Origin of the sequence: Paraburkholderia phytofirmans (assembly GCF_046028095.1) — a bacterium.
GTDB lineage: Bacteria > Pseudomonadota > Gammaproteobacteria > Burkholderiales > Burkholderiaceae > Paraburkholderia > Paraburkholderia phytofirmans_A.
Window position 1 is genome coordinate 1 of record NZ_JAQQDJ010000012.1, and the last position, 115343, is coordinate 115343.

At 60.8% G+C, this 115343-nt stretch carries 98 protein-coding genes, 1 pseudogene and 2 riboswitches (1 of these 101 running past the window's edge); of the genes and pseudogenes, 37 read left to right on the top strand and 62 right to left on the bottom strand.

Annotated elements, in window-relative coordinates:
* The first annotated feature begins 478 nt into the window (after window positions 1-478).
* A complete protein-coding gene (gene rpoD / locus PQR54_RS28725) occupies window positions 479-2476 on the top strand; it encodes an RNA polymerase sigma factor RpoD (RefSeq protein ID WP_408251664.1) in 1998 nt (665 codons plus the stop codon).
* Between the two features lie 85 nt (window positions 2477-2561).
* Here the strand turns inward: rpoD and PQR54_RS28730 are convergent, their stop codons facing one another.
* The gene (locus tag PQR54_RS28730) at window positions 2562-2942 is read right to left on the bottom strand and encodes a hypothetical protein (RefSeq protein ID WP_408251666.1); all 381 of its coding nucleotides are present in this window, start codon (window positions 2940-2942) and stop codon (window positions 2562-2564) included.
* Between the two features lie 448 nt (window positions 2943-3390).
* On the opposite strand from PQR54_RS28730, the gene PQR54_RS28735 reads away from it, so the two are divergent.
* Complete coding sequence (locus PQR54_RS28735; RefSeq protein WP_408251668.1) at window positions 3391-3867, top strand: PRC-barrel domain-containing protein; 477 nt, start codon at window positions 3391-3393, stop codon at window positions 3865-3867.
* 183 nt (window positions 3868-4050) lie between these two features.
* Here the strand turns inward: PQR54_RS28735 and PQR54_RS28740 are convergent, their stop codons facing one another.
* The 10 genes from PQR54_RS28740 to amaB all read right to left on the bottom strand — a co-directional run bounded on the left by PQR54_RS28740 (window position 4051) and on the right by amaB (window position 19838).
* Complete coding sequence (locus PQR54_RS28740; RefSeq protein ID WP_408251669.1) at window positions 4051-4347, bottom strand: hypothetical protein; 297 nt, start codon at window positions 4345-4347, stop codon at window positions 4051-4053.
* Window positions 4344-5159 carry a YfaP family protein gene (locus tag PQR54_RS28745; RefSeq protein WP_408251671.1) on the bottom strand — a complete coding sequence of 272 codons (816 nt, stop codon included), beginning with the start codon at window positions 5157-5159 and terminating at the stop codon, window positions 4344-4346. Before PQR54_RS28745 ends, PQR54_RS28740 begins: the two co-directional genes overlap by 4 nt.
* Window positions 5160-5181: 22 nt before the next feature.
* Window positions 5182-6078 (bottom strand): YfaP family protein, encoded by an 897-nt coding sequence (locus PQR54_RS28750; RefSeq protein WP_408251673.1) that lies wholly within the window; start codon window positions 6076-6078, stop codon window positions 5182-5184.
* Window positions 6075-7970, bottom strand: a complete 1896-nt coding sequence (locus tag PQR54_RS28755) for a DUF2300 domain-containing protein (RefSeq protein ID WP_408251675.1) — start codon at window positions 7968-7970, stop codon at window positions 6075-6077. The genes PQR54_RS28750 and PQR54_RS28755 overlap by 4 nt, the downstream gene beginning before the upstream one ends.
* Window positions 7971-7986: 16 nt before the next feature.
* Entirely contained in the window at window positions 7987-12780 is a 4794-nt protein-coding gene (locus tag PQR54_RS28760) for an alpha-2-macroglobulin family protein (protein WP_408251677.1), read from the bottom strand.
* Complete coding sequence (locus PQR54_RS28765) at window positions 12777-13433, bottom strand: DUF1175 domain-containing protein (RefSeq protein WP_408251678.1); 657 nt, start codon at window positions 13431-13433, stop codon at window positions 12777-12779. The genes PQR54_RS28760 and PQR54_RS28765 overlap by 4 nt, the downstream gene beginning before the upstream one ends.
* Window positions 13434-13478: 45 nt before the next feature.
* Complete coding sequence (locus tag PQR54_RS28770; RefSeq protein ID WP_408251680.1) at window positions 13479-15263, bottom strand: DUF2138 domain-containing protein; 1785 nt, start codon at window positions 15261-15263, stop codon at window positions 13479-13481.
* Between the two features lie 456 nt (window positions 15264-15719).
* Complete coding sequence (locus tag PQR54_RS28775) at window positions 15720-16916, bottom strand: aminotransferase-like domain-containing protein (protein WP_408251682.1); 1197 nt, start codon at window positions 16914-16916, stop codon at window positions 15720-15722.
* A gap of 119 nt (window positions 16917-17035) precedes the next feature.
* On the bottom strand, window positions 17036-18208 hold the full coding sequence (locus tag PQR54_RS28780) for an NAD(P)/FAD-dependent oxidoreductase (RefSeq protein ID WP_408251684.1): 1173 nt from the start codon (window positions 18206-18208) through the stop codon (window positions 17036-17038).
* A 130-nt stretch (window positions 18209-18338) separates the two neighbouring features.
* Window positions 18339-19838, bottom strand: a complete 1500-nt coding sequence (amaB, locus tag PQR54_RS28785; RefSeq protein WP_408251686.1) for an L-piperidine-6-carboxylate dehydrogenase — start codon at window positions 19836-19838, stop codon at window positions 18339-18341.
* 428 nt (window positions 19839-20266) lie between these two features.
* Between amaB and PQR54_RS28790 the strand changes: the two genes are divergently transcribed.
* Window positions 20267-21199: an NADP-dependent oxidoreductase gene (locus tag PQR54_RS28790; RefSeq protein WP_408251687.1), complete on the top strand. Its 933-nt coding sequence runs from the start codon at window positions 20267-20269 to the stop codon at window positions 21197-21199.
* 92 nt (window positions 21200-21291) lie between these two features.
* On the opposite strand, the gene PQR54_RS28795 is transcribed toward PQR54_RS28790, so the two are convergent.
* The 7 genes from PQR54_RS28795 to wrbA form a co-directional block, all read right to left on the bottom strand.
* Complete coding sequence (locus PQR54_RS28795) at window positions 21292-21648, bottom strand: Rieske (2Fe-2S) protein (protein ID WP_408251689.1); 357 nt, start codon at window positions 21646-21648, stop codon at window positions 21292-21294.
* 12 nt (window positions 21649-21660) lie between these two features.
* The gene (locus PQR54_RS28800; protein ID WP_408251691.1) at window positions 21661-22524 is read right to left on the bottom strand and encodes an intradiol ring-cleavage dioxygenase; all 864 of its coding nucleotides are present in this window, start codon (window positions 22522-22524) and stop codon (window positions 21661-21663) included.
* A gap of 66 nt (window positions 22525-22590) precedes the next feature.
* Window positions 22591-23649 (bottom strand): maleylacetate reductase, encoded by a 1059-nt coding sequence (locus tag PQR54_RS28805; protein WP_408251693.1) that lies wholly within the window; start codon window positions 23647-23649, stop codon window positions 22591-22593.
* A gap of 6 nt (window positions 23650-23655) precedes the next feature.
* A complete protein-coding gene (locus PQR54_RS28810) occupies window positions 23656-25119 on the bottom strand; it encodes an aldehyde dehydrogenase family protein (protein ID WP_408251695.1) in 1464 nt (487 codons plus the stop codon).
* Between the two features lie 93 nt (window positions 25120-25212).
* On the bottom strand, window positions 25213-26208 hold the full coding sequence (locus PQR54_RS28815; protein ID WP_408229227.1) for a hydroxyquinol 1,2-dioxygenase: 996 nt from the start codon (window positions 26206-26208) through the stop codon (window positions 25213-25215).
* Between the two features lie 39 nt (window positions 26209-26247).
* A complete protein-coding gene (locus PQR54_RS28820) occupies window positions 26248-26739 on the bottom strand; it encodes a cupin domain-containing protein (protein ID WP_408251697.1) in 492 nt (163 codons plus the stop codon).
* A gap of 239 nt (window positions 26740-26978) precedes the next feature.
* On the bottom strand, window positions 26979-27605 hold the full coding sequence (gene wrbA / locus PQR54_RS28825) for an NAD(P)H:quinone oxidoreductase (RefSeq protein WP_408251699.1): 627 nt from the start codon (window positions 27603-27605) through the stop codon (window positions 26979-26981).
* Between the two features lie 412 nt (window positions 27606-28017).
* On the opposite strand from wrbA, the gene PQR54_RS28830 reads away from it, so the two are divergent.
* Both PQR54_RS28830 and PQR54_RS28835 read left to right on the top strand, forming a co-directional pair.
* Window positions 28018-29229: an FAD-dependent oxidoreductase gene (locus tag PQR54_RS28830; RefSeq protein ID WP_408251701.1), complete on the top strand. Its 1212-nt coding sequence runs from the start codon at window positions 28018-28020 to the stop codon at window positions 29227-29229.
* A 186-nt stretch (window positions 29230-29415) separates the two neighbouring features.
* Window positions 29416-30522 (top strand): porin, encoded by a 1107-nt coding sequence (locus PQR54_RS28835; protein ID WP_408251703.1) that lies wholly within the window; start codon window positions 29416-29418, stop codon window positions 30520-30522.
* A 51-nt stretch (window positions 30523-30573) separates the two neighbouring features.
* Here PQR54_RS28835 and PQR54_RS28840 read toward each other — a convergent pair whose 3' ends face one another.
* Complete coding sequence (locus tag PQR54_RS28840; RefSeq protein WP_408251705.1) at window positions 30574-31506, bottom strand: LysR family transcriptional regulator; 933 nt, start codon at window positions 31504-31506, stop codon at window positions 30574-30576.
* Window positions 31507-32041: 535 nt separating this feature from the next.
* Between PQR54_RS28840 and PQR54_RS28845 the strand changes: the two genes are divergently transcribed.
* Both PQR54_RS28845 and PQR54_RS28850 read left to right on the top strand, forming a co-directional pair.
* Window positions 32042-32302, top strand: a complete 261-nt coding sequence (locus PQR54_RS28845) for a DUF4148 domain-containing protein (RefSeq protein WP_408251707.1) — start codon at window positions 32042-32044, stop codon at window positions 32300-32302.
* A 137-nt stretch (window positions 32303-32439) separates the two neighbouring features.
* Window positions 32440-33999: an efflux transporter outer membrane subunit gene (locus tag PQR54_RS28850; RefSeq protein WP_408251709.1), complete on the top strand. Its 1560-nt coding sequence runs from the start codon at window positions 32440-32442 to the stop codon at window positions 33997-33999.
* Here the strand turns inward: PQR54_RS28850 and PQR54_RS28855 are convergent.
* Complete coding sequence (locus PQR54_RS28855) at window positions 33996-34256, bottom strand: hypothetical protein (protein WP_408251711.1); 261 nt, start codon at window positions 34254-34256, stop codon at window positions 33996-33998. The two genes, PQR54_RS28850 and PQR54_RS28855, sit on opposite strands and share 4 nt — an antisense overlap.
* A gap of 46 nt (window positions 34257-34302) precedes the next feature.
* Here PQR54_RS28855 and PQR54_RS28860 point away from each other — a divergent pair, with 46 nt between their 5' ends.
* From PQR54_RS28860 to PQR54_RS28880, 5 genes are all read left to right on the top strand, one after another.
* Window positions 34303-35859: an MFS transporter gene (locus PQR54_RS28860; RefSeq protein ID WP_408251713.1), complete on the top strand. Its 1557-nt coding sequence runs from the start codon at window positions 34303-34305 to the stop codon at window positions 35857-35859.
* Between the two features lie 5 nt (window positions 35860-35864).
* On the top strand, window positions 35865-36917 hold the full coding sequence (locus PQR54_RS28865) for an HlyD family secretion protein (RefSeq protein ID WP_408251715.1): 1053 nt from the start codon (window positions 35865-35867) through the stop codon (window positions 36915-36917).
* A gap of 30 nt (window positions 36918-36947) precedes the next feature.
* Window positions 36948-37550, top strand: a complete 603-nt coding sequence (locus tag PQR54_RS28870; protein WP_408251717.1) for a TetR/AcrR family transcriptional regulator — start codon at window positions 36948-36950, stop codon at window positions 37548-37550.
* Window positions 37551-37630: 80 nt separating this feature from the next.
* A complete protein-coding gene (locus PQR54_RS28875; RefSeq protein WP_408251719.1) occupies window positions 37631-38584 on the top strand; it encodes a LysR family transcriptional regulator in 954 nt (317 codons plus the stop codon).
* A 79-nt stretch (window positions 38585-38663) separates the two neighbouring features.
* Window positions 38664-38966 carry a Dabb family protein gene (locus PQR54_RS28880; protein ID WP_408251720.1) on the top strand — a complete coding sequence of 101 codons (303 nt, stop codon included), beginning with the start codon at window positions 38664-38666 and terminating at the stop codon, window positions 38964-38966.
* An 84-nt stretch (window positions 38967-39050) separates the two neighbouring features.
* Here PQR54_RS28880 and PQR54_RS28885 read toward each other — a convergent pair whose 3' ends face one another.
* Window positions 39051-39938: a LysR family transcriptional regulator gene (locus PQR54_RS28885; protein WP_408251721.1), complete on the bottom strand. Its 888-nt coding sequence runs from the start codon at window positions 39936-39938 to the stop codon at window positions 39051-39053.
* 445 nt (window positions 39939-40383) lie between these two features.
* On the opposite strand from PQR54_RS28885, the gene PQR54_RS28890 reads away from it, so the two are divergent.
* Complete coding sequence (locus tag PQR54_RS28890) at window positions 40384-40752, top strand: response regulator (protein ID WP_012428397.1); 369 nt, start codon at window positions 40384-40386, stop codon at window positions 40750-40752.
* Window positions 40753-40929: 177 nt separating this feature from the next.
* On the opposite strand, the gene PQR54_RS28895 is transcribed toward PQR54_RS28890, so the two are convergent.
* The 6 genes from PQR54_RS28895 to PQR54_RS28920 form a co-directional block, all read right to left on the bottom strand.
* Window positions 40930-42309 (bottom strand): MFS transporter, encoded by a 1380-nt coding sequence (locus tag PQR54_RS28895; protein WP_408251722.1) that lies wholly within the window; start codon window positions 42307-42309, stop codon window positions 40930-40932.
* A 243-nt stretch (window positions 42310-42552) separates the two neighbouring features.
* The gene (locus PQR54_RS28900; RefSeq protein ID WP_408251724.1) at window positions 42553-43365 is read right to left on the bottom strand and encodes an HpcH/HpaI aldolase/citrate lyase family protein; all 813 of its coding nucleotides are present in this window, start codon (window positions 43363-43365) and stop codon (window positions 42553-42555) included.
* The gene (locus tag PQR54_RS28905; RefSeq protein WP_408251726.1) at window positions 43362-44762 is read right to left on the bottom strand and encodes an MmgE/PrpD family protein; all 1401 of its coding nucleotides are present in this window, start codon (window positions 44760-44762) and stop codon (window positions 43362-43364) included. The genes PQR54_RS28900 and PQR54_RS28905 overlap by 4 nt, the downstream gene beginning before the upstream one ends.
* A 67-nt stretch (window positions 44763-44829) precedes the next feature.
* Entirely contained in the window at window positions 44830-46008 is a 1179-nt protein-coding gene (locus PQR54_RS28910; protein WP_408251728.1) for a CaiB/BaiF CoA transferase family protein, read from the bottom strand.
* 18 nt (window positions 46009-46026) lie between these two features.
* On the bottom strand, window positions 46027-47190 hold the full coding sequence (locus tag PQR54_RS28915; RefSeq protein ID WP_310816555.1) for an acyl-CoA dehydrogenase family protein: 1164 nt from the start codon (window positions 47188-47190) through the stop codon (window positions 46027-46029).
* A 29-nt stretch (window positions 47191-47219) separates the two neighbouring features.
* Window positions 47220-48062 (bottom strand): HTD2 family dehydratase, encoded by an 843-nt coding sequence (locus PQR54_RS28920; protein WP_408251731.1) that lies wholly within the window; start codon window positions 48060-48062, stop codon window positions 47220-47222.
* 290 nt (window positions 48063-48352) lie between these two features.
* Between PQR54_RS28920 and PQR54_RS28925 the strand changes: the two genes are divergently transcribed.
* Window positions 48353-49171, top strand: coding sequence for a 2OG-Fe(II) oxygenase (locus tag PQR54_RS28925; protein WP_408251733.1), 819 nt, complete (start codon window positions 48353-48355; stop codon window positions 49169-49171).
* Window positions 49172-49492: 321 nt separating this feature from the next.
* Window positions 49493-51409, top strand: coding sequence for an FUSC family protein (locus tag PQR54_RS28930; RefSeq protein WP_408251735.1), 1917 nt, complete (start codon window positions 49493-49495; stop codon window positions 51407-51409).
* Between the two features lie 199 nt (window positions 51410-51608).
* On the opposite strand, the gene PQR54_RS28935 is transcribed toward PQR54_RS28930, so the two are convergent.
* Both PQR54_RS28935 and PQR54_RS28940 read right to left on the bottom strand, forming a co-directional pair.
* Window positions 51609-52349 (bottom strand): CbtA family protein, encoded by a 741-nt coding sequence (locus tag PQR54_RS28935; protein WP_408251737.1) that lies wholly within the window; start codon window positions 52347-52349, stop codon window positions 51609-51611.
* Between the two features lie 11 nt (window positions 52350-52360).
* Window positions 52361-52582 (bottom strand): CbtB domain-containing protein, encoded by a 222-nt coding sequence (locus PQR54_RS28940; protein WP_012428410.1) that lies wholly within the window; start codon window positions 52580-52582, stop codon window positions 52361-52363.
* Between the two features lie 2 nt (window positions 52583-52584).
* Window positions 52585-52738: riboswitch (adenosylcobalamin (AdoCbl) riboswitch) on the bottom strand.
* A gap of 88 nt (window positions 52739-52826) precedes the next feature.
* Here PQR54_RS28940 and PQR54_RS28945 point away from each other — a divergent pair.
* Complete coding sequence (locus PQR54_RS28945) at window positions 52827-53423, top strand: histidine phosphatase family protein (RefSeq protein ID WP_408251739.1); 597 nt, start codon at window positions 52827-52829, stop codon at window positions 53421-53423.
* A gap of 22 nt (window positions 53424-53445) precedes the next feature.
* On the opposite strand, the gene PQR54_RS28950 is transcribed toward PQR54_RS28945, so the two are convergent.
* From PQR54_RS28950 to PQR54_RS28970, 5 genes are all read right to left on the bottom strand, one after another.
* The gene (locus PQR54_RS28950) at window positions 53446-53886 is read right to left on the bottom strand and encodes a hypothetical protein (protein ID WP_408251741.1); all 441 of its coding nucleotides are present in this window, start codon (window positions 53884-53886) and stop codon (window positions 53446-53448) included.
* Between the two features lie 100 nt (window positions 53887-53986).
* Complete coding sequence (locus PQR54_RS28955) at window positions 53987-55000, bottom strand: alpha/beta hydrolase (protein WP_408251743.1); 1014 nt, start codon at window positions 54998-55000, stop codon at window positions 53987-53989.
* A gap of 19 nt (window positions 55001-55019) precedes the next feature.
* The gene (locus tag PQR54_RS28960; protein ID WP_408251744.1) at window positions 55020-56378 is read right to left on the bottom strand and encodes an MFS transporter; all 1359 of its coding nucleotides are present in this window, start codon (window positions 56376-56378) and stop codon (window positions 55020-55022) included.
* Window positions 56375-57451 (bottom strand): alpha/beta hydrolase, encoded by a 1077-nt coding sequence (locus PQR54_RS28965; protein WP_408251746.1) that lies wholly within the window; start codon window positions 57449-57451, stop codon window positions 56375-56377. The genes PQR54_RS28960 and PQR54_RS28965 overlap by 4 nt, the downstream gene beginning before the upstream one ends.
* A 77-nt stretch (window positions 57452-57528) precedes the next feature.
* Entirely contained in the window at window positions 57529-58581 is a 1053-nt protein-coding gene (locus PQR54_RS28970; protein WP_408251748.1) for a porin, read from the bottom strand.
* 164 nt (window positions 58582-58745) lie between these two features.
* Between PQR54_RS28970 and PQR54_RS28975 the strand changes: the two genes are divergently transcribed.
* The 8 genes from PQR54_RS28975 to PQR54_RS29010 all read left to right on the top strand — a co-directional run bounded on the left by PQR54_RS28975 (window position 58746) and on the right by PQR54_RS29010 (window position 68424).
* Complete coding sequence (locus PQR54_RS28975) at window positions 58746-59648, top strand: LysR family transcriptional regulator (protein WP_408251750.1); 903 nt, start codon at window positions 58746-58748, stop codon at window positions 59646-59648.
* A gap of 84 nt (window positions 59649-59732) precedes the next feature.
* The gene (locus tag PQR54_RS28980; RefSeq protein WP_408251752.1) at window positions 59733-61250 is read left to right on the top strand and encodes an ATPase domain-containing protein; all 1518 of its coding nucleotides are present in this window, start codon (window positions 59733-59735) and stop codon (window positions 61248-61250) included.
* Window positions 61251-61253: 3 nt separating this feature from the next.
* The gene (locus tag PQR54_RS28985) at window positions 61254-62912 is read left to right on the top strand and encodes an ATP-binding protein (RefSeq protein WP_408251754.1); all 1659 of its coding nucleotides are present in this window, start codon (window positions 61254-61256) and stop codon (window positions 62910-62912) included.
* Window positions 62913-63044: 132 nt separating this feature from the next.
* On the top strand, window positions 63045-63521 hold the full coding sequence (locus tag PQR54_RS28990; RefSeq protein WP_408251756.1) for a MarR family winged helix-turn-helix transcriptional regulator: 477 nt from the start codon (window positions 63045-63047) through the stop codon (window positions 63519-63521).
* Window positions 63522-63527: 6 nt separating this feature from the next.
* Window positions 63528-65630: an FUSC family protein gene (locus tag PQR54_RS28995; RefSeq protein WP_408251758.1), complete on the top strand. Its 2103-nt coding sequence runs from the start codon at window positions 63528-63530 to the stop codon at window positions 65628-65630.
* Between the two features lie 48 nt (window positions 65631-65678).
* On the top strand, window positions 65679-65888 hold the full coding sequence (locus PQR54_RS29000) for a DUF1656 domain-containing protein (protein ID WP_408251760.1): 210 nt from the start codon (window positions 65679-65681) through the stop codon (window positions 65886-65888).
* The gene (locus tag PQR54_RS29005) at window positions 65885-66904 is read left to right on the top strand and encodes an efflux RND transporter periplasmic adaptor subunit (RefSeq protein WP_408251762.1); all 1020 of its coding nucleotides are present in this window, start codon (window positions 65885-65887) and stop codon (window positions 66902-66904) included. Before PQR54_RS29000 ends, PQR54_RS29005 begins: the two co-directional genes overlap by 4 nt.
* Window positions 66901-68424 (top strand): efflux transporter outer membrane subunit, encoded by a 1524-nt coding sequence (locus PQR54_RS29010; protein WP_408251764.1) that lies wholly within the window; start codon window positions 66901-66903, stop codon window positions 68422-68424. The genes PQR54_RS29005 and PQR54_RS29010 overlap by 4 nt, the downstream gene beginning before the upstream one ends.
* A 325-nt stretch (window positions 68425-68749) precedes the next feature.
* Here PQR54_RS29010 and PQR54_RS29015 read toward each other — a convergent pair whose 3' ends face one another.
* Window positions 68750-69211: a (2Fe-2S)-binding protein gene (locus tag PQR54_RS29015; protein WP_408251766.1), complete on the bottom strand. Its 462-nt coding sequence runs from the start codon at window positions 69209-69211 to the stop codon at window positions 68750-68752.
* A 34-nt stretch (window positions 69212-69245) separates the two neighbouring features.
* Window positions 69246-71516, bottom strand: a complete 2271-nt coding sequence (locus tag PQR54_RS29020; RefSeq protein WP_408251768.1) for a xanthine dehydrogenase family protein molybdopterin-binding subunit — start codon at window positions 71514-71516, stop codon at window positions 69246-69248.
* 377 nt (window positions 71517-71893) lie between these two features.
* Between PQR54_RS29020 and PQR54_RS29025 the strand changes: the two genes are divergently transcribed.
* Together PQR54_RS29025 and PQR54_RS29030 are read left to right on the top strand one after the other, a co-directional pair.
* Entirely contained in the window at window positions 71894-72229 is a 336-nt protein-coding gene (locus PQR54_RS29025; protein WP_408251770.1) for a type II toxin-antitoxin system RelE/ParE family toxin, read from the top strand.
* Window positions 72226-72498, top strand: a pseudogene (locus PQR54_RS29030) (helix-turn-helix domain-containing protein); the annotation flags it as partial. The gene PQR54_RS29025 and the pseudogene PQR54_RS29030, both read left to right, overlap by 4 nt.
* A 234-nt stretch (window positions 72499-72732) precedes the next feature.
* Here PQR54_RS29030 and PQR54_RS29035 read toward each other — a convergent pair.
* The 4 genes from PQR54_RS29035 to xylA form a co-directional block, all read right to left on the bottom strand.
* Window positions 72733-73932 carry a sugar ABC transporter permease gene (locus PQR54_RS29035; RefSeq protein WP_408251772.1) on the bottom strand — a complete coding sequence of 400 codons (1200 nt, stop codon included), beginning with the start codon at window positions 73930-73932 and terminating at the stop codon, window positions 72733-72735.
* Window positions 73929-75488, bottom strand: coding sequence for a D-xylose ABC transporter ATP-binding protein (xylG, locus tag PQR54_RS29040; protein ID WP_106313079.1), 1560 nt, complete (start codon window positions 75486-75488; stop codon window positions 73929-73931). Before xylG ends, PQR54_RS29035 begins: the two co-directional genes overlap by 4 nt.
* A gap of 79 nt (window positions 75489-75567) precedes the next feature.
* Window positions 75568-76596 (bottom strand): D-xylose ABC transporter substrate-binding protein, encoded by a 1029-nt coding sequence (gene xylF / locus PQR54_RS29045; RefSeq protein WP_408251774.1) that lies wholly within the window; start codon window positions 76594-76596, stop codon window positions 75568-75570.
* Window positions 76597-76765: 169 nt separating this feature from the next.
* A complete protein-coding gene (gene xylA / locus PQR54_RS29050) occupies window positions 76766-78088 on the bottom strand; it encodes a xylose isomerase (protein WP_408251776.1) in 1323 nt (440 codons plus the stop codon).
* A 271-nt stretch (window positions 78089-78359) separates the two neighbouring features.
* Between xylA and PQR54_RS29055 the strand changes: the two genes are divergently transcribed.
* The 5 genes from PQR54_RS29055 (at window position 78360) to PQR54_RS29075 (ending at window position 83512) form a co-directional block, all read left to right on the top strand.
* Window positions 78360-79577, top strand: coding sequence for a XylR family transcriptional regulator (locus PQR54_RS29055; RefSeq protein ID WP_116149100.1), 1218 nt, complete (start codon window positions 78360-78362; stop codon window positions 79575-79577).
* A 33-nt stretch (window positions 79578-79610) separates the two neighbouring features.
* Window positions 79611-80696, top strand: coding sequence for an aldose epimerase family protein (locus PQR54_RS29060; protein ID WP_408251779.1), 1086 nt, complete (start codon window positions 79611-79613; stop codon window positions 80694-80696).
* A gap of 170 nt (window positions 80697-80866) precedes the next feature.
* Window positions 80867-81169, top strand: a complete 303-nt coding sequence (locus PQR54_RS29065; protein WP_408251781.1) for a DUF4148 domain-containing protein — start codon at window positions 80867-80869, stop codon at window positions 81167-81169.
* 774 nt (window positions 81170-81943) lie between these two features.
* On the top strand, window positions 81944-83020 hold the full coding sequence (locus PQR54_RS29070; protein WP_408252053.1) for a polyamine ABC transporter substrate-binding protein: 1077 nt from the start codon (window positions 81944-81946) through the stop codon (window positions 83018-83020).
* Window positions 83021-83086: 66 nt separating this feature from the next.
* A complete protein-coding gene (locus tag PQR54_RS29075; RefSeq protein ID WP_408251783.1) occupies window positions 83087-83512 on the top strand; it encodes a cupin domain-containing protein in 426 nt (141 codons plus the stop codon).
* Window positions 83513-83614: 102 nt separating this feature from the next.
* Here PQR54_RS29075 and PQR54_RS29080 read toward each other — a convergent pair whose 3' ends face one another.
* The gene (locus PQR54_RS29080; protein WP_408251785.1) at window positions 83615-84076 is read right to left on the bottom strand and encodes a hypothetical protein; all 462 of its coding nucleotides are present in this window, start codon (window positions 84074-84076) and stop codon (window positions 83615-83617) included.
* A gap of 681 nt (window positions 84077-84757) precedes the next feature.
* Here PQR54_RS29080 and PQR54_RS29085 point away from each other — a divergent pair.
* Complete coding sequence (locus tag PQR54_RS29085) at window positions 84758-88057, top strand: metallophosphoesterase (RefSeq protein WP_408251787.1); 3300 nt, start codon at window positions 84758-84760, stop codon at window positions 88055-88057.
* A gap of 331 nt (window positions 88058-88388) precedes the next feature.
* On the opposite strand, the gene PQR54_RS29090 is transcribed toward PQR54_RS29085, so the two are convergent.
* From PQR54_RS29090 to PQR54_RS29160, 15 genes are all read right to left on the bottom strand, one after another.
* Window positions 88389-89282: a hypothetical protein gene (locus PQR54_RS29090; RefSeq protein ID WP_408251789.1), complete on the bottom strand. Its 894-nt coding sequence runs from the start codon at window positions 89280-89282 to the stop codon at window positions 88389-88391.
* On the bottom strand, window positions 89248-90792 hold the full coding sequence (locus tag PQR54_RS29095) for a hypothetical protein (protein WP_408251791.1): 1545 nt from the start codon (window positions 90790-90792) through the stop codon (window positions 89248-89250). Before PQR54_RS29095 ends, PQR54_RS29090 begins: the two co-directional genes overlap by 35 nt.
* A 19-nt stretch (window positions 90793-90811) precedes the next feature.
* Window positions 90812-92173 carry an OmpA family protein gene (locus tag PQR54_RS29100; RefSeq protein WP_408251793.1) on the bottom strand — a complete coding sequence of 454 codons (1362 nt, stop codon included), beginning with the start codon at window positions 92171-92173 and terminating at the stop codon, window positions 90812-90814.
* 560 nt (window positions 92174-92733) lie between these two features.
* The gene (locus tag PQR54_RS29105) at window positions 92734-94308 is read right to left on the bottom strand and encodes a hypothetical protein (protein WP_408251795.1); all 1575 of its coding nucleotides are present in this window, start codon (window positions 94306-94308) and stop codon (window positions 92734-92736) included.
* Window positions 94309-94312: 4 nt separating this feature from the next.
* Complete coding sequence (locus PQR54_RS29110; protein ID WP_408251797.1) at window positions 94313-94750, bottom strand: sugar 3,4-ketoisomerase; 438 nt, start codon at window positions 94748-94750, stop codon at window positions 94313-94315.
* Between the two features lie 4 nt (window positions 94751-94754).
* Window positions 94755-95108: a GtrA family protein gene (locus tag PQR54_RS29115; RefSeq protein ID WP_408252055.1), complete on the bottom strand. Its 354-nt coding sequence runs from the start codon at window positions 95106-95108 to the stop codon at window positions 94755-94757.
* Window positions 95109-95110: 2 nt separating this feature from the next.
* Window positions 95111-96019 carry a glycosyltransferase gene (locus tag PQR54_RS29120; RefSeq protein ID WP_408251799.1) on the bottom strand — a complete coding sequence of 303 codons (909 nt, stop codon included), beginning with the start codon at window positions 96017-96019 and terminating at the stop codon, window positions 95111-95113.
* A 25-nt stretch (window positions 96020-96044) separates the two neighbouring features.
* Window positions 96045-96995 (bottom strand): GNAT family N-acetyltransferase, encoded by a 951-nt coding sequence (locus tag PQR54_RS29125; RefSeq protein WP_408251801.1) that lies wholly within the window; start codon window positions 96993-96995, stop codon window positions 96045-96047.
* The gene (locus PQR54_RS29130) at window positions 96992-97912 is read right to left on the bottom strand and encodes a glycoside hydrolase family protein (RefSeq protein ID WP_408251802.1); all 921 of its coding nucleotides are present in this window, start codon (window positions 97910-97912) and stop codon (window positions 96992-96994) included. The genes PQR54_RS29125 and PQR54_RS29130 overlap by 4 nt, the downstream gene beginning before the upstream one ends.
* A 2-nt stretch (window positions 97913-97914) precedes the next feature.
* On the bottom strand, window positions 97915-98595 hold the full coding sequence (locus tag PQR54_RS29135; RefSeq protein ID WP_408251804.1) for an acetyltransferase: 681 nt from the start codon (window positions 98593-98595) through the stop codon (window positions 97915-97917).
* Between the two features lie 11 nt (window positions 98596-98606).
* Window positions 98607-99287, bottom strand: a complete 681-nt coding sequence (locus PQR54_RS29140; protein WP_408251806.1) for a class I SAM-dependent methyltransferase — start codon at window positions 99285-99287, stop codon at window positions 98607-98609.
* Between the two features lie 68 nt (window positions 99288-99355).
* Entirely contained in the window at window positions 99356-100477 is a 1122-nt protein-coding gene (locus PQR54_RS29145; RefSeq protein ID WP_408251808.1) for a DegT/DnrJ/EryC1/StrS family aminotransferase, read from the bottom strand.
* A 283-nt stretch (window positions 100478-100760) separates the two neighbouring features.
* Window positions 100761-100910, bottom strand: a complete 150-nt coding sequence (locus PQR54_RS29150; RefSeq protein WP_408251810.1) for a hypothetical protein — start codon at window positions 100908-100910, stop codon at window positions 100761-100763.
* A 166-nt stretch (window positions 100911-101076) separates the two neighbouring features.
* A complete protein-coding gene (locus PQR54_RS29155; protein ID WP_408251812.1) occupies window positions 101077-102537 on the bottom strand; it encodes an amino acid permease in 1461 nt (486 codons plus the stop codon).
* A gap of 207 nt (window positions 102538-102744) precedes the next feature.
* Window positions 102745-104670, bottom strand: a complete 1926-nt coding sequence (locus tag PQR54_RS29160; RefSeq protein ID WP_408251814.1) for a potassium transporter Kup — start codon at window positions 104668-104670, stop codon at window positions 102745-102747.
* A gap of 389 nt (window positions 104671-105059) precedes the next feature.
* A riboswitch (yybP-ykoY riboswitch) is annotated at window positions 105060-105226 on the top strand.
* A gap of 9 nt (window positions 105227-105235) precedes the next feature.
* On the opposite strand from PQR54_RS29160, the gene mntP reads away from it, so the two are divergent.
* Window positions 105236-105805: a manganese efflux pump MntP gene (gene mntP, locus PQR54_RS29165; protein ID WP_408251816.1), complete on the top strand. Its 570-nt coding sequence runs from the start codon at window positions 105236-105238 to the stop codon at window positions 105803-105805.
* Between the two features lie 161 nt (window positions 105806-105966).
* Window positions 105967-106287, top strand: coding sequence for a pyrimidine/purine nucleoside phosphorylase (gene ppnP / locus PQR54_RS29170; protein ID WP_116122394.1), 321 nt, complete (start codon window positions 105967-105969; stop codon window positions 106285-106287).
* 127 nt (window positions 106288-106414) lie between these two features.
* On the opposite strand, the gene PQR54_RS29175 is transcribed toward ppnP, so the two are convergent.
* The 4 genes from PQR54_RS29175 to PQR54_RS29190 form a co-directional block, all read right to left on the bottom strand.
* On the bottom strand, window positions 106415-106786 hold the full coding sequence (locus PQR54_RS29175) for a DUF6697 family protein (protein WP_408251818.1): 372 nt from the start codon (window positions 106784-106786) through the stop codon (window positions 106415-106417).
* Between the two features lie 161 nt (window positions 106787-106947).
* Window positions 106948-110061 carry a bifunctional diguanylate cyclase/phosphodiesterase gene (locus PQR54_RS29180; protein ID WP_408251820.1) on the bottom strand — a complete coding sequence of 1038 codons (3114 nt, stop codon included), beginning with the start codon at window positions 110059-110061 and terminating at the stop codon, window positions 106948-106950.
* The gene (locus PQR54_RS29185) at window positions 110058-110852 is read right to left on the bottom strand and encodes a substrate-binding periplasmic protein (RefSeq protein ID WP_408251822.1); all 795 of its coding nucleotides are present in this window, start codon (window positions 110850-110852) and stop codon (window positions 110058-110060) included. The genes PQR54_RS29180 and PQR54_RS29185 overlap by 4 nt, the downstream gene beginning before the upstream one ends.
* Window positions 110853-110890: 38 nt before the next feature.
* Entirely contained in the window at window positions 110891-111121 is a 231-nt protein-coding gene (locus tag PQR54_RS29190; RefSeq protein WP_408251824.1) for a hypothetical protein, read from the bottom strand.
* On the opposite strand from PQR54_RS29190, the gene PQR54_RS29195 reads away from it, so the two are divergent.
* From PQR54_RS29195 to PQR54_RS29205, 3 genes are all read left to right on the top strand, one after another.
* Window positions 111120-111596 (top strand): YybH family protein, encoded by a 477-nt coding sequence (locus PQR54_RS29195; protein ID WP_408251826.1) that lies wholly within the window; start codon window positions 111120-111122, stop codon window positions 111594-111596. The two genes, PQR54_RS29190 and PQR54_RS29195, sit on opposite strands and share 2 nt — an antisense overlap.
* Before the next feature lie 85 nt (window positions 111597-111681).
* Window positions 111682-112743: a catalase family peroxidase gene (locus PQR54_RS29200; protein ID WP_408251828.1), complete on the top strand. Its 1062-nt coding sequence runs from the start codon at window positions 111682-111684 to the stop codon at window positions 112741-112743.
* On the top strand, window positions 112740-113282 hold the full coding sequence (locus tag PQR54_RS29205; RefSeq protein WP_408251830.1) for a cytochrome b: 543 nt from the start codon (window positions 112740-112742) through the stop codon (window positions 113280-113282). Before PQR54_RS29200 ends, PQR54_RS29205 begins: the two co-directional genes overlap by 4 nt.
* 87 nt (window positions 113283-113369) lie before the next feature.
* Here the strand turns inward: PQR54_RS29205 and PQR54_RS29210 are convergent, their stop codons facing one another.
* Both PQR54_RS29210 and PQR54_RS29215 read right to left on the bottom strand, forming a co-directional pair.
* Entirely contained in the window at window positions 113370-115112 is a 1743-nt protein-coding gene (locus PQR54_RS29210; protein ID WP_408251832.1) for an ABC transporter substrate-binding protein, read from the bottom strand.
* A gap of 108 nt (window positions 115113-115220) precedes the next feature.
* On the bottom strand, window positions 115221-115343 hold the 3' end of the coding sequence (locus PQR54_RS29215) for a DUF2160 domain-containing protein (protein WP_408251834.1). It continues 159 nt past the right edge of the window; 123 of the gene's 282 nt are visible here — the last part of the coding sequence; its start codon lies off the right edge, out of view — the gene reads right to left on this strand; it ends in the stop codon at window positions 115221-115223.

Sequence of the window (115343 nt, forward strand, 5' to 3'; positions counted from 1 at the left end):
GAGAACGACTGACACGTCGTCAACCCCCTTTTGTGAATTTTCTTTTGACCAGGCGCCGATCGACGCCAGAACGCGCTCTCCCTATATATAGGGAGAGCGGTGCGAACGTGATCCCTTCGTGTGAGGACACCCGAACTCCTCTATAGTGAGGAGCTTGAAAACAGCGAATGTGCACGCACCTAGATGCATCGGCCAGGCGACCGCTACGCCCGACCGGCGGCCCAAGGACGGACCTGCGACAAACGCGCATGATGAAAAGATGTGCACACGATGAGCGCAAAGCCCCAAGCTCGGATATAATGCGAGCCGCGCGAATTTCGCACATTTCTATCGGCCCGCTTCGAGCGGGCTCATCTTTTTTGCTCCCCAGAGCACAGCCAAACAACCGCGTTGAGTCACTCAGGTGATGTTGAGCCATGCTCGAAACGCCTGACGGTCGCGTCTTGCGTCTCATAGCGAAGCCTCTAGAGGAGAATACGTGAACCCTTTTGATCGCGAAGATTCGCAACACGAAACCGCCACCTACACCGCCAAAGCGCCTTCAGGCCGTACGGCCAAGGGCAAGGGCGCCGGTAAAGCGATCCCCGTGGCGGCCGAGTTGCCGCCGCAGCAAGCCGAAGAACGTCAGCGCCAGATGCGCGCGCTGATCCAGCTGGGTAAGGAGCAAGGCTACCTGACCCACGCGCAGATCAACGACCACCTGCCCGACAACTTCGCGCAGACGGCCGCTATCGACAGCATCGTCAGTGCGTTCAACGACATGGGCGTGCAGGTCTACGAACAGGCCCCGGACGCGGAAACGCTGCTGCTCAACTCGAACGCCCCGGCCGTCGTGTCGGACGATCAGGCGGACGAGGAGACCGAAGTTGCCCTGTCCACCGTCGATTCCGAATTCGGCCGCACGACCGACCCGGTGCGCATGTACATGCGTGAAATGGGCGCGACCGAACTGCTGACGCGCGCCGGCGAAATCGCGATTGCGAAGCGCATCGAAGACGGCCTGCATGAAATGGTGCAGGCGATCGCCGCTTGCCCGCTTGCGATCTCGGCCATTCTGGCGAGCGCCCAGCAGGTTGCCGACGGCGAGCTGCGCATCGACGAACTGGTCGACGGTCTGAATGAAGACACCCTCGCCGCCGAAGAAGACAGCGCCAGCGCGGACGCATCCGCCGACGTCGACGCCGACACGGACAGCGACGACGAGGAAGACAGCGACGACGACGTCGGCCCGGCCGATTCGTCCGCAGCGGACGAAGCGCGCCTGAAGCAACTCACGAGCGACTGCCTCGAAATCTTCGCGCAAGTCGGCATGCTGTCCGACCAGATGAACGCTTCGCACACGCGCGGCGACGTCACCTCGAAGGCGTACCAGCGCGCACGCGAAGAAATCCAGCAGCACCTCGCGAAGATCCGCTTCACGGCACGTACCATCGACCGCCTGTGCGGCGACGTGCAGCAACAGGTCGCGCAAGTGCGCGCGATCGAGCGCAACATTCTGCAAATCGTCGTCTCGAAGAGCGGCATGCCGCGCGAGAAGTTCATCGAGTCGTTTGCCGGTCATGAAGCCGACCTCGGCTGGACCGAACGTGCGGCGCGCGGTGCGTCGTCGTACGGCGCGGCGCTGGAGCGCCACTTGCCGGCAATTCAGTCCGAACAGCAAAAGCTGATCGAAATCGAAGCAACGGTTTCGCTGCCGCTGAAGCATCTGAAAGAGATCAACCGCCAGATGGTCGCGGCCGAATCGAAGATGCGCAAGGCGAAGAGCGAGATGATCGAGGCGAATCTGCGTCTCGTGATCTCGATCGCGAAGAAGTACGTGAATCGCGGCATGCTGTTCCTCGACCTGATCCAGGAAGGCAACATCGGCTTGATGAAGGCGGTGGACAAGTTCGAATACCGTCGCGGCTGGAAGTTCTCCACGTACGCAACGTGGTGGGTCCGCCAGGCTGTCACGCGTTCGCTCGCCGACCAGGCTCGCACGATCCGCGTGCCGGTGCACATGATCGAAACGATCAACAAGCTGAACCGCATTTCGCGCGAAATCCTGCAGCAAACCGGTCAGGAAGCGCATCCGTCCGTGCTCGCGGAACGCATGGAACTCTCGGAAGAGAAGGTGCGCGGTATTCTGAAGATCGCCAAGCAGCCGGTGTCGATGGAAACGCCGGTCGGCGACGACGGCGACGCCACGCTCGGCGACATGATCGAAGACTCCGCAGCGTCCTCACCGGCTGACGCCGCGATGCAAGCCGACTTGCGTGCCGCCATCGACGACGCGCTCGACTCGCTGTCGCCGCGCGAAGCGAAGGTGCTGCGTATGCGTTACGGCATCAACACGAAGTCGGACCACACGCTTGAAGAAGTCGGCAAGCAGTTCGACGTCACGCGTGAGCGGATTCGTCAGATCGAGAGCAAGGCCATGCGCAAGCTGATGCACCCGAGCCGCGCCGACCGCCTGAAGTCGTTCCTCGACCGCTAAGCCAACCGCTCAATCAACCGGTAAGCCGTCAATAGCGCTTGCCGTGCGTCACGCACGGCAAGCGTTTTCTTTTTCCCGCCCCCTTTCAAGCAAGCAGCGAAATGATCCCGCCGATCGTGATTCCCGCTGCCAGCCACCGCCCGGCCGTATAGAACGCGTTGTGCGCTTCCTGAGGCTGATCCGGACGCTCGAGCCCGAGCGTGCCGTACGCAAACGATTTGACCGCTGAAACGCCGGATGCCGGAGTGTTCTCACTTGCGGAATCGCTGACTGCGTCACCCTGACCCGAATTGCCTTCTTGCGCCGCCGTTGCCGCGCCTTCCGCGGAGATGTGGACGGCGTCGTCCTGCGTAGGCGCATCCGCAGTCGACGTCTGTACGACAGTGTCGTCCGCTGCGGACGGGCTTTTCGTCGTCGCGCGGTCCGGCCCCGGCAGTGTCGACGACAACGCACTGTCGATTTGCATAGCAACCCTCCGTTGATTTTGCTTTTCAATACGCCGGCCGCCGCCCCGCGCACAGCGAACGAGCGCCTATGCAGTCGCGCCGCAAACAGTCTGTCGACGTCACGCAGCCGGTCATAACTCCTATCGACCTCGGTTCGCCGAAACTTGAGCACCGGTAAGAAAGGGTAAGCACTTTCTGCTGGATCGCCGCGTCCACGCGTTGCCGATCTCGTGATCGAACGCGCGCTGAACCGCCCAAACCAACCACCACCCACGCACCTTTCTCCGGCAACGCTGCCCACAACCGTCGATTCCACACATGCCGTGCCGCACAGCCGCACGCGCAAAACCCGCCACACTGCCAGCAGCAGCGGCAACCGCCTGCAAACCGCCCCGCGCCAACCATTCCCAGGCTAACAGGCATAGTCGTTGCGCGCTCCCTGTGTACGCTTTTTACGAGGAGCACATCATGACCACGCTCGATCCCCAAGTCCCGGCATCCGCCGGCACGCAAGGCGCAAATATCGTTGGAGTCGGCATTGGCGACGGTCCCGGACCGGATGTCATGGCGGCTGCCACGCTCGATGGAAACAAGGTGATCTCGTCCGACGGCGAACATGTCGGCAAGATCTCCGACATCATGCTCGACGTGCGCGGCGGGCGGATCGCCTACGCGGTGTTGTCCACCGGCGGCTTTCTCGGCATCGGCGACACGCTTCACGCGATTCCATGGAGCGCGCTCACCCTCGACACGGACGACAGATGCTTCGTGATCGATGCGAGCGCCGATCGGATCAAGAACGCACCCGGTTTCGATAAGGATAATTGGCCTTCCATGGCGGACATGCAATGGGGCACGGCCGTGCACGAGTATTACAAACGCCCGCCGTATTGGGCTGTCACGCGTGATGTCGTGGAAGAGCGGCGATTGGACACCGACCTTTGATCGTCAGACGGGCGGAATGGATGTGCGCGAGCCGCCTCTTCCGCAGGCAGGCTCGCGGTCGAACTCGTCTACGGCATTTGTCCACAGAAACTGTTCGCAAGCCTGTGGACAACCTGCGCATGACTCACCCAACTCCTTGAACGCGTTGGCTTTCACCACCGCGCTCCGAATGAGTCGCGTGCCTCACGGCTCGCCGCACATCGACCGGACAGCGGCTCGCTCTTGCGGCGTCAACGCGGTTTCGCCAAGCCGTGATCGCTGGTTTTGCTTTTCTCGATCGCTTATCCGCGGATAATCCGAGAGAAATTCCACAGCCGCGCCGTCGCTGCGCGGACCGTTTGCTTGCAGATAGGCCGCGCCGTTCGCATCGGCGACGCGCTCCATCTCACAGCTACACGACAATCCCACGAGTCGCCCATCCAGCGAGGACACATCGGCAAAACGAAATTGATGCCGAGCGTCGCGCTGATTACGAATCACGGCAATACAAACGTTTTCACGAGTGTCAATTCACCGGCTTTGCGCATCGGCACGCGAATCGTTTCGCTCTTTTCGTTCGGCGTATTCTCGTTCGTGATGATGGTCACTTGCGCGACGGTCATATCGGCGCCGCTATTGCCGCTGCCGTAGTAATTCACATAGACCAGATACGTACCCTTCAACGGCGCCGCGGACGAATAAATCTCCGGCCCATAGCCGGTCGTCACGTCGACGTCGAGCGCGCCGCCGTTCGGCGCGACGCGCTCGCCGTACCAGGTGTGCGCGCCGTCGGGCGAGACGACGTGCAGATCCAGATCGGTGCCGTCGGTGTCCCACGCGAGCAGCACGCGCAGCTTCGGCTGAGTCTTGCCGCTGTAGGCGTCGTAGAACTGCACGCGCTTGCGGCTGCCGTCCGGCGCACGCAGTTCGACACCGTTGCTGCCGGCAGGAAACGCATACGGACGCGAGAACTTGCCGTCCTCTTCCACGCGCTGCGGCAGCGGTGTGCCGTCGACCACCAGCGTCCCCACCGACGTGCCCTTCTTCTTCGGCGTGTTGCGGATCTGCCCTTCGATCAGCGCGAATCTGGACTGCCCTTCCGGCGTCGACACCGCCACCGCCGGGTAATGCACGTCCTGCGTATAGCGTTCGCTGTCGCCGCTCGTGTTGCGCCAGCCGTTCAACGGCGCGGCGAAATCGATGTCGCTCGCGTACGCCGCCGGCGCTGCCAGCAAGCAGGCCAAACCGGCCGAACAGGCCATTGCGAGCCAGGTGCGGCTTGCCTTCATCCAACCCGTCGTCTGGACCTTCATCGTCACTGCTCCCATCCCGCTGTCAGAGTCGCTCGCTTTTTACGAGCATCAGGTCGCCGATCTTACGCAGCGGCACGACCATCGTTTCACGCCGTTCGTTCGGCGTGTTTTCATTGAACACCAGCGTCAACGTCGCCGTGATCACGTCGCGATCGTGCGCGGCGGCGTCGAAGTTATAGCCGGTCGAATCGAAGTTGCCCCAGTAATTCAGAAAGAACAGCCAAGTTCCACGCTCGGGCGCCGCCGACGAAAAAATGCCCGGTCCCGCGCCGTCCACTGAATCGACATCGAAACCGCTGCCGTCTTCGAGCGTCGGGTTCGCGAAGAAGGCGTGCAGGCCGCCCGGCGTGATCACATGCAGATCGACCTGCGCATGCGGATCGTCCCACGTGACCATCGCGCGCAGTTTCGCTTGCGGCTTGCTGCGGTCGGCCTCGTAGAACTGCATGCGTTGGTGCTGTTTGCCATCGGCGGAAATCAGCTCGATGCTGTTCGAGCCCGCGCCGAACGCCCACGGTCGTGCGAACGCGCCTTCGTCGTCGGTGTAGAGCGGCGTGGGGTTGCCGTTGACGACGAGCGTCGGCGGCTTACGCGCGTGTTTGTCGATGTGCTTCAAACGCCCTTCGATCAGCGTGCGATAACGCTGCGCGCCGCGATCGACCGGCGGCCGCGGATAGGCCGCGACGAAATGCTCGCCCTCGTTGGTCAGTCCACTGTGACGCCAGCCGCCGAACGCGCCGGTCAGCTCCGCAATCGCACCGTCCGCGTCAGCGGCTTGGGCGGTCGGTGCGATCGTGCAGAGCGCAAGCGTAGCCACCGTTACGGTTGCGGCCAGTGTCACGACTGCGCGAACTCGGCGATCGCACCGCTCAGACAGCGAGCGCAACAAGGATATCGGCGAGCGCGAGACGGTATTCATTGGATCGGATTGTCGGTACGAATCAGCGTGCGCGCGGTGCGCTCGACAAACGTCTCGTCGAGCCCACGCGGATGATGCTGAAACGCGAGGTGAATGTATTCATGCGCCAACGCGATACGGTCCTCTTCGGTCTGCAGCCGGTACACGTACACGCGATTGCGCTGCGCATCCGCATACGGCCGACCTTCGCGCACGGCGCACACCGCGGGCAGATCGGGCGTTTCGTAGCCCGCCGCGCCGTCCATGCGCCGCGCCCATATCGGCGCGTTGCGCTGCAGCCACGCCTGCGCGCCGGCCACTTCGACGCAACCGCCCGACAGCGGACTCTGGAACGAAGTCAGCGTCGCTTGCGGCCACGTGCGCGCGAGAATGGCGTCGAATGTCAGGCCGGTTTGCGCCGACGCCTTCGCAGCCAGCCAGCTCATCTGTCCCGGCGCGGCTTTGTCGTGGTGATACTGAACGGGCACGCCGGTGAGCACGAGCGCGTCGGTGAGATCGGCGGCATGGCGCGCGGCGGCTGTCGGCGCGCGTGGCAGAACACGCTGTGTGCTGCTGCTGTCGTCGATACGGAAACAGCCGTGGTCGTGGCTGCCGTGCTGCACGACATAAGTGCGCGCGGCGACCGCCAGCGCCTTCGCCGCTTCCGCCTGGCTCGTGTCGCCTTCACGCTCGACCACGCGCGCCACATAGTCGTTCATGCCGAAACGGCCGACCACTTGCGGCGCACCGGCCGCATCGCGATCGAGCCGCAACTCGCCGCGGCTCGTCACCCGCGCCCAATTGCCGTTGACGAAGCCGACGCGGAAATCGCCGCGCAACGGACCCTCGGGCGCGGCGGCCGGTCCCTTGTCGCCGAGCACTTCGCGAATCGGATAGCGGCTGAAGAAATCGACCAGCACGCAGGCGCCGTCGTCCGGCACGGTGACCTGCGTGAGCAGCGGCGCGATGCGCGGCGCGGCGGCCGCCAGCACGCGCGCGCTGCCGCCCGGACCGCCGAGCCACACCGGCGTGCCGTCCGCGAGCCAGCCGGCGGCGCCGCCGATCGAAGCGCCCGGACGCGCCGGATCCGGCATCGTCCAGGTCTTGGCGCGCAGCACGCTGCCGTAAAGCGACACCGTGCCTTCACCGCGCCCGCTGGTCAGCACCGACACCAGCGTGTTCGCTGCCGCTTCGCGCGGGCGGACGGGCATCGCCTGCAAAGCGGCGAGCAGTTCGGCCACCGGCACGCGATGCGTGGGCGTCATGGCGCGCAGATCGCGCAGCCAGGCCGGCGCGTGTGCGGCGGTCCAGTACTTGCGCCAGTCGACGGAATCGAGCTGCAGGCGCGCGGGCTCGAAAAAGAGTCCGCACGACTGCACCAGCGCATGTTCACGGTCGATATGACCGCCTGTCATGCAGCAATACACTTCTTCCGGATCGCCGCCATTGCAGGCGTAATCCGGCGTGGCGATATTGCGGTCCACCAGATAGCCGTAGACGAACAGCTTCCAGACGCTGCCGAGCGGCGTCTCCAGCGTCGCGGGCAAGACACCCGCGGCCTGCGGCGAGAAGCCGAGCGCGGCGCCACCGCCGTCGACTTGCCAAAGCTGACTCTGGCCGTCACGCAACCAGGCGAAGCGCAGCGGTTGTTTTGGCGATGCTGCGGGACCCGCTGGCGCAATGGCTGCGCTTTGAGTTCTGGCAGTACCCATGCGCGCGGCGCTGGCGTCGATTCCGGTTGCGGCTGAGCCTGTCGCATTCGTGGCAACGCCTACGCCCGTATTCGACGCACTCGAAGACAACGACGTTGCGTGCGCGCCCGCGCTGTTGCAACCCCACGCCACGCCCACGGCAAGCGCAACCCGCAGCATTGCTGCCAGACGATCGCGTAAAGGCCGAAGCGCGCGCAACATGGCGGTCTCGTCTCGCTTACTGGATGCGCAACGTCGTCACGCGATCGCTCTTGCCGCCTTCGAACGCCTTCGCGTCCGGCTGATACATGCGGAAGTAGCGCGCGGGCGGCAGCGCGAACGTGCCGGGCAACGCGAAGCGCACCAGTTGCCGCAGCGTGACCGGCCGGTCGAGCAAAGGCACGGGCTGGTGATACGCCAGCTCACCCATCTCGTACGACGCCACGCGCTGGAACGGCTGCGGACCGCCGGCGCCGTCCTTCGCGCCCGGCAGACCGTCGATCGACACGCCCCAGCTCGTCGCCTCGACATCGCCGCCCGGCGGCAGCGGCACGTCGAGCAGACCGTAGTGGTAGGCGTTGCCGGAGCGCGGCGTGAGCGTGACTTCGTCGACGTACAGCGCATTGCTGTCGATCGCATCGCCCTGCTTCATCAGACGCGCGGTGAATGCCGAGCGCCCCAACTGGCTCTCGCCGGCGGCGTCCTTCTTCTTCGGATCGGCAGCGACTTCGACCGGCTCGAGCTTGTAGAAACGCCGCTCGACGGTGATGTTCAAGCGACTGTCCTCGCTCGTGTGGCTGCGGAACGAAACCAGCGCGTTGACGTCGGTGCGCGCGGCGCCAGCATCGAGTGTGGTTGGCTGTGCCGCGCCGGTCCACTTGTAAAGCGGCGTGCCGGTCGGCGTCGCGGCGCGCGTCCAGCCCGCGCCTTGCAGCGACGGCAACGACGCGGCCGTCGGATCCGCACCGAGCGATTTGCGCAGCCACAGTAGCGTCAAGGCGCGATCGAGCGTCGGATAGTCGGCGCTGCTTTTTGCCAGCAATGCCGGGGCGTCGGCGGTCGCTCCGCCGTCGCCCGTCATTGCGATGAGGCTTTGCACCAGCGGCGCGGGATCGTTCACGAGCGTGAGGCGCGCTGCGCTCGCCGCAGCGTCGAATCCGTCGGGAGTTTGCGCGTTCGTGCTGCGTGCCATGCTCGCGATCAGCAGCGTCGCCATCTGCTTGCCACGCGGTGAGTCGGCCTGCGCGAACACAATGCTGTCCGACGCGCCGTACGTGCCGCTGCGCGCGGGCGCTTTAGCGGTGGCTGCGGCATCGCTCGTCAGATCCGCGGCGACGCCCGAGACCGGCGTCGCGACCGGCAGGCCCATCTGCTGCATCAGCCACAAAGCCAGCGCGCGATGCAACAGCGGCTCCTTCGCGCCGGCGTCGCGATAGACGTCCATCGCGTGCTGCCAGTTGTCCGCGGGCAGGCTGATGCCGAGGCTGCGGCTCGCGAGCCAATCCGCGTAATACGCGTAGGCCGTGATCAGCGCGCTGCCGCCGGTGGTATCGCCCCACCAGCCGAACGTGCCGCCGACGCCCGCGAGCATCGCCAGACGCTGGCGCTGATTGCGCAACAGCGCTTCGAGTCCTTGCGTCGAGCTCGCATTGTCGCCGTGGCCGATCGCATCGTGCGCAAGCGCCAGAGGAATCAGCCGGCTCGACGTTTGCTCGGCGCAACCGTACGGATAGTTGATCAGGTCGTCGGCGACGCGCATGAACTGGCTCTGCGCGCTGCCGATGAAACGCACGCTGACGTCCTGCGCGTCTTGCGGCAGATTGAGCGGCTTGTTCGAGCCGTCGAGTGCCACCGTGTTCTGATGCAGATCGAGCCAGCCGCTCGCGTCGAGATGAATCGTGGTTTGCAAACGATCGACGTCCTTACCCGCGCTGCGCAGCGACGCGTTGATCACGCCGTCCTTCAGCGCGCCGCCCGGCAGACGCAGATAGTTCGCGCCGCGCTTGAGCGTGACCTTCTGATTGAGCGACAAGCCGCCGCCGTCCACCACCCACTGCGCGTCCATATCCGCGTCGGTCTGATTGAACGCGATCATGTCGATGGCCGGCTGATCGTTGACGCGGAAGTGCGACGGCCCGCTCCACTTCAGATACAGCGCCTTGTCCGAGCGCACGTAAGCAGTCCGTTGACCGACCATGCCATCCGGCGCCGCGGCGCGCACGGTAATGCGCCAGCGTGCGAGCGAATCCGGCATCCTGAACGTCATGGTGGCATGGCCGTTCGCGTCGGTTTTCAGATTGCCTTCCCACGCGGCCGTGTCCTGATCGTCGCGGCGCGGCCGTTCGAGCACCTTCACGCCGCGCTCGTTGTAGTTTGCGCGTTGCGGTCCGCCCGGCGCGCCCTTCAGCGGCGAGCGCGCGAGGTCGTAGGTAATGAACGACAGGCTCGACGAAGTCCGCACGTTATTGCGGCGCGGGTGATAGAAGAAGTCGACGATGTTCGGCGCGATTTCCGGCTGCAGCACGTAGACCATCTCGTCGACCACGCTCACAGTCAGATTCGCCGCTTCCGGCTTGCCGTTCAACGTGCTGTCGAAATTCAGCGTGACCGTGTCGCCCGGTCCGTACACCGGCTTGTCGCTCTTCACGTTCAGTTCGATCTGCGGTTGCGCGACCACGATGCCCGCGTTCTGGAACACGAATTCGCCGGCGTGCACGTACAACACCGAGAACGTCATGTTCGGCGCGAAGTCAGCGCCGACCTTGATGCGCGCTTTCCATTGCGACGGCGCCACGCGTTGCAATTGCAGCCAGTCGCCGCCCGCTGTCAGCAACGCGCGACGTTCGACGTTGTCGCGTTCAAGTGTCAGTAAGGCGTCGTCGACCGGCGTCGGGAACGTGATCAGTGCTTCCGCGGTATCGCCGATTTTGTACTTGTCGCGATCGAACACGATCTCGACGCTGCCCGGAATCGCCTTCAGGCCATCGCCCGCGACCCAGTGGCTGGTGGCGGCGAGCAGGTTGCCCAAGTCGTCTTTCACCGACAACATGTACGAACCCGGTTCGTCGAACTGCACCGGGAACGACAGCTTGCCGCTCGCGCTTGCGGCCTTCAACGCGCCTTCGCCATGCGTTTGCGATTCGAGACGCGTCCATTCGTACTTCGACGGAGCATGTGATGCCGGATCGATCGCACCGAGCGCCTGCAAATCGAAGCTGACTGCTTCCTTCGGTTGCGAGAACGATTTGGCCGTGGTCAACCGATACGGCGTTGCGCCGCGCGCGATCAGTACTTCGCGCGTCACACGCACCTTGTACGCCGCGCCGTCCTGTGCGAACAGCGTCAACGCATAGCGGCTCGGTTCTTTCGCGGCCGGCAGCGTGAGGCTCGCGTTGCCGTCGCTATCCGTCTTCAGTTCCTGCTGTTCGAGCTTGACCGGGAACAGGCCCGCATAACGCAATTCACCGTCGACGATCGTCACTTTCTGCGCACGCAGCGTGACCGAAATCTTGCTGTCGCGCACCGGCTTGCCGTCCGGATAGCGCAACTGGATCTTGCCCTTCAGCGCCTCGCCGGTCGCGTAGTCGGCTTTGTCCATCGACAGGTTCACGTCGAAGTGCGGCTTCACATATTCGGCGACCCGAAACGCGCTGCCGTAGACATCGCCGTTGTAGTCGAAGCGCAGCGTGTAGCCACCGGCGGTGGCGTCGGCGGGCAGCGTGAACGCGGTATCCGCGCCGGTGTCCGACGCGAAATGCACTTTGCTGGTCGCCACCGGCGCGCCGTTCGGATCGAGCACGTCGAGCTTGATATCGGCCTCGGCCGGCGCCGACGATTGCGTCGCGTTCTGGAACGTGCGGCCGATGAACTTCACATGCACAGGATCGCCCGGCCGGTACATCGGCCGATCGGTCACTGCGTAGATCTTCGTGTTGTAGATCTCGCTGTCGTAATAGAAATTCTCGGAGACGAACACGCCGCCCTGCGGATCGGTGCCGAGCACATAGCTGCGCTCGGGGCTGACGTGTTGCAGCACCAGCGCGCCGTCGCCGCCCGTCGTGCCGCTTTGCAGAACGCCTACGCCATCGGTCCAGTTCACTTCCGTATTCGCCACGGGCTTGCCGTTATCGCGCCGCGTGGTCCACACCAGCATGCCGCTCGACGCCGCCTTCACGACCGCCACCGTGTCCGACACGAACAGGAGCGTATGCGCGCGATAGTTGCCGATCACCGCCTCGACGATATACAGCCCCGGCGGCAGCTTGCCGACCGGAATCATCACGTTGCCCGAACTGGCTTCGATAAAGTTACTGCTGCTGCCCGCGAGATTCACGCCCTTCGGCGGCTCGATCACTTTCGCGTCCCAGATCGGATAGCGGAAACGCGCGACCATGTCGTAGCCTTTGAGCGGCGCGAATTGCGAGTTCGGCTCGAACTGCGTTTGCTTGCCGGTCTGTTCGCCGAGCTTGAATTGCGGCGCCGCTTCGGTCGCCTTGCTGCGGGTCGCGAACGACAACACCCGCTGCCATGCGCGGCGTGCTTCGGTGAACCAGCGGTCCCACAGATACGCGAGCGTATTCGCGAGCCCTTCGCCCTGATAATTCGGCGCGACATTCAGCCGATGCAGATTCTTTTGCGCTTTCAGAAAGTCCAGCGGCTTCGGCACCCGATACACGACGATGTCCGCGCCGCCATACGCTTGCAATGCATCCTTGAAATCGCGGCCCGGCGCTTCGAGCCGCACCTGCGCGAGTTGATCACTGCCGAAGCTCGCGTCCGAAAGCAGGAAGAACGGCTGACCGTCCACTTTCTGCGAGCTGAAGTTGCTGGACGGCGCCGTCTGCAGCGTCGGATTCCCGGCGATGTTGGCATCGGCGGCGGCCGCGGCGCTCGCTGCGTCGTCGTCGGCATAAGCGGCCGGTGCGACGACCAGCGTCAGCGCTGCGATTAACGCCGCGAACGTGCATGCCGCGCGACGGCGCGCCTTGCCCAACCAACCGCGCGATGGCGTGACGGAAATCATTCGGGTCATGGTGTCAGAAAGTCCAAACGAAACACGCCAACGAAATTCGGATTGCCGTCGAGCGGCTGCCAGCGGGAGTCTTTCCATTGCATCAGGTCGGAGACGGCGACGGCGCGCAGACCGGTATCGGTCGGCGTGACGGTGCCTGTGTGATAAGCGATGTAGCGATCCAACCAGATCATCAGATGCTGGTCGTCGCCCTGGTCGAAGAACAGCAGATCGCCGGGCAGCGCCTGGTTCACGTCCTTCGAAACAAAACGGCTATTGCGTTGAATCAGTGCGATCGCCGATGCGTACGCGCCGGTGGAACCGTCGAGCTGGGTCCAGCGATTGGCGATTCCGCGCTGCGACGCGGACAGTTGCAGTTCGGGCGGCATGCTGCTGGTATCCGCGAGACTGGTCATGCCGTTGGCGCGCAGCCATCGCGTGTCGTGCGGCCGGAGCGTCTCGCCGACGGCGAAGCGCACGAGGCCCGCGCAATCGCGTTGGGTCCAGCGCGGGGTGGGACCGCGCCGCATCTGCTGGTCGACGATGCGCGCGAACCACGCGCGAAATGCCGCGGATTGTTGTGGCGAGAGCGCGTCGGGGTCGGGGGATGCGGTGGTGCTGGTGAGCGCGTGCGCGTAGGGCGCGAGGCTTGCCAGCGCGCAAAGTGAAGCCATGCGCGCAAGCCATGTGCGGCGCGAGGATACGCGAAGGCGGCGCACTCAGTCGCCCTCGGTGCCGGGTTGATCCGCGGGCGTATCCGCAGCGCTCGTATTCGAACCAGCATCCGCTTTGGCGCGATCGAACCACCACTCCACCGGCACCCAGCCCGTCGAGCCCGGCAGATTCTGCGGCAGCGTCAGCGAAACCGGCGGGTAATGAGCGAGCGCGTGCAGCTTCGGCAGAAGATGCGTGCGCGACGCGTTGCGGAACACCGCTTCCTGATCCGCCGGCAACGCCGCGCCGGCCTCGCGTTCGATCAGCGCGGCTGCCGACGACGGCGTGAACGTCAAAATCGTGCGCGGCAGACGTTGCGGCGCGAGCGTGTCGGCGAGCGCCGGGTACCGCTTGTCGAGCACCGCGAGCGTGTCGTCGACGAGGCGGCCGTCCGGCGAAAAAATCAGATAGCCGTGCGCGAGCGCGAGCGTGACCGGGAAATAACGTTCCGCCGACAACTGCGACGCGAACGACGCTTTGCTGGTCACCGCGGTGCCCGAACGCGCGCTCACCGGACGCTGCCACACAGTGACATCCGCGCCCGGGTCGCGCGTGGTGACCGGCAAGCGGCGATAGCCCGAGTCGGCGCCGTCGGCTTTGGCGGCCTTCGCTTCATAGGCGCCGATCACGTCGCCGAAAGTCTTGCCGAGCGCAGTCTTCAATGCGGCGACGCCGGCCGCGTCCTGCTTCTTCACGCGCGCGACGAACACCGGCGCGACCAGCGTGGACTTCGCATACCAGCACACCGCCGCGGGGCCGGTGAGCTGATCGCCGATCGCGGCAGCGTTGTCCGCGCCGCCACCGGCCACTTTGCCCAACAGACCCGAGGCTTCTTTCCAGTCCGCCGGCAAGCTCGTGCAAGCGGCCGCATTGGCCGGCAACGCGCGCCACAGGTCGGCGCCATTCCACTGCTGCGGCAACTTGCCTGGGTCGATCAGCGCCGAGGTTTGCCAGTTCGCTGCGGCGTTGCCGTTCGGCGAGAAGTCGAAGCGCAGTGCGTCGATACCGGAGAAGAACGACTGATAACCGAACGACAGGTAATTGGCCGACACCACCAGCCGGTGGCCCTTCGGCGCGTCGCCGGACGCGTCGAGCCGATAGGCGTGTGCGGCGTCGTCGCGGCCCGAGGACAGCATCTCCGAGAGAGCATCGGCGCGCTCGCTCAGCAGCGCACCCTTGCCGTCGAGCAATACGCCGGGCGCGGACAGCACCACCAGACGATCCTCTTTGGTGGCGAACAGCAGCGTGCGGCCGACCGCCAGCTTCAATGCATAGACGGGCACGTCGCCGGAAAGCTTGGCCACCTGACTCAGTTGCGCGTCGCTCGTGGCGACGTTGCCCACGCCTTGCAGCAGCTTGGCGAAGCCGTTGCGATGCATCGACATCAACCAGTAGCCGAGGCGGCCGTCAGGCGAGCGCCACAGCAGCACGTGCGCCGGTTCGTCGAAGACACGGCGGATCAGTTCGTCGCGCCAGTCGAGTTGATGTTCGAACGCGAGACGCCGCAGCGCGCCCTCCGCGGACAGGCGCGTATTGCTCGATTCGTAATAGTCGACGAAGTCTTGCGTCAGCACGTCGTGCAGCAGCGGCACGCGCAGAATGTCGCGCGGCAAACGCGAAAGCGCTTCGCTGTCGATCACCGCGTCAGGGTGATGAATATCGAGGACGACTTCGCTGTTCTCGGCGACTTTGCGATGACCGAAAGGACGCCACACCGCCTGAATGACCACGCCGGCCACAACCAGAAGACCGACTACCAGGATTGCAATCTTTTTGCGCGACATCTTCATCTGATTTCTTCTGGTTCGATGCGACGGTATTAACGCGGATGCCCAGTGGATTAAGCCAGCGGGATCAATCTCCGAAGGCAGCGATGATAACCGATATTTTTATCTAAAAACCAGCGACACTTCCTATTTAACAGTCTGACTTGCTTCAGAAGTTTGACAAAATCAGAAACATGCCTGATTAAGGGATTTGCAAACGTATCCATTGGACATGACGAGTCGATTCGTTAAACCGGCGCAAGCGAGCGGGAAGATTATATGCAAACACACGCGACAGATGGCCGCGCCGTTTTGCGCACGCTCTACGTCTACCTGGATGGCATTACTTGTCCGCAGCCTTTATCCTAAATCCGCTTAATTTAGCGTACGCGTAAAAAACCCGGCTGCACGCAATGTGCTCGCCGGGTTATTTCAGGCATCGCGATTACTACTTTGATGCGAGCACTACTTAAGCCGCAGTCAAGAATGTTCGAGCGCCTGCTTCATTCTCTGCACGCCGGTTTCGATATCCGCTACGCCAGGCGCGGCAAATGACAAGCGCAGTGCCGACGAATCGATATTGTCTTTATAGAACGCGACGCCCGGCACAAACATCACATTGCGCTCGATACAGGCGCGCAGATAATCGGATGCATTCTGACCGGCCTTCAATCGCGCCCAGACGAACATGCCGCCGGCAGGACGATGAAACGCGATCTGATCCGCCAGTTGCGCTTCGAGCGCGTCGCATAGCGTGCGGCATTTCGCGGCGTAGGCGTCGACGATGCGCGGCAAATGCCGCTCCAACGCGCCGCTCGCGAGGTACTCCGCGGCAATCGCCTGGGTCCACGGCGAGCTGCACAGATCGACGGTTTGCTTGGCGACCACGCAGCGTCGCAGAATCTCCGCATGCGCGAGCATCCAGCCCACGCGCAAGCCCGGCGCGACGATCTTCGAGAGACTGGAGAAATGCACGACCCAATCGCGCGAGCCCGGCACCTGTTCGCTCAGCGCGAGCAGCGAAGGTAACGCGGCGCCGCTGAAGCGCAGATCGCCGTAGGGATCGTCTTCGACGATCAGAAAGCGGTGACGCACCGCCACTTTCAGCAACGCCGTGCGACGTTCGAGCGACAAGGTCGCGCCGGTCGGATTCGCAAACGTGGGCACCGTGTACAACAGTTTCGGCGCGCGGCGCAGCGTGCCCGAGTCGAGCAGCGCGGCGAGCGCGTCGACGTCGAGGCCGTCCTGATCGACGGGAATCGTCACCACGTCGGCCTCTTGCAGCTTGAGCGCCTGCAAGGTCGCGGGATAAGCGGGCTGCTCGACCAGCACCACGTCGCCGGGCGCGACCATCACGCGCAGCAGCAAATCGAAACCTTGCTGCGAGCCGGTCGTCACCAGCAAGTCCTGCGGCGTGCAAGAAACGCCGCGGCGCGCCATCAGGTGCGCGAGTTGTTCTTTGAGGACAGGGAGGCCGTCGGTGGGGCCGTATTGCAGGCAGAGCGTGGTGTGTTGCGACGCGCGCGATGCAGCGGCATCGATCCCTTCACGATCGAACAGATCGCTCGCCGGATAGCCGCCGGCGAACGAGATCATGCCGGGTTGCGCCAGATACTTGAAGAGTTCGCGGATCGGCGAACCGGTCGGCGCTTCGAATGCGGGATTGAACGTGAACATGGTGACGGCCGCTTCTCAGGAAGAAAGATCGTCGCTGATTGTGACCATCGCCGAGGTGGGCGGCAAACGATATCTACGCACTACGTATTGCGTTTTCCGCATCACCCCGATGCACGCGGCTACACCACGTTCTTCTCCACGATGGGCCGATTTTCCAGCACACGCGTAAAGCTCAACGAGCCCAGATCGAGCGTCGTATAGCGGCCGTGCAGAATCAGTTCGCTGATGCCGCGCCCCGTTGCCGGACCTTGCTGCAAACCGTGCCCGCTAAAACCGTTGGCGAAAATGCAGTTATCGACATCCGGGTGATAGCCGATGATCGCGTTCTGATCGAGCACGTTGTATTCGTAATAGCCGGACCAGCAATTCTGCACGCGCAGCGCTTCGAATTGCGGCACTCGATGCGCGAGCGTCGGCCAGATCACGTCGTCGAAGAGCGCGTGATCGACTTCGTCGAGCGGCAGATCGTCAGGGTCGTTATCCGCCGAAGGCGACGTACCGCAGATAAAAGATTTGCCTTCAGGACGGAAATACACGCCACTCGGATCGATCAGCAACGGACACCGTTCGAGCTGCCCCGGCGACGTGACGTTGAAAATACTGCGGCGCCGCGCGTAGACCGGAATGTCGATGCCGACCATCTGCGCGACTTTGCGCGACCATGCGCCGGCTGCATTGACCACCACGTCGCAGGCGTAAGTCTCGCCGTTCGCCGTCTGCACTTGCGTGACGCGTTTGCCGTCGCGATGGACGGCGGTGACGTCGGCGGCGATGTAGCGCGCGCCGAGCGACTGCGCCTTCTTGCGCAGCGCCTGCACGAGTCCATAGCCGTCGAACCAGCCCTCGCCGCTTTCACCGTACGCGCCGGCCACGAGGTCTTCTGTATTGAGCCAGGGAAAGCGCGCTTGCAATGCGTGCTGGTCGAGCAGACTGATATCCGCGCCAAGACTCGTTTGCAGCGCGTGGTTCTCGCGCAGCGTCGTCTCGCCGGCGGGCGTCGCAAGGAACAGATAGCCGCCTTCGTGCAGATCGATCGACGGTTTGGCGCCGTCGACCTCGAGTCGTTCGCCGATCGAGCGCAAAAACTCGATACCGAACAGCGACATCTGTATGGAAAGCGGTGTGGAGAATTGCTGACGGATCGACGCCGCCGATAACGCCGACGAAGACCGCGCATAAGTCGGATCGCGTTCGATCACCGTGACGCTGACTGTCGGATCGGACAGCCGCAAGAAATACGCAATCGAGCTGCCGATCACCCCACCGCCAACGATCACGACTTTGGAACTCACGTCTCACTCCACGAGTAGCGTGGCCGCTCGCAAACGCCGGCGGCGCAAACGGATTGCTGAAGAGGGTTTATTCACGGCCGCAGCGGCGTGTAAACGCGCCGCTGCTTCTGACGTATTGAAGCGAACCGTATCAGCCGATATTGAAGTCGATACCCTGCGCGAGCGGCAACGCGGACGAGTAATTGACCGTGTTGGTAGCGCGGCGCATGTACGCCTTCCACGCATCCGAGCCCGACTCGCGGCCGCCGCCGGTTTCCTTCTCACCGCCGAACGCACCGCCGATTTCCGCGCCGCTCGGTCCGATGTTGACGTTCGCGATGCCGCAGTCGCTGCCCGAGTCGGACAGGAAACGTTCCGCTTCGCGCAGATCGGTGGTGAACACGCACGACGACAGGCCGTGCACCGCTGCGTTGTTCGCTTCGACTGCGTCGGCGAAATCTGTGTAACGCAACACGTACAGAATCGGAGCAAAAGTTTCCTTCAGCACCACCGACGTTTGCGACGGCATTTCGACGATCGCCGGACGCACGTAGTAGCCGTTTTCATAGCCCTTCACGTCGACACGTTCGCCGCCGAACACCTTGCCGCCTTCTGCCGTGGCCTGTTGCAGCGCTTCCTGCATGCGGCCATACGATTGCTTGTCGATCAGCGGGCCCATCAGCGTGCCCGTTTCGAGCGGATTGCCGATCGGCACCTTGCTGTACAACTGCTTAAGACGCTCGATGGTTTTGTCATACACGCTCTCATGCACGAACAAACGGCGCAGTGACGTGCAACGCTGGCCCGCAGTGCCCACCGCCGAAAACAGAATGCCGCGCATGGCGAGTTCGTGATCCGCCGTTTGCGTGACGATGCCCGCGTTGTTGCCGCCGAGTTCGAGCAGCGAGCGGCCAAAGCGCTTCGCCACTTCCACGCCGACCGTGCGGCCCATTTCCGTGCTGCCCGTCGCGCTGACAATCGACGCGCGCGGATCGGCCACCAGCTTCGCGCCCACATCGCGGCCGCCGTTGATCAAGGCGGTGAGGCCGGCCGGCGCGTCGCCGAATTCCTGCAATGCCTCGGTGAGAATCTGATTGACGGCGAGCGCGGTGAGCGGCGTCTTTTCCGACGGCTTCCAGATCACCGCATTGCCGCAGACCAGCGCGAGCGCCGCATTCCACGACCACACCGCGGCCGGAAAATTGAACGCCGAGATCACGACGCAGGTGCCCATGGGATGCCACGTCTCTGCCATGCGATGCCCCGGACGCTCCGAGGCGATCGTCAGGCCGTACAGTTGACGCGACAGACCGACCGCGAAATCGCAGATGTCGATCATTTCCTGCACTTCGCCCAAGCCTTCCTGAAGAATCTTGCCGGTCTCGAGCGTGATGATGCTGCCGAGCGCCTGCTTCTTCTCGCGCAGACGGTTGCCCAGCAGACGCACCAGTTCGCCGCGCCGCGGCGCCGGCACGTTGCGCCAGGCGGTGTATGCGTCTTTTGCCTGGGCGAGGGCCGTGTCGACTTCCGCCACCGTGTTGCTGGCCACGCGGCCGATGAGCTCGCCGGTGATGGGCGAATGAACCGCGATGTCGCCGGCTTGCGCCGCGTGGGCGATGCCGAGGTCGGCGAGGATGGTGGAAGCGTCCATGAGAATCCCTTTAATTTCCGATGCGAAACAAGAGTAAGTTCGGAAACTATACACGTGGGCTTTTGTGGCGGCAAGGGAAGCGTTCGCTTAGAAAGGTAAGGAGCCGTCTGACAGCTCCGGACACAAGGCGCCGACTTGCTCACCAAACCTTTGCTGGGCGGGGTGAGCCTGCTACCGATGGACTGCAAGAAACGTTGCCGTTCGCCTTGCCACTCCGTTCGTTTCGAGCGGGTCCTGGCGACGAAGATGGAGACGTTACGATGAGAAACGGCGTTTCTCTTAGGAAATTCCTACGTATTTTGCCTTATGCCCTTCTAGCGCGTTTGCGCCGTGAAATTCGGCGTGTATCCTGTCTTTCCGGCTACCGTTCGCAAGCATATTGCCCGCATACCTGCAGCCGTCGATTTCCCAGACTATCGGAGACAAAAATGACGACGATGATGAAAGCAATTCAGGTCTCAAGGTTCGGCGGTCCGGAAGTCCTTGAGTTGGTCGATCTCGAACGGCCTCGACCCGCGGCGCAAGAGGTTGTCGTTCAAGTCGCGAACGCCGGTGTCGGTCCTTGGGATGCCTGGATCCGCGCGGGGAAAAGCGTGCTTCCGCAGCCGCTGCCGTTAGTGCCGGGATCGGACATCTCAGGAACAGTCGTCGAAGTTGGGCAGGGCGTGACGGACTTTGCAATAGGCGATCGTGTATTCGGCGCGACCAATCCGCGCTTCACGAACGGTTACGCCGAGTTCGCCCCGGTCCACGCAGGCATGATCGCAAAACTGCCATCGTCAATGGATTTCGAGCAGGGAGCATCATTGCCTGTCATCGCCGTTACCGCGTGGCAAATGCTGCACGACTTCGCGAAAATCTCGCCTGGTCAACGAGTGCTCGTTTATGGCGGTGCGGGGAACGTCGGCGCTTACGCTGTGCAACTAGCCCGCATTGCCGGCGCCGAGGTTGTTGCCACCGCTTCGCAACGCGATCTCGAGAGCGTCAGAGACAGCGGTGCGCAAGAGGTTGTGGAACGATCACAATCACTCGATGCATATCGGGGCGTGTTCGATGCGGTGATCGATACTGTCGGGGGTGATGTGCTCAAGGCTTCCTATCCGCTCGTCAAGCGCGGTGGCGCAATCGTATCCATTGTTGAGAAGCCGGACGCCGAGCGTGCGTCACAATGCGGATTACGCGCGGATTTCCTGCTGGTCTCCGTCAACACATCGACTCTCGAAAAACTCGCCGATCTCGCCGCGACTGGCCAGTTGAAAACCTCTATTGGTGACGTGCTCCCTCTTCGTCAGGCGCAACTCGCCCACCAGATGATGGAAGGTTTAAAACACAAGCCGGGAAAAACACTCCTCGTACCATAGTTAGCTTCGTCCGGCTGAGGCGTGGGGCCGCCGGCCGAGTCAATCTACCTAGTCGAGCCGCTCGAGTTAACTCATAGACTACTCAGACGACCTCACGCCTTTACCACCACTTTCCGTCCCTCAACGCATACACCGACCGGTGTCAGTGTCGCGCCCATACACGGGCCGTCGACGCACCGTCCGTCTTCAAAGCGAAACATCGCACTGTGATGCGCGCACATCAGCAGTTCACCATCGTAGGCCCAGAACGTGTCGGGCTCGTAATTCAGCGGGATCGAAAAATGAGGGCAGACGTTGTGATATGCCCACGCATGGTCGCCACGCCGCACAACGACGACGCCTGGCATTCCCAAGTCCCCCTGAACCGAAACGCCAATTGCGCCACCATCTGGCACGTCATCGAGCACGCAGAGAAAGCCCGCTTGCTGTTCATCTTGCGTTACGGACATCGCATCGCCCCCTCAGGCACTGCGCCGGCACAACACGAAATCGCGCTGCACTTCGTAGAACGGGCTCGGCAAATCCCACTTCCCGGCCGCCGATTCATTGTCATTCGGCACATAGTCAATGACGAGAGAAGGCTTTGCACCGAACACCGCGTCGGAATCGATGTACTCGTCGCGCGCCGAATAGAGCGCAGTCGTCAGCGTCTCGTAACCGGGCGCTTCGATCAGGAAATGAATGTGTCCAGGGCGCATCGGATGGCGGCCGGTTGCCAGCAGCATCTGTCCAACCGGGCCGTCCGTCGGAATCGGATAACTGGTTGGTTTGATGGTTCTGAACGCGTATTCGCCATTCGGACCGGAGCGGAATTTGCCGCGCAAATTACTCTCCGGCTGATCCATGTCCTGACCTTCGTACATGCCGTTGTTCGCCGTCTGCCAGACTTCGATGAGAGCGCCCGCCACCGGGCCGCCGTGCTCATCGATCAGGCGTCCATGGATGAGCGCGGGTTCCCCTTCCGTACGCGCGATGTTGGCGCCGAATGCCTCCTCGTTTGCGCCTTCACGATAAAACGGCCCGAGCAGACTGCTTTCGGTACTGTGGCCCTCATGTCCATGATTGATCGCGTCGAGTACGATCGACAGGCCCAAGGTATCCGACAAGAGAATAAATTCCTGGCGAATGCCGTCGCACTTTTGCCCCGTCGCAGTGAGGAAATCGATGCCTCGCCGCCATTCGTCGCCGGTCAATTGAACTTCGATGGCGAACGCGTGCAGATGCTCGACGAGCGACCTCATGATTTCTTGCAGGCGTGCATCGGCACCGCCCGCAACGGTGTCCAGAACACGTTCGGTCAGGGGATGGAGAGGAGATTGTTTCATTGGCTGTTTCATTGCGTCGCTCGATGTTCGATTCGGAAGAAAGCTGCGTCAAGTGCCACTGCGTCGCTACGTCGGCCTTCGCCCTTCGAACGCGTTTTCAAGCAGGGCGCGCAATGGTCCGCGCTCCACGGGACGCGGGTTCCAGTACGGGTTTTTCAAAGCGAGCGTAAGCGCAACTTCGAGATCGTCCTCTTTAAGGCCGATGTCCTTTAATGCAGTCGGCGCCCCGTTGTCGCGAGCTAGATCGAACACTGCTTGCGCAGCGTCGTCGGCGTGCAACGCGCGGGCAATGCGCTTCATCGCGACGGGTGCGGCGTCGCGGTTATAGGCCAGCACGTGCGCGAGGACAATCGTATGGGCTTCCGCATGCGGCAGATTGAATGTCCCGCCGAGCGTGTGACACAGCTTGTGATGCAGCGCCATGCCTACGCTTCCGAGTACCGAACCGCACAGCCATGCGCCGTAAAGACAGTCAGCGCGCGCGTGCGGGTCGGCAGGGTCTTGCATCACTCGCGGCAGCCCGGCGCCGAGCGCGCGGATACCCTCTTCCGCCATCAGACTGACGATCGGGTTCGCGTCCTGCGCATAGAGTCCTTCCGCCGCATGAGCAATCGCGTTGATGCCACTGGTCAGCGACAATGCCCGAGGCAATGTCGTCGTCAAGGCCGGGTCGTAGATCACCGTCTTCGGCAACACGCGCAGATCGCGTCCTGTCTTCTTCACGCCGGCCTCCGTGAGGCCATATATGGGCGTCATTTCCGAGCCGGCATAAGTGGTCGGAATGGCGATGATCGGCAGAGAAGTTTCAAGTGCAATCGCCTTGCCGAGGCCGGTAGTCGAGCCGCCTCCCAATGCAATCGCACAATCCGCGCCGACGCGCGCTGCAAACTCACGCGCCGCGCGCGCTGTTTCAACAGGCACGTGCATCACCGCTTCTGCGTACACGCCGGCCGCGCGCGATCCGAGACTCGCGGCCAGCGCGTCCGCCTGCGCACGCTGTTGCGGCGTGGCCAGCACAAGCGCGCGCGTCGCGCCGAGCAAGTCGATCTCGCGGCCGAGTTGGTCGAGACTGCCCTGACCGAAGATCACGCGTGAAGGCAAACCGTTGTAGATGAATGGCTTCATGTCGGCTCAGCGCGGGTAGTAAGGCGGAAGCTGCGCGTCCACGTTGACCCAGACCGACTTGGGCTGCGTATATTCACGCATCGCTTCGAATCCCATTTCGCGGCCGTAGCCGCTTGCGCCGACGCCGCCGAAGGGCGAACCAGGATTGACACGCTTATAGCAGTTGACCCACACCATGCCGGCCCGAATCTCGCGCGCGATCAGATGCGCGCGTTGCAGATCACGCGTCCACAGACCCGCGCCGAGACCATATTCGGTGCCGTTCGCAATGGCGAGTGCTTCTTCGTCGGTGCGGAATGTCGTGACCGTCATGAACGGCCCGAACACTTCTTCCTGCGAGACCCGATGCTCCGGCTTCGCTTCGACGATGGTCGGCTCGACATAGCAACCGTTGGCCAGCGCGGCATTATTTGGCGCCTTGCCGCCGGCAAGCACGCGACCACCCTGTTCGCGCGCGACATCGACGAACGAAAGCACACGGTCGCGATGCTGACGCGAGGTGAGCGGTCCCATTTCGGTGGATGGATCGAGTGGATCGCCGATTTTGATCGTGCGGCTCAAAGCGGCGAACTTTTCGAGTGCTTCATCCGCGATCGATTCGTGCACGATCATCCGCGAACCGGCAATGCAAGCTTGCCCCTGGTTGTGGAAAATCGCAAACGCGGAGCCTTGCACGACGGCGCCGATATCGGCGTCTTTGAAAACGATATTGGCGCCTTTACCGCCAAGTTCGAGTTGTACCTTCTTCAGATTGCCGCTCGACGCCTGCACGATCCTGCGGCCCACAGCAGTCGATCCGGTGAAGGCGACCTTGCTGATCTGCGGATGTTCGGCAATGTACTGACCCGCCACCTGACCCAAGCCCGGCAGAATATTGACGACGCCTTCAGGAAAACCGACTTCGGCCATCAATTCGGCAATCGCGAGACTGGACAGCGGCGTCAGTTCAGCCGGCTTCATGACGACGCAATTGCCCGCCGCCAGCGCCGGCGCCATCTTCCAGCTCGTGAACATCAGCGGAAAATTCCAGGGAACGATCTGTCCCACCACGCCGACCGGCTCGCGCGTCACGTAGTTGAGGAAGCCTGGCTCTACAGGAATCACCGAACCTTCGAACTTGTCGGCCATGCCGCCGAAATAGCGGAACGTGGCCGCGGTGCGCGGCACGTCGAGGTTGCGGGTATCGCGGATCGGATGGCCCGTGTCGAGCGATTCGAGCCGGGCGAGCGCGTCGGCATTTGCTTCTATCGCGTCGGCGAGTTTGAGCAGCAGACGCCCTCGCTCCGCGGCGGCGAGCTTGCTCCACTTCGGGAATGCGGCCTTCGCCGCCGCGACAGCTCGATCGACGTCCGCAGGGCCGGCCATCGATACATCGGCGATCACCGAGTTATCGTGCGGGTTCAGCGTAGCGACTGTTTCGCCGCTTGCCGATTGCACGAAGCGGCCGCCGATAAAGAGTTGGGTTTGCATGTCAATCCTGCGCGGTGAAAATCTGGACGCGACTTCTCCCGCGACGCTGGCGCTGCCAGCGCAGTCGAAACAGTCGAGGGAGAAGTCGAAGAATTACATCTGGATCGGATACGGCGGCAGTTCACCGCTTTCGTAGCGCTTGGGCAGATCGGGCGTGGCGTTCTCCCACACCAGCAGCATCGAGCGTTTCTGCGAGTACCCTTTGTGGCGGATATCCGCGGGCATTGCCGCGATATCGCCCGCATTCATCGTGATACGCGCACGCGGTTCGCCACTATCTTTGTCCGCAATGTCCCAGATGATCTTGTCCGAAAGCTGCAGGAACCATTCGACGCGGTCATTGCCGTGGAACACGGGCAACATGAATTCTTCCGTAGTCGGGCAAAAAAGACTTTGCTGGCATACCGACGTAACGGACGGGTTCCACGTCACATCCGAACGCGACAGATACTTGAACAGACTGAACGCGTGCAGCGTCTTCTCGAAGCCCGGCTCAGCGTGAATCTCCGGCTCGTCCTGGACGACGTCGGCAAAGTGACGATTGACTGGCAGATCGTCGCGCAGCGGCGAATCGCCCTCCATGCCCGGCATACGTTTAGTCGCAATGCGGAACCGTTCGATGGCCTCGATGTTGTCGCCATGTTTGCTGCCGAAGGCCGATCCGGTCTCTCCGGGTGCCGCGAATGGGTCGAACCCTTCATTGACCCAATCTTTCAGGATTGCCTTGAAGGTCGCCATGATCAGCGGCGTCTCGAACTGCTGCGTGAAATCGATGCCCGCTTCCTTGAAGCTCGCGTTGTACGAGCCGGCATAGAGGTCGACCTTGCCGTAGTGGTTGCGCGTGCCGATGACGTGATCGAAGTTGACCCAGCCGTAGAAGAAACCCCAGGCGACGTCGCGCATCATCGCGCGCAGAAAGTCGTCGGCGGGAATCTGGTGAGTGCGCGTCTGCCCATTGACGGGCCACTTCACGGTGGCGAAATACGAGTCGCGGCTGAACTCGAAGTCGCCGAGTTGAAATGTGCGATAACCGGTTACCGCGTCCGCCTCACTCGCCGTGACAGCTTGAAGGTTGCTTTTGTTTTCCACAATGAACTCCGTAATTGGCTTGTCTCAAGAGTGAGTGAATCAGCGCACGCAGATATCGGCCCACTTCTCGACCGAGTGACGGCCGAGAATGGTTTGCACAAGTAGCACGCCTGTCGTCACCGCATCGAAGCGATAAGCGGAGTGCGCGGGCAATAGTGCCTGGTGGCCTCGGCGCAAACGCACGCGTCCCATCGCCTGGCCCGCCGGCTTCGTATCGAGACGCACGCTGCCTTCAATACTCGCATCGACGAGCGGGCCCTCAGATGGTTTGACAAAATGCACGTCGATCTCACCATCGAGCGCCACGACAAACTCATCGTGCGATGCGCTGAACCACGGCGAAACTCCTTCCGCACGGAGAGTCTCGATCACGTACTTGAGATTTTTCCCCACGACAATCTTTTCGTATGGCTTAGCGGTGCCTGCGACCTCGAACACGTTCGACATCGCGTAATGCTCGGGCTTTCCGCTGATGATCTCGATTGACCCTTTCTTGAAACTATTCAAGCTGCCGAATAGTGTCTGTTCCATGTCTGCCTCCAAAAATTCCATGAATGTGATGCGTGAATGAAGGTTAAGTCGCGACGGTTCTCACATCAACGCCTGAGCCGTTCTGGATTCGCGAACCACACGTACTCGAAGACGTCGCCAGGAGATCTACTTAGTGGCGAACCCGCACGATCGCTTCGGATAAATATGCGCGCCAATGGAGCCTCCCACTCACACATGAGGTAGTTGTTGCGAATGACCCTGCGATCGGGCCAAGGCGATCAATTTGTCCTGCTGACCAGACGCTTGGCGATTGTCGCGACATGCTCGCCTTGAAACCTGGCGATTTGCAGTTCATTTTCGCTGGGCTGGCGCGAGCCGTCGGCACCGGCCAACGTGGAGGCGCCGTACGGCGTACCGCCGGAGATTTCGCTCATGTTGACGAGACGCTGTTCGGAATAAGGAACGCCAACAATCACCATGCCGTGATGCAGCAGCGTGGTGTGGAAGCTGGTGATCGTCGTCTCCTGGCCTCCGTGCTGGGATGCTGTGCTCGTAAATACGCTGCCGACCTTGCCGATCAAGCCACCCGACATCCACAGGCCGCCGGTTTGATCCAGGAAGTTGCGCATCTGTGCGCACATGTTGCCGAAGCGCGTCGGCGTACCGAAGATAATGGCATCCGCTTCCGCGAGAATTTCCGGCGTTGCGTAAGGAATACTTCCGAAAGCAGCGCGATAGCCTTTGACCCCGCTCTTGACCAGAACATCCTCGGGTACGAGTTCGGGAACCTGCAACAGTGTGACCTCCGTATCACCAACTGCTCGCGCGCCGGCGGCAATTGACTCGGCCATCTTGTAGATGTGCCCGTACGAACTGTAGAAAACGATCTGAATTTTGGTTGCCATGTCTATTCCCTAAGTTGGGTTTTCTGTCTGAACGCAGATTGCAATCGACCCGGATCAAGGACCGGTCATCTGCTCGTTTCAGCATAAGCAGGAGCCCCCAACAAAACAACGGCGCCAACGGTCCGGTTTGACGAACCATGCGGTTGCAAAAAACAAACGATCAATTCGCGGCTTCCTGCGGCGAACATCGCACTGTTCCGTCATTAAACGCATGTCAACCGGATTTACCCTCCCGATACGTGCGCAGGGCACCGCTAAAAACCGATCAGTCCGTTTGCGAACGGCAAACCGGATCGCATTGCCTCAGTTAATCCGGTTGGTTACGCTTGATTCAAATTTCCCGACCACGCGCAGTTCGACTTTCAGGTGGCGGAATTTTCCCCTGCAGATGCACATCGATAGGAGACAGAACATGGAAACATTGGATGGAGTGGTCGTCGTCGGTGGAGGCCCCGTCGGACTCCTTACCGCCCTCAAACTCGGCAGGGCCGGCGTTCGTGTTGTCGTACTCGAATCAGAATCCGGCATCTCGCCGTCGCCACGCGCCGTGGCCTACATGCCACCCACTGCCGCAGCTCTGGACCGCTTCGGCCTGCTCGACGATATTCGCAAACGCGCAGTGTGGTGTCCTGACTTCGCCTATCGTCACGGCGATGGTTCACTCATCGCCAAAATGGACTGGAGTGTCCTCGCCAAGGACACAAACTACCCATACATGTTGCTGCTCGGACAGAACCACGTGTCCGGTGTCATCCTTCAGCATTTGCGCACGCTAACCAATGTCGATATCCGCTGGAATCATCGCGTGGAAAGCATCGACCAGGACTCGTCATGGGCAACTATCCAGACCACGGGGCCGGGTGGCACGACACGCCTGCGCTCGCGCTGGGTCGCAGCCACCGATGGCGCCCGCAGCACGGTGCGCGAAAAAATCGGCATGACCTTCGACGGGATCACCTGGCCTGAGCGTCTCGTGGCAAGCAACGTTTTCTACGACTTCTCGCTGCATGGCTACTCACGCGCCAATTTCGTTCACGACCCTGTGGATTGGGCTGTCGTCGTCCAACTCGATCAGAGTGGCCTATGGCGTGTCTGTTACGGCGAAGATCCGTCTATATCGGAGGCCGAAGTTCGCCGACGTCTGCCTGAACGCTTCAAGCGCCTGCTCCCCGGCGCTCCCGCACCCGAACAGTATCGAGTCGATCACCTCAATCCGTACCGGGTTCATCAGCGGTGCGCACCGGAATTCCGCCGTGGCCGCGTGATTCTCGCCGGTGATGCCGCGCACGCAACCAATCCCATGGGTGGTCTCGGGTTGTCGGGTGGCGTGCTCGATGCGGAGCATCTTGCTGAAGCACTGATCTCCGTGATCAAGGAAGCCGCGCCGCTCAGGCTGCTCGACGAATACGCCGTCGATCGCCGCAAGGTGTTTCTTGAGTTCACCTCTCCGACGGCCACTGCCAACTTCACGTGGATGAAAGAAAGCGACCCGGCCCAACGCGCCCGCGACACTGCCATGTTCGAAAAGGCCGGCACCGATCGCTCCGTCATGCGGCAGATCCTGCTCGACTTCGAAAAGCTGAATGGCAAGCGGTTTGTCGAACCGCAACTCCTCGCTGCATGACGCACAGACGTCTGAAGGTCTGACAGCGCATAACGCTGTCGGACCGCCTGATGGCATCCGCCGCGGACGTCCACACACAACGCACTAAACCTTTCTGACCTCGCGAGGCGAGGCCGGAAACGGGTCTTCTCGCGGCCTTGCAACTCGTCCGCGCCTCCGCTTTTCAGAATTGAACGGAAGGGAAAGATGAAAAAAGCCGTTGTCATTGCAGCAACCTTGTTCACCTTCGCGCCGTTTGTCCGTGCTGAAAATAGCGTCGTGATGTTTGGTCTGATCGATGCAGGCATCTCGTACATTAGCAATCGCGGCGGTTCATCGTCGTGGAAAATGGACGACGGGGTCGGCGTTCCTAATCTTTTCGGGCTCCAAGGTAGCGAGCAAATCGATACAAGCACGAAAGTTATCTTTCGGCTCGTCTCGCAATTCCTGCTTGGTACGGGATCGACAGTGGGTTTCAGGAGCAACGCGGATCAATCGAGCGGGCTTTTATTTTCTCGCGAAGCTTTCGTCGGACTATCAGATGATCATCTAGGCACGTTGACATTCGGACGCCAGCAAGACTTCATGGTCGACACCCTTCTAGGAGACATCGACGCGGACGCCGCCGCATACATGGGTGGTTTTTATAACTTCCGGGACGGCCCATTCAGCGGGCTCGAGCTTCCAGATTCACCCCCGAACGAAGCATATGATTTTGACCATATGAACGGAAGCGAACCGCTGTCCAATTCAATCAAATATAAATCGCCCACACTCGCCGGCATGACGGTGGGCTATCTTTTTGCGTTCGGGAATGCTGCAGGAAATTTTAGACAGAATAGCGCATCGAGTGCGGGCGGAAGTTTCGCTGCTGGTCCACTCGCCATCGGCGCGGCCTATACATCCGTGCGCTATGCGCAGTTGGGAGGCGGGGCCATCCAGAATATCGGCGCCGGCGTGCGATATTCGATCGGAACAAGCCAGATCTCCGCGCTATATACGAACACACACAACACCGCGAACGGGGCGACGGTGAACATGATCCAGAGCGGCGGCTTGTATCGCTTCACACCTGCTGTCGCGTTCGGCGCGGACTATATGTACATGTGGGGTAATGACGTTGTCAATCGGCACCACGCTCATCAGGTGACGGCGGTTGCACAATACATTCTGTCCAAGCGGACGACGACTTATGTCAACGTTGTCTACCAGATCGCAAATTCGGGCGCCTCGGCTTCTATCAACGGAACATTTGGGCCGTCGAGCAGCCGTTCTCAATGCATAGGCCGCGTGGGCATTCAAACGCGATTCTAGATGCTGCTGCCCTGCCGAAGAAAACGCGGGTCAGTTTGACCGCGGTAAAAATCAGGTGCTGCTTCCTGGCGTAAGACCGAGCAAGCGATCCCATTCGGGTTCCATCGAAAACGTAGACGAGAGCAGATCGAGGAACAGCTTCACTTTCGCCGTCGCGCGGTGTGAGGTTGGGTAGACTGCAGAAAAGTACGGAACATCCGTCTCGAACTCGGACAGGACACGAACGAGCCGTCCTTGCAAAAGATCGTGATAGGCAACCATGGTCGGCAGATACGCGATTCCCATCCCCCTGCGTGCAAACTCCTGCACCAGATGTACGCTATTGGAGCGAAGCGCAGGCACCAATGTCACCTCGCTGTGCTGCGAACCGTTGTTTAGCGACCATCGGTTGCGCCACGGATAGTATCGGTAGCACGCGAAATCGTGCGCACCGAGATCGTCTGGAGTCGAAATAGGCGCCACGCCTTCAAGATATCCCGGAGTGGCGACAAACACCCCTCGCATCCGAAATAGTCGACGCTCGATCAGAGATTCCGACGCTGGCGGGAATATCTGAAGCACGACGTCATAACCCTCCTGCACCGGGTCCACTACCTGATCGTTTGCGAAGACATCGAACTCGACGCGCGGATTACTTTTCCTGAATGTCTCGATGATGCCGGGAAGGTGTTCGAGCGCGAAACCGTTCAGTGCGGCGACCCGTATGGTTCCGGCTAGAGCAGTGGTCGTGTCTCGCGATCGCTGGGAAAGCGCCTGCATGCGACCGATCAGATCGTGACACTCGGAGTAGTAGGAGATGCCAAACTCCGACAGTTTCACCGCCCTGCTCGAGCGGTGAAAAAGCGAAACGCCCAGATGCTCTTCAAGTTGTTGTACCCGCGTACTGATGACAGACTTGGCGACGCCGATTTGCCTCGCCGCTGCCGCGAAGTTGCCGGACTCGGCGACACGCACGAATGCTTCAATACTTAAGTAGATATCCATGAAACGTCTCCGGCCTCTGGGGCGCTTGCCGCGAACGTCCTGGCCGCCCAGCGTTTCAACGCTAACTGCTCGGCCAGCGCGAACGTAAGGTGCGAGATGGGTCTGAAAACGATACCACGTCGATTAGTAAGTCACTATGGTGGAATTCCCACCGCGCGCACCACATCGAGCGTCATGGAAACCATTTCTTGATGGCTATCGAAATGGTTGGCACGCCGACCACATGCGCAAAAGCGTGTGATGAGCCGTTCATGTCGTAGCCGGACGCGAATGGCGATAGCGACCGTTCGTTTTCCGCGAACGTACCGTTCGCGCAAAGCCGACGACGGAAATGCGGGGGACAGGGCATCGCCTCCGCTCATCGCTGAGTGAAGCACAGGTGCTAAAACGCGATCAGTACGTTTGCGATTAGCGCTCTATGCCGTTGCCGGAAAGCATCGAAAACCACATTTACATCCCTTAAAGTATGCAGATACTTTTAAGTATGTTTACGGTCAATCGCTTTCCAACTCACCAGCCCAAGGCCATGCCAGCCATGACACATCCCGTTCCGCTTTGCCTCCTGGCACTCGCTTCGATCGTTCCCGTGACAGTATTCGCGCAAGACACCGAACATCCCACTCGCACCCAGGTTCGTGAAGAACTAGCCGACCTGGAGCAACGTGGGTATAACCCCGGCGATTGGGTTCACTATCCACAAAGTCTGCGCATCGCGCAAAGGCGCTCCGAGCCGGCTGCGAACGAGCAACGTCATGACAATCGACCCGCTCAGCTCCAGCCGTCGCGGGCTGAATGAGTCAGCAGCCGTGCGCCGACGCTTTCAAGGCGAGTGCCCGGAGCAACTTAATATACCTTTTAGTATTCAAATACCTTATGGTATATTAAAGGCACATCATCACCGTGCCGGGAATCGAGATGCCTCTGACAGCTTCAATGCGTGCTTCACTGTCCGCGCTCGCGCTTTTAAGCGTGGCTGCTTGCAGTGTCGGCCCCGATTTCCGGTCGCCGAACGCGACACCACCCCTTAGTTCGCTCACCAGCCGCACGAATGATGTGCCAAGTCGGCTGACGGATCAGTACCTCAATCCGGAATGGTGGACGCTATTGAACGACCCTCTGCTGACATCGCTCGAAGTCCGCGCGACGAGTCAAAACCTGGATCTGCAATCCGCGCAGGCGCGGATAGGTCAAAGCAGAGCAAAGCTCCGTATCGCGGGCGCCGATCTATATCCGACCATCGGCGCGAATGCGTCCGAGTTGCGTGAGCGGGCCAGTCCAAACGGAATACTCAAACTGACCGGGCCGTCCAGCCCGGTCAGCGCAACCGCAGCCAACGGTGCCGACCCTTATGGAACGAGTGCACTGAGTGGAAGTGGCGGCTCCGCGCCATACAATCTTTGGCAGTACGGATTCGACGCGAGCTGGGAGCTGGATCTGTGGGGGCGTGTGCGGCGAACCCGGGAATCCGCGCAGGCCAACGCAGAAGCAGCGGCACTCGAAGCCGCAGGCGTAAAAGTATCCGTTTCCGCCGAAGTCGCGCGGACCTATCTCGAGCTTCGCGGTGTCCAGAACACGCTGGACATAGCGCGAAAGAACCAGGACATTGCACGCGCGAGTCTGCGGCTTGCGAAACATCGGCAGGATGAAGGCGTCGCAACCCGATACGACAGTGCGAGCGCGGCAGCGCAGCTTGCAACGGTCAGCGCATCGATTCCCGACCTCGAACGGCAGGTGTCCGCGCTCATGAATGCATTGGCGCTTCTGGTCGACGAAGCGCCGCATGCGCTCGATGACGAACTGCAGGCGGCAGTGACCGTTCCGGTCCCGCCGGATAACGTGCCGGTCGGGCTTCCATCAGAGCTCGCGCACCGCCGTCCGGACATTTTGCGTGCGGAGGCAGCATTGCACGCCGCGACCGCCGACATCGGCGCAGCCAAAGCCAACTTCTACCCGACCGTCAGTCTGACCGGCAGTTTCGGCATTCAGGCACTGAAATTCAGCGAAGCGGGAGACTGGAGCGCGCGACAGTTTGCGTTCGGCCCTGTGCTGCATCTACCGATTTTTGAAGGTGGTCGCCTCATGGGCACACTCGCCTTGACCAAAGCACGGCAGCAGGAAGCCGCTATCCAGTATCAACGCACGGTTCTCGGCGCCTGGCACGAGGTGGACGACAGCATCACGGCGTATCGGAGCGAGCAACTTCGGTACGCGCAGCTTGGCACCGCCGTCGATGAAAACCGCATTGCATTTGAGACCGCGAAGAATCGCTATGGACAAGGCGCTTCCACATTTCTGACCGTACTCATCGCTCAACGCGACCTGCTCGCCAGTGAAACCGCTTTATCGCAGAGCCGGACGAATGTTTCGCTCGCGATGGTGAAGCTCTACAAGTCTCTCGGCGGCGGATGGAATGCCCCACTCGACAACGGCCAGACGACCCCTGTCGCGAGTGCGGGACATCCCGCGCCCGCAAGTGGGGTGGCGGGTGGCTAACCGCGAGATCCTGAGGCCTCTGCAGCGGCACGATCCGCAGCGAGTTGGGCTTCTGCGAGGCCGCAGGCGATACCTGATCCGGCCTCGCCGGTACCGCTGAACGTTTCGATTTCCCAGCGCCATTGACCGTCCAGTTCGTCCTGCCAAACGTACAACCGACGATGATCGACGCTGAACAGATTCGGATCGAGATCACGCGCCCAAGCGCTAGTTTCTGACTCGACGACTTCATGCCATTCGGACATAGGGGTATCCATGTGTTCGCTCCTTTAAATACCAATCAGTATTTAAATACTTTACAGTATGAATACGCCAGCAGCAATCACATCGATGCAACACACCGCGTCGCCGCAGGCGACGCCGGCCGCGCCGCATCCGTTCAACAGCCGCATATTGGTTGGCGTACTTGGGGTCTTCGCGGCCGCGATGATGTCCGGCCTGAATAGTCGAATCGGTGGTCTGTCGCTCATCGACATCAAGACGGCATTCGGCGTCGGTGCCGATGAAGGTAGCTGGATCGGCAGCCTGTACTCCGCTTTCGAGCTTGCCGCCATGCCCTTTGCGGCCTGGTTCGCCGTCACGTTCTCGTTCAGACGCTTTCACGTGGGCGTAGTCGTCATCTTCACTGTGCTGGGATTGCTCACCCCGCTTGCACCTGGCTTTGGCGCGCTGTTGGCGCTTCGATGCCTGCAAGGGTTTTTCGGTGGATTGCTCATTCCCGTTCTGATGGCGGCAGCGCTCCGGTTCTTCCCTCTTTCGTTCAGGCTATACGGACTGGCGTTGTATGCGATGACGGCGACCTTTTCGCCAAATGTTGCTACGTGGCTTTCCGCGACGTACACCGATACGTTGTCCAATTGGCATCTCGTGTTCTGGCAAATCGTTCCGCTTGCGATTTTCTCCATCTGGGCCGTCGCCTGGGGCATCCCGCAGGATCCCGTTCGCCTGGACCGCTTCAAGAACCTCGACTGGCTGGGGTTGTTCAGTGGCGTCTGCGGTCTGGTTTGTATAGGCGTTGGATTGGCTCAGGGCGAGCGCTACGACTGGTTTAACGACGCACTTATCACCTGGCTATTCTGCCTCGGCGCAATATTGCTGTTTGTATTTCTGCTTGCCGAGTGGTTTCACCCTCTGCCGTTCATCAAGCTTCAATTGCTCCACCGACGAAACCTCGGGCTTGGATTTACGATCTTTATTGCGCTGGTGGTCGTGCTGTTATCCGGTTCGCTTCTACCCGCACAGTATCTGATCGAAGTACACGGATTCCGCACACCGTACATTGCAGGAATTGGACTTTTGGTTGGCGTCCCTCAGATCCTGTGCGGCCCTGCCGTCTCCTTTCTTCTCTACAAGCAATGGATCGACGCGCGCCACGTGTTCGCTACGGGGTTGGCGTTTCTGGCGGCATCGTGCCTGGTGAACGCCCAGGTGACATCGGAGTGGATCGCGCACGAGTTCCTGATGGGTCAGGTGCTTCAGGCCCTCGGACAGCCAATGGCTGTGATCTCCTTGCTGTTTCTGGCAACCAGCGTCGTGCAACCAATGGAAGGACCGGTCGTATCGGGAATCATCAACATGTTTCGCGCTTTTGGAACGCTGCTGGGGGATGCCATGCTCGAGCGCGTTTTCGTGCTCCGGGAAAAGATGCATGCCAACGTCATTCTGGATTCCGCTGCAGGCGCTGGAATGATCAGGCCGTCAACGCTTGGCGACCTCGCTGAGCGCATCTCACGGCAGGCCTTCGTTCTCGCGATAGCCGACTCCTATCTGATTCTCGGCGCCCTTGCCGTTCTGTTGATTCCGCTCGTTCTGAACCTGACTTACATTCGACCGCCCATACTCAATACGACTTCCAGGTGACTGTCATGCCTCTCCCACGACCAGCGAAAATAGCCGTTGCCATCGCGCTCATATCCGCCAGCGCCGCCAGCTTATATCTCTACAACCGCGACGAAGGAAGAGCTTCGGAGCAGACCACGACTGACGCGTACATAGCGACTGATTCGACTTTTGTCGCGCCGAAGGTCGCCGGAAACATACTCGAGGTCATGGTGGACGACAATGAAACTGTTCACAAAGGACAGTTACTTGCCGTGATCGATGATCGAGACTTCGTAGTTGCCGTCGCGAGCGCGAAGGCGGACGTCGAAAACGCCGAGGCGGACGTAGCAAGGCTCCAGGCCAGCGCCGTTCAACAACATAGCCTGATCCAGCAGGCCAACGCTGCGATTCTCGGTGACACCGCGTCGGTCAATTTCGCCGCGGCTAATTCGAAACGTTATTTGAATCTCGCGAAAGACGGTTCAGGTACGATTCAGGAGCAGCAGCAGGCCGAATCGACACTACAGATTGCAAATGCCCGTCACGCGCAGGACACCGCCTCACGCGACGCCGCGCAACATCAGCTCGACGTGCTTCTTGCCCAGCAAAAGCAGGCAACCGCGACGGTTGCAAAGGCGAAGGCAACGCTTCAGGCCGCGGAATTGAACCTGTCCTATACGAGAATAGTCGCGCCAATTGACGGCATGGTAGGTCAGCGCACCCTTCGGACCGGTGCTTATGTTCACGTCGGCACGCCGCTGCTCGCAGTGGTTCCATTGAAGCAGGCGTATGTCGAAGCCAATTTCCGCGAGACCCAGTTGCAGCATGTTCGCCCCGGGCAACCGGTTACAATCAGAATCGACATGCTGTCTGGCGCCATCATCCATGGCCACATCGACAGTCTCGCCCCTGCCAGCGGGATCGCGTTCTCACCGATTGCACCCGACAATGCAACAGGCAATTTTACGAAAGTGGTTCAGCGGCTTCCCGTGAAGATCACCATTGATCCGAACCAGCCAGCCGCTGATCGACTTCGTGTCGGAATGTCCGTCGTCCCCACAGTGCACATAGACTCGGCAAGGACGGCGCCAGGTTGACACGTCAAACTTCCAGGAGGTAGCGCCGGAATGCCCAGATTGACAAGAGAAGAGAGTCGCTTACAGACGCGAGAGAAATTGATGCTTGCTGCCGCGAAAATGTTTGCGCGCGAAGGACTGGGTGGTGCATCCATCGACCGGATTGCAGAGGAAGCCGGCTATACGAAAGGTGCGTTCTATTCGAACTTCGACTCGAAAGAAGATATCTTCCTGCAATTGATCGAGGCCACGACTCGACAAAACATCGAAAAGATCGAGACGGCACTCGCAGGCGTGTCAGATCCGGAAGAAATCATCGAAGCGGTTTGCGCATGGGCGAATTCTCACACTCACGAACCGGACATGCGACCGTTAGTACTCGATCTGGTCCGTCATGCAAAGCAGGATGCAGCGCTGACAAAACGGCATACCGAGCTGTTCACCAAGCAATGGACGATCGTCGGCAAGCTGCTTTTACGTGCTTTTCCGAAAGGCAGAGCGCCCGCAACGGCGCTCGAACTCGGTGCGCTGGTGATGGAACTGACTTACGGCACCGCGGTGCAGTTTCATGCAGGACCGACCGGAGGCGATCTTGTGAGGATCGCGCTCAACGGGTTGATGACCGCGGCACAAATGCCTCGGAAGACTCGATGACCGACTGTCGAAAAATAGCGCTTTAACTGAAACACTCAAAGCCCGCTTCGGCATGGCGAGCGGCATGTAACGGAAATCTTATGGATACGCTTGAGAGCATGCGCGTGTTCGCGCGAGTCGCAACGGACGGAGGTTTTTCGGCAGCAGGACGCCAGATGAACATGTCCACCGGCCAGATATCGCGTGCTGTCTCGCACCTCGAGATGCGCTTGAGCACGCGCCTGTTGAACAGGACGACACGCAAAATCGCCCTGACTGAAGCCGGTGAGCGCTACCTCGATCATTGTCAGAAGATACTCTCCCACATTGAGCGGGCAGAAGCCGAAGCAAGCGATGCGCGAACGAGTCCTGGCGGAACGCTGAAAATCCATTCGATGTCGAGCTTCGGGCAGCATCACATCGTCCCGACACTGCTGCGCTTTCGCGCGCGCTATCCGTCAGTCAAGATCGATCTGACGTTCTCGCAGTCCGTACCGCATCTCCTCGATGAAGGTTACGATGCATCAATCATGCTTGCGCCGGAGCTTCCGGATTCCGGGTTGATCGCACATCGGCTTGGGACGGTCATAGGTGTCGTGTGCGCCTCACCGGCCTATATCCGAAAACATGGGACGCCACTTAAACCTGAAGAGCTTCAGCGACATACCTGTGTCCAGTTGACAAATCCGGTGTTCCCAAACGGGAAATGGATGTTCGAGGGAACCGACGGACCCGTAACAGTCACGCCTGGCCCATCGGTCTTTTCGGTGAATCTGTCGGATGCGCTCGAGCTGGTGATTCGGCAGGGCTCCGGCATCGGCTTACTGCCTGCGGCGTCTGCACTTCCGGGTTTGCGCTCCGGCGAGCTTGTGCGGGTCCTGCCTCGATTCGAACTGCAGCCGCTGAATGTTTACGCGCTATATCTTTCCCGGCAATACATCGACGCAAAGATTCGATCGTGGCTCGATTTCGTGCGGGAGGATATGCCACCAGCCCTGGAGGCCGACATTGCCGCCTTGCAAGCAATTACCGATCGCCAACTCGTGACTAATTGACGCTTATCAATAGCCCGGTCTTCGCATCTAAGCGCCGTGAAACGATGACGCGCAAGGCCGAACTCAAAGGAGATATACAGTGATCCGTCACATTGTGATGTGGAAGCTCAAAGAGAACGCAGTGGGAGCATCGCGTTCAGAAAATGTACAAAAGCTGAAAGAAAGGCTCGATGAATGCCGCGATATAGTGCCGGGAATGCTGAAGCTGGAAGTTGGTGTAGCGGCAACAGACCTCGAATCGACTTACGACCTTGTTCTGGTGTGTGACTTCGTAGACAGAGCCGCGATGAGCGCCTATCTGAGTCATCCAGCGCACGAGGCGCTCAAAAGCTTCACCGCCCCACTGCGTGAATCGCGCCAGTGTGTCGACTACGAGTTCTGAGCATGCGAGGCCACAAGTCCCGAGCTAATCGCCCTTATTGAAGACTCCAGATCGACGCTTACGGCGTAGACAAAGGTGCGCTTCTCAAACGCCCGCCATCAACCGGTCAACGAGCACACGCGCGAACGGCGGCAGGTCCTTCAGGCTGCGCACGCAGATTTTGAGCTTGCGCTCAGCCCAAGGGTCGTTCAGTCCGACCGTGGCAATCTGCATCGTCTTCTTGTGCCGCAGCGCGACCGATTCCGGCACGATGCCGATGCCCACGCCCGCTTCGATCATCCGGCAAGCGGCTTCGAAATTGCCCACCTGTATGCGCAATTTCAGACGCGCGCCGAGCGCGTCGGCGGCACTGGTGATGAATGCGTGGATCGCGCTCGAAGTCGGCAAGCTCACGAAATTGGCCGCCAGCACTTGCGCAAAGTCCACCGACGCCAGACGTGCCAACGGATGATCGCGCGACGTGACCAGCACGAGCCGGTCGTCGCGATACGGCAGCATTTCCAGATGCTCCGCATGCACGTTACCCGCGACGATGCCGATATCCGTCGCGCTATCCGCCACGCCTTTGACGATTTCGCCGCTCAACACTTCGCGCAGATCGATGTTGACGTCAGGGTGATCGCGCAAAAAATGACTCAGCACGGCCGGCATGAACTCGCTGATCGCGGTGGTGTTGGCCCAGATGCGCACGTGTCCCTTGACGCCTTCGCCATACTCCTGCATGTCGCCGGCCAGGTGCTCGACCCGTTCCAGTACGAGCCGCGCGTGATGCACGAAAGCTTCGCCGGCAGGCGTCAGCGTCACGCCCTGGCTGGTGCGGTAGAGCAGCTTGAAACCCAGTTGTTCCTCGAGATTCTTGACCCGGTTGCTTGCCGCCGGCGCCGACAGATGCGAGCGTTCCGCTGCGCGCGCCAGGTTCCGCGTGTCGGCGATGTTGAGGAGCAATCGCAAGTCTACGAAATCGAAATGCATGATGAAGGCCAGAGTTGAAGCGCCGTGGGCGCTCTCAAGACAAAGGCCAATCTTAACCGGGCGCGAGGGAAACGCTAGCCCGTTTCGGCAAAGCCGCCGGTCTCGCCTGCAACTCCATGCTTTAGAGGCAGCGATGCAGGTAAGCGTTGAACCGCTTGCCGCTTGCGCTCCGGGGATCATGCACGGAGGCGCGTGCGACCTATCAGTTCCCCGCAACGCGACACTCGTCACCGCCTCTGCGCTACGTCAAAACCGATTCTGATCAGCGCCTCCTGCCTCCCCGCAAGCCATGTCATGCGCCGCCGCACACAACCAGGCACAGCGCTTGCTTTAACCACCGGCTCGACAGGGCATGAACACGCGGCAATTCAGCCCACGTCCTGTCGCGGCTGGCGCGACGAACATCCGAGGCCCAGTCCAACCGAACATTTCAGGCATAAGCATTATGAGTCGCGTATTACTGGTCGACGACCAACCCGAGGCATTGTCCGCGCTGCGCGCCGTGCTGGTCGGCCGTGGTTACACGGTCGCCACGGCGGCGGACGGCGCCGAAGCTTTTGAACGACTGCAACGCACGCGCGTCAGCGCGGTGGTGTGCGACTGGCGCATGCCCAACATGGACGGCGCCGAACTGATCGAATCGATGCAGGCACGCAGTGAACTGGCTTCCGTACCCGTGATTCTGACGAGCGGCAGCGGCGAAGCACCCGCTTTCCCCGTCAAAGGCTTTTTGAGGAAACCATTCGCGCTGGACAAGCTGCTCTCGTTGCTGGCCGAATGCGAAAGCGATGCGGCAATGCCGGCCGTCTGCTGACGGCTTTGTAGCCGCTGGCGAGCGTCGTCGATATATGTGCCAGCCAGGCATCGCGCACAAAAGCGGGGCACGCACTGGTTTCGCGAGCGCAGTGATGCGGCATCCAGGTGCGCTTACCGTAAAACGCGCTCGCTCCGAAAGAGCGAATCGGCGGTCCGCACTCACGCGCTCAGCGGCCTAAACCGACTTCTCGAACAACTCTCCGCTCGGCGTCAGATCGGCATCGGGCGAGATGTCTTCGAGCGTCTGCTGGCTCGTTTCGATCCGCAGCGCGAGGATCGCCACGCTCAGCAACAGCAGAACGCCGCCGACCATCGTCAGCACGCCCGTCACGCCAAAGTGCGTGTACAACAGCAGCGCCACATAAGGCGTCGACATGGAGGCGGCGCGTCCGCAGGTGCCGGCGACGCCCGTCCCCCGCAACCGATGCGCGGTCGGGAACAACTCCGGGATATAGCCGAACAAGCCAAGCGTGCAGACCGTATAGATCGCCGTCACCAGCGCGAACCCCACGACGGAAATCGCCGCCGGCGCCCGCATTTGCACGTACACGAACCCGAGCGCGATCGTCACGAGCGAGAACAGCACGATGCCGTTGCGCCGGCCGATCCGGTCCGTGACCAGATACCCGACCACCGCGCCGGCCGGTGCGCCGAACGACATCAGCAGCACGAACCCCAGCGACTGCACGATCGTCAGCCCTTCCTTGACGAAGAACGTCGGCAACCACGCAACGAACCCATACAGCGACATGTTGATCGCCATGCACGTGAGCGCCGCCACCAGCGTGCGGCCGATCATGCCGCGCGCGAACAGCGCCGAGAACGGTGCGGCCGGCACCTCATGGCTCATCACGCGCGCCACCGGCGGCAACTTGCCGACCCGCGCCTCGACCTGCCGTTCGATTGCCGACACCGTCGCCTCGGCTTCTTCGAGGCGTCCGACCGTCTCCAGCCAGCGCGGCGATTCCGGCATCCGATGCCGCAGAAACCACACGACGAGCGCACCGACCCCGGCAATCGCAAACATATAGCGCCAGCCGAGATGCGGAATCACCCAGTAGCCGATCGCCGTCGCGCCGAGCAGGCCGGAATTGATGATCAACGCAAGCAGCGACGTCCAGCGCCCGCGCGTGGCCGGCGGCACGAATTCGCACAACGTTCCGGCCGCCACCACCAATTCCGCGCCGAGCCCCACACCCATGATGAAGCGCAACAGAATCAGCCAGTAGATATTCGGTGCGAAACACGCGGCGATCGAGGCGAGACCGAAGATCGCCAGGTTCGCCTGATACGAATAACGCCGGCCGAACCTGTCGCCGAGATAACCGGACAGACCCGCGCCGATCATCATGCCCATGAAGGTTGCGGAGATGAAAAACGAACCGAGCCGCAAATCGGTGAAGCCGCTCTTGACCATCGCGGCTAACGCGCCGTTGGCGAGATAGATGTCGAAGGCGTCGAGGAAAGCGCCCGCGCCGATCAGGCCGAGAATGTTCCAGTGAAAGCGGCTGATGGGCAGGCGGTCGAGCCGCGCGCCGGAATTGACGGTTGCCAAATTGTGTCTCCTGATGGGTCCGCGCGCGGTGGGACCGCGCGCGCAAAACAGTGATGCATGGCTATCTTTTTATGGCGACAGCTCGTTGCATGATGTTGAGTACGCGGCGCGAATGCGTCCCCCCGCGTGACGTCAGTTTGCGTCACGCTGCGCCTTCAGGGTATTGGCATTATTGGAAGTCGATGTTTCGTCGCGGTTAATGGACGGCGCGCGACATCGCGCCCGCAATGCGCTCATTGCAGCCTATGCGCCCGCCAGGATCCTTCGTGCCTTCAGGATCACCGGCATATCGACCATCTTGCCGTCCACCGCCACCGCCGCGCCGTGGCTCGTTTCCACTGCGGCCAAGACGCGTTGCGCCCATGCCTTGTCCGCGTCGCTCCACGCGTACGCGCGGTGCACCGCATCGATCTGCTTCGGATGAATGCACAGCTTGCCGCCGAAGCCGAAACGCCGGCCGCGGCGCGCGTCGGCCTCGATGGCGCCGGTATCGGTGATGGTGGTCGACACGCCGTCCACCGGCGCGCCGATCCCGGCAAGCCGCGACGCCAGCACGATCTGCGAGCGGAACAGATGCAGTTCCTCGCCGTCGCCGTCGATACCGAGATCGATCTGAAAATCCAGCGTGCCGAACACGATGCGCTGCACGCGCGGCGCGCCGCACAACAGCCCGAGGCTCGCAAAGCCGCGTGCGGTTTCAACGATCGGCAACACGCTTAACGCGGCATGTGCCGTCGCCAGCACGGCCTCGATCTGTTCACGCGTCTCCGCTTTAGGCAACACGATCCCCGCGACACCCGGCTGTCCGGACAGCACGGCGACATCCTCGTTGAACCAGCGCGTGTCCGAGCCGTTGATGCGCACCCACGCGGGCCGTGATGCTTCGCTCGATACAGCGGCTAGCACCGCCGCGCGCGCCGCCGGTTTTTCATCGGGCTGCACGGCATCTTCGAGATCGAGAATCACCGCATCCGCGCCGGCTGCGTGCGCTTTTTCGAAGCGCTCAGGGCGGTTGCCCGGCACGAACAGATAGGAGCGCGGCAGTGCGGCGCTCATGCGGCCACCGTTGCCTTGGACGCGGCGTTGGACTCTGCTTCAAAGACCGATCCGACCTGCGTTTGCTCCGCGATTTGCCACGCGTTGCCGAGCAATCGCGCGGCCTCGCCTTCGGTGGCCGCGCCCGAAAACGCCGCCAGCCGATGCAGCTTGGTGGCAATCTCATCGCGCGACAGCGTATTGCCCGGGTCGCCTTTCGGTTCGTCGACGCGGCCCTTGAACGTGCGGCCGTCAATGGTCGTGACCGTCACCTTGCCGATCCAGCGCGCGGGATAAGCGGCGTCGACTTCGGCGTCGAAAGCCATTTCGACATTGTCGCGGAAGGCGGCGATCGCATCCGCGTCGAACCCCTGCTCGAATTCGGTCACGCCCGCATAGCCGTGATGCGCGACCAGTCCCAGCACCGTGCCCATGTTGAACTTCGCCTGGTGCACGGTGCGCGGCGTGACGACCGCGCCGAGAACATCGATTGCGCCTTGATGGACGTGGGTGACGACCTTCGCAATATCGCGCGGCGCGAGACGGTGTTCCTGCACCACGGCCAGCAACGCGTCGGCGGCGGGATGCGTGTGACGGCACGCCGCGTGATACTTGAACGACGTCTCCGCCGTCGCCCACCGGCTGCCCAAACGGTCGACGAGGCGCGCCGGATCCGCGTCGCTCGACATACCCGCCGCCATGCCTTGCGCGCCTTCGAGAATGTGCGTCGCGCCCTTGAAGCCGTCGGCGGCGAGTTGCGCGGCCATCAGTCCGTTGGCCGCCGCCATGGCCGTGTGCAGTTGCTTCGAGTCGGCGGCATCGCGCAGAAACTCCCACAAGCCGCTTGCCTGCGTGCCCGCCGAGCCGAACGCGTCGAGCATCTGCACCGGCGACAAGCCGAGCAGCCGTCCCGCTGTCGCGGCCGCCGCGACCGTGCCCGCCGTGCCCGTGGTGTGAAACACCTTGTAGTGCGAGCGCCCCAAAAATTCGCCGATGCGGATGCCCACTTCATAGCCCGCGACGGCGGCCGCGATCAACTCGCGGCCCGACTTGCGATGCGCCTGCGCCAACGCCAGCGCAACCGGAAACACGACCGTCGCGGGATGAAACACCGAGCCGTTGTGCACGTCGTCCTGTTCGGCAAAGTGCGATGCCGCGCCGTTGATCATCGCCGCGAAATACGGCGTGGTGCGGCTGCGGTCGATCAACACTTCGCATGGGCCGTTGTTCGACGCGCCGCCGGCCTGGCGAGCGAAGCGCGCAATCGTGTCGACCGGCCGCGCGCCTTTGCCCGCCAACGCCGAGCCGAGCCAGTCGACGTAAAGGTTGACGGTGCGCTCCACCACCGCGTGCGGAATGCTGTCGAAGCCGAGCTGAGCGGCGAAAGTGGCAAGCGTCAGACTGGGATGGTCGTTCATGATGAGGTCGCTTCGTATTCGTTCAGGTCGCCGGCGTGGCGTCGTTCACGCGCCGGCACAGGAAAATTCAGATCGTGCCGGCGGCTCGCAGCGCGTCGATCCGTGCGTTGTCGTAGCCGAGTTCGCGCAGAATCGCGTCGGTATGCTCGCCGAGCGCGGGCACCGGATCCATGCGCGGCTCGACATCTGTCGGCAAACCCGGCGGCAACAAAGCGGGCACCACGCCCGCCGGGGTGCCGACTTCATGCCAGCGCTCGCGCGCCTTCAATTGCGGATGCGCCCACACGTCGCCGAGCGAGTTCATTTGCGCGTTGGCGATGCCGGCGCTATCGAGCCGTTCGATAACCTGCGCCGCACTCAGCTTCGCAAAAGCCGTGACGATCACCTCGCGCAACGCGTCTCGCGCCGACGTGCGTTTCGAGTTCGAATTGAAGCGCTCGTCCGAGGCGAGTTCTGGCTGCATCAAAACGCGTTCACAAAAGAGCTTCCACTCGCGCTCGTTCTGCAGACCGAGCATCACCGTCTTGCCGTCGCCCGCCGGAAACGGGCCGTACGGATAGATCGTGGCGTGCGCCGCGCCGGAGAGCGCAGGCGGCGTTTGACCGTCGATCGCGTAATACAGCGGATAACCCATCCACTCGACCATGCTCTCCAGCATCGATACGTCGATGCGGCAGCCGCGCCCCGTGCGGCCGCGCAAAAGCAGCGCGCTCAGAATGTTCGAATACGCGTACATGCCCGCCGCAATATCCGCGATCGAGCATCCGGCCTTGGCCGGCTCGCCCGGCGAACCGGTGATCGATAGAAAACCGGATTCGCTCTGGATCAGCAGGTCGTAGGCTTTCTTGTCGCGATACGGGCCGTCGGCGCCATAGCCGGAAATATCGCAGACGATCAGCTTCGGATACTTCTCGCTCAGCGTGTCGTAGCCGAGACCAAGCCGGTCCGCGGCGCCGGGCGCGAGGTTCTGCACCAGTACGTCCGCGTCGGCGACCAGGGCTTCGAGAATCTCCGCTGCGGCAGGCTGCTTCAGATCGAGCGCAAGACTTTCCTTCGAACGATTGGTCCAGACGAAATGCGATGACAGTCCATGCACGCGCTCGTCGTAGCCGCGCGCAAAGTCGCCGACGCCGGGCCGCTCGATCTTGATCACCCGCGCGCCGAGATCCGCGAGTTGACGCGTACAGAACGGCGCGGCGATCGCGTGTTCGAGCGTGACGACCTTGATACCGTCGAGTGGTCTCATGTTGTTGGCGCCCGAAGGTCAGAACGAACGCGGCAGCCCGAGAATATGCTCGGCCACGTACGAAAGAATCAGATTGGTGGAAATCGGCGCGACCTGGTAAAGACGCGTCTCACGGAATTTGCGCTCGACGTCGTACTCGCAGGCAAAGCCGAAGCCGCCGTGGAATTGCAGACACGCGTTGGCTGCTTCCCAGGACGCGTCAGCCGCGAGCAGCTTCGCCATGTTCGCCTGTGCGCCGCATGGTTGATGCGCGTCAAAACGGCGCGCCGCCTCGAAGCGCATCAGGCTGGCCGCCTCGACATTGATGAACGAGCGCGCGATCGGAAACTGCACGCCCTGGTTCTGGCCGATCGGACGGCCGAATACGATGCGCTCTTTCGCGTACTCGGTGACCTTGTCGACAAACCAGTAGCCGTCGCCGATACATTCGGCGGCGATCAGCGTGCGCTCCGCGTTCAAGCCGTCGAGGATGTATTTGAAGCCCTGTCCTTCTTCACCAATCAGATTCTCGGCGGGGATTTCGAGGTTGTCGAAGAAGAGTTCGTTGGTCTCGTGATTGACCATGTTCAGAATCGGCTGCACCGTCATGCCGTGGCCGATCGCTTCGCGCAGATCGACGATAAAGATCGACATGCCCTCGGATTTCTTCTTCACGTCCGCAAGCGGCGTGGTGCGCGCGAGCAGGATCATCAGATCCGAATGCTGCACGCGCGAGATCCACACCTTCTGTCCATTGATTACATAGCGGTCGCCGCGTCGCTCGGCGGTAGTCTTGATCTTCGTGGTGTCGGTGCCCGTCGAGGGCTCGGTCACGCCCATGGATTGCAGACGCAAATCGCCGCACGCGATCTTCGGCAAGTACTTTTGCTTCTGCTCTTCGGAACCGTGGCGCAACAGCGTGCCCATGTTGTACATCTGGCCGTGGCAGGCGCCCGAGTTGCCGCCGGCGCGATTGATTTCTTCCATGATGACCGACGCTTCGGTCAACCCGAGCCCCGAGCCGCCGAAGTCCTGCGGAATCAGCGCGGCCAGCCAGCCTGCTTTGGTGAGCGCGTCGACGAATTCTTCAGGGTAGCCGCGTGCTTCGTCGATCTTGCGAAAGTACTCGCCGGAAAATTGCTGGCACAGATCGCGGACGGCTTCGCGAATGTCCTGAAAGGAATCCTGCTGCGTGGTTTGCATAGTCGAATCTCTTGGAGTTCAGGCGAAGTTCAGGCAATAGCGGCCGTGGCGCGCATGGTCAGATAGCCTTCGTGGTCTTTGGCCCACAACTCGATGAGCTTGCCGTCGGCGGATGGCTTGCCGCATACCGTGAAAGCCTGGCCGGCGAAGGTCGGACGCACCGCCTTGAAAGCGAAACTTTGCAGCGTGGCCTGCGGTTGCTCGCGGCGCACCAGGTCGACCAGCAGAGTGGCAATCAACGGACCGTGGACGATCAGGCCTGGATAGCTTTCGACTTCGGTGACGTAGGGATAGTCGTAGTGAATGCGGTGGCCGTTGAAGGTCAGCGCCGAGTAGCGGAACAGCATGACGGCGTCGGCGTCGATCGTGCGGCGCCACGTTTCGTCTTCCGGCGCGAGTTGCGGTTGCGGCGGACGCGCGCCGTCCTGCGGTGCGTCGCGATAGACGATGTCGTGTTCTTCTTCCAGCTTCAGTTCGCCGCCGGCTTCGATAGTGTGCTGCACCGTGACGAACACGAGACGGCCGGACCGGCCGGTCTTGTCTTCGATATTGGCGATCGTCGAAGTCCGCGTGGCACGTTCGCCCACTTTCAGCGGCGCGTGAAAAGTCAACCGGCCGCCGGCCCACATGCGGCGCGGCAGCGGCACGGGCGGCAGGAAACCGCCGCGCTTCGGATGGCCGTCCGGGCCGACTTCGGACATCGGCGCAACCGGCAGAAAGTACAGCCAGTGCCACAGCGGCGGCACGCTGTCGCCGCTTTCTTCGCGATCGAGCGTGGCCGCCATCGCCTTCAGTGGAAAGGCGGTGATGTCGTCTTTGAGCACCTCCTGCTTGTCGAGCCAGTCGTCGAGTTTCTGCGGGGAAGCAGACATGGGCACAGTCTCCGGATACGCGTATTGGGCTTAATAGGGTCTTACTATGAACGAGGCAGCAGGTCCTGCGAAGTTTGCATTTTCGAAGCGGGCGTTTGGATTTGCTTAAGGCTCGCTGGATCGCCGTGTGGCGGGGCGCTGCTACCGGCTCGGTCCGAACATCATGCGCTCATTGCCGAGGCACCGGCTGTGAACAGCCTGGAATTGAAAAGCAAGAGTCGGGGTGCGGGGCATCGCGCCCGTCCTTACACTCAAGCATCGTTGTGGTGATCGCTTGATGGAGAAGGTTTATGGATACGGTTGCGAAGGGTTTGCAGTCGCGCTCGCTGGAATTGGCGCTGGACTTGAAAGCTGGCGCGGGACAGAAGCCGGAAGTGAAAGGCGCTGGAGCGGGGACGCGCGGCTCGCCTGCGCAACGTATCCGTGCGGTCGACTGGTTCGAGGTGGAAGCAGAATTGAACGCTTACGGCTGCGCGATGCTGCGCAGTCTGCTCAGCTCAGAGGAATGCGATGCGCTGACCGCGCTCTATCCGAGCGATGCGTTGTTTCGTAGCCGCGTCGTGATGGCGCGGCACGGTTTTGGCCTCGGCGAATACAAGTACTTTGCTTATCCGCTGCCGCCGTTGATCGCCGATTTGCGCGGCGCGCTTTATCCACGTCTGGCGCCAGTGGCGAATCGCTGGAATGAGGCAATGGGGATCGACGTCCAGTATCCGGCCTCGCACGCTGAATTTATCGAGCGTTGTCACGCCGCCGGCCAGACACGCCCCACGCCGCTGATGCTTCAATATGCGACCGACGACTACAACTGCCTGCATCAGGATCTCTACGGCGAACACGTCTTCCCGCTGCAGGTCGCGATTCTGCTGTCCGAGCCCGGCGTGGACTTCACCGGTGGCGAATTCGTCATGACGGAGCAGCGGCCGCGCATGCAGTCGCGTACCGAAGTGGTGCCGCTCCGCAAGGGCGATGCGGTGGTGTTCGCGGTCCATCACCGGCCGGTTCAGGGGACGCGCGGCCCCTACCGGGTGAATCTGCGGCATGGCGTGAGCCGCTTGCGCTCAGGCCAACGGCATACGCTGGGAGTGATTTTCCACGATGCGACTTGAGGCGGGCCCGTTCGGCTCGACTCGGTTTGACGTACGCCATGCACGTCTGAACTGCTGCGCCGCGGCAAAAATTCGACAGCCGCAATTTTGACCCGGTATCATTCGGGAAAACCCGAACCCGCCGGATGCGCTGCACCACCCTTTGCAGCGCATTCGGCTTGTCTGTTCGAGCGTTATCGCCCGTCGACGGACGGGGTTGTCAGCCGGTGATCCCGGCGCGGCCGCCCGGTTCGACGATACGAAGGTGGCGGGCCTGCGCGCCCGCCCTGTCGCAATCGGCCAAAAGCCGGTGGCGGCCAATTAGCCTGGACATCATCGATCATGATTGCTGCCGCGTTATCGCGCGTCGCCGACCGCCTGCTAGCTGCGGACCCGGGACTCGTGCGCCTCCATACCGCGCTGCGCGCCGCGCTCGCCTGCCTGCTCACCGGCGTGGCCAGTATCGCGTGGACCGTTTCCCAAAGTCAGCCCATTACACTTGCCGCGCCCGGCATCCTCTTTGCGATGGTCGCGCCGTTGTTCGTGCGCGATGCGCGGCGGACTGCCTGGTTCGGCACGCTCTTCTATCTTTATCTTTGTGCTTGCGTGTGCTTTGCCACGGCGAGCGTGTTGAGCCGCTATCCGCTGGCCGGCGATGCGGGCTTCCTGGTGGTGATGTTCATCGGCATGCTGTGCCAGGCATGCGGACCGCGTGCATTGGGCAGCGCGATGCTGGGCGTGGTGTGTTTTTACCTCGGCCTCTATCTGCATCCTTCGACAGCGCATCTCCTGCAGTCGCTTCTGCTGTCCGCGTTCGGCCCGTTGATGGTCGCGCTGGTGGGCCGCGTGATCGTGCCGATGCGAGCCGCTGCCAGCTTTCGCCTCGCCGTTCATACGGTGACGCTGCGCGCGTCGCGTGTGCTTCACGCTCCGGATGCCGCGCGTCTCTCCGCATTGAACGAAGCTGCGCTGTCGCTCGAAGAACAGTTGGCGCTACTGAATCCCTTGGATGCGGAGACGATTCGTGAGCGGATCGTCGAAGTGGAAGTGGCGGCTGGACAGCATGCGTTTGCATCGGGACCCGCCGATGATCGCGTCACGGCGAGTGCCGATGTATTGCGTCACGCAATTGCGCGACTCAGCGAGATGGCGCAGCGGCGCGACACGCAAAGCGTTCCTTCGGCAATAGCAAATGCATTAGTCACGCTGACCGCGCCGCAGCGCTTCGCCGATTTGCGCAGCAAGCTCTGCTGGCTCCCGGCCACGCGCGCCACGACCGCAGCATTGCTCGCGATGCTGATCGGCCATTCGCTTTCGCCGGAGCGTTGGTTCTGGGCGGTCATTACGACGTTCGTCGTGTTTCTCGGCACGCGGTCGCGCGCGGATACGGTGTATCGCGGTGCGCAGCGCCTCGTGGGGACGCTCGCTGGCGCGCTCGTCAGCGTGTTGCTGGTCGCGCCGCTGCATGACTCGCCGGTATTGCTGGTGATCGCGATGGTGCTGTGCGTGTTCGGCTGGGCTTACTACATCTTGAGCGCGTACGCGCCGGGAGTGTTTTTCATCACCGTGCTCGTCGGCCTGGTCTACGGCGAGCTGGGATTCGCGATGGGGCCGCTGGTCGAACTGCGAATCGAAGAAGTGCTGGTGGGTTGCCTCGTGTCGTTCGCCGTCGCGATTCTAATGATGCCGCTTGCAGCGACGCGGCATGTCGAGGCGAGACTTGCGGCGGTGCTGGGCGCGTTACGCGACGTGGTGCGGCTCTCTGGGGCAGGCGCGCAAGCGGCTGATGCGGTTGCGGCGATGCGTAAGCTCGATCGCGGTTGGCATGATCTGCGGATCGCGCTGCGGCCGCTGCAGACGCAACGCGTGGTGGTGTGGAATCCGGATGTCGAATTAGCGACCGGTTCGCTGCTGTGCTGCCTGCATTGGGCGCGTGTTCTGAACGGGACTACGCGACGCGGCGGATTGCAGGAAGCGGTGGCTCTTAATGCAGCGGAGCTAAGCGCGGCGCATGTCGAGTCGATCGTGGCGCGGCTTGATACTTTGATTGCGCATTATGGCGGCGGTGTGGCGGGCGCTGCGCACAATGAATCGGATGAACGTGGACCGATGACGCCCGCCGTTGCTTTCGATGTGAACAAGGCACCGGCACTTGCACAACTGGATGGCGCCGTCGCGCAGTTGTTCGATCGATTGACGCAGCCGGTTTCGGATACGCGGCGCGTTTTCAATTGGGCGGTGCGAGGGAAGAGCGTGTAGGGAGTTTGGGAATGAATGGCGCTAGCTGGAAACTTGTCCACAGAAATTGTTCGCAAGCCTGTGGATAACCACCCCACAACCGCCCCAACTCCTTGACGCAGAACCCATCTTGGCCGCTGCGCGCAAACTGCGGAGAGCGAAGCGCGGCGAACAAGCCGAGCAGCGCAACCACCGAAGCGGTCGCGCTCACGTCATGAAATCAAGCCGACTTCACCGCCGGCCGTCCGCCCACGCGCGTCAACACACTCCGCTCGACCAATGCCCCAAACAGCAGCCCGACCGTCGCCCACATAATCGCCTGCATACCGAGCGCCGCGACACGGAATTTCCACAGCAGCACCGCCGGGAAAGCCTCCGGCACTTCGTTGATCGTGGGCATCGACAACTGCACCGCAGCGATGATCGCGATGAACACCACCGCGCCCACAATCGAACCGTTCCACGCGCCGAGCTTCATCGCCGCACGGCGCCGCACCTTGAGCGAGAAGACCATCGCAGCCAGCGATATCGCAATCATCAGGAAGAACAGCCCCGTGCGCGTCCCGATGGTCTCGGGGTCGCCGACCGAGGGCGGGTTCGCCGGATACTTCAGATTCGGCACGACCGCGAGCGCAATGAACGCGCCAAGCGCGAGCCACGCGGACAACGCGCGTGGGCTCAACGCGCCTACTCGCCCATAGGCGTACGCGAACACCAGCGAGAACAGCCCGCCGAATGCCGCGCCGTAAGTCAGCACGCCGGTCAACAAACCGATACCCTGCTGCGTATCGCGGCTCACGATCTCCGGCTCAGGCGTCTCGCCTTTCGCGGCCTCGGCCTTTTCTTCGAACGAAATCGCCTGATTGACCTGCGGCTCGCCCACCACCCGGGCGAAGCCGAACGTGAGCAGTCCCGCGGCGATGCCTGCGAGCATCCCGCGTACCAACAATTTACCAACCATGGTCGACTCCGTTAGTGGCAGGGAAAGCCGAGCAGATGGCGGCCGTCGTGCACGAACTCATGCACGTACATGCCCGGCACCAGCGAGGTGGCGCCCTGTTCCGCACCCACGAAGTAAAGCGCGAGCAACAACAGCAAACCGCCGAACACGACCCAGGGCAGCAACTCGCGCAGCGGAATCGGCGTGGGTTGAGCAACAGGTTGATTGGCGGGATCGAAAACGGCTTCGGTCATGATGGACATCTCCTGGGGTAGCGCGCCCCGATAGTCATTGCAGAGGATTGGTGCGAAGCTCAGGTCTGGCTTTCGGCTTGTGCTGCCGATTACAGTGGCGCGACCGCGCCGGGCTCTCACCGGCTTCCGCGCTTCGCAGTCCCGCTATTCTACGCGCTAAACTTCGGCACCCGGCAACGCAAAACGTACGCTTCATCCCGCCGCCGTTCGGCTTTGGGGCGTGGCTTTACAGGACATGGACAGAATGGACATCAGGCTGTTACTGGTCAGCCACGCATCGACCGCCGCGCAGCGCGCAGGCCGTTTTCCGGCCGACGATCCGCTCGACGCCCGCGGCCTCGCTGAAGTCGAAGCTCACGCGGCACGCCTACGCCTGGCGATTGCGGACGACGCGCCGGCTTTCGTCAGCCCGGCCGTGTGCGCGCGCGAAACGGCAGCGGCCCTGGGCCTCGCGGCATCGGTCGATGCCGGCCTGGCGGATCTGAACTACGGCAAATGGCAAGGACGGCGGCTCGCCGATCTCGCAGCCGAAGCGCCGCAAGATATCGCCGCATGGACGCGCGATCCCGACGCCGCGCCGCACGGCGGTGAGTCGTTCAGTCAACTCGTGAAACGGATAGGAGAATGGCTCGAAGCGTCGTTAGACGGCGAGACGGATCGTGCATCGACCCGTCCTCGCAACGTGATCGCCGTCACCCATGCGCCGGTGCTCCGAGCAGCGATCGTGTATGCGCTCGGGGCATCGCCTGCTGTATTTCCACGCATTGAAATCGCGCCGCTTTCGATCATTGAATTGCGGCGCTCGTCGCGTGGCTGGACATGGTGGCCGGGGCCACACTAGGTAGAGGCTTTCGCCCGGCGGCTTACTTGCCCGACACCACCAGACGCAGTTTGTTCGACCCGGTCGGCGTCAGCGTGATGTCGGTCCGTTTGCCCTTCGCGCCCAGATAAAAGTGCTGACGTCCCGGCGAATTCTGATCGTGCGTCGCGTCCGGCAGACACGATGCGATGTCGGCCGCGACAGCTTGCAGCGCGTCGGCATTCGAACCAGCGTCGTGATGCGGCGTCCACGTGCATTGATACGCGCCGCGGCTCGCCGAACATTGCGCGTCGTCGCCGTAAGGTTGCGCGACGCCTTTGCCGTCGTCCGGCGTCAATGAGGCGAGCCCGCCAGGGGCGGCCGCGACGATCCTTTTCAGCGATGTGCAAGGGCTCGGCGCATCGTCGGCATACGCGCCGCCGGTCAGCAAGACGCCCAGCGACGCAGCGGCAAGCGCGGTGGCAAGCAATCGGGTTCTGTTCATGTCGGCGCGGTCCTTGAAGTTACTCACAGGTATGAGCGCGGTAGCACGCTTCATGCGCATGAACGCCGACTGCCTCAAGACCGCGCTTCAATCACCGTCATCACAGACCCGTACCGAACAAAGCCGCCAGCCCCTGCGCCGACCCGAAAATCCCCTTGGCATCGTGCCCGACACCATCGATCACACACGTCCGATGCTTCGCCAATCCTTCGGGATGCCGCAAAGCCATATAGCGCGCATAAGCCAGCCCGCGCCCGAGCCGGTGTTCACCTTGCGTCAGCGCGGCGCATGAACGGTCGAGCGCCGGATGCTGCGGATCGCAATCCGCGCCGCCGAGCAGCACGGTCACGTCACGCTGCGCGTAACGCGCTTCGAGCGCTGCTGCCGAAGCCGCGTCGCCAGAGTAAGCCGGCAAATCCTCGAGCCCATACTTCCAGCGATTGAACGACGGACACCTCGCCCGATCGAACGCCGCGAACTCGCCGGATACAGCGGACGCAACCGGCCGCATCGCATCGAAGTACACATACGATGAAGGATTCGCCACCACATAGCGCAGCGCAATGCCGCGCGCCGCGAGTGTCGCTTCGTCGCGCGCCACCACCGCATAGCGCTGCACGACCTGCGCGCCGCCCGAGTGACCCGCGATCACCACCTCGGCGAGCGACGCGAACTGCTCGCGCGACGCCAGCGCGTGCAGAATTGCATCGAGCACATCGAACGAACTGATCGGCGCGGGACCTTCGGCGTTCTCGCCGCCCATCCAGCTCGTCCAGTCCCAATGCAAGGTGGACGGCGGCAGCTCATGCGCGTCGACATCCGCGGTCGCGAGAAACTGCGGCACGATCAGCAGCGTATCGGCCGCGCTGCCGCCGGCGAGCGCGCACGAACGCTGCGCTAATTCGAAATACGTGTCGCCGTTGCGCAGACGGCCATGAATCAGAATCACGGCGCGTTGGACTTCGTGCGTCGGCGCGAGCCAGTCGCCGTTCGAAAACACCGGCACGGTGCCGCTGCCCGCTCGCGTCGTGACGCTCAGATGCCGGCTCGCGACGACCGCGACGGGATGTTCATTCGGCGCGCGTTCGTCGTCTGTGATGAAAGGCTGGGTCATGCAATAGGCTCGTGGTTGATCAATGAGTGGCGGGCCTCGCCGCCGCGCCGCCCGACATGCGCCCGGCGCGCGTGAAGTACACCATCGCGAGCGACACGAAGCCGGCAAAAATCAGGTAGAACGCGGGCGTGAGACTGCTGCCGGTCACGCGCGTCAAGCCGGTGATGGTGAGCGGCGCCATGCCGCCGAACAGCGTCACCGCGATGTTGTACGACAGCGCCACGCCCGCCGAACGGCTGCGTACCGGGAACAAGGTGGCGAGCATGCCGGGATGCGCGCCGGACATCGCCGCGAGGAACAGCGTCGCGATCATCTGCGCGATGAACAGATGCCCAGGCGTCGGATTCGTCACGACGAAGTGATAAAGCGGATACACGCAGACCATCCACGCGATCACGATGGGATAGAACAGCCGGTATGCGCCGTAACGATCGGCGAGCTTGCCCGACAGCGGAAACAGAAACAGATTCAGCACGCCGGACACGAACGCGCCGAGCAACGCGGTGGAAAGCGGCAGATGCAATTGCCGTTCGACATACACCGACAGATACGAGTGCCACACATAGTTAGTCGCCGCCCCGACGATGATCACGCCCATCGCGCAGATCGCCGCGTCGCCGTTATCGCGGAAGAACTGGCGGATCGTGACGCGCGGCGGTTTGTCCTTGTGATCGAGCAGCCGCTCGAACTCCGGCGACTCGGCCACGCGATGCCGGATATAGAAACCGAACGGCCCCGCGAGCGCGCCGAACAGAAACGGCAAACGCCAGCCCCACGCCACCAGTTGCTCATGCGTGAGCTGCGTGGTCAGCAGATAGCCGACGCCTGACGACAGCAGCAACGCAAACGCCTGCGCCGACATGTTGAAGCTGCCGTAAAACATCTTCTTGTGCGGCGGCGCATACTCGACCAGCATCGCAGACGCCGTCGCGAACTGTCCGCCCACGGAGAGTCCTTGCAACAGGCGTGCGAGCACCACCAACAGCGGCGCGGCGATGCCGATGCGCGCATAGCCCGGTGTGAGTCCCATCAGCAAGGTGCTGGCCGCCATCGAAATGATCAGCAGCGAGAGCGCTTTGCGGCGCCCCGCGCGGTCCGCGTAGATGCCGAGCAGAATGCCGCCGATCGGCCGCACGATAAAACCGACCGCGAACGTGGCGAGCGTCAGCATGATCGACACGAAGCCGCTGCCGCCCGGAAAGAACACTTGCGCGATGATCTTCGCGAAGTAGCCGTAGATCAGAAAGTCGAACCACTCGAGGCCGTTGCCGAGGATGGAGGCGAAGATCGCGCGCCGCACCATCGACGGACTCAAGCCGTTCGACGCATCGGCTCCAGACGCGGCACCGTCACGCAGATTGAAGGTCGCTTCGCTCATTGCTCGCATCCCGGAGTGTCGAACATGGCTGACAGCGCGCATACCGACGTCAGCATGCGCGCACCGTTGTGCCCCACGCCCGGCACGATATGAAAGCTCTGGTTGAGACCTTGCGGATGACGCGACTGGATATACCGGTAATACGCCTCGGCGCGCGCGACGCGTTGCGGTCCTTGCGCTTCAGCGGCGCAGGTTCTGTCGAGTGCGCTCTGCTGCGGATCGTCATCCGCGCCGCCGACTAGATAGTCGATCCGCCGCGCCGCATAAGTCGCTTCGAGTTGCGCGGGCGTCCGGTCGTCGAGATAGGGCGGCCGGTTGTCCATGCCGTATTTCCATTGATTGAAGTCGGGACATTGCGCGGCATCGAACGGCGCTGCAATGCCTTGCGCGTTGGGCCGTTGCGCATCGAAATATGCATACGTGGACGGACTTGCCACCACGTAGCGGACGTCGATGCCCTCGCCCGTCAGCGCGGCGATATTGCGTGCCGCGACGGCGTAACGCTGCACGACTTGCCCACCGCCCGAATGCCCGGCGAACACCACGTGCCGCAGATTGGGAAACAGCTTGCGATCGGCGAGACGCGCGACGATCGCGTCCAGCACCTCGTAGGAACTGATCGGCAACGGCGCGCGCGCGGCTTCACCGCCCATCCAGGCGTCGCCGGTCCAGCGCAGCAGATCGGCGGGTTCGTCGTGCACGCGCGTGTCGAGCGTGGCGAGGAATTGCGGCGCGATCAACAGCGTGGCGTCGGGGTCCGCGTGTGCGGCATCGCGGGCATTCTGCGCGGTGCGAAAGTACACGTCCGCATTGCGCAGCTTGCCATGAATCACGATTACCGCGCGCGTCACCTGCGGCTGCGCGACGTTCCAATCCTTCGATAGATACAGCGGGAATTCCGCTTGCCCTTGCGGCGTGTCTAGCGTGAAGCGCGTGTCGGAGATCGTCGCAACCGGCTTCAGATGCGGCTCGTAAGCATGCACTGCGAGCGCGGGTTGCGCGAACGTCATCAACAATGCAGCGCCTGTCGACGCACACAGCACCGCGAGACGTCGTGAAAGATTAAAAGTCATGCAGCTTGCTCCTGATCACCGTGCACTGTCTTGAACGCGGCGCATCGTCGAATCCGTCGTTGAAAAAGCCGAATACATTAGAACCGGTGGCGAATGCCAACTGTCACACCGGTCTGGTTCGGACCGAACGCGGTGTCGCTCGTCAAGCCGACGGGCGTGTACTGATCGTTGGCGTAGTGCGTGGACGCGGCATAGGCGACGGTTGCATACACATCGGTTCGCTTCGACAGAATATAGTCCGCGCTCAGCACGCCCATCAACGAATTCGACACGTTGTCCGCCTTGTTGCTCTGGTAGTACGCGGCGGTCGTCAGGCGGAAAACCGGCGTGACCAGATAACGCACGCCGCCGAACCATAATGCCGACGACACCGACTTGCCCTTGGTCGGATTGAACAAATAATGCTCATAGCCGCCCATGAGCGTGACGTCGCCGAGCTGCTCGCGCGCCGAGGCGCTCCAGTTGCGCGACTTGGTCCACATGCCGGTCGAGTTGACCGCGCCGTTGCGGTAGTCGTAGGCCACGGCCGCGGCAAAGCTGCCGGTGTCGTAATCGAGCGCGCCGCCGTAGGCCGCGCTGCTCTGAAACGAATCCGCCGAGCCACCGAAGCTATAGTCCGCCGTCGCCGTCAAACCGCCGAAGCGGCCCACGTACTTGACCGAGTTGTTCACGCGCGCTTTGAACGAGAAGCCGCCGACGGAACCGGTAGTCGGCATCCACGTGTATTGCTGGCCGAACACCATCGGGTCGTACTTGATGAGCGTGTCGTACATCGCCGTGTACTGCAAGCCCGCCGACAGCGCACCGTATGCATTCGAAAGCCCAACCGCCGCGGTGCGGTTGAACAACACGCCGGCGCTCGCGTTGGTGCCGTCGTTGCCATTGAAGCCCGCTTCGAGAATGAAGAACGCTTTGTTGCCGCCGCCCAGATCTTCGGCGCCGCGAAAGCCGAAGCGCGAATTGCTCAGGCCGCCGGAATTCTCGCGGACCAGCGAGCCGCCGCTGGCGCCCGCGTGGTTGAGAAATTCAAGGTTGGTGTCGATCACACCGTATAGCGTGACCGATGCCTGGGCATGCGCGCTCGCGCAACTCACCACGGCCAAAGCGGCCACCGCACATTGTTTTTTCACTGACGTCTCCAGGTTTTGTTTTATTTCGCGTTCATGTCCGATGCGATGGACGAGATCGTAGGAGCGGCCGTGGTAAATGTAAAATACCTGTTTTACGCACAATCCATATTTAATGCATATGGCAGCGAGTCGACTTCCAGGCGCTGCTGAGGAGACGAAACACCATGGAACTGCGGCATCTGCGTTACTTTCTGGCGGTCGCCGAAGAAGGCCAATTCACACGCGCGGCTGAGCGGCTTGCCATGCAGCAGCCGCCGCTTTCGCAGCAGATTCGAACGCTGGAAGAAGAGATCGGCTTTGAGCTCTTTGTGCGCATGCCGCGTGGCGTCAGCTTGACGCCGGCCGGTCAGGCCTTCGCGGAAGACGCACAACGCCTGCTGCAGAATCTGCAGCAGGCGGTCGAAAAGGCGAGCAGGATTGCGCGCGGTGAACTCGGTACGATTTCGATCGGCCTGACCAGCTCCGCTGCGTTCCACCCATTCACGACCGAGGCGATCCGCGCGTTTCGCGCGGTCTGCCCCGAGGTCGCCGTGGAGCTCGCCGAACTCAACGCGGCGGAGATCATCGAGCGTCTGGCCGCGGGTCAGATTCAGGTGGCGTTTCTACGCAAGCCAGTCGACGCTCGCGAAGGCGTGGCGTTCGAGTTGCTGCTCGACGAACCGATGGTCGTGGTGCTGCCGGTCGGTCATCCGTTGGTCAAGGGCAAGAAGCGGCCGCAAGTATCGTTGAAAGCGTTGGCGCACGAAGACTTCATTCTGGTCCGCCGTCCAGGCGCACCCGGCATGTATGCCGATATCCTCGCCGCCTGCCGGCAGGCGGGCTTCGTCCCGCGCATTGCACGTGAAGTGCCGCGCATGGTGTCGGGCATCAACCTCGTGGCGGCGGGTCTGGGCGTGACATTGGTGCCCGCTTCCATGCAGCGCTACGACCAGGTGGGCACTGTGTATTGCACGCTCGCGAACCCGTCGAAGCTCAGCGCGCCGCTGCACCTCGCCTATCCCACGGCATTGCACAACAGCGCGGCCACGCGCTTCATTCAACTGGTGAAGGAGCGCGCCGGCGGATGACGTCATCCATGGGCACACAAATTGCATGCTCGCCGTACCGGCTGAGAATCCATCAGCCTCTTATCGACGCCAAAACGCTACGCCATGTCAAACAGACACGTTGCCGGTAAGCCGGCCCGCCTTTCCTCGGGGATCGAAGGAATCGACGATATCCTGGGAGGCGGTCTCACCCCCCACCGCATGTACCTGGTGGAAGGTGCGCCCGGCACGGGTAAAACTACCCTGGCCTTGCAATTCTTACTCAAGGGCGTCGAAGAAGGACAGAAAGGCTTGTACATCACGCTGTCCGAAACCCGCTCCGAACTGATCGCGGTGGCCGAAAGCCATGGCTGGGACATCGGCGGCTTCCAGATTCTGGAGCTGGTCTCGGACGAAGGTCTCGACCCGCAGTACGACCAGACCGTGCTGCATCCGGCCGAGGTCGAACTCGGCGAGACGGTGCGCAACGTGATCCAGCAGGTCGACGAACTCAAACCGGCGCGCATCGTGCTCGACAGCCTTTCCGAGTTGCGTCTGCTGTCGCAGAACCCGCTGCGCTACAGGCGGCAGATTCTCGCGCTCAAGCGCTATTTCGCCACCCGTGAATGCACGGTGCTGCTGCTCGACGACAATTCGTCCGAGCCCGGCGACGTGCAACTGCACAGCATCGCGCACGGCGTGATCAGCCTCGACAATCTCGTGCACGACTACGGCGGCAACCGGCGGCGCGCGCGCATCGCCAAGATGCGCGGCATCAAATTCCGCGAGGGTTACCACGACTTCACGCTCGATACCGGCGGCATCCATGTCTATCCGCGCCTCGTCGCGGCGGAACACCACAAGACGTTCGACTCAGAGGCCGTCAGCACCGGCACGCCGGGACTCGACGCGTTGCTCGGCGGCGGTCTGATCCCCGGCACCAATGCGCTGATGATCGGACCTTCGGGCGTCGGCAAGACCACCACGGTGGTGTCGTGCCTGATCGCGGCGCTCGAACGCGGCGAGCGCTGCGTCTACTACGTGTTCGACGAAACTCTCGTCACGTTGATGGTCCGCTGCGCGGCGCTCGGCATGCATCTGGCGCCACACGTCGAAAGCGGTCTGCTGACGCTGCGTCAGATCGATCCGGCGGAAATCTCGCCCGGTGAATTCGCCAGCGATGTACGCCGCTCGGTCGAAAAGAACGGTGTGCGCTATGTCGCGATCGACAGCCTGAACGCCTATCTCCAGGCGATGCCCGGCGAGCGCTATCTGCTGCTGCAAATGCACGAACTGCTCGGCTATCTGAACCAGCAGGGCGTTATCACGATGCTCGTGCTCGGACAGCACGGCATCATCGGCGAAGTGCAAAGCGAGATCGACATCAGTTATCTGAGCGACGTGGTCGTGCTGTTCCGCTATTTCGAGCACCACGGCGAAGTGCTCACCGCCGTTGCGGCTGTGAAGAGCCGCGCCAATTCTCACGAGCGCTCGATCCGCCAGTTCCGGCTCAGCCGCGACGGCGTGGAAGTCGGCGAGGCACTGCGCGACTTCGAGGGCGTGCTCTCCGGACTGCCGGCCTATCGCGGCAGCACTGCGCTGCTCGGCGCGACAAACCGCGTCATCGAATCGTCCGGGCAGTAGGTCATGGAGCAACGCGTCCTTATTCTGGCGCCGTTCGGCCGCGACGCCGATGTGATTGCCGAAGTGCTGCACAAAGACAAGCGCCTCTGCGTGGCATGCCGCAATGCCGACGCGCTCACCGCCGAACTGGATGCCGGTGCGGGTGCCGCGTTGATCGCTGAAGAAGCGCTCACGGGCAATCATGCGGCCCGCTTGTTCGACTGGCTCGAACGGCAGCCGGCGTGGTCGGATTTTCCATTCATTCTGCTCGCCGCCTCACGCCTCGGACATCGCTCCGAACGCGGCCTCGAAGTGCTCGAACGTCTCGGCAACGTGGTCGTGCTCGAACGGCCGCTGAATTCGGAGACGCTGCGGCGCGCGGTGGCGTCGTCGTTGCGGGCACGCGCGCGGCAATATGAATCGCGCCGTCATCTGGCCGAGCGGATCGAAGCGCAAGAGGCGCTGGTGCAGTTGAACGACTCGCTGGAAAGCCGTATCGCCGAACGCACTCAGGAACTTGCCTCCGCCAACAACCGCCTGATGATGGAAATTCACGAGCGCGCCAAAGTCCAGGCGGTGCTGGTGCAATCGCAGAAGATGGAGGCGCTCGGGCAACTCACCGGCGGCATCGCGCACGACTTCAACAATCTGCTGAACGTCATCATGGTCAACGCTGAGCTGATCGCGCGCGTGAGCAGCGATGAGCGCCTTCGCAGCATGGCCGCCACCGTCAAACGCGCGACCGAACGCGGCGCGAAACTGACGGGACAGTTGCTGACTTTCTCGCGCAACAGCAACCTCGATCTGAAAGCGGTGGACGTGGTCGCGTTGCTGCAAGGCATGCGCGACATCATCACGGTGTCGCTCGGATCGAGCATCCGTTATACCAACGAGTTCGACGGCGATGAGATGTGGACTCAGGCCGACGCCAATCAACTCGAACTGGCCATTCTCAACCTCGCTATCAACGCGCGCGATGCCATGCCGGGCGGCGGCCAGCTCGGCATTCGCGTGAAGCAGCGCGAAGCGCCCGATCAGACACTCGATGAAGGCCGCTACGTGGTGGTCGAAGTCGCCGATACCGGCTCGGGTGTGCCGCCCGATGTGGTGTCGCGCGTATTCGATCCGTTCTTCACCACCAAGCCGATCGGCAAGGGCACTGGACTCGGCTTGAGCCAGGTCTACGGCATTGCGAGGCAGGCCGGCGGCACCGCGCGTCTGTTCAGCGAGGAAGGCGTGGGCACCACCGTCGAGCTCTGGCTGCCGTTGCGCGAACGTGTGGCGCCGCAGGCCGAAGCGGCGTCGGATGCGGAAGCGAACGTGGTCGGCGAAAAGCGGGTGCTGGTGGTCGAAGACGACAGCGAGGTGCGCGCCATGCTGGTCGAGTCGCTGAGAATGCTCGGCTACACCGTGACCGAAGCCGCCGACGGACGCGCAGGCCTGAACCGCTTGCAGGACGACAAACCGGACCTGCTGATGGTGGACTTCGCGATGCCCGGCATGAACGGGATCGACGTGATCGCCGAGGCGCGCAAGATGCGCGAGGATTTGCCGGTAATCCTCGCAACGGGTTACGCGGACGTGGACATCTCCGGGTTGGCGGTGAAGCGCTGCACGATTTTGCGCAAGCCTTTTCAGCTGGATGATCTGGCTCGCACGGTCAGGCTCGGGCTCGCGGCCTGAATCATGCCGCCTGAGTCACGCCGACATGACGAACCCGCGCGCATGTCAATGCGCGCGGTTCCACCGCATCGTCATAAAAAATTCCGAAATCAATAGTTTGCTAACGAATTTTTTGGAAATACAATACCGGCCATGTCGAATCTCGATACCTTGCGCCGGACAGTCAGCAGCACGCTGGTCGTCGCCGCCCGAAAATGGCGGCGCACGAGCCATGGTGTGCTGGCGGCCTTCAATGTCTCCGAGGCGTGCGCCACGCCGCTCCTGACCGCCAGCCGGCTCGGCGCGGCCGTGCGCCAGGTCACGCTCGCCGATCACATCGGTATTGAAGGGCCCTCGCTCGTGCGGCTGCTCGATCAACTGTGCGCCGCAGGCCTGATGCGTCGCGACGAAGACCCCGAAGACCGGCGCGCGAAGACGGTCGTACTCACCGAAGAAGGCCGCGCCGTCACCGCGAAAATGGAAGAAGAACTGGTCACGCTGCGGGCGCAAGCGTTAAAAGGCGTCTCGCGCAGCGATCTCGAAGCGACCTTGCGTGTGCTGGCGGCGTTCACGGCCAACGCCGGCGAACGCGCCGATCAAAACAGCGATCGCAGCGGCGAGCCGGCGTAACGGTCGATGGTCTACCCTTCCCTTCGCGACTGGCTGTTTTCCGTCAAGACCTTCGCCGCGGCGATGATCGCGCTCTACATCGGCCTCGCGCTCGAACTGCCGCGGCCTTATTGGGCGATGGCCACCGTCTACATCGTGTCGAATCCGTTTGTCGGCGCGACGCGTTCCAAGGCGCTCTATCGCGCGCTCGGCACCATGCTCGGCGCTTCGGCGGCGGTGCTGCTGGTGCCGCCCTTCGTCGAATCGCCGTATCTGTTCAGCGTGATCGTGGCGCTCTGGACCGGCACGATGCTGTATCTGGCCGTCTCCGATCGCACCGCGCGCAGCTACGTGTTCCTGCTGGCCGGTTATACGATGCCGATCATCGCGCTGCCTTCGGTGACCAATCCGGGCGGTGTGTTCGATCTCGCGGTCAGCCGTACCGAGGAGATCACGCTCGGCATTGTCTGCGCGAGCATCGTCGGCAGCGCGCTGTTTCCGAGCCGGCTTGCACCGACGATCATCACACAGACCGACGCATGGTTTCGCGACGCAGCGTTCTACGCAACCGAAACGCTTTCCGGACGGCTTGCCGGCTCGGCCATTTCCGGTGCGCGGCAACGAATCGCGGCCACCATCAATGGCCTTGAATTGCTGCTCAGCCAGCTGGCCTACGATCACACGCGGCCCGACATACTGGCGCGCGCGCATGAACTGCGCGGGCGCATGCAGTTGCTGCTGCCCATCATGTCGTCGCTCGCCGATCCGCTGATCGCGCTTTACAACAGCGGCCGGCAGGCGTGGCCGGAAGGGCTGGAAAGCCTGCTCGCCGATGTCATCAAATGGTTCAACGAGCCGATGCCCGCCGTGAGCGAAGGCTATCACCCGGACCCGACGGCCGACGCATTGCGCGAGCGCATCGCGGCGATGCAACCGCCGCCGTCCGCGCTCGCGGGCTGGGATGGCGCGCTGCTCTCGAACGCGTTGTGGCGTATGAAGCAGGTGATCGATGTCTGGCAGGACTGCCGCTCGCTGCGCATCATCATCACGCGCGAAGAAGGCTCGTGGCGTCCGCGCTTCCGCCATTGGCGGCTCGGCGGCAAGGAGCGCTTCTACGATCGCGGCATCATGTTGTTCTCCACCGGCTCGGCCGCGGCGGCGGTGGTTCTTGCGTGCAGTTTATGGATCGGCTCGGGCTGGAACGACGGAGCGAGCGCCGTCACGCTCGCGGCCGTGGCATGCTGCTTTTTCGCGGCGCTCGACGAGCCCGCGCCGTTCATCTTCCGCTTCTTCGTGGCTACCGCCATCAGCGTGGTGGCGGCGGGCGTCTATCTGTTCGTCGTGCTGCCGCATGTGCATGACTTTCCCATGCTGGTGATCATGTTCGCCGCGCCGTTCATCTTCGTCGGCACGCTGATTCCGCGTCCGCAGTTCAACCTGGCCACGGTGCTGGTCGCCGTGAACACGGCCACCTTCATCAGCATTCAGGACGCCTACGACGCCAACTTCCTGGTGTTCCTGAACAGCAATATCGCGGGCCTCGCCGGCTTGCTCTACGCGTATCTGTGGACGCGCGTCACGCGCCCATTCGGCGCCGAACTCGCGGCGGCCCGTCTGTTGCGTTCGAGCTGGGCCGACGTGGCGCTCACGGCGTCGACACGGCCAATCGAAGATCCGCGCAATCTCGCCGCGCGCATGCTCGACCGCCTGATGCAACTGATCCCGCGCCTTGCTGCGACCGACGACCATCGTCATCCGTCGATCGAAAGCTTTCGCGATCTGCGCATCGCCTTCAACGCGCTCGATCTGCGCCGCCTGACCCACAAGCTGGGCGGCGACGCGCCTGCCGCGATCGATCACGTGCTCGACGACGTGCGCCGGTACTATGAAAGCTGCGTCGATCGCCGCAAGCGCGAGCCGGTGCCGCAGAGCCTGATGTCGTCGATCGACGCCGCCGTGGCGCGCGTGACGGCACAAGGGCTCGCCAACGCAGGGGCGCCGAGCGCGATCTCGCAAACGTCGGCACGCCGGTTGCGCGAGGCGCTGCACGCGCTGGTCGGCTTGCGTCTTTCGCTGTTTCCGGCCACGCTGATGCAACCCACGCCGCCCGAACCGGAGGCCGCTGCCTGATGCGCTCATGCCGTTGCCCACGTCCTTTCCTCTTGCCCACCTCCCGCGATGATCGGTGAAATCGATATCTTCGGCGTGTTCGTGCCGGCCGTGCTCGTGCTGATGTTGGTCGCGTATCTGATCAACCTGGCCATTCGCACGGCGCTCGCGCGCGTCGGCTTTTACCGCTTCGTCTGGCATCGCTCCATCTTCGATCTCGGCATCTATGTGCTGGTGCTGGGCCTTGTCGTTGTCGTTTCGCACAGACTAATAACGTGAAAAAAACCTGGTTCTCCGTCGGTCAAATTCTGCTGACCCTGATCGTCGTCGTCGCCGCGGCCCTCGTGCTGTGGAAACTGGTTGGCTACTACATGTTCGCGCCGTGGACTCGCGACGGACACGTGCGCGCCGACGTGATCCAGGTCGCACCGGACATCTCGGGGCTGATTTCGTCGGTCGACGTGGTGGACAACCAGCAGGTCAAGCAAGGCCAGGTGCTGTTCGTCATCGATCAAGCCCGCTACACGCTCGCGCTGCGCCAGGCGCAGGCCACCGCGCAACAACGCCGCGCCACGCTCGATCAGGCGCGCCGTGAAGACGCGCGTAACCGCAAGCTCGGCAACCTGGTCGCGGCGGAAGTGTCGGAAGAAAGCCGCTCGCGCGTCGAGGCTGGTGAAGCCGCGCTCGCCGATGCGAATGTGGCGATCGACACCGCGAAGCTGAATCTGCAACGCGCCACGATCATGAGTCCGGTGGATGGTTATCTGAACGACCGCGCGCCGCGCGTCGGCGAATATGTCGCGGCGGGGCGGGCTGTGGTTTCGGTGGTCGATATGCATTCGTTCCGCGTCGACGGGTATTTCGAGGAAACCAAGCTGGGTGGCATCGACATCGGCCAGCCGGTCGATATCACGGTGATGGGCGAACCGGCCGTGTTGCGCGGACACGTGCAGAGTATCGTCGCCGCAATCGAGGATCGGGACCGCACGCAAGGTTCGAATCTGCTGCCGAATGTGAATCCGGCCTTCAGTTGGGTGCGGCTCGCGCAACGGATTCCGGTGCGTGTGGCGCTCGATGAAGTGCCTGCGGATTTCCGCATGATTGCGGGGCGCACGGCGACTGTATCGGTGCGGGATCTTTCGCCTGGCGGGAAGAAGCATCCGGAAGCGGGAGCGTCGGGTGCGGTGGCGGCTTCCTCGTCGGCGTCGGCTACGTCTGCTGGTTCGACTGGCGCGGCTGCTTCGGCTGCACAGCCGGCGTCGGCGGCGGTCTCTTCATCGGGCGCCTCGCAATGAAGCTGTCGCGCGCCCTGCCCTTATTGCCGTTGCTGCCGCTGTTACCGTTAGCGGTTGCGCTCAACGGTTGCATGAACGTCGGTCCAAACTACTCGCTGCCGCAACAGGCGCTCGTCAACGCTCCCCTTGCCAATGCGCCGATCGAAGGCGCCGACACGTCGCTGACGACGCGCCAGAACGTGCCGGCAATATGGTGGAAGCTGTACGACGATCCGGTGCTGAACGCACTCGTCGACGAAGCGCTGCAATCGAACACCGACTTGCGCGTCGCGGCGGCTAATCTTGCGCGTTCGCGTGAAGCGCTGGGTGTAGCGCAGGCACAGGGCGGTTTTTCCGGCAAGAGTTCGGCGCTGATCGAACGCGCGCAGGAATCCGCCGAGCAATACCTGCTCACCGAAAAGCTGCCGGTCGTCAACGAAGGCGATATCGGCATCAGCATCTCGTATGAAATCGATCTGTTCGGCAAGTTGCGGCGCGGCGTGGAAGCGGCGCAAGCGGACACCGAGTCGGTACAGGCCGCAGCCGATCTCGCGCGGATCACCGTGGTGGCGGACGTGGTGCGCTCTTACGTCGAGCAATGTTCGGCCGCCGAGGAACTCAGGATCGCGCAACAGTCGCTGGCGCTGCAGAGACAGCGCGTGGATGTCTCGCGCCGCCTGCGCGACGCGGGCCGTGGCAATCAGCCCGACGTGACGCGTGGGCAGACCCAGGTCGATACGTTGTCAGCGGATATTCCGCGTTATACGGCGCGTCGGAAGATCGCGCAGTACCGGCTCGCGGCGCTGCTCGCGCGCGCGCCTTCGGATCTGCCGCCGGCCGTGCTCGCTTGCGACCGGCTGCCGCAACTTCGCCAGCCGATTCCGGTCGGCGACGGCGCCGCGTTACTCAAGCGCCGCCCGGACGTGCGTGAAGCCGAGCGTCAATTGGCGGCATCCACGGCGCGGATCGGCGTCGCTACCGGAGCGCTGTATCCGACGGTGAGTATCGGTGCGTCGGCGGGTTTGACCGGCGTTCTGGAAGACCTCGGCACCTCGCCCACGGCGCGCTGGGGCTTCGGTCCGTTGATCAGTTGGCAGTTCCCCACGAACGGCGCGCGCGGCCGTGTGCGTGAAGCGCAGGCGTCGAGCCAGGTGGCGTTGGCGAAGTTCGATGGCGTGGTGCTGACCGCGCTGCGCGAAACCGAAACCAATCTCGCGACCTATGCGTCGGATTACGCACGCGCCGACGCGCTGCGTGCCGCGGTCAAGTCGGCGAGCGAATCGGCGGATGAAACGCATCGGCTGTATCGTGCGGGACGTGAGTCGTTTATTTCCGATCTGGATGCGACGCGCACGCTGACGTCTACGAAGTCTCAGGCAGCGGCAGCGGAGGGCCAGGTGGCCATCGATCAGGTCAACCTGTTCCTCGCGCTCGGTGGCGGTTGGGAAGTTGATCCGCGCAACGCTTCCGGTAGTTCGGTGCCCGCGGCTGCGGTGCCGGTCAAGGCGACGCCAACGGCGGCTGCAGCGAAAGCGCCTTAAGCGGCTTAAGCGGCTTCTCTAATTCCCGTTTTGCCTGACCGGTGCGGGTGGCTGATGCGGGCCACGTGTACGTCTCGCGATGACGAACGCAGAGCTTACGAATTATTTTTGATTAGCTTTCTTTTGCCTTTCATTTCGGGTTAAATACATGTCACCAACCATTCAATACGGGGACATGTATGTCGCAATTCATGAAAAGCGCAGCCACGCTAGGCGGCTGCATTGGCATTTTTACGGCGGTCGTCGCCGTGGTGGAATTGCTGGCGGGTTAAGCGTACGCGGCGGACTTTTTCGTTAGCGGCTAACGCGAAACACGCCGGCGGCGTTACGCGGGGCGGCGCTTTGCCGCCGCCTGGTGGATCGCCGCCCGCACCCTTGGATAGGTGCCGCAACGACACACGATGTGCGACATTGCCGCGTCGATGTCGGCATCGGTCGGTTTGGGATTGTGCTTGAGCAGTGCGCTGGCTGCCATCAGTTGAGCGCTCTGGCAATAGCCGCACTGCACCACGTCGAGATCGATCCACGCGGTCTTCAATGCTTGTGCTTCAGGACCCTGCAAACCTTCGATGGTCGTGATCTTCTGCGTATGCAGCGTCGACATGAGTGTCTGACAGGCGCACTTGAGTTCGCCGTCCACATGAATCATGCACGCACCGCAAATTCCCACGCCACAGCCGAACTTGGTGCCCGTCATGCCGAGTTCGCAACGCAGCACCCACAACAGCGGCATATCCGGCTCGGCCTGTACCGCCACTGCCCGGCCGTTGATGTTCAGCGATCCCATGACTGTCTCCGTGTGTTTTTGAATTCGGCGTGCTTCACGCGAGCTTCAACGGCAGCGAGCGCAAGCGCTGGCCGGTCAGCTTGAACACCGCATTGGCCACTGCCGGCGCGACCGGCGGCACACCCGCTTCGCCCACGCCTTGCGGATGAAGCTGGCTCGGCACGATGTCCGTGTCGATCACCGGGCAATCGTCGATTCGCACGACCGGGAAATCCAGAAAGTTTTTCTGCTGCACCTGGCCGTCTACGAGCTTGATCTCGTCCTGCAGCGCGGTGGATAAACCGAAGACGACCGCGCTCTCCATCTGCTGACGAATCAGATTCGGATTCACCGGCACGCCGCAATCGATCACACAGATCACACGATGCACGCGAATCTTCTTGCCCGGCCCGATCGATACCTCCGCGACCTGCGCGACCACGCTGCCGAACGCCTCGTGCAGCGCGACGCCACGCGCGCGCGGCGCGCCGTCGGCGGCATGCGTTAGCGGATGCTCCCAGTCCGACAAAGCCGCCACGCGCTTTAACACCGCCAGATGCCGCGGATGCTGCTCGAGCAGCGCGGCGCGAAACGCAATCGGGTCCTTGCCGGTCGCGACCGCAAGTTCGTCGGTAAAGCCCTCGGTGAAGAAGGCCTGATGCGAGTGACCCACCGAACGCCAGAACCCGACCGGCACCGGCAACTCGACGATCTTGTGCGCGACGCGCGCAGCGGGCCATTCGTAGGGCTGATCGAACGCGCCTTCGCAGGTGGTCTTGTCGATCGGAAGGCGCGGCGCACCGTAGTAGCGCGCGAGCGCTTCCGGCACAATCGCCTGACTCGCCGACGTGGCCTGCCACGCCACGAGTTTGCCGTCATTGTCGAAACCGGCCTTCAGCCGCGACAGGCACGCCGGACGATAGAAGTCGTGGGTGAAATCCTGAGCTCGCGACCAAAGGGTTTGCACCGGATGCCCGCCGCCTTCGCGCGCAATCGCCGCGGCTTGTACAATGAAATCGAGCTCCAGACGCCGGCCGAACGCGCCGCCGAGCAGAAGCGTTTGCACGTCGACTTTGTCCGCGTCGAGGTCCAGCACTTTCGCCACGTGATGCCGCGCGAGTCCGGGCATTTGCGTGGAGACCCAGACCGTGGCCCCGCCGTCTGCCACTTGCACGGTGCAGTTGAGCGGTTCGACCGCGCCGTGCGCGAGATATGGCGCGCGATATTCCGCGGTGAAGGTGCGCGCCGCGCGGGTCAACGCGGCATCGACGTCGCCCAGATGGTAGTAGGCGTGGCCGTCGCTGTCGTCGAGGGCCTGCGCGAGGCGGCGGTCTACGTCCGCGTTGGAGAGCTTCGCTGCCGGGCCGTCATGCCAGGTGACGTCGACGGCGGCGACCGCGTTCATCGCGCGAAACGGGTTGTCGGCGATCACCGCGACGCCGCCCGTTCCACCGCTGTACGGCGCGACGGCGAAGGCCTTGATGAAGCCCGGCATTTTGCCGGCGGCGGTTGCGTCGAACTTTGCCACCGAGCCGCCGAGCGTTGGACACATCTCGACGCTCGCGTAGAGCAGGCCGTCCGGCAGCACGTCGATGCCGAAGCGCGCTGTGCCGTTGATCTTCGACGCCGCTTCGATACGGCGCAGCGGTTTGCCGATCAGCTTGAAGTTGGCGGGGTCTTTCAACGTCACCTTGCGCGGCAGCGCCTGCTGCGCGGCCATCGACGACAATTCGCCGAAGCTCGCCTTATGCCCCGACGGGTGCAGCACCTGACCGCCTTCAGCGCGGCACTCACCGGGCGGCACTTTCCACTGCGCGGCCGCCGCGCCGATCAGCATCGCGCGGGCCGAGGCGCCGGCTTCGCGCATGGGCGTCCATAGATCGTTGATGCTCGATGAACCGCCCGTCATCATCGTGCCGGCTTCGCGCACCAGCTTGCGGGTCATCCAGACGGTGGCGCGTTTGACGGCGCTGTCGTCATCGGGGCGAAACGGCAGGTCGTCGATGATGCTTTGCACGCTGTTGTAGATCTTGTCGATGGGCGAGTCTTCGACGCGCACTTGTGACCAGTCGGCGTCCAGTTCTTCGGCAAGCAGCATCGCGAGGCCGGTGTGGATGCCCTGCCCCATTTCCGCTTTGCACATCATGATCGTCACGCTGTTGTCGGCGGCGATCTTGACCCAACCGTTGAGCGCCACTTGCGTGCCTTGCGCCGGCAGCGGCATGGAGGTGGTCAAGCGCTGTCCCGGCGGCAATACCGACCACCCGACCAGCAACGCGCCGACAGCGCCGGCGCCGCCGAGCAGAAAGGTTCTGCGTTTCAACATGGCATGGTTCGATCAGCTTGCACGATGGCTGGGAGCTGTGAAAGCGCGGGTCGGCGCCTGGCGTTGTTCCTCGGAATAGTAATAAGACGGGGAAGCGGATGTGGGACTTAAATGCAGGTTTTTATGGTTGGAGGGCTTGGGGCGGGGGATGGGGAGGATTGCGGGGATGGGGGGTTGTCGTGGGGTGTTTCATTAAATGGGGTGGAGCGGAACAGAACGGTTTTGTCGGTACGTCCTATACGCGACAGCATCGGCTTTCTGATCTAGCCCAAATGTGTGCTGCGCGAAGCCCGCAAAACGGTGCATTCAGAACAAAAATAGTGACTTCATCAAATTCTGCCGACCACCCTTTCATACAAATTTTTGTATAATCAAAAATGATCGCTGCGAAGCCACTCAAGTTCTGCGGTAGCTCTCTGGACGACTTGCGCGAGTTTCCGCTTTCGGCGCGACGCGATGCCGGCCACCAACTCGATCAAGTCCAGCGCGGTCGCAACCCAGACGACTGGAAACCCATGAATACGATAGGCCCCGGCGCACGGGAAATTCGAATTCGCGACGCAGACGGTACATTTCGGATCATTTACGTCGCGAAGTTCAACGACGCGGTCCATGTGCTGCATTGCTTCCAGAAAAAGACGCAGAAGACCAGCAAAGCGGATCTCGAGCTTTCCACCAGGCGTTACCGCGAATTGAAAGAGGCTAAAGCATGAGCAATCAAACATTTTCGAGCGTCTGGGATGCTATCGAAGACACGCCCGAGCAAGCGGAGAACATGAAGCTTCGCTCGGTGCTAATGATGGCGATCAAAGACCATATCACCCGCACCGAAATGAGTCAGGCGGAAGCAGCCAGGCGCTTCTGCGTCACCCAGCCGCGCGTGTCCGATCTCATGCGCGGGAAGATCAATCTGTTCGCGCTCGACGCGTTGGTCAACATGGCGGTCGCGGCGGATATGCGCATCGAGATGCGCGTGCTGGACGGCCCCTCAAAACGCAGCCCAAGCGCCTCCGGCGATAAATCGGCAGCGCGCAAGAAGCCTGCTGCAGCCGCAAAAAAAACGGCAACTGCAAAGAAGCCGGCCACAAAGGCGCCCACACGGCGCAGCAAGCTCGGCGCCGCCGTTGCCGCGCAGATGCGCTGATAGACAACTCACGCGCCACATCAGTAGAAAACAGATGCGTCGGCTTCGCGCCGCCGCACCTCGCCTTCTACCTCACCGCCGGTTCGACCCCGACACCACATCGATCCACACGGCCAGCACGAGAATGCTGCCCTTCACGATCATCTGCCAATAAGCGTCGACGTCGAGCATCGACATGCCGTTATCCAGGCTCGCCATCACCAGCGCGCCGATCAGCGCGCCATAGACCGTGCCGGAACCGCCGCGCATCGACGTCCCGCCGATAAAGCACGCGGCAATCGCATCGAGTTCGCCCATCGATCCCGCCGAAGGCGAACCCGCCGCCAGCCGCGCCGTATTGACGATGCCGCCAAACGCGCACATCAGTCCCATCAGCGCGAAGATCGCCAGCTTCACGCGGTTGGTGTTGACGCCCGAGAGCCGCGTCGCTTCGAGGTTCGAGCCGACCGCATAGATACGCCGCCCGAACACGGTCTGCGTGGCGATCCACGTGAAGATACCCAGCAACGCAAGCAGCAACAGAACCGGCACCGGAATACCGCCGTAACGATCGAGCGTGGCGACGAAGCCCGCGAGAATCACACCCGCGCCGACCACTTTCACGACGTCCTGCCAGAACGGCACCACGCGTAACTGATAACGCTCGCGATTGCGCCGCTGCCGTATCGTCAGGAACGCCAGCAGCAGAAACAGCACCACAGCGAGCGTATCGCCCGCGAGCCGCGGCAAATACCCTTGCCCGACGAACACGAAGCTGTCCGACACGGGCGCAATCGTCGAGCCGCCTGTCACGCCGAGCAGAATGCCGCGATACGCGAGCATGCCGCCGAGCCCGACGATAAACGAAGGCACGCGCCGGTAAGTCGACCACCATCCGTTGAACATGCCGACCAGCACGCCGAGCAGCATCACCACCGGCAACGTGACGCCGATCGGCCAGTGACGGTTGACGTCGAGTATCGCCGCCACGCCGCCGAGCAAGCCGAGCAGCGATCCGACCGACAGATCGATCTCGCCGGCGATGATCACGAACACCATGCCACACGCGAGCATGCCGGTAATCGACATTTGGCGCAGCAGGTTCGACAGATTGCGCGGTGTCACGAACGCGCCGTGCGTCAGCGCTGAAAAGAAAATCCAGATCGCGGCCACGGCGATCAGCAGCGCGAGAATCTTGTAGCGCGCGAACAATTGCTGAATGCGCTGCGGACCGCCGAATGCGCCTCGCGGCGCGGCTTCGTCGGCGCGTTGGGAAGTAACGTCGGGCGTCATGCGGCACTCGCTGCGGTTGGGTTCGGGGATCGCTGCACGGGACGGATCGCGGCGCTGAGAATGTCCTCCTGCGTGAGGCCGTCGTTGACGAAATCGCCTCGCAACTCGCCTTCGCCGATCACCAGCACGCGATCGCTGATGCCGAGCACTTCGGGTAATTCGGAGGACACCATCACGATCGACATGCCGCGCTGCGCGAGTTGAAAGATCAGCTTGTAGATTTCGTATTTCGCGCCGACGTCGACGCCGCGCGTGGGCTCATCGAGAATCAGCACTTTCGGATTGGTCAGCAACATGCGCGTCAGCACGGCCTTTTGCTGATTGCCGCCCGATAGACTCGCAATCGACAACATGGGATGCGCGGCGCGCACCGAAAGCCGCTTCATCTCCGTATTAATCGTATCGAGTTCGGCTGCGGAATCGATTCGCCCGCCCGACGCAAAGCGCTGCAACACCGCCAGCGTGATGTTGTGGCCGACGCTCAGCCCCGGCACGATGCCGTGGCGTTTGCGATCTTCCGGCACCATGCCGATGCCCGCGCGAATCGCATCGACGGGTGCGCGAATCTTGAGCGGCTTGCCGTCCATCACCACGGTTGCCTCACTCACGCCGGGATACGCGCCGAAGATCGCCTGCATCAACTCCGTGCGCCCCGCGCCGACGAGACCTGCCACGCCGAGAATCTCGCCATGCCGCAGCGCGAACGACACATCGTTCACACGCTTGCGACGCGGATTGGTTACATCGAAGCAAGTGACGTGGCGGGCTTCGAAGATCACGTCGCCGATCGGATGCGGCTCGCGTGGAAACAGGTTCTTGATTTCGCGCCCCACCATCAACGAAATGATGCGGTCGGTGGTGAGCGCACGCATGGGCTCGGTCGCCACGTGACGGCCGTCGCGAATCACGCTGATCGTGTCGCAGACGGCCGCCACTTCATCCAGCTTGTGCGAGATGTACACGCAGGCCACGCCGCGCCGCTTTAGATCGCGCACGATGTCGAGCAGAATGCGGATCTCGGAAGAAGTCAGCGAAGAAGATGGTTCATCGAGGATCAGCAGCTTGGCTCGCTTGTTCAGCGCCTTCGCAATCTCGATCAATTGCTGATGTCCGCCGCCATAGTTCATCACCGGCTGCGCAGCATTGATTCCGCTAATGCCGAGTTCGCGCAGCAATTCGTCGGCGCGCTGGTACATCGCGGCGTAATTCATGCGGCCGCCGGGCAGCGTGATTTCATTTCCGAGAAAGATGTTCTCCGCCACCGACAACTCCGGCACCAGCATCAACTCCTGGTGAATGATGATGATGCCGGCGCGTTCGGTGTCGCGCACGCTGGCGGCTTTCAGCGGCTCGCCTTCCCAGATGATTTCGCCGTCCCACGTGCCCCACGGATAGACGCCGGAGAGCACTTTCATCAGAGTCGATTTGCCCGCGCCGTTCTCGCCGCACAGGCCCACGCACTCGCCGGGCGCAACCGTGAGGTCGATGCCGTCGAGCGCCTTCACGCCGGAAAACGCCTTGACGATGCCGCGCATCGTCATGAGAGCTTGCGTCATTCGCTATGCCTCGCTGCAAGGCGCGCGACGGCGCCGATGCGCATGACACGCATCGACATCCGCCGCGCACACGTTACGCTCATTGGCTCGCGAGCTGGGCCTGGCTATAGAAGCCGTCCTTGACGACTACATCGACATTGCTCTTGGTGAGCAACGTGGGTTGCAGGAGCACGGTGTCGACTTTCTTCTTGCCGTTGTCGTATTGCGAGTTAAAGGCGGGTTTTTGGCCCTTTGCAAGCGCCACGGAGAGCTTGGCCGCTTCGCCGGCAATCAGCTTTAACGGCTTGTAGACGGTCATGGTCTGCGTGCCGGCAATCACACGCTTCACGGCCGCGAGGTCCGCGTCCTGGCCCGACACCGGCACCTTGCCCGCCATGTGCTGCGCGGCGAGCGCCTGGATCGCACCACCCGCGGTGCCGTCGTTCGATGCGACGATCGCGTCGATCTTGTTGTTATTCGCCGTCAGCGCATCTTCGACAATGCGCAGCGCCGTGGACGCGCTCCATTCCGGCACCCACTGCTGACCGACTACTTTGATGTCGCCCTTGTCGATGGCGGGCTTCAATATCTTGAGCTGACCCTCGCGCAGCATCTTGGCGTTGTTGTCGGTCGGCGCGCCGCCGAGCAGGAAGTAGTTACCCTTCGGCTGCGCGTTGTAGACGCCTTGCGCCTGCAATTCGCCGACCTTTTCGTTATCGAACGAGATATAGGCGTCGACATCGGCATCGAGAATCAGGCGATCATATGAAACGACCTTGATGCCCGCTTTCTTCGCTTCGGCGACTACGTTGCCGAGCGTCTTCGAATTGAACGGCACGATCACGATGACATCGACGCCGCGCGAGATCAGGTTTTCGATCTGCGAAATCTGGCGCTCTTCGCTCGCGTCCGCAGATTGCACCGACACTTTCGCGCCGAGTTTTTCCGCTGCGGCGACGAAATAGTCACGATCGCGCGACCAGCGTTCGACGCGCAGATCGTCGATACAGAAACCAATTTCCGGGTGGTCCTTGCTTGCATGCGCGAGCGGCGCGGCAAGCGACAGGCTGGCGAGCACGGCTCCACACACGAGCGAACTCAATACGTTACGACGCGTTGCGAATTTCATCTCTGTCTCCTTCTTCTGATAGCCGGAATACCGGATTGGACGGTTTGCGCTGCGAGCCGCAAGACCGGACAAGCGACAACCCAAAGCTTCTATTCACGCGGTCGACGTGGCCGCACGATTTTTTATTTAGTGTTGCAACTTCTTGATGCACTGCTTCCTGAAACGCTGATCAACGTCCGCTGTAAATCGCCTGATTCACGATGTTTTCCATCAACTCCTGATGGCCGCTTGCGTGCTGCGGGTTCAGACCGCGCGCCATTGCGTCCTCAGCCAGCGTGGAGAGCGAATAATCGCCGGAAGAAATCTTGCGGCCAAACTCCGCATCCCAGCCCGCGTAACGTTGACGTTTGAATTGATCGAGACGGTCGTTTTCGATCAGCACCGCCGCGCGCTCGACGGCGAGCGCGAGGTTATCGATCGCACCGATGTGGCCGTAGAACAGATCTTCCGGATCGACGCTTTGGCGCCGTACTTTCGAATCGAAATTCATGCCGCCGGTTGTGAAGCCGCCGTGTTTGAGAATTTCGTAGAAGGCGAGCGTGAGTTCTTCCACACTATTTGGGAATTGATCCGTATCCCAGCCGTTTTGCGGATCGCCGCGATTCGCATCGACGCTGCCGAAAATTCCGAGCGCGTAGGCCGTGGCGATCTCGTGATGAAACGAGTGCCCCGCGAGCGTCGCATGATTGGCCTCGATGTTCACGCGAATCTCTTTGTCGAGCCCGTGTTGCAGCAAAAATCCATGCACGGTCGCGACGTCGTAATCGTATTGATGCTTGGTCGGCTCCTGCGGTTTGGGTTCGATCAGCAGCGAGCCTTTGAAGCCGATCTTGTGCGCATGGTCGACGACCATATGCAGAAAACGGGCGAGTTGATCGCGTTCACGCACGAGGTCGGTATTGAGCAAGGTGTCGTAACCTTCGCGGCCGCCCCACAACACATAGTTGTCGCCGCCGAGCCGTTGCGTCGCATCGAGCGCATGGCGCACCTGCGTTGCCGCATACGCGAACACCTCCGGGTCGGGGCTGGTCGCGGCGCCGGCCGCATAACGGGGATGCGAAAACAGATTCGCCGTGCCCCACAGCAGCTTGATACCCGTGCTCTCCTGCTTGCGCGCCAGATAGTCGGTGATGCGCAAGAAGTTTTCGCTGTACTCCTTCAGGCTCGACCCTTCGGGCGAGACGTCGGTATCGTGGAACGTGTAGTACGGCGTGCCTAGCTTCGAGAAGAACTCGAATGCGGAATCGGCCTTTTGCTGCGCACGTTCCATTGCGTCACCGGCTTGCTGCCATGGACGCCGAAACGTGCCTTGCCCGAAAATATCCACGCCCGGCCAGACAAACGTATGCCAGTAGCACACGGCAATGCGCAGATGTTCTTCGAGCGTCTTTCCGAGTACCTTTTTGCTTTTATCGTAGTGACGGTACGCAAGCGGGTTATCCGATCGAGGGCCTTCATAGCGGATCTCGGGAATGTGTTCGAAGTAAGACATCAGCGTCTCCAGTTTATGGTGCACCGCAACCCGTGCGACGTCGCCGCGCCGGTTGACAAGGTGACGCCATGCTGCCGCTTGCACGATGCATCGGCAATTGCGAAATTGCGCAGCGTGCTTGATGTTTCTTACCGCCCTCGATTTTGTTTCGCACCGGCACGCGATTCGGGGCCTAGAATAACCAGACGCTTAAAACCGGTGCCGTTCAAATTAAGCATCTAACAGGAGACGAAGGTGTGACGGGTCATTGGCCCGCGCGCCGCTCACCGCCATGACCCGTCCGCAAACACCACAGACGACCCATCGGATCGCGCTGCTGTTCAACGCGAACAAGGTCTACGACCGCGAGATCATTACCGGTATCGGCAACTACCTGCTGTCCACGCGCGTGGCGTGGGATCTGTTCCTCGAAGAAGATTTTCGCTGCCGGCTAACGGGCATCGAGCGCTTCGACGGCGACGGCATCATCGCGGATTTCGACGATCCCGCCGTGGGCGAAGCTCTGCGCGATTGTCCGTTGCCAGTGGTCGCCGTAGGTTCGTCGTTCGAAGATCCGGCGCACTATCCTCCGGATTTACCCTATATCGCCACCGACAACAGCAAGCTCGTCTCGCTCGCCTACACACATCTGATCGGCGCGGGACTCGAGCACTTCGCGCTTTACAGCTTGCCGCAGGCCCAGGAGAACCGCTGGGCGCAACAGCGCGAACTCGCGTTCGCTCATCTGCGCAGTGCGGATGGACATAGCGCGGAGCAGATCGATGGCGAGATGTATCGCGGACTCTCCACCAGCGCGCCGTCATGGAACCAGGCGACCGAGCAGCTCACCGCGTGGCTGCGGGATTTGCCGAAGCCGGTCGGCATTATCGCCGTGACCGATGCGCGTGCGCGGCATCTGCTTCAGGCGTGTTTGATCGCCGGCATTCCTGTACCCGAAGAAGTCGCGATCATCGGCATCGACAATGATCCGTTGACGCGCACGTTGACCCGCATTCCGCTTTCTTCGGTGATTCAGGGCACTGAGGAAATGGGCCGCACCGCGGCTCACCTCTTGCATCAGATGCTGCGTGGTGCGCGCTTTCCCGGGCGGCGCATTCTCGTTCCGCCGGTCGGTATCAACGTGCTCGAATCGACGAAGCACGAACCGCTGGCGAGTCCGTATGTCATGCGGGCGCGACACTTCATTCGACAGTACGCGTGCCAGGGCATTCGCACCGAACAGGTTGCCGACTATGTGGGCGTGTCGCGTTCTTCGCTTGAAGAGTACTTTCGGCGCGAACGGCAGTGCACCGTGCATCAGGAAATCTTGCGGCATAAACTCGATGTCGCGAAGGCACTGCTGGCAAAGCGCGATGCGTCGAGCGCCGAAGTGGCGATCCGTTGCGGCTTTACGTCGCTGCAATACATGTACGCGGTGTTTCGCCGTGAACTCGGCTGTACGCCGCGCGAATACCAGGAGCAGGCGAATTCCACGTCCGCGCCGGGCTGAGCATGCCTATTCTCTTTTCTTTTCACTGACGACATGATCAGCATCGCACAACTTTCTTCCGAGCCGTGGGGCACATTGCGCGGCGGCGATTCCGTTCGACTCTTCACGCTGCGCAATGCGCACGGTATGAAAGTCGCCATCAGCGATCTCGGCGCGACGCTGGTCTCGTGGCATGCGCCAGATCGCGCCGGCGTGCTCGGCGATATCCTGCTCGGCCACGACACGCCCGCTGAATATGTGGCGGCCACCACTTACATGGGCGGACTGATAGGTCGCTGGGCGAACCGCATTGCCGATGCGCGCTTTACGCTCGATGGCATCGAGTACACGCTCGATCGCAATGAAGGCGCGAATCTGCTGCATGGTGGTACTGTAGGTTTTCATCGCGCGCTTTGGGACGTGAGCGAGGACAACGGCGCGTTGCTGATGCGGCTGGAGTCACCCGAAGGCGACGCCGGTTTTCCGGGCAACGTAACCACGCAAGTGCGCTACTCGCTCGACGACGACGGCACGCTGACCATCGCCTACGAAGCAATCACCGACGCCGCGACGCCGCTCAATCTGACGAGTCATCCGTACTTCAATCTCACAGGCCGGCCGGGGGCCGACATTCGCGGCCACGTGTTGTCGATCGATGCCGACCGCTTCTTTGAAGTCGATGCCGCGATGATTCCATGCAAGCTCGCGGAAGTGGCGGGCAATGCCTTCGATTTCCGACAGAGCGCACCGATCGGCGCGCGGCTCGACTGGCCGCACGCGCAGTTGGCGACAGCCGGCGGCTTCGATCACTGCTACGTGCTGCACGATGCACGCGACGCCGGCAAAAACGGCGCCACTCCGCCGATGCGCCAGGTTGCCTGCGCTTACGATCCCGGCAGCGGACGCGAATTGACCGTCTCGACCGATCAACGCGGCTTACAGTTTTATAGCGGCAACTGGCTAAAGGGCGACACAGGACGCGGCGGCGTTGCGTATCAAGCGCATGCCGGTTTGTGTCTCGAAGCGGGCGGTTTTCCGAACCAGGTCAATATGGCTGAGCAGGACGAGGTGATCGTGCGAGCCGGCAGCACGTATCGGCAAGTGACTGCGTATCGGGTCGGTGTAAGGCAAGGCGTGTGACGCCATTATTCATATATTACGAACGACATTACATCACGCCGACTTACTGTTTGTGGCAACACTGAATTACCGTATCAGGGGTTTCCCCTAGACCACGCCCTTCCTAGAATCCGTGCATGGTGCCGAAGATTGCTGCGGCGCCCAATAAAATATTCTCGGAGGGAAGCATCATGAAATCGCTTATCAAAGCCGTGGCGCTAGTGGTGGCGTTTGCAGCACCGGTGGCATCGTTCGCACAATCGGAGCAACCCGTCACGCGCGCCGAGGTCAAGGCGCAATTGAAGCAGATCGAACAGGCCGGCTATAACCCCGCGGTCGCAACCGACTCCACCTACCCCGCTGACATTCAAGCAGCCGAAGCTCGCGTCGCCGCACAGAACAGTGGAGCGACGGGATATGGTCCTTCCACCACTGGCTCGTCCGAAACCGGCTCTGGCGTTCCTGCTGGCAATCCGAATCTGCAAGGTCAATAGTACGTAATCTGTTTCAGGCAATTCGATGCGAGCGCATGGTTCAGGCATGCGCTCGTGTTTGTGCGTCGAATGCGTGACCATGACAGCGCAATGTCAGAAAGTCCTTTGACGAAAATAATGGCTCAGCTATCCTAAGGCGGCAGTTCGATGGTTCTCCGCGTGCATTCATGTGCATCGCGAGAACTTCTACTCAACGTCGCTTCGGGTTCAATCGTGAAAGTCCGTGGTCCATTGGTGAGATACCAGCGCGGTCGGGAAAGAACGATCCTGTTCGGCTGTCCGATCGCTCATCAGGGGAGCAACTGCGCTTCGCCGTCCCGTCCCCTGTCTATCGATACCGTCTTGTCGCGTCGCTCCGTGCGTCGGCATAACGTCATTGCCGCGCCTTCAGCCATTCCTGTGCGTACCGACGAAATCGCGTCGCTTCTGCCTTAGCCCCCTTCTCTTTTCGCGAGTCTGTGTTGCATGCGGGAGACCGTTCGTTTAGCGGTCGCACGCGTGACATGTATTTGCCTGTTCGTGCTTCGCAAGTTCGCTTGCTAGCGCGCGACGGCTTATAGCGCTCGCTTATCCGCATTCGTTTTAGCTCTGCTGTGCGCTTGCGCTGCGGCAGGCGGCGTCACGTCTCTTTCGTCTTTCGGCTTTCTTGTGGAACGCGCGGACTGGGAGCGATGGTATGCGCGCGTCTGTGCTGCGGCGAAAACTGAAGATCGATATCAAGGAGATTGCAGAATGAAGACTCGTCACGCCACACTTCTCTCGCTCGCCGGCACGATGCTGTGCTCGCTGACCGCTTTGACCGCGATGAATGCTGCGCGCGCCGCGGATACATCGCTGAATGTCTACAACTGGTCCGACTACATCGCAAAGGACACGATTGCCAACTTCGAGAAGCAATCCGGCGTCACCGTGAAATACGACAGTTACGACAGCGACGATACGTTGCAGGCCAAATTGCTCGCAGGCAGTTCGGGCTATGACATCGTGGTGCCGACGTCGAGCTATATGGCGCGGCAGATCGAAGCCGGCGTGTATCAGAAGATCGACAAGTCGAAGATGCCGAACCTCGCCAATCTCGATCCCGGTTTGATGAAGCTGATTGCCGATGCCGATCCCGGCAATCAATACGGCGTGCCTTGGGCGTGGGGCACCGATGGAATCGGCTACAACGTGCAGGCGGTGAAGAAAGCGCTCGGTGGTGAAGCGCCTGTGGATAGCTGGTCGCTGTTGTTCGACCCGGCGAATCTGTCGAAGGTGAAGAGCTGCGGTGTGTCCTTTCTCGATTCGGCCGCGGATGTTTTCCCCGCTGTGCTTCAGTACATGCATAAGGATCCGAACAGTACTAATCCTGGCGACTACCAGGCGGCGTATGAAGTGCTGAAGAAGGTTCGGCCGTATATCACGCAGTTCAATTCGTCCGGCTATATCAACGATCTGGCGAACAACGATATCTGCGTGGCGTTCGGTTTTTCCGGCGATGTGGGGATTGCACGGCGACGTGCTTCTGAGGCCAAGCGCTCGTACGAGGTTCGGTTTTCGAATATCAAGGACGCTGGTTTGGTTTGGATGGATGTGATGGTGATTCCGAAGGACGCGCCGCATCCGGAAGCGGCGATGAAGTGGATGAACTACATCGAAGATCCGAAAGTGAGTGCGGAAATTACGAATGAGGTTTTTTATCCGACTGCGAATCGGACGGCGCGGCAGTTTGTGACCCCGGCTATCGAGCAGGATGCGAATGTTTATCCGCCTGAGGCCGTGCTGAACAAGATGACGTTGATGCGGCCGCAGCCGGCGCCGATCATGCGGTTGGAGAATCGGCTTTGGGCGCAGTTGAAGTCGGGGAGTTGAGGGTTTGTAGCTGGCGGTTGGATTGGTGACTTCAGGTGAGTCTTTTGGGCGTGGCGCGGGCAGTGGGTGCAGGCGCTACGCTTCTTTTTTCTGTTCTTCTACTTTTTTAATTTTTCTATTCGAGACGTTATGGGTGATTTGAGTATTGTGGATTTTTCGGCGCCTGCTAAGGAAAGTGTTGAGTACATGCCTAAGGCGGAGGCTGTGCTGGCGGGTGATCCTTTGCAGATGGTTCATACACATTTTTCTAGCCCTTGTGGGCAGCTTGCGGCCGGGATTTGGGAAGGGGCTTGCGGTCAGTGGGCTGTGAATTTTACGGAAAGCGAGTACTGCGAGATTCTTGAAGGGGTGTCGGTGATTCGCGATGCGGATGGTGTGGCGAAAACTGTGCGGGCTGGGGATCGGTTTTTGATTCCTGCGGGGTTTAAGGGGACTTGGGAAGTTGTTGAGCCGTGCAGGAAGGTTTTTGTTTCGGCGGAGTTTAAGGGGTAGGTTTTTTTTGTGGTCGCTTCGTGAGGGCTGGTGAAGGAGGCGCATGCGCTTGTGCATGGCGCCTCGCTTCGTTGATGCTTTTGGTTCACCGCTATCCGTTGATCAGTGCCGCACGGCGATCGATTGCCGTGCTTGCGTTTTTACGATCGACGCAGTTTTCGCGGGCGTTCTTTTTCGCTTTGCGGTGTTGTTGGTGGGCTGCGATCCGATCGCGAGCTTGGATGCTTCGGCGAGAAGGCGCGTTGCGTGGCCGGCCGTGAGGCGGGCTTGAGAGACGCCTTTTGCATCGAGCGCGATTACCTGGAAAAGCTCGCGGTCGTTTTCGAGGTCTTGCTGATATTGCTCTGCTGTGTCGACGAGGAGTTCGAGCATGGTCTGGCGACGGCGTCTTTCGTCGCTCGTGATGGGAGGATTCCTACATATCGAGGACGCGAGTGTGATCAACGTGTTCAGTTGGCTCAATTGCCGGTCGCAGAAGTCGAACGCGGATAGGGCGAGTTTTTCGTACTGGAGTGCGTCGACAGGTGGGCGTGAAACGGGTTGACTCTTGATGGATTTGGTCATTTTGCGATCTCCCTGATACCTACTTAGATCGCCCTACACTCGCTTTGGGAAGCGGGTGAGCGGGCACGTAGCGGGATTGGAAGACCGGGATACAAACAAACCGGCGAGCCTCGCGGCTCCCCCACTACAGCCCGCCCATTGGAATATAGACGTGCAGCAGCAGACGCACGACCCGCTGGGCGGGTGTGCGGTTTGTATCGCTGGCTTCCAAACCAGGCCGCCGGGTGTTTCCCGATGGCTTGGTGATTATAAATCAGGTGGGATTATGAGAGGGTAAGTGGGCGGGATAAGGACTTAATTTTGGGTGATCGGACAGGCTAATGTTGCTGGCGCAAGTCCGGGGCGAAGGTCTACCTAGCGGGCCAGCCCACGCGTTGCAGAAGCCAGTCCTGACCTGACGCAATGACGGTGCATCGGCCGGAGCGGCCACTTACGACTCGTCTCCCACACTCCACGAACGGCCGTTTCCATGCAACGACTAAGACCGTAGTCGACCCTCAACGGACGTTGCGGACGTTACCGGGTCAAGGGCGGCTTGGTAGGTATTTTGGCCATTCGACTTGCGCCAACTTCCCTAGTCTACGATCGGGCAAGACTCGAGTCGAACGAGGAGTGACAAGCGCTATAATTGTAAGAACGTTCGCAAATAAGCCGTCAACAATGAGTGTCGCGGGGAAAAATATGAAAAAGCAATTTTCGTGGCTGCATCTTAGCGATTTGCATATCGGACAGACGCATCAAAGGTGGTGGCCGAATTTCAAAAACATCTTTCACAAGGATTTGCGAAGACTCGTCAACGAGGTCAAACCACTTGACGTTGTAATATTCTCTGGAGATCTGACCCAACGGGGCGACAACGACGAATACGCTGCTTTGACTCGCGAACTGAGTGAGCTTTGGGAAATATTCAGCGAAGCGGATCATCATCCGGTGCTTTTCACAGTACCCGGAAATCACGACCTCGTGCGGCCGCCCGAAAATGATGCTCGCGTCAAATTACTCAAGCAGTGGGGAACGGATCCCGACATTCAACGCGAGTTTTGGTCAGAGACGAATAATCAGTATATGCAAGTTGTCCGTACTGCATTCGGCAACTATGAACAATGGGTTGAGGCTGTCGCTGCAGCTGGGATCCCACTGGCAAAAGGCAAAAAGGGTTTGTTGCCCGGTGATATCGCTGCGTCATTGAACTGTAATGACGTCACTGTCGGACTCATCGGACTCAATTCTGCTTTTTTGCAGCTCACTGGCGACGACTACGAAGGCAAACTATCGCTAGACTTTCGGCAACTGAGTGAGGTAACGGACAATGACCCCCCGGGTTGGTGCGAAAAACATGAGCTTAATTTTCTCGTAACCCATCATCCGACCAATTGGCTTAACTCAGACGCGTACCAAGAATTTAACGCCGAGATATATCCGACTGCCCGCTTCACCTGCCACCTTTTCGGGCACATGCACGATGCTGATTTGGTGACAACGTCACACGGGGGAGATGCCGGGCGGAAGTCATTTCAAAGCTCGTCACTTTTTGGGATGGAATTCCTCGCAGACGGGGTGACGGAGCGAGTACACGGTTATTCCCTTGGTCAAGTTGGCTTCGATGATTCCACAACGACTTTGCGGCTATGGCCACGGAAAGGAATTGTTAACCGGAAAAGCGGCGACCGGCGAATCGTGCCCGACCACGATAACTTTGCGCTGGAGCCCGGGGAAGAATATCTAGTAGAGACGCTTGAACGAAGTGCTTCAGCATCATCTGCCGCGGCACTTGCGTACAAAGCCCCTCCACCAGACTTGGCTTCTTTTGTCGAAGACAGCGATCCGAGATGGACGGAGATCTTAGCCGGGTCAGCCTACACCCTTATAGAGCAGGAGCAACATGTCGCAATACGAAAGCTTGAACAGCAGGCATTCGCTGAGAACATAAGGCAGAAAAAAATCTCTTGGATCTGCGCCGACTGGGGCTTAGGTCGAGACGGTTTCGCTTGGTCAGCGATAAAGAAAATCGGCCGTGAATCGCAGCCCGTCTTCCGGATAGATTTGCGAAATTACCAAGTGCGTGATGAATTTTTGGCTGATTTCACAAGGCTAATGGGCTGCGCATTCTCGGAATACTGCACAGCCTTAGCGCAGATCGGGCCAGCAGTCCTGCTCTTCGATGAAGCTCCAGTGGCTATTGGGCAATCAACCGGCGCGCTTATTGAACGCGATGCCGAAGGGTTGGCGGAAATGGTCCGAGATTTCTGCCCGGATGTTTTAATTATTCTGCTCGCGCGGCGCGCCCCGAAAGGCCAACGGATTGGCATCGTAACCCTTGACCCTCTAGATGAGGTCGAGACGAAAACTTATTTGTTCGCGCATCCAAGGGCAGATGCAGAAACACGGACGGCGAGGGCGGCAACCGAAATCTTTCGGCGCACTGACGGCTTGCCAGGGAAAATCGACCGTGTATTGGGGACGTTGAGGGTTGTCAGCCTCTCGGAGCTGGGTCCGCCAACTGGGAAGGCGTTAGCCGATCTATCTCAAACGTATGAATCTGTTCCGCAATCCCTCGCGATGGCGGTCGACGAACTTGCCGAATCGGTCGACCCAAATGTCCGGCGCAGCTTCTTGCTCCTCAAGGTATTAGCGGTACTGCCTCACGGAGAATCTCTGCGCCGCCTAAAGCGGGTGGACAATCAGCAGCCCTTGTTTGAACGCCATGCAGAAGAGCTTCTCGATCGCGATCTAATTCAAACACGAGCGTCAGCTACCTTGATTAGCGCAACCAGTGGCGACCAAGAACGGCTGAAGATCCTCTTTGCGCCACGCCAAGTGCGGGACTACGTGCTATCGCGCATGCAACCACGAGAGATCGAAGCTTTAGTGCGTAAGGCTGCCTCACTGTACTTTGGCGAGCAATGGCGGGTCGGCAATGCGAGCCTCCGAAAACTGGACGGTCCATTGACGTCGGACGACGGTAGTCTTCTCGAAAACCCGCACTACCTCGTTATGTGGTTGCTGAGCAATGGCGCGACCTGGCAAAGGATGGAGGCGGCCAACGCTGTCCTTGGCCTGAGCAAGATTTATTGCAGCGCACTGCACGAGGCGAAGCTCTATCGACACTGCGCAACTGTTTGCCGGGATGTACTCGGTCTAATCCCTGAAGACAGTTTCGTTAGCGACCGTGACACGATTGAAATGCTTTTTTCGAAGAGTCTACGCATGAACGGCGAGCATTCTGAGGCACTCGCTATCTTCGAACGATTGTTGACCGTCAGTCGGACCAAGGATATTCGTTCGTCGCTTCAGCTCAATCTTGCTCTTTGCCTACAATCTATGGGCGATACACGTGCGATTGCCGCAGCACAAGATGTCATGGAGTTGCAGCCGAAATCAGCGAACGCCATACAAGCCGAATCGATTGTTTTAGAGATGACGGAACATGCAAGCAAGAGCACTGAGTTGCTAAGACTGGAAAACGAAGCGCGAAAACGCGGATTCAATACCGTCGCGAACAATCTTACGCTCGATCGAGTCGAGGGCGGAGAGGAAGATTCGTCCATTTCGGAAGTGCTTCGACAGGTATATAGGAGTTCGATTGCCTCGGGCGATAACTACAACGCTGCGAGGGCAGCAGTAAAACTAGGTACTCGGTTGTTGAGAAGCGGTGATCCGCTGGCCGATGGCGATTTACGTCTTCTTATTGATTCGTATCAGTATTTTTATGGCCAGCGATTCGGAGGCCTATTTTCTAGCGCTCACAAAGCATTGTGGGAATATTTCGAGCAAAAGAAAGACGCGAGAAATTTATTAAGCTTGTTTCGCCACAGTTCTTTCATTTGGCGCCTCCATGAGAATGAAAAGCGCGAGTTGATCTATGCTGATCGACTTTCTAAGAATTTCAGGAAAATACTGTCGGCGGACATCTTAACGGCTGACAAAAATACAGCGTATTTCCTGTTGCGTGCTCAGAACTCTAAGTTAGCTTCGCCTTGAAGCCGCTTCTCAAGGTAATCCTTGATCTAAATTCGCGTGGGAAGTGCACGGTAACCACGGAGTGAAGAAGTGGCTGGCGACTTGCTGGTAGATGAAGCGGCGCCAGCTCCCGGCGAGCGATTGGCCGCTTACGGAGTGATGCGGTATATCGAATGTCCGGGGGGCAGCATCGAGCTAACGTCCCTTCTTGGCCGGCTGCTGCCCGACGCGGAGCTACCCGGAAGCGGACTTCCCGATGGGAATACCACGCAGCGAGGAAAGTCCACTAAGGACGGGCAAGGGCCCGTTCATAACACCGCCTTCGAACGCTTCTCAATCGCTCACCGCCCCCTCAATCCCCCACCGCCCCCAACAACGCCGGCGCCCCAAACTCCCCAACCTTCGCGTTCGACTTCTGGAAATAGAGCATCCAGAACTCCTTCAAAGCCCCCATAGTCTGCGGATCACGATAAACGTTCTTAACCTTCACATCCCCAGCCAACAGCCCCGCACCGATCACATAAACCCGCGCCCCACCAAAATCCCCAATCAACCCCGCAGCCGCCGCCTTCTTCATCTCCACCTGCGGATCAATCCGCCGAACGGCATTGTGCGAATAAAAACTCGACACGGAGCTGTTCTCCAACATATCCGACGCAAGCAACACAACCTTATCGGACGCAGGCGAAGCCCGAACCTTATCGCTGATATCCTTCAACGCCGCCAGAATGTCCGACTTCGCGAGATCATTCGTAGCCACCGACTCGACACGCCCAATCGACGTAAGCAGCGCCTTCTTAGCAAAAGCCGACTGCCCGGTCATACAAGCGTCAAAGCTACGCAACGCACGTTCACTAATATCGTCCCGCAACTTCTCAGGTATCGGCGACTCGATAACGCCGCGCGTCACGACCTCCGTGTAATGCCCTTGCGAGAAAGCCGAAAAATCGAACAACGTATAGGCGCCTGCGGGCCTAATGGCCTTCCCGGCCATCTCCGCAATCTGGGCCTGCAACTTCTCATCGAAAACCGTCGTTTGATCGATGGCGATGAAAAGCTCGTGATCGACACCGCCCGCTACTGGCTTGATGTGATTGGCTGCGTAGCAACTCGGAATATCGTTCGTGACGCCGGCTTGTGCCGACACCGCAATCGCGGCCAAACACGCTGCCGCGACTACGTGAGTGAGATGTTTAATCATTAGCGTCGAATCAAGCCTTGAAAAGATCATCGAGTTCAGACTCAAGCGCGAGCTTCGCTTTCTCAGCCCGCTCTTTACGATGCTTGATCGCATTGACCACTTCAGTTCGCACCGACTCATCAAGGCCGTAAATCAGTTCCTTCTTGCGTGCCACATCAGACTCAGCCTCGATCTTCGCGACAAGCGCATCAATGCTCGCGGTCGCCGACACCTCGTCAGACGCTTCAGCAGGTACCGCCACAACCTTCGCGGACGCATCGGTCGCAACGCTTACGGATGCTGCTTGCCGTGCCGTCACCTGAGGCTCCGGCGTATCGACGACTACCGTCGGCGCGGCTGTCGAACGAATCAAACCACTTTCCAGATCCGTGAAATTCCGATGCTCCAGCACATAGTCCCGGAACGTCTTCGAGAAGGTCTTGCCCGAGATATCCGCGTTCTCAGCCATCCGCTTCCGAAGGTTCTCCAGCTGCGACTGCGCAATAGCCCGGAACGGTGCGTAGTAGTTGTTGTAGTCCTCGAACGTCTTGAAGCCTTTCGTCGTTTTCCACGCGGCGAGACTTTCCCGCCCGCCGAAACCCCACGCAAAGCCACCAAAAATACCCACGATCTGCGTGACCACAAAAATCACAGCCAGCGTGATAAAGGCCGCAGCGCCTTCGCTTCGAGTCGACGACGATTCCTCTGCTTTCGCGCGATCGTCAGCCGCTTTCTGGCTGGCGACGAGTTCGGCCGGCATCGCGTTAGCCGTCGCGAACGGATTACCGGCGTCAGCGCCCTGGCTCACGCCCATCGCTTCACGCGTCTGTTCCGCGTTGAGGTTGCTCCAGCGCATCCACGTCGAGGTCCCTGCAATCACGATAATGACCGCGACGGTCAACGCCACCATGAAATAGCTGTGACTCGTGCCGACGCGATTGGCAACCTGCGTGTAGTCCGGCTCGGCATCATCGACGGACTGATCGTCGTCGAGTTTGACCTTGCGGCTCGAAAAGCGCTCCTGCGATTTGTCCTGCTTCCATTGCTTCCGGCATCGCGCAACGAGATTCGAACGATAGAGCTGGTGCCCCGCAACGTGCGTCAAAAACACCATGATCACGCACAGCACGAACACGATTGCCACCATCAACAAGGTGTGTGTATTCGCGCTACCGTCGCGGGCCATCCAGCTACCGAGCAGATATGAAAACCCAAGACCCTCTGCGATAACAAGCACGCTCAGCAGCGTGAGAAGCCACAACGGCGTCGGCGAGCGTCCGCTGTCGTCCGACTTCGCGAGATATTCGTTGCGCTTGCTGAACTCGGCTTTCGACAGATACGAAATGAACTTGTTGTAGTCGCCGCACAGCGTACGCTCGGAATCAGTCCAACCGTCCTTACCGTGAATACCGTGGCGCGACAGACGCGCCGTCTTCCCGAGAATAGGGAACGTGTACTTCCAATGATTCAGCCAGAACTCGAGCGTCGAGCGGAAAGAAAATGCGCCCACTGCAAGCAGCACCACGACGACGCACCAGATAGCCGGGCCCAAATTGGCCTGAATGAAATCCATCATGTTCGTTATTACCCTCTTGTTAGGTGCGTGCGATGACCGGCACGTAATTCACCGTGAAATACTGACTGCTCTTGCGGCGCACAAGCTCACCGGACGTCGCCTTGCCGTTCGAGAAGATGATGTCGGCGCAGTCGAACACGCCGCTGTTGTTCACGAAGACCCGATACAAGACGCCGCCCTTCACCGCGTAGGCGTTCACGTCGGGAGACAAGGACACTTGCGGCGAGCCGTTCGGGCCAGCGCTGCGGTCAAAGTCTTTCCATACGAGCAGCGTCGGCTTCGCACCTGCGGTCGCACCATTGCGAAGGACGGAGACATCCTTGAGCGCGAGATACTGTCCGTTCAGCGCGGCGCCCCAGCTGCTTCCATACAGATTCGGCAAGTGATCGCGTACGGGCACTGCCCGGTCATCGGCAACGGACTTCATCGCTCGCGAAACGCGCGGCCGGTCGTTCACGCAACTCTTCGCCACCGGCGCCTCATCGGCTACCGCCGAAGAGAGGAACGAGAGTGTCGAGGACGATGCCGGCAAAGCTGCAAACTGGAGGCCAAGCGCCGCGGGGAGCGCCTCATGCCAGCCGAAATCGATGCCATCGGACGACGTCGAACGAGTGGATGCAACCGGCGTAGCAGGCGCGGAGTTCGACGCGGCCGTCGTGTTCGCCGGCACCGGTGCCGATGCTGCGCGCGCGGGCGTGGCGCCGGCCACTGCGGTCTCTGTCGCAGCGCGATTTTTGGTAGCTGTACGACGCGCTGCTTTGGTCGTCGCGTTACCAGGTGTTGAAGGCGCCACTCCCGCGGCAGCCTGATCGGACTGAGCGGTCACCGCGCGGTAGTACTGGTATTTAGGCACGCGACTGCTTGCGTAGCTTTGCAAAATATCGGTCCTGGCGCCGCTGAGATCGACGATCTCGACTCGACGGTTGGCTGAGCGCCCTTCTGCCGTGTGATTATCGGCAATCGGCAACGTCTCGCCTGCGCCCTGATAGAACACGTTCTCTCGTGCAATGCCGTGGTCCGCGAACAGCCGCGCGACGGCTCGAGCGCGGCGCTCCGACAGCTCCGCGTTCAGTTCCGAACTGCCGGTGTCGTCCGTATGGCCGATGAGCAGGATTTTCGTTTGAGCCACAGCTGCTTTGTCGGCCGCGCTCGACGCCTCGGCTACCCGACTGGACGTGCGATATTGCTCGGCAATCTCAGCGAAATAGACCGCCGCTTCCGGCGTCAGTTCGGCCGAGCCTGTTTCGAATTGGGTATGTCGCGCAGTGTCGACGATCGTGAAGGAACTGCCGACCTGCTCGGTCTTGCCGGTATCCGGAGCACGCGCTTCGAGCGCGGTCGCCGTGTAGGTGAGGTCGTGCTTGGCAGCGATTTTCGACAATGCGCAACGCCGGCTATCGACCGCATGTCCAATGAGGCCACCGGCCAGGCCGCCCGCGGCGCCGGCGATCGCCGCGGCCGCAACCTTGTTTTTGTTGGCGACGACTGCGCCTAGAACAGCACCAAGCCCGACACCGACTGCGATGCCAATGTTCCGGTTGCTATTCGCGCATGGGTCGGGGTTTGCAAATGTGCTCTCGAACACATTCAGGTCTGCGGTTTTCTCCGGATCCGCTGACGCCCCGCTGGCCTGCTGGAAGCCGCCGGGATTAGCACATCCGGACAACGCGAAAACGGTGATCGTAGCGAGCCAAAGCGGCCTCGCTTTTCCTATTCCTCTCACTGAGAAACCCCTCGGTCGATATATTTTTAATTGCGCAAACGCGTGCATCGGCATCAGAAACGCCGTGATGCTGTCGAGACAAGCGCTCACATATCGATATCGGCTGGGGTGGGGTGAACTTTAGGAATATTTTTGTGAGACGACGGCGATGAACGTGGCGGGGGCGTAGGCTGAAACGCTAGCATTCCCTTGCGTGCCCCCAACCATATTCATCCGTGTCAACGCTGGCGCAAAAACAACTCTGCAGTAGAGCTTCCATAATCACGCGCAGTCGACGCGTCCACTCTGCCAGCGGGCCGATACTGAGGGAGCTCTCGCATAGCTTGCGCAACGGCCGAACTGCCAGGCAAGTCTCTCTGAGTCGCCACGACCACATCCGCAGGACAATTTTCGATGGCTCGTTTGACTGCCTTCTCGTCGAAATGCAGCGTGACAGCCGTAACGGTCAGATTACTGACGCCGTAGCACGGTGGGCGAAGACCCGTGAGAGGATACAGTACCAGCATCGCAGCGCTCGAACTCAGAGTAGCGTTGGCAGGAGCAATGCGTCTGATCTGATCGGCCATGAGCAGATAATTGCTACGCTGAATCGACTCGTCGGCCCAATATTTGCCGTGCGTTTCCTTAAAAGCAGGGTAAGTGAGTCCCCAAAACAAGCCGCGTTGATAGTCAAGCTGCGGCCGTACGAGCATTAAAGAGACACCAATGCACAAGCAGCTACAAATGAGCTTTTGCGCCCGACCAGTGAATTGGCAAGTGCTCCAACCCAAGCTTGTGATACCGCACAGGCCAATAAGCGACCACGAGAAGTGATAAGGCAAACCCAGCTTCGCGAGCGGTTCAACGAAGGGAATCAACGTGACGGTGGCCCAGAAAACAAAAGGCTTAAGATATTCCGTCGTTCTTCGGCGAATCGACGCGATGGCGATGCATGCCGTTGCCGCAAGACTCATGACCAGACCCGCGGCAGCCGCCTGCGCAGCGAGTTGCCCACTCGACTTGAATAGATTCCATCGCATATCGCCGAACGCTACGTAGACGGCGCCACTGTCAACGTAGCCCGCTATAAAGCTGGATACGCCGCCGGCGCCTCGCAGGGCGATTGCCAGGACGAGGATGAGCGTTCCGGCCGCCAGTCCGCCTGCCACGTAGTACGTCAACCCGCGAGTGCCCCGCTCCATGAAGATGGAGACCGCGCCTAACACAGCGAAGAGAAGTAGCGTTTCTCGCAAAAGTACGCCGAGCGCGACGAGTACACCTATGGCAAAGAACCTGGACCGACTGGCTTGCGGCTCGGAAAAGAACAGGATCGCCGCATAGAGCAACGGACACAGCGCTATGAAGAAGCTGTTCTTAAACCCATACTGGATGAATACCGGGTGGTTCAGCAGCGCAAAAAACAGCGCAGTGATAAGCGCACTCGCTGTCAGGCTTCCACTCAAGCGCGCTGATATTCGCAGCATCAAGACAGCGGCCAGTGCGTCCGGAACGACATCAATCAGTCGCAAGGCAAAAATAGGATTGACCTTAAGCGAGTAGACGAACGACGTCATCAACGGGTAGAGCATCAACATGCCGTCATTCGGAAGACGCAGGTCTTGCGATAACCGGTCATGGATAATCAGCGCGTAGTACGCGTAGATGCCTTCGTCAGTCGATGGATAACCACCGACTACCGCCAGTCGCAGCACAACAACGACGAGCACGACGAACACAGCGGCGCCGATTAGCCCCATGCGCTGGCTGTGTGCCCTCGACGTTGGCTCTGATTTCAATCTCACGCTGCCGTACATTCAGTCAAACCTGTTTTGAAGCCAGATTTTTTATCAGGGCGAGATAGTCATCGTAGTCCCGGATATAGTCTGCTTCGTTATACATATCAGACGCGAGAATCAACGCGACCGAGCCCGGATCGAAATTGACCTCTGCCGCCCAAATCAGCGGGGGAACGTGCAGGCCCTTCCATGGCCGATTCAAATGGATGCGCGTGCGATTCTTGCCATCATCGACCTCGACGTCGAAGCTACCCGAGAGGCAGATGATCAACTGATTCAGCGTATGGTGCGCATGTGCGCCCCGGCTTTCTTCAGTGGGGACGTCGTATAAGTAAAAAACACGTTGGATCGCGAATGGCACATGTTTATCGCTTTCAATAAACGTGAGGTTGCCTCGTGGATCGGTGATCTTCGGCAACTCGTAAAGCTTGCAGTCGGAAATGGCAGGCATAGTATTCATGGGCCTATTCACGGAAGATTGCGCGGGTGAGAATGAACATTGCGGGAACGGTCACACAAACGACGATGAGTGGCGCGACCTGCGTCGGAACGTGCAGTACATGTACGCAAAGCCTCAATACGCCTAGTCCAATCGCGTAGTTGATCAGATAAGCCACCGGATACGACGCTGCGGTCCGCACGCTCAGATCTTTCTTGAATACCCATTTGGCACTTAGCAGGTAACCCAGCGCGATACCAACCGCGTACGTGACTGTGTAGGCCCATGTATAGGGAAGAAACTTCAACAAAAGCAGGTAAAGGAGGTAGGTGGCAAGGGTGTTGACAGCCCCCGAAACCAGGAATCGCTTGAACCTCATCTTCACCAGACCTGCTCGATAACCGTCTCCGGGCGCCGGTTCGTTTCTTCGAAAATCCGCCACAAGTACTCACCGATCAAGCCGAGCATGACAATCACGAGTCCCAGCATGAAAGAAATCAGAGAGACAATCGTTGCAAATCCAGGAACGGAAATGTTGTGAAGGAATGCGTTGATCACGACGATTAGCCCGTAAACGAAACTGCACACTGAGATCACGGCGCCCACGCCCGAAATCACCCGGATTGGCGTGATTGAGAAACCCAGCATGATGTCGAGAAACGCTGAAAATTTCTTGGCAAACGTCCAACCGGACTTCCCGTGCCGGCGCGCCGGACGGTGATAGGTGATGACGCTGGGCTCGTAGCCCAACCAATAAGCGAGGAGCGGCGTGAAAACCGATTTCGAACTGTTCAGAAGGTGGGGCAACAGCGCCTTGTCCATCAGCGCCATGTCGTACCCACCGTAGGGGTAGTCGCGAATGACCAGTGCCCGCAACAATTTATAGTGAATACGCGAGAAGAACTTCGACACGACCGGATCATCTCGCGTTACGCGCTCGCAAATAACAAATTTGGAACCGGCCAGCCACCGGTCGACCATCTCATTGATCAGCCCAGGCGGATCCTGCAGATCCGCGGCAACAATGATGAATGCGTCACCCGTCACGAAGCGGAAACCCGTCTTCGAACAGTGAACCGCTCCGAAATTGCGAGTCAGCTTGACGACGGTGGTGGCAGGCCGGGTGCTCTTGAATTTCAGGAGCAGTTCCAGGGAATTATCTTTTGAGCCGTCATCGACGAAGATAAGCTCAAGCAGGATATCGCGGGCGAGCAGGCCCTGTTCGAGCGTAACGAGCTGCGCAAATAGGTCGGGCAGGCTTCCGGCATTGAAATACACCGGAACGATCAAGGATATTTTTTTCTGACTCACAATCTCAAATCGCCAATTCGTAATATTCGTGGGCAACACCGCCGCCGCCAAATTCGGACTTGAATCGAAACAGTCCGTCGTTCAGTACCAGGCCTGCCGATTCATTGCTCGTTCCAAAGTCGAAATACCGCGCGCCACTTGCGCGGGCTTCTTCTATTGCGGCGCCGAATACTGCGTCGAGCGCGCTAACCTCATTGCCTCTCTCACTGGACGCAATGTATTGGGCATGCCACACGTTCTTCGAGCAGAACAAAAGGACGCCCGCGATCACGCTTTCGTCCATGACTGCGCAGCGAAGCTGGATCTCGTCGGGAAAACGCGACGCCAGCAGCGCTATTTCGTCGGACGTGTGAACCGGAACAGCCTCGTGACGGCGCGCGAGCGTTTCGGTCAGAACCGCCCAGAATGCGGGCAGATCATCGATAGCCGCGCGAACCGACACGGTCTTGCACGCCTTGCGCCTCGCACGCTTCCGACGCTCGCTGACGGGCCGCTGGTGCTGCAGATCGATCGTGCATGACAAATCGCATCGAACACGCTGCGCGCCATGACGGAAGAGCGCATACACATCGTCTTGCGAGGGAACCCGCGCGTAGATGTACGGAACCACTTTGTAGACCAGTTTGCGGATACCACGGTCGCGATAGTGATCCTTCAACGCGCCGATCGCGTCGATCATTCGCTGACCATGAAGCCAGCCGGCGTGTGCAATGCCGCCATACGTTGCGCCCGGATGACTTACGACGATATCCGGATCGCCGGTTGCCTTAGCCGCTGGAAACAGACCCACCAAACGTCCCTCGTTCATCAGCAGGACGGAAGCATCCTGGAAGCGTGAACCGTGGTACGACAGAAAGCGTCGCGTGTGCAACAGCGTTGCATTGTCGCATTCGCGACACCAGTCGTCCCATGCTTGTGCGTGTTCAGCGCTGTAGTCGACGATATCGATGTTCACTTGATCAGTTCCGCGACACCGAAGCCCGTCCCGCCGAAGTCGTTGCCGTTGTAAAAACAGAAAGTTTTGTCGCCGACATTGACCACCGCCGAGTATTCGACCGTCTCGGTGTCCCAGCCGGAGGCGGAAACGTCCAGACCCAGTTGTTCGTCCAGCCGCGTCCAGTGCCGCCCATCGGGCGATTCGGCGTAGCCCATCCGATAACCCAGCGGCTGCTTCTTCCTGATGCTATAGAACATCTGGTAGCCGTCATGCTTCTTGACGACGTAGGGCCGACCAATCCCGTGTTCGACATTGCGATTCAGTTCAAAGACGCGACTGCCCGCGTCGGGCCATATGATCCCGTCCGCGGACTCCAGATAGTGAAGGTCGTAGACCGGCATGGCTTTTCCTTCCAGCGTCTCCCATTCGCTCCCTGCGATGTACCACATGCGGTAGACGCCGTCTTCGGCCATCACAAAAGGACCGCACCGAAAGTGCAGTTCATGCGGCGATCTTTCCAGAATCGGCGTAGCTCGAAGACGTTGAAACGTCTCGCCGCCATCGTGACTGATGGCAAGTCCGGTCAACAAACGGTAGCGGATTTGATGGCAAATCTCGAAGCCAACGTAGTACATCGCCAACGTGCCATCAGGTCGCGCGAGCACGCATGTCTGGAATACGCCATTGTCGTCAAAGGCGCCCGGCACACCCACGTCGAGGACAGGGTCTGTCGATACGCGGAGCACGCGCGTTGGATCGCCGGCGTCGACGTCAACGAAGCCAATGCGGCCAATGCCTTTTTCGTCACGCCCTTGCACGTAGAGGCGCAATGTGCCGTCCGCCAGAAACAGCGGCGTCGGACACGACGCATGGGATCGGGCCCACCAAAGGTCGCCGTTCGGGCACCAGACGACGCCCAGCTTTCTCCATTCCATTTTTAGTCCGCGCGTACTTTGAAGAAGCGGCGAGCGCTTACCCTTGCGGGTTCGCTCTTGACGCCGCCGTAGAGCTTGTCCGGTTCTGTGTCACTCGAGATCGAAACGCCGGGTCCGATCCAATTGCTCTCGCCAATGTTGACGTTGTTGCTGACCGTCGAGTTGACACCCATGAAGGTATGGCGCCCTATGGTACAAAACCCGGAAATCACAACTTGCGACGAGATAAAGCAGTGACTGTCCACCTTGGTGTGATGCCCAATGTGATTGCCGCTCCAGAGCACGACATTGTCCTCAATACGGACAAACGGCTGCACGGTATTGTTCTCGAAGATAAAGCAATGTTCGCCGATCGATGCGTTTGGCCACACAAACGCTTTCGAACTGATATAGCTTGCGGGCTTGTAACCCTTCGCCTTGCACGTTTCATAAAGCCGCGCGCGCAGCCGATTCAGTTGCGAATAGACAATTGCCGCGTAGAAATCGACCCGCTCAGGCGGATAAAGCTCTTCGAGTCGCTCCAGCGGTACCACCGGCAGATCGAACAAGCGGTCGCGCGTCATGAATTCCGATTCCACGACGAAAGCGACCACGTTGTACTCCGAGTCGTGCGTAAAGTACTCGTAGGCAACTTCGGCGAATGCACTGTCGCCAACGATAACCAGGTCTCGGGTCTTTTCCATTTGCGTCGCTTTTACGGTCGTTGGATCAAGATGTCTTCGCGGCGATTCGCCATGGGCAATGCTCGCCCTTGTGGCAGCACGTAGGCATCGAACCCGGCGGATCGCGCTCTCTCGAGGATCGAGAAAACGATTGAGTCATCGATCTGGTCATGCTCGATCTGATTGAAGCTCACGATCGGGTCGTCGGCCGTGCGCATGAACTCCTTGTGAAAACGGACGCCCGTTTCGCTGGAGAAGAAACGTTTGCGCTTGGACACATTCGGTATGTCGCCAAGCAACATCTGGCCTCCCGGCGCCAAAAGAGACAGCGAATCGTCGAGGAAGCGGAAGAACGGTGCCTCCAGCACGATATATTGCAGAACGCTATAGCAAAGAATGACGTCTGCAGTCTCTCTGAGTCCGTCGATGAGGCCAGGGCAATCGGGGTAGCGCGCCGCAACCTTCGTGATGAATGGCCGATCGTCCAGTTGCTGCAACATTTCTTCGCTATCCACCAAGGTGAGCGAATGGCCGTTCTTCTCGCAAAGAGCGATCAGCATGCCCGGAAGATCGCTACAACCTGGGCCGATGTCGAGCACGTTCTGTTTCGGAAGTTGCAGGTTGTCCAACTTGCCGACGATGTCCGCGAAAATGTGACTCTCGAACCCTTGACGATATTCGTCCGGAAAACCGATGCGCTCGTATTTCGACAACGAGTCGTCGCTCGCGAGCCGCCGGAAATCGTCGAAGCCGATCTGCGATGTGCGGTTCTTTGGTTGATTCATTGCGCGGACTCACGTGCGAAATAAGCACAAACGGATTCGATGACACGGTCCACCTGCGCTTCGGTCATTCCCGGAAAGCACGGCAACGTGACGATCTCGGCCGCGCTCTGTTCCGTCACCGGTAAATGTTGACGGGGTGAAGCGGACCGGCTCGTGTAAACGGTCTGCCAGTGATCGGGAATCGGATAGTGCACTTCCGTTGCGATGTCCTGTTCGGCGAGATAGGCGCGAAATGAATCACGGTCGCGCACGCGAATGACGTAGAGATGGGCGACGTAATCCGCGTCCACGGATGAAGCGACCCTTGCCGGCAGTTCATTGAAGGCGGCGTTGTATCGACGCGCCACGGCTCTACGTTGCGAATTCCAGTCGTTCAGATGCGGCAACTTCTCGCGCAGGATCGCCGCCTGCACTTCGTCCATACGGCTGTTCCGGCCGCCCGCCAGTTCCACGCTGTACTTGGTGCTCCATCCGTACTGACGCAGCATCTTCAGCTTCTGTGCAATCGCCTGGTCCGAGCATACGGCCGCACCGCCGTCACCCAGCGCGCCCAGGTTCTTTGTCGGATAGAAACTAAAACAGCCGATGGCGCCAAAGCTTCCCGCAATACGCCCCCCGCGCATCGCGCCATGAGCTTGCGCGCAATCTTCGACGACGGGAACCCCGGCTTGTGCGGCAATCGCCACGATTTCTTCGATAGCGGCGAGTTGCCCGTACAAATGCGTGACGAGAATCGCCTTGGGCTTCTCGCGCGAAAGCAGCTCGCGAAGGGCGGCCGGCGACATGTTCAGCGACGAAGCATCGACGTCGACGTAAAGCGCGCGCGCGCCAATCGCATTGACCGCCGTGCTGCCGTAAAAGCCGGCGTTAGCCACCAGCGCCACGGAATCGCTGGGCGTGACATCTAGAGCCCGCAACGCGAGTTCTAACGAGTCGGTTCCATTAGCGAGTGCAACGCAGGTATCGACGCTGATATACGCGGCGAACTCCTGCTCGAAGTTTTTCACTTCATTGCCGAGGATGAACCAGTGACTGTCCGCCACGCGGTTGAAGGCACCCGCGAGGTCGATGCCGCGATTCGAGGCTTCAATGGAAAACAGAGGGACCTTGCCGGCCATAGCGCACGTACCTCCGCAATATGATTTACGTCATCGCACGCGAGCCGTGCGATGACTTCGATTAAGTGGTTACCGTGTGAAATGTGCCCGAATCAGGATCCGAGAAGGTGACGACGGCAAACGCTTATCATAACTCATCGCGAATGTCGATGTCACGTTTGGACGGTATTGGGCGGACGCTGGAAAGACCGGTCGTGAGCTTCGATTTCGATGCCACGTGATAGTGGCATACGATGTGCCGGCAGAACCCGGCGTGCCTTGATACGAAAAACCTAAACTCCTTCTAAGTCCTCTCCCGCTCATCCGGCATATGCCGCCGCATAAAAACGTCGATGTCATCCACGCGCGACGAAGCAAACGCCCTCACCACGACCACACCCACGATACCCAAAACAACCACCACAGACGGAATCTCAAACAAGGTCATATCCACGATAAACCTCCTCATAAACCGAGAGCAGCCACGGCACACCACAACATCGCCGCGGCCACACCTCACACTCCCAGTCTATGAAGCCACACGTCACCCACCAAACGAGCATTTCTCATCGCTATGTGAGAAATACTCGCCGTAGCGCCAATCCAGCGCCACCTCTTTCTCAATGCCGCTCCGGATAGCGCAACCTCGAATGATTCCGGCCATAAGACATGTAAATAGTCATGCCGATCACAAGCCACACAACCAGCCGCACCCACGTAACAAGCGGCAGCCCAGCCATGAGCAGCAGGCAAAACAGAATCCCCAGAACCGGCACGACCGGCACGCCAGGAACCCTGAAAGGACGCGAAGCATCCGAGTCGCTGCGGCGCAAATAAATCACCGCGCCGCACACAAGAATGAACGCGAACAAAGTGCCGATACTGACCATCTCTCCCAGCACGCTGATCGGCGTCAGCGCCGCCACGATCGCAACGACCGAGCCAATCAGAATCTGGCTCAAATAAGGCGTCTGAAGACGCGGATGAACTCGCGCGAAAAGAGGCGGCAGCAGACCATCCGTCGACATCGTGAAGAAAATGCGGCTCTGCCCGTACAGCAGCACGAGAATCACAGTGGTCAGTCCTGTCAACGCACCGATCTTGATCAGAATCGAGAACCAGTTCATGCCGATGGCATCCACACCCTTAGCGATCGGATCAGGAACATTCAATTCAGCGTAAGGCACGAGCCCGGTGAGCACACCTGCAACGAGGATGTACAAAATCGTGCAGATGATCAGCGACCCCAGAATGCCGATCGGCATGTCCCGCTGCGGTTTCTTCGCTTCCTGCGCCGCGGTGGAAACCGCATCGAAGCCGATGAACGCAAAGAACACCACGGCCGAGCCGCGCAGGATCCCGCTCATGCCAAAGTTACCGAACTCGCCGGTATTGGCGGGAATAAACGGATGCCAGTTCGCCGGCTTGATGAAAAACACGCCGAGCGCGATAAAAGCCACCACCACGACCAGCTTGACCGCCACCATGATGTTGTTGAGCCGCGCCGATTCCTTCGTACCGAGCACGAGCATGGTGGTAAGAATGGCGATGATCACTATCGCGGGCAGATTGACGATGCCCGTCGCGGTGGTGCCATCGGCTAGCTTGATGACGGTGCCGGGTGCAGCGGCTAGGACGGGCGGGATATTGATCCCCACGTTATGCAGCAAGCTCACGATATAACCGGACCATCCAACCGCGACCGTGGCGGCGCCCATCGCGTATTCGAGGATCAAGTCCCAGCCGATGATCCACGCGAAAACTTCACCCAGCGTGGCATACGTGTACGTGTAACTACTACCGCATACCGGCAACATGGCAGCCAGTTCCGAATAGCAGAGACCGACGAACGCGCACGCAATGCCGCCGAGCACAAACGACAAGATGATGCTCGGGCCTGCGAATTGCGCTGCTGCGGTGCCCGTCAGAACGAAGATGCCGGCGCCGATGATGGCGCCGATACCCATCGCGGTGATGCTGGTGGCGCCGAGTGTTTTCGATAGTGAGTGGCCTTCTTCCGCGTCGGCGCTTCCCACAATATCGGCGACGGATTTCCGTGCCATGTAGCTCGTATCAGCCATGATGAGTCGTCCCGTTCAATTGGTGTTGGGCACGAGCCGACTCGGCTTGCTTCGGCGCGCGGAGCACGACAAAAACATCCTTTACTGAAGACTAGCGGGCAAGGTAAGAGGAATGGAAAATTGAGTGTATTCCGAATTAAAAGCAAAGTGAATATTTGATTCCCTCTCGCCCGCGGCCGAGCTTTGGATCGCGTTCTTAGGTAATCCTCAAATCTCCACCCGCGCCCCCAACTCGATCACTCGATTGGCCGGCAGCTTCAGATAAGCCGCAACATTACCCACGTTATGCAACATGACCGAGAACAAACGCTCTCGCCACATCGCCATGCCGCTATCGCGAGTCGGCACGAGAGTCGCGCGGCTCAGAAAGTAGGAAGTCTCCGCCGGCTCGAATGCCAAACCGTACGCCTTGCAAACTTCAAGTGCGCGCGGCAGATCGACTTCATCCATGAAGCCGTACGTAATCGTGACCTGGTAGCATTCCGAATCGAGTGGATGCACGCTCACACGCTCACTGGCGGGTACCCACGGTATCTCCTCGTTGTTCACCGTCACGAACACAACCCGTTTGTGCAGCACGCGGTTATGCATCAGATTGTTGATCAACGAATGCGGCACACCGTCAGGATCCGGCGAAAGAAAGATCGCCGTGCCACCGCAACGAATCGGCGATTCCTTGAGCAGCGTCGCCAGATACGGCTTGAGCGGCGTCGTCCCGGCTCTCACGCGCGCTTCGGCGCGCATCATCTCCCAGCCTCGTCCCCAGGTTGCCATGATGGTGTAGATAATCAGTCCGACCAGAAGCGGGAACCAGCCGCCTTCCATCAGCTTCAGCAGATTCGCGGAGAAGAATGCCGCGTCGATCACGAAGAAGAAGCCGGTCGCAAACACGCATAGAAACCAGTTGTAGTGCCACGCATAGCGAATGACGAAGAACGTCAGAATGGTCGTGATCAGCATCGTGCCGGTCACGGCGATACCGTATGCGGAGCCGAGCGCCGTGGATGAACCGAAGCCGAGCACGGCGGCCACGACAGCAGCCAATAACGTCCAGTTGATGCCCGGCACGTAGATTTGCCCCATCTCCCTTTCCGATGTATAGACGACGTTCATGCGCGGCAGAAAGCCGAGTTGCATCGCCTGCTTCGTCATTGAATATGTACCGGAGATAACGGCTTGCGACGCGATCACGGTCGCGACCGTCGAGAGCACGATCATCGGATACAGCGCCCATTGCGGAAACATTTTGTAGAACGGATTTTGCAGCGCGCCCGGATCGGCAAGCAGCAACGCGCCCTGCCCCAGATAGTTCAGCGCGAGTGCGGGAAACACGAGGCTGAACCACGTCAGCCGGATCGGCTTCGCGCCGAAATGTCCCATGTCGGCATACAGCGCTTCCGCGCCGGTCAACGACAGAACGACCGCGCCCAAAGCAACGAACGCCAGCCACCGATGATGCAGGCAAAACGCCAGCCCGGTGAGCGGATTGAGCGCGACGAGAATCGCGGGCGCCCGCATCATGTTGACGACGCCCACCACGGCAAGCACGATGAACCAGAGCACCATCACCGGTCCGAACACGATGCCGATACCGGCCGTGCCATGCTTCTGCATCAGGAACAGCGTGACCAGCGCAACCAGCGTCACGGGAATCACACAGGTCTTGAGGAACGGCGCGGCTACTTCAAGACCTTCGACCGCGCTCAGCACCGAGATCGCCGGCGTAATCACACTGTCGCCGTAAAAGAGTGCCGCGCCCATGATGCCGATGCCCAGCAACGTATGGCGCAAGCGCGGCCGCGCAGAAACCGACGACGCGGCCAGCGCCAGCAGCGCCATAATCCCGCCCTCCCCATGATTGTTCGCGCGAAGAATCAACGTGACGTATTTGAGCGAGACGACGACGATCAGCGACCAGACGATCAGCGACACAATGCCGACCACATTCAGCGCGTTGAGCGCCAGCCCGTTCGCGGGATCGAACACCGTCTGCAGCGTGTACAGCGGGCTTGTGCCGATGTCGCCGTACACTACACCTAATGCTGCAAGCGCGAGTGCGGGCATCGCCGGGCGATGATGCCCGCGCCCGCCGGAATGGCCCGCATCGGGCGCGGCGGATACTGACTGGCTCATGTCTCGCTCCAGTTTCGCATTCTCGCGGTGCAACATAAGGCTTGGGCCGATGCACTGCGGAACCGATTCATGCTTTTATCAGGCCTCGTTTTTTCGAGGAGTCGCCTGCGCCCCCAATAGTCAGCATCGCGGAAGCAACTGTCGTACGAGAAACGCGCGTCCCAATCCCTGATGCTTAACGCACGTTGATATTGTTCTGATGTTTTGCGTACCCTGCCTTCCGCGGACGTGACCCGTCTCTTTTCCCGCAGGACGGTGTGCCACTAAATCAACATATACCATCGGCCGTTTGCCACGCTACTGATACGTGAAGTAGCGACAGATTTATTTATTGGGCAGACATGCGAGGCGCAAGCACCATTACATAAGCCTTTCGGCATGGTATGCTCGCACCTGTCTTTGGGGAGTAGCCGGCTTCTACCCAGAAGCGCCTGCATCAACATTCTCGGTCGCGCAGACCGTGGTGCAGGTAGCCCTTTGGTTGGCAAGACCATCGACACACCACGCGACCGGTCGGGCGCGGCGGTGTGTCGCGGTTTTCCGCCCGACCACGAGCCTCCCTTTCATGAATCCTGTCGCAACGCTGTTCCTTGCTTTCGCCATGTCCACCGACGCCTTTGCGGCCGCAATCGGCAAAGGCGCCACGCTCCATCGTCCTCATTGGCGCGAGGCTCTCAGGACGGGACTGATCTTCGGCGTCATCGAAGCGCTGACGCCGCTGGTCGGATGGTTTCTCGGCAAAGCTGCGGCGCAATACGTCTCGGCATGGGATCACTGGATCGCGTTTGCGCTGCTGCTGGCCCTCGGCGTCCGCATGATTTTCAACAGCTTTAACGCCAAGGAAATCGAGGAAACGAAGCCGTCGGCTCATTCGTTCTGGTTGCTGGCGCTGACCGGCTTTGCTACGAGTATCGACGCCATGGCGGTCGGTGCGGGCCTCGCTTTCGTTGACATCAACATCTATTCCACTGCCGCCGCGATCGGTCTCGCTACGATGGCGATGGTCACGATCGGCGTGATGCTCGGCCGTGTCATCGGTCACGTGGCGGGCAGGCGCGCGGAGCTGGCGGGTGGCGTCGTGCTGATCGGTATTGGCAGCACGATCCTGGCTGAGCATCTGAAGATCTTCGGCTAAGCCGTGTTTGACGGCCGCCCGCGGATCTCCCTTTTTTTCGGCGCAATCGGCGTCTGACGCCGCCGACCGCCTGTATGATGGCGGGTCCGCGTTCGACCTGAAGGTCCGACCTGAAGTCCACGCAAACGCATCCATTCACGACAACCCAGAGGAAGATTGGCATGACGGCAGCAACGCAATTCGATCAGGTTTCCATCGTTAAACGAGCCAACGTCTATTTCGACGGCAAGTGCGTCTCGCACACCGTTCTGTTCGCCGACGGCACGCGCAAAACGCTTGGCGTGATCCTGCCGGGCGCGCTCAACTTCGGCACGGACGCGCCGGAACTCATGGAAGTGCAGGCCGGTCAATGCCGCATCCGCCTCGAAGGCAGCGACGAGTGGAAGACGTATGGTGCGGGCGAGTCGTTCTCGGTGCCGGGAAAAAGCCGCTTCGATATCGACGTGATCGAAACGCTCGACTACGTCTGCAGTTATCTGTAAAACGTGCCGCGTTGCACGACGTTGGAATGACGCGCGTATTCAGGCGCGTCATCGATGATCGCCGGTTGAGTAAGGGCCACCACTCAACCGACGAAGAGACGAGTACGGATCAATGTTTCCGTTGCGATCAACGGCGTTTCATCTTGATCACGCGCGAAATCTGACCCAGCGTGAATCCACTGTTCTCCACGTACTTCGCGTAGTCGACGGGAGCAGTAAACGATTCCTCGGTGACGTACTCGCCCATGTAACGGAATCGGTCAGTTGCCGTGCGGACAAAAACAGGCAGTGGCTCGGTCTGTCGCGCAAGCGTTCGGCCTGCCGCTCGTGAGGCGGCGCTGCCATCGCAGACGATCACATCCGGCGCATACGGGTTGAGGTCCTGACGCAATCGCGCGGCCACGACCTTTCCGCCCTTCACGGGCAAGAATGCCTGTTTGCATCCTCCCGTCACTTGATGAATTTCTTCCCGTGAATACTCTTTGCCGATATCAAACATGATTTTTCTCCCAAGAATGACGCCTGGCTATCAAGCAGTGGCATCAAGCGGAGCGATGATATCGACCTGTATCTAAATCCCTCGTATAAAGCGCGGGCTTTTTCATAAAGAACGCACGTGGATTGCAGCAGCGTGACGTTACCGACGACACGCCACGTGACTTATGTTCGTTCAGCCACGCACTGACGTGTGTCTACCTTGTTCAACAGCTGCTCAAAGTCTTCGATGGGAAGCGGGCGGCAGAAATAATAGCCCTGATACGCGTAGCATCCCGCTGCAGCGAGGAAATCCCGCTGAGCCTCGGTCTCGACGCCTTCGGCGATCACACCCAAACCGAGGCTGCGCGCAAGCGCCACGATGGTTCTGGCAATCACGGCATCATTCGGATCGACAAGAACGTCGCGCACGAATGAGCGGTCGATTTTCAACTGATCCAAAGGCAGACGCTTCAAATAGGACAGCGACGAATAGCCGATGCCAAAATCGTCGAGTGCAAAGACGATGCCTTTCGCTTTCAGCGCGCTCATCTTCTCGATGATGTCCTGCACGTTGTCGACCAGCACGCTTTCCGTCAGCTCCAGTTTCAACCTGTCGGGCCGCGCGCCGGTGCGACCGATAATCGTCAATACGTTGTCCACAAAATCGGCTTCGCGGAACTGCTGGACGCTGACATTGACCGCAATCGTGAGATGCGCCATGTCGGGCCGCGTTGCCCATCGCGCCAGTTGCGCGCAGGCAGCCTCCAGCACCCAGCTTCCCAGCGCAAGGATCAGTCCGGTCTCTTCGGCCAACGGAATGAACTCGGCGGGCGGCACGATACCGCGCTGCGGATGCTGCCAGCGCACCAGCGCTTCCGCGCCTGTTACGCGCGTACCCACGACCTGCGCCTGGTAGTGGAGCAGGAACTGATTGTCCTCGATGGCATTGCGCAAGCCCGCTTCCAGCGCGGCTCGCTGCACCACGACGGTTTGCATGTCGGGATCGAAGAAACGCACGGCATTGCGTCCTCGTTCCTTGGACTTGTACATCGCGAGATCGGCCTGCTTGAGGAGTTCGTCGATCGAAGCCTGATGCCCTCTGAACACGGTGGCGCCGATGCTCGCACTCGTGCGGTACTCGATCTTGCCAAGGTGATACGGACTGCCCAGAACAGCGAGGATTCTTTCGCCCACGGCCTCCGTCTGGTTGGCCGCCTCCTGGCGGTTCTTGTGCAGGTTGCCGAGCACCACCACGAACTCGTCGCCGCCCACTCGCGCCACGGTGTCGCTTTCGAGTACGCTGTCTGCCAGACGCTGCGCCACTTGCTGCAGCAGCAGATCGCCTTTGTCGTGGCCCAGGGTATCGTTCAACGTCTTGAAGTGGTCCAGGTCGATGAACAGCAGCGCGCCGCATGCCTCGTTGCGGGCACTGGCCGTGATCGCCTGCCTCAGGCGATCCAGTAACAGGGTGCGATTGGGCAATCGGGTCAACGCATCGAAGAAGGCCAATTCCTTGATTCGCTCTTCCGCGATCTTGCGTTCGGTAATGTCGTGATGCGTGCCGACATAGTGACTGACCGTGCCGTTGTCGCTCGTCACGGCGGAGATCGTGAGCCATTTCGGGTACACCTCGCCGTTCTTGCGGCGGTCCCAGACTTCTCCTTGCCATCCGCCCGCACTGTGAATCTCTTCCCACATCTCATGGAAGAATGCGTCGTCGTGGCGGCCGGATCGAAGCACGCGCGGCGTCTGGCCCACGATCTCCTCGGCGGTATAGCCGGTACATTCGGTGAAGGCCGAGTTCACGCGCAGAATGGTGGCGCTCGCGTCGGTGATCATCATCGGTTCCATCGAGTCGAATGCGACAGCGGCAATGCGCAGTTCAGCCTCGACCTGTTTGCGCTCGGTAATGTCGCGGCCACTCGTGCGAAAGCCGATGAACTCGCCTTTGGAATCGGTAATGGGAACCCAGGACGCGGACAGCCACATGAGCGAGCCGTCCTTGCGAACGCAGCGAAACTCGAGGTCATCGCCGCGCAACCCCTGTAGCGCCATCTGGAATTCGGGTGCCACGCGGGGAATGTCCGCGGGATAAATCACGGTGCCTGCAAAGTCAGGTAAGGCCATACATTCGTCGACCGTATAGCCGATGTACGCCTCTACCGCCGAGTTAATCCAGCGCGGCTTGCCGTCGGGTCCCCACCAGATTTCCCAGTTGACCGTACAGTCGGCAATCGCGCGGAATTTCTCCTCGTTCTCGCGCAATTCTTTTGTCATTGCCGAGGCGAGCCGCATCGCGCGGCCGCGGCCGGTCATCATCAGCCAGGTGAGCAGCGCCAGCAGCAGGCTGAGGCCCGTGCCGGTGCTGGCGATAGGGAGCGAAGCGTTGCGGCCGAAGCGGGCCTTGAAGTCGTCCTGCGCGGTCATCGACAGTGTCCAGTCATGTCCGCCAACCACCAGATATTCGTTGGCGGACATGTCCGTAGCCAGATGATGACCAGGCGCCTCAGGCGTTTTGTGCAACAGCGCGGCGGCCGACGTTTCGACGCCGTCGTAGATAGCGATGGTGAGGCCGGGCGGCTGCTCGCCGTACAGGCTGGCGATGACATCGTGCATGCGGAACGACGCGAACACCCAACCCACCAGGTGCGCGCGGCGCTGGGCGACGGTGTCTTGCGGCTGGCCTCGCGCATAGATCGGCAGGTACATGATGAAGCCGGGGCGAGCATTGCCGGAATCCACCGAGAGACGGACCTTGCCGGAAAGGGTCGCCATGCCGGAGTCGCGCGCCTGCTCCAGGGCGCGCCGCCGCACCGGGTCGGCCCATGCATCGAACCCGGGCGCCGTGCGATTGATGCCGATGAACGGCTCGCGCTGAATGATGGGCGCGTAGTCCTCGCGCGAGCCTTTGGGCTCGATCGCGTAGTCGCGCACGCCCTGCTGGCGCATGGCTGCTATATGCTCGGCTTTCTGCATCGCCGGCACCCACGCGACGATGCCGATCGTCTGGATGCCGGAGAAGTTGGCGTCGAGATTGAGTGTGCCGACGTAGTCACGAAACCGGGCGCGGTCGATCTCGCCGGTCGCGGCGAACAGGCTCTGCACACCGCGTAGCAAGAGCTCATATGTGCCCATGCGCTGTTCGATGCGGCTGACCGCGTCGCCCAGCGAATAGTTGAACTGGGACAGCAGTTCATGACGGGCAGCTTGCTGCTCATGGTCCCACAGCATCCACGTCACGCTGAGCGCGGCGGAGAGGACCACAAACGGAAGCAGGACGAGGCGTGCCCAGTTCACGGCTGCGTCTTGAAATCGACCATCGAATCGGCGAGGTCAGGTTTGAAATACTTCTCGAAGATGCGCCGCACGGTGCCGTCCGCGCGCATCTCATTCACCAGCGCGCGCCACTTTTCCCGCTCGGCCGGCGACAGTGCCTTCTTCGACATGATCAGGCCGTGACGCACGGCGGGGTCGTCGAATTCCACGATGGTGGTCACGTCGCGGATTTTCTTTTCATCGATTGCAGGGTAATCGAAAGGCTCGATGATCATGCCTTGAATGCGCCGGAGAATCAGCGCCTGATACAGCGGCTCCAGACCGCCGGCCTGGCTGACGCGGTTTTCGGCCGACAGCTTGTCGACCAGCCGGTTCGCCGAGTCGCTATAGCGGAAGCTGCGGATCACACCGAGTTGAAACTGGTCGTTGTGCTCGAAGTCGGCAAGCCGATGAATTCCAGCGTCCTTGCGCACCAATAGATAGTACTTGTTGCTGAAGTACCAGGCGAAGTCCGCGTACTCATTACGCTCGTCGTTGGTAATGCCCGACAGGCTGAAATCCAGTCCGCCGGATTCAATCAGCTTCCAGATCCGGGCTCGCGACATCAGGCTGACTCTGATCTGGCAACCGCTGCGGCGAATCAGTTCGTCAGCGAAATCCTTGTCGATCCCGGTATCCGTGTCGACGGAATAGAGCAGACCGTGATCGTGTAAAGCGAGCGTAAACGAACGCGAACATTCGGGACCCGCGGCCATGGCGTTGCCCACGCAGCTAAGCGCCAGCAACAAACCCCCGAGGCATTGTCGAATCACAGTGTCTCCGTCGTACGAAGATGACTTGAGTACCACATTCAATTTTCCCGACGATGACGCCGACGAGATCCTGCTATCTGGTCAATTTGAATGCGGCCAATGAGATGCCATTTTTTACGGACTGGCCAGCATACACCTGTCCGCAGGGCCAGCGGAACATTCAACCGAAAGCGCTCTTCACGCAATATCGGCAATGGGCTGCAGTTCTTGAGGCGGCGGTTGTTATTTTTTGCGTGGGAGCGGATTCTGTCGATTTGGAGAACTTCCATGATCAGACGCCTGCTTACGATTGCTGCGGTGTTGATAAGCATTGTCATGGCGGCGCCGGCTCGCTCTGACCCAGGTTCGGACCAAGCGGCCATCACGGCGCGACTGCAAGGCTGGTCGCAAGCGTTCAATGCCCGCAATGCAGCAGGCGTCTGCGATGTGTTCGCGCCGGACCTGATTTCAAGCGTTCCTGAAGTGCTCGATGGTAACCGGGATACGCTTTGCGCGAAGCTCGCCGCGCTGCTGGCGAAGCCTGAGTTGAGCCTTCATTACGACAGTCCGGACATTCGCGAGATCATCGTTTCCGGGGATATCGCCGTAGTGCGACTCTTTTGGACGCTCACAGCGCGTAAGGGTGCGGAAGAGAGCGTGACGCATGAGGCGGGGATGGATATTTTTAAACGGCAACCGGATGGCAAGTGGTCCATCGCCCGGTTCATGTCGTTTGGCACGACGCCGAATAAGGTTCTTGACTGAGTAAGCACGATTCACCAACCAATGGCACTATTCTCCCCACCCTGCTAGATTTCTACTCAGCCGAATCATTGATCGGGAGAGATCGATGGCCGACAGACCGACTTCCAACGCCTCCACCGTCCGTTCGCTGGTCCTGATTGCCGTGGTCGTGGCCGCGCTGGTCGCGGCCTTCGCCTATACGGCCGGCTGGCTCTCGCCGGGGCGTCTCACACCGGCAAAGATCGTCAACGGTCTCGCGCCGCCGGGCGGCGCGGCGCTGGGCTTCCGGCGCAATCATGCCAAGGGCATCTGCTTTACCGGCACCTTCGAATCGAACGGCGGAGCTGCGACCCTCTCCAAGGCGCCGATGTTCGCGCCAGGCTCGTATCCGGTCACAGGACGATTCAACCTCGCTACAGCCGACCCCAAAGCGCCGGACGCCACCGTCAGGGTGCGGGGCCTCAGCCTGCGCATCGTCGGACCGGATGGAAGCGAATGGCGCACCGCGATGATCGACGTGCCCTTCTTCCCGGTCGCCACGCCGCAGGCGTTCTACGCCCTGCTTCAGGCTTCGGCCAACAAGAGCGATCCGGACGCGATGAAGAATTTCGTCGCCGCGCACCCGGAGTTCGGCACGTTCGTCGGCTGGGCCGGCAAAGCGCCTTGGACGGCCTCGTACGCACAGGAGCAGTACAACAGCCTCAATAGCTTCATCTTCACGAATGCCCAAGGGCAGGAGCAGCCGGTGCGCTGGTCCTTCATACCGGCCGCGCAGCCCGAAACCGTGTCCCCCGACCAGTTGAAGGCGAAAGGCGCCGACTTCCTCGCCGCGGATATCACGCAGCGGGTGCAGAGCGCGCCGCAACGCTGGACGCTGGTCATCACCGCCGCCAATCCCGGCGATCCGACCGCCGACCCCAGCAAAGCCTGGCCGGATGACCGTCGCAAGGTGGAGGCGGGCACGCTGGTGGTCAACGCGATCGAGCCCGAGGCCGACGGTCCGTGCCGCGATCTCAACTTCGATCCCACGGTCCTGCCCTCCGGCATGCACGTCTCGGACGACCCGTTCCCGGCCGCGCGCTCAGCCGCCTATTCCGTCTCGTTCAACCGGCGGACCGCCGAGGATAAGGACTATCCGCGCCATCCGGCGGGAGGAGCCACGCCATGACGACCCCGATCCACGCTCGCTTCACACCGCTGCAACGCGCGCTTCACTGGCTCATGGCGGTCTGCATTCTGGCAATGCTGTTCATCGGCGTCGGGATGGTGTCCACCGTTCGGCCGGATTATCTGTCGCTGGTGTCGATCCACAAGCCGCTGGGCATTGTGATTCTCGTGCTGGCGCTGATTCGCCTGGTGGTGAGGTTGACACGCGGCGCGCCACCGCTGCCGGCGTCGATGCCGGAACCGATGAAACTCGCCGCCCACCTCTCGCATCTCGCGTTCTATCTATTGATGATCGGGCTGCCGCTGATCGGCTGGGGCATGCTGTCGGCGGCGGACTATCCCGTCGTAGTGTTCGGAATACATTTGCCGCCCATCCTGCCGCATAGCAACGGTCTGCACACGCTGCTATGGAACGCACACCGGGCGCTCGCATTGTGTTTCTTCGCGCTAATCATGCTGCACCTCGCGGCAGCGCTTCTGCACGCGCTAGTGAGACGTGACGGTGTATTCGAGGCGATGGCATCCTGGTCGAAGCGGTGAGACGCGCGCCTCCAGCGATTGAAATGAAGCGGGCGACCTGAACAGGCCGCCCGCTTCAAACTCTGCTGAATTACCGCATCGCCACGCTCACCGCACTTTCCCCTGCTTCCACGCGGTCAGCAACTGGTCGTACTTGACCGTTTCGCCTTTCGGCTTCTCGTTCGCCAGCTTCTTCCACGGTGCGTGCTGATCCGAGAGCCATTTGTCCGGAGAGCTTTCCGGATTCAGCTCCGGCGCGCAGACCTTCATCCCTGCGCGCTGCAAACGGCCCAACACCTGGTCCATTTCCTTCGCCAGATTGTCCATCGCGGCTTGCGGTGTCTTTTCGCCGGCAACTGCCGTCGCGACGTTCTTCCACCACAGTTGCGCCATCTTCGGATAATCGGGCACGTTGTTACCGGTCGGCGTCCACGCGACACGCGCCGGGCTTCGATAGAACTCGATCAATCCGCCGTACTTGTCCGCGTTCTTCGTGAAGTAATCGCTATGAATATCGGAATCGCGGATGAACGTGAGACCGGTAATCGACTTCTTCAGCGAGACGGTTTTGGACGTGACGAACTGCGCGTATAACCACGCGGCAGCGCGCTGGTTCGGCGGCGTCGACTTGAAGAAGGTCCACGAACCGACGTCCTGATAGCCGTTCTGCATGCCGTCCTTCCAGTACGGACCGTGCGGCGACGGCGCCATCCGCCATTTCGGCGTGCCATCCGCGTTGGTCACGTTGCCGGGTTTCAGCATCGATGCGGTGAATGCGCTGTACCAGAAGATCTGCTGGGCAATCTTGCCTTGCGCCGGCACCGGTCCCGCTTCGTTGAAGGTCATGCCCGAGGCTTCGGGCGGCGCGAACTTCTTCAACCAGTCGATGTATTTGGTAGTCGCGAACACCGCGGCCGGGCTGTTCGTGCCGCCGCCGCGCGAGACCGACGCGCCCACCGCATGGCAACCGTCCGGCGTGACGCGCACGCCCCATTCGTCGACCGGCATGCCGTTCGGGATGCCCTTGTCGGCTTCGCCCGCCATCGAGAGCCATGCATCGGTAAAGCGCCATCCCAACGACGGGTCTTTCTTGCCGTAGTCCATGTGCCCATAGACTTTTTCGCCGTCGATATTCTTCACGTCGTTCGTGAAGAATTCGGCGATGTCCTCATACGCGGACCAGTTCACCGGCACGCCGAGTTCATAGCCGTATTTCGCCTTGAACTTGTCCTGCAGGTCCTTGCGCGCGAACCAGTCGGCGCGGAACCAGTAAAGATTCGCGAACTGCTGGTCGGGCAATTGATAGAGCTTCTTGTCCGGCGCGGTCGTGAAACTCGTGCCGATGAAGTCTTTGATGTCGAGACCAGGGTTCGTATATTTCTTGCCTTCGCCGGCCATATAGTCGGACAGCGGCATGATCACGCCATAGCGATAATGCGTGCCGATCAGGTCGGAGTCGGAAATCCAGCCGTCGTAAATGCTCTGGCCGGATTGCATCGACGTCTGCAGTTTCTCGACGACGTCGCCTTCCTGGATAATGTCGTGCTTGACTGAAATGCCGGTGATTTCGGTGAACGCCTTGGCGAGCGTTTTCGATTCGTACATGTGCGTGTCGAGTGTTTCGGACACCACGTGCACTTCTTTGACGCCTGCCGATTTGAGCGTCGCAGCGGTATCGATGAACCACTTCATCTCGTCCATCTGCTGCTGCTTCGATAGCGTGCTGGGCTGGAACTCGCTATCGACCCACTTCTGCGCTTCGGGCGTGCCGGCAATCGCCGCGTGGCTCGTGAAGCCAGTCGCGATGACGCCTGCCACGGCGAGCGTGACGATTCGTCTCCTCTGTTGCATGGCTCTCTCCTGTGTCTCCGCACCCCTTGGATCAACTGCCGAGGTCCGCCCGGGGCATCAACGGAACCGGTCTGTCCAGATACGCAAACCTTCAGGACGCAACGCTGTTCATCCTTTCCACATGACGATCAGCAGCACGAGCATCGACGCCGCGAAACCGGGCCACGCGCTCGCATGTTCCGCGCTGATGCCGATCCACGCGAGATTGATATACGCGGCAATCAGCAATCC

Bases quoted from the DNA above. Each gene is read 5' to 3' on its own strand.
- PQR54_RS29145 (WP_408251808.1), bottom strand. From the start codon at position 100,477: ATGGCCGGCAAGGTCCCTCTGTTTTCCATTGAAGCCTCGAATCGCGGC.
- xylA (WP_408251776.1), bottom strand. From the start codon at position 78,088: ATGTCTTACTTCGAACACATTCCCGAGATCCGCTATGAAGGCCCTCGA.
- PQR54_RS29195 (WP_408251826.1), top strand. From the start codon at position 111,120: ATGATCAGACGCCTGCTTACGATTGCTGCGGTGTTGATAAGCATTGTC.
- PQR54_RS28910 (WP_408251728.1), bottom strand. From the start codon at position 46,008: ATGAGACCACTCGACGGTATCAAGGTCGTCACGCTCGAACACGCGATC.
- PQR54_RS29210 (WP_408251832.1), bottom strand. From the start codon at position 115,112: ATGCAACAGAGGAGACGAATCGTCACGCTCGCCGTGGCAGGCGTCATC.
- PQR54_RS28940 (WP_012428410.1), bottom strand. From the start codon at position 52,582: ATGACCGAAGCCGTTTTCGATCCCGCCAATCAACCTGTTGCTCAACCC.
- PQR54_RS29020 (WP_408251768.1), bottom strand. From the start codon at position 71,516: ATGTTGAAACGCAGAACCTTTCTGCTCGGCGGCGCCGGCGCTGTCGGC.
- PQR54_RS28990 (WP_408251756.1), top strand. From the start codon at position 63,045: ATGTCGAATCTCGATACCTTGCGCCGGACAGTCAGCAGCACGCTGGTC.
- PQR54_RS28830 (WP_408251701.1), top strand. From the start codon at position 28,018: ATGGAAACATTGGATGGAGTGGTCGTCGTCGGTGGAGGCCCCGTCGGA.
- PQR54_RS28945 (WP_408251739.1), top strand. From the start codon at position 52,827: ATGGACATCAGGCTGTTACTGGTCAGCCACGCATCGACCGCCGCGCAG.
- PQR54_RS28965 (WP_408251746.1), bottom strand. From the start codon at position 57,451: ATGACTTTTAATCTTTCACGACGTCTCGCGGTGCTGTGTGCGTCGACA.
- PQR54_RS29070 (WP_408252053.1), top strand. From the start codon at position 81,944: ATGCTGTGCTCGCTGACCGCTTTGACCGCGATGAATGCTGCGCGCGCC.
- PQR54_RS28875 (WP_408251719.1), top strand. From the start codon at position 37,631: ATGGATACGCTTGAGAGCATGCGCGTGTTCGCGCGAGTCGCAACGGAC.
- PQR54_RS28850 (WP_408251709.1), top strand. From the start codon at position 32,440: ATGCGTGCTTCACTGTCCGCGCTCGCGCTTTTAAGCGTGGCTGCTTGC.
- PQR54_RS29110 (WP_408251797.1), bottom strand. From the start codon at position 94,750: ATGAATACTATGCCTGCCATTTCCGACTGCAAGCTTTACGAGTTGCCG.
- PQR54_RS28960 (WP_408251744.1), bottom strand. From the start codon at position 56,378: ATGAGCGAAGCGACCTTCAATCTGCGTGACGGTGCCGCGTCTGGAGCC.
- PQR54_RS28995 (WP_408251758.1), top strand. From the start codon at position 63,528: ATGGTCTACCCTTCCCTTCGCGACTGGCTGTTTTCCGTCAAGACCTTC.
- PQR54_RS28935 (WP_408251737.1), bottom strand. From the start codon at position 52,349: ATGGTTGGTAAATTGTTGGTACGCGGGATGCTCGCAGGCATCGCCGCG.
- PQR54_RS28985 (WP_408251754.1), top strand. From the start codon at position 61,254: ATGGAGCAACGCGTCCTTATTCTGGCGCCGTTCGGCCGCGACGCCGAT.
- PQR54_RS28975 (WP_408251750.1), top strand. From the start codon at position 58,746: ATGGAACTGCGGCATCTGCGTTACTTTCTGGCGGTCGCCGAAGAAGGC.
- PQR54_RS28920 (WP_408251731.1), bottom strand. From the start codon at position 48,062: ATGTCTGCTTCCCCGCAGAAACTCGACGACTGGCTCGACAAGCAGGAG.
- PQR54_RS28870 (WP_408251717.1), top strand. From the start codon at position 36,948: ATGCCCAGATTGACAAGAGAAGAGAGTCGCTTACAGACGCGAGAGAAA.
- amaB (WP_408251686.1), bottom strand. From the start codon at position 19,838: ATGGACGCTTCCACCATCCTCGCCGACCTCGGCATCGCCCACGCGGCG.
- PQR54_RS28820 (WP_408251697.1), bottom strand. From the start codon at position 26,739: ATGGAACAGACACTATTCGGCAGCTTGAATAGTTTCAAGAAAGGGTCA.
- PQR54_RS28890 (WP_012428397.1), top strand. From the start codon at position 40,384: ATGAGTCGCGTATTACTGGTCGACGACCAACCCGAGGCATTGTCCGCG.
- PQR54_RS28800 (WP_408251691.1), bottom strand. From the start codon at position 22,524: ATGAAACAATCTCCTCTCCATCCCCTGACCGAACGTGTTCTGGACACC.
- PQR54_RS28730 (WP_408251666.1), bottom strand. From the start codon at position 2,942: ATGCAAATCGACAGTGCGTTGTCGTCGACACTGCCGGGGCCGGACCGC.
- PQR54_RS29130 (WP_408251802.1), bottom strand. From the start codon at position 97,912: ATGGAATGGAGAAAGCTGGGCGTCGTCTGGTGCCCGAACGGCGACCTT.
- PQR54_RS28950 (WP_408251741.1), bottom strand. From the start codon at position 53,886: ATGAACAGAACCCGATTGCTTGCCACCGCGCTTGCCGCTGCGTCGCTG.
- PQR54_RS29190 (WP_408251824.1), bottom strand. From the start codon at position 111,121: ATGGAAGTTCTCCAAATCGACAGAATCCGCTCCCACGCAAAAAATAAC.
- PQR54_RS29135 (WP_408251804.1), bottom strand. From the start codon at position 98,595: ATGGAAAAGACCCGAGACCTGGTTATCGTTGGCGACAGTGCATTCGCC.
- mntP (WP_408251816.1), top strand. From the start codon at position 105,236: ATGAATCCTGTCGCAACGCTGTTCCTTGCTTTCGCCATGTCCACCGAC.
- PQR54_RS29025 (WP_408251770.1), top strand. From the start codon at position 71,894: ATGATCGCTGCGAAGCCACTCAAGTTCTGCGGTAGCTCTCTGGACGAC.
- PQR54_RS28905 (WP_408251726.1), bottom strand. From the start codon at position 44,762: ATGAACGACCATCCCAGTCTGACGCTTGCCACTTTCGCCGCTCAGCTC.
- PQR54_RS28865 (WP_408251715.1), top strand. From the start codon at position 35,865: ATGCCTCTCCCACGACCAGCGAAAATAGCCGTTGCCATCGCGCTCATA.
- PQR54_RS29160 (WP_408251814.1), bottom strand. From the start codon at position 104,670: ATGAGCCAGTCAGTATCCGCCGCGCCCGATGCGGGCCATTCCGGCGGG.
- PQR54_RS28810 (WP_408251695.1), bottom strand. From the start codon at position 25,119: ATGCAAACCCAACTCTTTATCGGCGGCCGCTTCGTGCAATCGGCAAGC.
- PQR54_RS28775 (WP_408251682.1), bottom strand. From the start codon at position 16,916: ATGTTCACGTTCAATCCCGCATTCGAAGCGCCGACCGGTTCGCCGATC.
- PQR54_RS28845 (WP_408251707.1), top strand. From the start codon at position 32,042: ATGACACATCCCGTTCCGCTTTGCCTCCTGGCACTCGCTTCGATCGTT.
- PQR54_RS29015 (WP_408251766.1), bottom strand. From the start codon at position 69,211: ATGGGATCGCTGAACATCAACGGCCGGGCAGTGGCGGTACAGGCCGAG.
- PQR54_RS29115 (WP_408252055.1), bottom strand. From the start codon at position 95,108: ATGAGGTTCAAGCGATTCCTGGTTTCGGGGGCTGTCAACACCCTTGCC.
- PQR54_RS29065 (WP_408251781.1), top strand. From the start codon at position 80,867: ATGAAATCGCTTATCAAAGCCGTGGCGCTAGTGGTGGCGTTTGCAGCA.
- PQR54_RS28930 (WP_408251735.1), top strand. From the start codon at position 49,493: ATGATTGCTGCCGCGTTATCGCGCGTCGCCGACCGCCTGCTAGCTGCG.
- wrbA (WP_408251699.1), bottom strand. From the start codon at position 27,605: ATGGCAACCAAAATTCAGATCGTTTTCTACAGTTCGTACGGGCACATC.
- PQR54_RS29055 (WP_116149100.1), top strand. From the start codon at position 78,360: ATGACCCGTCCGCAAACACCACAGACGACCCATCGGATCGCGCTGCTG.
- PQR54_RS29060 (WP_408251779.1), top strand. From the start codon at position 79,611: ATGATCAGCATCGCACAACTTTCTTCCGAGCCGTGGGGCACATTGCGC.
- xylG (WP_106313079.1), bottom strand. From the start codon at position 75,488: ATGACGCAAGCTCTCATGACGATGCGCGGCATCGTCAAGGCGTTTTCC.
- PQR54_RS29155 (WP_408251812.1), bottom strand. From the start codon at position 102,537: ATGGCTGATACGAGCTACATGGCACGGAAATCCGTCGCCGATATTGTG.
- PQR54_RS29105 (WP_408251795.1), bottom strand. From the start codon at position 94,308: ATGTACGGCAGCGTGAGATTGAAATCAGAGCCAACGTCGAGGGCACAC.
- PQR54_RS28955 (WP_408251743.1), bottom strand. From the start codon at position 55,000: ATGACCCAGCCTTTCATCACAGACGACGAACGCGCGCCGAATGAACAT.
- PQR54_RS29035 (WP_408251772.1), bottom strand. From the start codon at position 73,932: ATGACGCCCGACGTTACTTCCCAACGCGCCGACGAAGCCGCGCCGCGA.
- PQR54_RS28915 (WP_310816555.1), bottom strand. From the start codon at position 47,190: ATGCAAACCACGCAGCAGGATTCCTTTCAGGACATTCGCGAAGCCGTC.
- PQR54_RS28980 (WP_408251752.1), top strand. From the start codon at position 59,733: ATGTCAAACAGACACGTTGCCGGTAAGCCGGCCCGCCTTTCCTCGGGG.
- PQR54_RS28885 (WP_408251721.1), bottom strand. From the start codon at position 39,938: ATGCATTTCGATTTCGTAGACTTGCGATTGCTCCTCAACATCGCCGAC.
- PQR54_RS29080 (WP_408251785.1), bottom strand. From the start codon at position 84,076: ATGACCAAATCCATCAAGAGTCAACCCGTTTCACGCCCACCTGTCGAC.
- PQR54_RS29000 (WP_408251760.1), top strand. From the start codon at position 65,679: ATGATCGGTGAAATCGATATCTTCGGCGTGTTCGTGCCGGCCGTGCTC.
- PQR54_RS28790 (WP_408251687.1), top strand. From the start codon at position 20,267: ATGACGACGATGATGAAAGCAATTCAGGTCTCAAGGTTCGGCGGTCCG.
- ppnP (WP_116122394.1), top strand. From the start codon at position 105,967: ATGACGGCAGCAACGCAATTCGATCAGGTTTCCATCGTTAAACGAGCC.
- PQR54_RS28900 (WP_408251724.1), bottom strand. From the start codon at position 43,365: ATGAGCGCCGCACTGCCGCGCTCCTATCTGTTCGTGCCGGGCAACCGC.
- PQR54_RS28760 (WP_408251677.1), bottom strand. From the start codon at position 12,780: ATGACCCGAATGATTTCCGTCACGCCATCGCGCGGTTGGTTGGGCAAG.
- PQR54_RS28745 (WP_408251671.1), bottom strand. From the start codon at position 5,159: ATGAAGGTCCAGACGACGGGTTGGATGAAGGCAAGCCGCACCTGGCTC.
- PQR54_RS28765 (WP_408251678.1), bottom strand. From the start codon at position 13,433: ATGGCTTCACTTTGCGCGCTGGCAAGCCTCGCGCCCTACGCGCACGCG.
- PQR54_RS29200 (WP_408251828.1), top strand. From the start codon at position 111,682: ATGGCCGACAGACCGACTTCCAACGCCTCCACCGTCCGTTCGCTGGTC.
- PQR54_RS29205 (WP_408251830.1), top strand. From the start codon at position 112,740: ATGACGACCCCGATCCACGCTCGCTTCACACCGCTGCAACGCGCGCTT.
- PQR54_RS28755 (WP_408251675.1), bottom strand. From the start codon at position 7,970: ATGTTGCGCGCGCTTCGGCCTTTACGCGATCGTCTGGCAGCAATGCTG.
- PQR54_RS29085 (WP_408251787.1), top strand. From the start codon at position 84,758: ATGAAAAAGCAATTTTCGTGGCTGCATCTTAGCGATTTGCATATCGGA.
- PQR54_RS28750 (WP_408251673.1), bottom strand. From the start codon at position 6,078: ATGAATACCGTCTCGCGCTCGCCGATATCCTTGTTGCGCTCGCTGTCT.
- xylF (WP_408251774.1), bottom strand. From the start codon at position 76,596: ATGAAATTCGCAACGCGTCGTAACGTATTGAGTTCGCTCGTGTGTGGA.
- PQR54_RS28860 (WP_408251713.1), top strand. From the start codon at position 34,303: ATGAATACGCCAGCAGCAATCACATCGATGCAACACACCGCGTCGCCG.
- PQR54_RS28770 (WP_408251680.1), bottom strand. From the start codon at position 15,263: ATGAAGATGTCGCGCAAAAAGATTGCAATCCTGGTAGTCGGTCTTCTG.
- PQR54_RS28840 (WP_408251705.1), bottom strand. From the start codon at position 31,506: ATGGATATCTACTTAAGTATTGAAGCATTCGTGCGTGTCGCCGAGTCC.
- PQR54_RS28735 (WP_408251668.1), top strand. From the start codon at position 3,391: ATGACCACGCTCGATCCCCAAGTCCCGGCATCCGCCGGCACGCAAGGC.
- PQR54_RS28925 (WP_408251733.1), top strand. From the start codon at position 48,353: ATGGATACGGTTGCGAAGGGTTTGCAGTCGCGCTCGCTGGAATTGGCG.
- PQR54_RS29010 (WP_408251764.1), top strand. From the start codon at position 66,901: ATGAAGCTGTCGCGCGCCCTGCCCTTATTGCCGTTGCTGCCGCTGTTA.
- PQR54_RS28855 (WP_408251711.1), bottom strand. From the start codon at position 34,256: ATGGATACCCCTATGTCCGAATGGCATGAAGTCGTCGAGTCAGAAACT.
- PQR54_RS28795 (WP_408251689.1), bottom strand. From the start codon at position 21,648: ATGTCCGTAACGCAAGATGAACAGCAAGCGGGCTTTCTCTGCGTGCTC.
- PQR54_RS28805 (WP_408251693.1), bottom strand. From the start codon at position 23,649: ATGAAGCCATTCATCTACAACGGTTTGCCTTCACGCGTGATCTTCGGT.
- PQR54_RS29095 (WP_408251791.1), bottom strand. From the start codon at position 90,792: ATGATGGATTTCATTCAGGCCAATTTGGGCCCGGCTATCTGGTGCGTC.
- PQR54_RS28835 (WP_408251703.1), top strand. From the start codon at position 29,416: ATGAAAAAAGCCGTTGTCATTGCAGCAACCTTGTTCACCTTCGCGCCG.
- PQR54_RS29175 (WP_408251818.1), bottom strand. From the start codon at position 106,786: ATGTTTGATATCGGCAAAGAGTATTCACGGGAAGAAATTCATCAAGTG.